The organism is Haloferax sp. Atlit-6N (genome assembly GCF_003383195.1).
Lineage (GTDB): Archaea > Halobacteriota > Halobacteria > Halobacteriales > Haloferacaceae > Haloferax > Haloferax gibbonsii.
Genome location: NZ_QEQJ01000001.1, coordinates 1 through 112,969, shown reverse-complemented (window position 1 = coordinate 112,969; position 112,969 = coordinate 1). Strand labels below are relative to the sequence as shown.

Below are 112,969 nucleotides of genomic sequence, written 5' to 3'. Positions count from 1 at the left end.
ACCGCTTCGAGGGGGCGACCCTTTCGCGGAACAGCGACGCGCACCGTCTCTGTCATCATCGGAACGTCGGGACGGCCCGCTAAACAGGTTGCGCTTCGGGAAAACGTCCCTCGGGAGCGCGCTCGGTCGGGCTACTCCGCCTCGCCGTCGTCGTCGCCGCCGGCGGCCGGGCCGCCGCCCATGCCGGTTCCGAACGCTCCCGCGAGGCGTTCGCGGAAGGTTTCGAGTTCGGCGACGGTGTCGTTTAGCTCTTGGATGTCGTCGCGCAGGGCCTCGATTTCCTCGTCGGCCGCGGCGTCTTCGACCCGCGATTGAACGTCCGCGAGGCGGTCGTCGAGGGCCTCGCGCGTCTCCACGATATCTCCGTCGAGTTCGGCGATGTCCTCGCGGATGTCGCCGACCTCGGCGTGGAGCGTCGAGGCCTGTTCGGTCGCTTCCGCGGCGCTGTTTTCGGTCCCTTCGAGCCGCTCGACGGTCTCGTCTAACCGACCGGCGATGTCGTCGAGGCGCTCGCGGACCGTCACGAGTTCCTCCTCGCGCTTGGCGAGCGTCTCCTCGACGCTGTCGAGGCGCGCGGAGCCGGCGTCGATGTTCCGCGAGGCGGTTTCGAGCCGCTCGTCGTGGTCCTCGAACCGACCGTCGTGGTCGTCGAGGCGGCCCTCGACGGCCTCGAACTGCTCGTTGTGGGATTCGAGCCAGCCGTGGTGGTCGTCGAGCGTGCCGTCCGCGGTTTCGAGGTCGGACGCGAGGCCTTCGAGCCGGCCGTCGTGGTCGTCGAGGCGACCTTCGGCGTCCGCGACTCGCGTCGCCACGCGGTCGGAGCGCTCGTCGACCGCGGCGATGGTCTCCTCGGCCGCGTCGAGCCGGGAGGTCGCGTCGTCGACCGACTCGACCGCGCCGTCGACCATCGAGTCGAGGGCGTCGAGGTCCTCGCGGAACGCGGTCATCTCGGCGCGGAACTCGGAGACGAGTTCGCTCCCGGTCCCCTCCTCGTCGATGAACTCGGCGAGCGCGTCGGAGTACGCCGCGAGGTCCTCCATCTGCGACTGGAGACGGCGGATGCGAACGTCGGTGCTCCGGCGCGTCTCGGCGTCGACCGCCTCGCGCAGGACTTCGATGTCCTCCTCGTCGGCCGACCCCGACCGAATCTCGGCCGCGAGCGCGCCGACGAGGGTGTCCGCGTCGGCCGCTGGTGCGCTTCCGGCCGCGTCCGCGTCGCCGACCTCACCCGACTCGCTGTCCGACGGTTCGGCGTCCGCGTCAGCGGTGGCGTCCGCACCGGCGTCGGCGTCGACATCGGGCTGTTCGAGATGCGCGGTGACGGCCGGCGCGGTGTCGGTGGCGACCGCGCGCGGGCCGGTCGGTTCGGCGGTGTCGTCGTCGGTTTCCGCGTCGTCGACTTCCGCGTCGTCGCCGAGAACGTCGGCGTCGACCTGGCTGACCTCGCCCGCCTCGCTGTCCCCGTCGTCTTCCCCCTCGAAGGCGGCCGCGAGGTCGTCGTCGGTCGGCTCGTCGTCGATGAGTTCGGAACCGTCGGACGCGGCGGAACCCGCCTCGGCTTCGCTCTCCAGTTCGGCCTCTAGTTCGGCCTCAACGGGCTCGCCGGCGGCGGGTTCTTCGAGGACGACTTCCCCTTCGTCCTCGCCATCCGCGTCGGCGTCTGACTCGTCGTGGAGCGGTTCGCGGTTCCCCGCGAGCACGTCTCGAACGAGCTGACTGCGGTCCTCGCCGAGGATGTCGTCGATGTCGTCGGGGTCGATACCGCCGTCGACCGGGATGCGTTCGAGCGTCGGCTCTTCGAGGAAATCCGTCTGGTCGTGGCCGTCGGTGATGCGGATGCCGTAGACCGTCACGAGTTCCTCGCCGGGCTCGAGCGTCCGCTCGTACTCGACGCGGTGGTCCTTGTAGGCCGTCCAGTTGTCGCTCTCGAACTCGGGGTGGAACCCGACGCTCTCCATGGGAAACGACTCCGGAATGCGGTCGATGACCCGGATTCGGGTCGCCTCGTCTCGCGTCGAACTGATGACGAACTTGATAGCGGGAACGGGAAACTCGTCGGCGGCGAAGGTCTTTTCGACCGTAACCTCGCCGTCGGAAACCGATGTAACCCCTTCGGACTCGCGGCTCATGGCCGCCACTTTCCCGACATCCATTATAAAACAACCGGGGGCCGTGGGGCTACCCCGCCGCGGTCTCTCGATTCGACCGTTTCGACGCGGTGACTGTCCGCCTGTGTCGACCGTCGCTAAAAGGGCCGTCGCGGGAAACGCGGTTCTGGACGCGACCTCAGAGGTCGACGCGGTCGCCGATTTCGACGAGGTCGAGCGAGCGCGGGGCCTCGAAGCTCTTTGCGTGGTGGTGCAGCACCTTCGGGTCGGCGGTCATGCCCTTCCACATGTCCCAGTGGGTCGGCACGAGGCGGTCGAGGTCGAGGTCGCTGGCGGCCTCGATAATCTGGTTCTCGTCGTTGTACCACTTCGTTCGAATCGGCTCGCCCGTCTCCTTGTCGGGGATGTTGCCGATGGTCCCGAACGCGAGGATGCCGAGGTCGAGGTCGTATCGCTCGCCGATGTCGGCGAACTCCTCGGCGGGCTTGGTGTCGCCGCCGTGGATGAACGTGCCGGACTCGTGTTCGAAGACGTAGGCGACCGGGTGGCTCGCGTCGGGGTCGTAGGCGGGCTCGACGTGGACCGTGAACTCGCCGATTTCGACGCTGTCGCCCTCGGTGACCTCCTCGAACTGGTCGTCGGAGAGGTCGTAGTCGTCGAACCACGCTTCGTCGTCGTAGGCGACGGCGAGCGAGTCGTCGGGGGCGACGAACGTCGCGCCCGTGTTCTCGAGGATAGGTGCCTGACTCGGGCCGTGGACGTGGTCAGTATGCTCGTGCGTGGCGAGGACCGCGTCGGCCTCGGTCACGTCCTCGGGGTCGAACGGGACGGGAATCATGCGGACCGTCCGCGGCGGGTCGCCGATGCCGACGTACGGGTCGACGAACAGCGTCGTGCCCTCGCTGCCCTTGATGACGAACCCGTTGCATCCCAGATACCAGATGGCCACCGTCTCGGGGTCGGCCGATTCGACCGCGCGCGGGAGCCAGTCGCTCCAGTCGCTGACTGTCATAGACACGTGTCCTCGCGCGGGGGGACTAAGCGTTGCGCTCTCTCGCGTTCGACCCGTCGCGACAGTCGCCGCCGCGGGCGACACTCGTCGGTGGCGCGTCCGAGAATTCGGACGATTTCCGTACGATACGAGAAAATACCGTAGAACGCAATAGAATCGGGTGGTGTATGTGGTGTATAAGGTAGTACCCCGACAAGATATTTAGTGTAGGCACACATGGCATCAATTACCATGTCAAGGACTCACAAACAAACGGCGGATTTCTCGTCGATGGCTCGGACGATGCGCGCGTGCGGTGCGTGGGAAGCGGTTTCCCCGCTGGACGACGACGCACGGCGAACAGACGAGTTCTGACGCGACCGAACACCGACGCGGCCCCGCACTTATCTTCTTCGACGCGGTCCGATACTCCATGCCCGCAGCAATCAGTCACCACGGCGAGCGCCGAGCGGACACCGCAGAGCGCGGAGCGGAGGGTTCGCCGTGCGCGTGAGCGTCGTCGGCGGCAGCGTCGTCCCCGACCCGGTCGAAACTATCGCCGAAGACGTGGGCCGCCTGCTCGCTCAGCGCGGCCACACGGTCGTCTGCGGCGGTCTCGGCGGCGTCATGGAGGCAGCTTGCCGCGGCGCAAAAGACGCCGGCGGCACGACCATCGGCGTCCTCCCGGGAGAGGACCGCGACGAGGCGAACCCCTACGTCGATATCGCCGTCGCGACCGGTCTCGGCCACGCGAGAAACGCGCTCGTCGCCATGAACGGCGACGCCGTCATCGCCATCGACGGCGGCGGCGGAACCCTCTCGGAAATCGGCTACGCCAACGTCTTCGACCGCCCCGCGGCCGGGCTCAGAACCCAGCAGGTCGGCTCGCTCGACGGGTTCGAACCGTGCGACTCGCCGGAGGATGCCGTGTCGTTCATCGAGGACGCGGTCTGAGAATCGGACCGTGCCGCGCTACGCGTCCGCGACGCCCTCGTCGCGTTCGACGCAGTCGCGGAGCAGGTCGTCGACGACGGTCTCTCGGAACGACTCCCAGTCGGTCGTCGACGTCCAGAGCCGACCCGCGTCCGTGGGTTCGAGCGCGTCGCGGCCGCGTTCCCGCTCGCGCGTCGTGACGAACCCGTTCGCGGTGAGTCCCTCGACGGCCACGTCGAGGCGCGGGGCGAGCGCGTTCGAGAGCCGCTTTTCGAATCGGTCGCCGGTCACGCTATCGCGAGCGACGCCCACGCAGAACGAATCGAAGGCCGACCACGTCTCCTCGTCGCGCGCGCCGGCGACGATGCCGTGGTGTTCGGCGCGCTCGCGGAGTTCGGCGGCGACCGCGCGACGCGTCCGCTGGCGGGAGCGCGGCGGGCCGCCGGCGAGGACGGACAGAATCGTGGCTTCGAGGTCGCCCAGCGGCGAGAGCGCGTGGCCGTCGAGTTCGAGAGGTGACTCGCCCGTCGCGTGGCCCGCCTCGTCGAGCTCCGAGAGGCTCGTCGCGGCCTCGGCGGCCCGTTCGGTGAGGTCCGTCGTCCGCTCGGCGACCGGGTCGGCGGCGGCCGAGAGCTGCGCCCGGGCGTCCAGATAGGCGTCGAGGTGCGCCTCGAAGCGGTCGAGCGACTCGAACAGCTCGATGGTCGCCCGGTCTTCGAACTTCCCGAAGCGCGCCTCACAGCTCGTTCGGAAGCGGGCGACCAGTTCGCCGGGGTTCTCCTCGACCGACGCGAGCAGGCGGCTCTCGTCGTCGAGCCACGCGTCGAGCGCATCGAGCACCGCGTTCGGGTCGCGCGTGTCCTCGGGGTCCGGGCGGGGTGCCTCGGACTCGACGAGGTCCGCGAGCTGCTCGCGGGCGCGCCCGACGTAGGAACTCATCGCGCCGAGCGGCGAGTCACCGTTGGAGCGCGCCCCGCGAGCGCCCGCGGTTCGGCCGGCGCGGGAGTTCGGACGTGACCGGGACTCGCCGCTGGCCTCGGCGAGCGCGTCCCGCAGGTCCGACAGGGCGATTCGGAGCTGTCGGGCGACGGCGGCGGCCGCGGGGCCGTCGGCGACGCGGCGGAACTCGGCGAACGCGTCGGACGCGGCCTCGACGTCGGAAACGAGGTCCCGGAGGTCGTCGATGGCGGCGAGGTCGGGACGGTCGGTCGCGGGGACGGTCAGAAGCGAGACGGTCCCGCGGTCGAGTTCGCCGCCGTCGACGAGGGCGGTTCGCGCGGCGTAGAAGGCGGCGGCGACCTGCGGGGGCGCGCCGGCGAGGTTCACCCGTACGTCGCCGTCCGCGGCCGCCTCGCGGAGCAGGTCGGTCGTCGCGGCGTACAGCTCCTCGAAAGAGCCGGTGAAGGGGAGCCGTGCCTCGTCGAGCGTTCCCCGACCGGCGAGCCGTTCGCTGACGGCTTTCGCGGCGTGTGCGCTCGCTCGCGGCGCGCCGGGTGCGCAGTCGTCCGGGTCGCGACCCTGCTCGGGGTCGGCCTCGTCGCGGACCAGACGAACCCGGTCGGCATCGACGTCGCCTGCTTCGAGCGGGGTGACGACCCGCTGCACGTCGAGTCCGAGGACGGAGAGGTGGGTCGTCGGCATCTGTCTGACCCATTCGCTACCGGTACCCTGAATGTTGTGGTGGCTCCTGAGAGTCGCCTGTCAGAAGCGTCGGCGCGGGGTCAGGACCACGAGCGGTAGAGGTTGCGTCCGATGACGCCGAGCCCGAGCGTGTCGACGACGAACAGGATGACGCCGCCGATGATGGGGACGAGCGACAGGACCGCCGCGACGAGCGCGCCGACGACGAGCGAGACGCCCAGCGAGGGCGGCCCGCCGGAGGCGACGCCGGTCACGAGCGACCCGAGGAGAACGGTTGCGAGCGCGCTCCCGACGATACTGAGGAGAATGAACGCGAGGAGCCCCGGAATCGCCACGAGGAGGCCGATGATGGTGATTGCGAGGAGGACGAGGACGATGAGGCCGCCGATGCCAACGCCGAGACCCCAGAGGAACGACCCGCCGGGGTCGTCCCGAATCTCGGCGATGGCGTCTCTGGTGTACGCCGGGGCCGCGGCGACGAGGATGCCGCCGACGACGAGGTCGATGAGGAAGCTTCCGCCGGCGCGGAACACCGGCGAAAGCTGCTGTGCGGATTCGAGGTTCTGCGCGGCGGCAGTTCCCGCGAGCGCGAGGACGCCGAGCAGGCTCAGGAGGGCGGTTCGTGTTCGTGGAGGGACCATACGTGTCCGTCGAATGGCGACCCGTATAGGTATTCTGGATGGACTGTCAGGAAATCGGATACGTCCGAAGCGAGGCGGAAGAGTCGAAACAGGACGCTCCCCTCGGCGGCGTCGCGAGAGCCACGCGCCGGGGCGGGGCGCTCACCGAGAGTCTCGGGCTACCAGGTGCCGTGGAACGTGTCGAACTCCAGGGAGTCGAGCGGCTCGTCGCCGACGGCGATGCGGTACTCCTGCGGCGTCAGCATCGGCTTGTGGAACCGCGGGCCGTCGTCGGTCGTGATGCGCGGACAGCCGGTGTTGACGAACGCGTCCATGTCGAAGTTCCGGAGCCTGTCGGGCGTCACCTCGTCCATCGTGATGAGGTAGGCGTTCTCGTTGTCCTCCAGAATCTTCTCGGCGATTTCCATGCGACCCTGGCCGATTTTCGTACAGAAGATGACGCCCCACTTCTCGGCGTCCATCGCCTTGTGGACCGAGGCGTAGCGCTGTTTCATGAACTTCCGCGTGTCGGCGATGGTGACGACGTTGTTGACGGGGTCGGCGATGACGACGTTCTTGTCGGGGTGTTCCATCGCGAGGCCGAGCGGGTGGAACTTGCCGCCGCCGACGTAGAGCACGTCGTCTGCCGGGATGTCCGCGGAGGCGTAGTTGCAGCCGAGGACCTGTCCCTCGTAGGTGAGGCGGTCGTCGCCCTTGCGGGTCTGAACGGTGTAACCGCGCTCTTCGAGCCAGTCGCACATGTCCTCGAAGCGGTTCATGTGCTGGGCGGTGGTGACGAGACCGACCTCGTCGCCCTCGATGTCGTCGAGCGCGTCCTCCATGATGGGGAAGGGGTCGACGTTGGAGAACAGCGGGACGTAGATGATTTTGTCCGACTCCTTCATCGGCGAGTGGCCGAAGTGGACGAACACGTCGGTCCGCCGCATGAGGTAGGTGTCGAGGTCGCACGCGCCGTAGCACGGCTGGCCGGAGAGCATGAACGTCACGTCGTCGTCGCAGAGCTGTCGGAGGTCGTCGGCGACCGCCGGGCCGCGGCGCTTCAGTCCCTCGGGGAACTGGAGGCCGACGCGCTTGGCGTCGCGCTCCTCGATGGCTTCGACGATCTGTTCGAGTTCGTAGTCCCACTCCCGGTCGTGCTTGAGCGACATCCCGGTGTTTCGAAGGTCTCCCTCCGAGGTGGCGTCCTGACTCATTGCCCCATCGTTGCGGACGGAGCCGTTTAACCACCGCGCTTCCCCACGAATGAGCGTCACACACCCGCACGCACGCCGAAGCGAACCGCGGCGTCGACGGCGGCGTCACCCGGTTACCCCGTTGTCACTCGGGGATTCAAGACTCGCCGCGGCCTACCGCCGTCCATGTCCGACATCCCTCTCGAACACGTCCACGTCGAACCGTCGGAACCGGGCGACGGGCCGGCTCCCGCCGTCGTCCTGCTCCACGGCCGCGGCTCGAACGAACAGGACCTCCTGTCTATCGCACAGGAGTTCCCCGACCACGTCCACGTCGTGAGCCTCCGCGCGCCCGACCGCCTGCAGGGCGGCTACACGTGGTACGAACTCGACCTCTCGGAGGGCGGCCTCCACCAGAGCCAGCCCCACGCCGAGCAGTTCGAACGCTCGCGGAACCTCGTCCGCGAGGCTATCGCCGGAGCGGTCGAGGCGTACGACATCGACCCCGACCGAATCGGCCTCCTCGGGTTCAGCCAGGGCGCGATTACCAGCCTCTCGCTCCTCCTCGACGACCCCGACGACTACGCGTGGGTCGTCGCGCTCCACGGGTATCTCGCGGACTCCCACGCCGACCTCGAACCCGAGGGCATCGCCGGCAAGCCGGTGTTCGTCGGCGGCGGGTCGATGGACCAAATCATCCCGTCCTCGCGGGTCGAACGCGCGGCCGACCGCCTCCGCGAACTCGGCGCGGACGTGACCGCGAACCTCTACGGCGCGCCCCACGGCGTCAGCCCGGACGAACTGCAGGACGTGGTCGCGTTCGTCGAGTCCCACGTCTGAGCCCTCCGCGGGGGCGACCGCTCGCCCCCTCTCCTTCCCCGTTCGGCAGGTTGAAACCGCTCGCACCCCAACGCGCGGCTATGAGCACGCAGACGACGCGGCTCGAAGAACTCGGGCGCGAACTCGGCGAGGCCATCGCCGACCATCCGAAGTACGAAGCCTACGAGGAGGCGAAGGCCGCCGTCGAAGCCGACGACGACGTGCAGGAACTCATCACGGAGTTCAACCAGCTCCGCGAGGAGTTCAACGTGGCCCGACAGATGGGCGAAGCGACCCAAGAGGGGCTCCGAAAGGTCCAAGCGGCCCAAGAAGAGCTCCACTCCGAGCCCGTGATGGAGGAGTACCTCCTCGCGCAGGCCGAACTCGTCGGCGAGTTGGAGAAGATTAACGAGGCCATCTCGGAGCCGCTCGCGGTCGACTTCGGCGGCGAGGCCGGCGGCTGCTGTAACGACTGAGGCCAGCTCGACGCGGCCCGTTTTCACCGCAGGTTCAAGTACCAAGCCGGGGCCAGCCCCGGCTATGTTGGCAATCGCGGGCGGTAAGGGCGGCAGCGGCAAGACCACCACGACCCTCGGACTGGCGAGCGCGCTCGACGGCCCGGTGCTCGCCGTCGACGCCGACAGGGACATGCCGAACCTCCACGCGATGGCCGGCGTGGAGCGCCGAGTGGACGCCGTCTCGGGCAAATCGGTGTGCGAACCTTCGGTTCGGTCGCACCCGACCGACTCGACCGTTTCCGTGCTCCCGGCACCCGCTGGAATCGACGACGACGCCTTCGAGCGGTGGCTTCGTACCGCCGCGGACGACGAACGTCGCGCGGTCGTCGACTGCCCCGCGGGCGCTGGGCCCGATGCCGCCGTCCCGCTCCGCGTCGCCGACGCCGTGGTCGTCGTGTCGCCGCTGTGCGCGCCGGCGCTCCGCGACGCCGCCAAGACGGCCGCGATGGCGCGGGCGCTCGGCACCCCCGTCGCCGGATGTGTCGTCTCGCGGTCACGAATGGCTCCCGAGGCGGTGTCCGACCTCGTGGGCGCGCCGGTGCTCGGGACCGTTCCGGAGGAGTCGTCGCCAGTTCTCACCCGTCCGACAGTTCGGGCCGCGTACCGTCGAATCGCCGACAGGATACCGGGGAAGAAGTAATATGAGCGACTTCCTTACAGTGGGGTATGTCTCGACTGGCGACGGGAATCGACGTGCTCGACCGCCAACTCGGCGGGGGCATTCCCGCGGGGAGCATCGTCCTCCTCGCCGCCGACCCGGCCAGCCAGTCCGAACTGTTCTTACACGAACTGACGACCACGCGGGGGACGCTGTGGCTGACGACGATTCGCTCGGCCGAGGCCGTCACCGACGCGCTCGAACGGAACCCCGGTCCGACCGGAAACCCCACCGTGCGCGACGTGGGCGGCGACGCGCCGCTCGACACGGCGAGCAGTCTGGTCCGCGACCTCCCGGAGGGCGCGAACCTCGTCATCGACGTGGTGGACGTGCTCGAACGAAGCGAGGGCGCTCGCTACCGGAAGTTCCTCAACGACCTGCAGACGCACATGGTCAACACCCGCGGGCTGACCGTCCTCCACGGGCTGAAAGGCGAGTCAGTCCCGGACAACCGCGACCTGACCGAACACATGGCCGACGTGGTGTTCGACCTCGACACGAAGATAGACGGCTCGGAAATCGTCAACCGCCTCGCAGTCCCCAAGTTCCGCGGGGGCCGCGCACTCGACGAGACCATCAAGCTTCGGCTGGCGGAGCGCGTCACCGTCGACACCAGCCGCGACATCGCCTGAGCGAGGCCGAGTCGCCGCTCAGAGCGCGAAGAACCCGAACGTGCCGAGCGTGACGGCCGCGATGAGCGCCATCCACGTCCGGGCGGACAGCGCCGCGCCGCGGGAGAAGACGTAGGCGAAGTACGGTGCGAGCGGGGAGAGACGGTAGATGAACGGCACCTCGATTCCGGCGCCGTACTTGAGCGAGAGCGTCAATGCGACGGTACAGAGCCCGGCGACGAGTGCGACTTTCACGTCTGTGAGGTCGCGGAACTCGGCCGTCGCGTCGTCGTCTGACGAAGCCATAGCTACGAGGCGGTCGGAAGGCGAGTATCAAGAAGCCGCCGATTCGCCGAGACGGCGAGGGCGGCGGACTCGCTTACTCTTCGTCGGCGTCGAGTTCCGCGGCGAGTTCGTCGGCGTCGATGTCGACGTCCTCGATGGCCTCTTCGATGTCGGCGCCGCCCGCGCCGCCCATCATACCGCCGAGGCCGCCCATGCCGCCCATGCCGCCCTCGATGGTCTCCTGGACGATGACGCGGTCGATGTCCAGCCGCTGCATGATGTCCTGCGCGATCTGCTGCTTGGAGAACATCCACTGCTGGTTCATCGTCATCTGGGGCGTCGCCTCGATGTAGAGCGTGTCCTTCTCGACGGTGACGGTCTCCGTCTCGGGCTCGGCGTCCTCATCCTCGTCGTCGTCGGACTCGACGACCTGCTCCTCTTCGACCTCGTCCGTCTGAATCCAGACTTCGGGGGCCTGCTGGAGGTACATGCCGAGGAGGCCGGAGGCCTGCTCCTCGCGGTCGTCGACGAGTTCGAGCACTTCGTACTCGTATTCGAGGTCCTCGCCGGCGAGGGGGTGGTTGAAGTTGACGCGGGCGCGACCGCCGATGATGGTCTCCAGACGGCCCTGCTCGCCGTCGATGGTGACCTGCGCACCGGGGTAGCGGTCGTCCTCGTCGATCTTGTTGGCGCTGACCGTGCGCACGTCGTCCTCGTCGTACTCGCCGAAGGCGTCGACCGCCGGAATCTCGACGGTCCCCTCGTCGCCGGCCTCGGCGCCGATGAGTGCCTCGTCGACCTCGGGGAAGACGTGGCCGGCACCGACGATGACGACGCGGGGCTCGAACTCGTAGCCCTCGACGTCGATCTCGGCCTCTTCGGCCACTTCTTTGTCCGTCGTGTCGACGACGTCGCCGTCCTCGATCGTTCGCACCGTGTACGCGAGGCGGACGAAGTCGCCGTCCTGAATACCGGACTCGACCTCTTCATCGACCTGCTCGGCCTCCGCCTGCTGTTCGTCGCTCATACACGCTACGTGACTCGTGCGACCCTTAAGAATCACGTTTCGCCGCCGCGACGCGTTCGAGGCGGCCGACGCCCGGGAACTCGACCCCGAGGGCCGCTGTGGGGTCGAATCGCTTATATCATTGTCAATAGTTATAGAAAACGAGGCGTGTTCACATGGCACAGACTGGCTTGTTCCTCGGGTTCGTCCTCGGCGTCGTACTGCTGGCGCTCACCGTGTTTCTGACCGGCCGCGGCTGGCGACACTACTCCGTCACGAGCGTTCCGACTCCGACCGGCGGGGGTTCGGCGGGGAGCGGGAGCGGAAGCGGAAGCGACTCGCGTCGCTGGGCCGACGACCCGACGGTGCTGTCGCTCGTCTTCGTCCTCGCGGCGCTCGGCTTCGGCGCGATGGCGGTGCTGTTCGTCGGCGGGAGCGCCATCCCCGAGAGCGTGACGAACGTCGCCGGACCGGCGCTCGTCGCCGGGACGCTCGGGGTCGTCGTCGCGTACCTCTTCTACGGGACGTACCACGCCGCGCGGGGGCGCGGGCTGGCGCGGTCGCAGGCGGCGCTCCTCGGGTCGTGGGTCCTCGGCCTGCTGTTCGTCGTCGGCGTCGCCCTCAGGTTGGTGGGCCTCCTCTGAGATGGCGACCTCGTACGCGGGGCGACTCGACCCGCGACACGCGCCGCGGTTGTGGTGGCTCGCGGCGCTCTGCTGGGTCGAGGCGCTCGCCGTCGGGGCGTACCTCTACGCCGCGCCGGAGCGCGTCGAGAGCCTCCGGTACCTGTTCTACCCGTTCGTCTGGATAACCGTCGGCGCGGCGGCCGTTCTCTGGACCGACCCGCCGCGAGCGAGCGGCCGAGCGCGACTCGCCGCCGGGGGAGTCGCCGTCGCGTACTTCGTGACCCTCGCGTCGCTGGCCGGGTTGGTGTCCGTTGACTTCGCCGCGCTCCTCGGCGGGAGCCACGGACACGTCGCGACCGCGCGGCACCCGACCGGCTGGCAGTTCTCGCTCGCCGCGCCGGGGTGGGGTCCGCGGGTCGGCTACGCCGGCGAAGTCGTCTCCGGGACGTTCGTCCCGTACCGCGTCGCCGGCTACCTCGCGCTCGCGTACCTCGTCTACGCCGCGGTCCTCGACGCGGCGAAGAGCGCGCTCTCGGGGGCGCTCGGGCTCGTTTCGTGTGTCGGCTGTACCTTCCCGCTCGTCGGCGGTCTGGTCGCGGGCGCGGCCGGCGGCACCGGCGTCGTGAGCGCACTCCGGGCGCTTTCGGTCGACATCTCGACGCTGGTGTTCGTCGTCGCCGCGGCCCTACTCGCGTTCGGACCGTCGCTTGCGGAGCGGGCGCGACGATGAGCGAGCGCGACGGCTCCGCGGTCGGCGTTGCGGTTCGACGCGGTGCCGTCTGGACAGTCGCGCTGGCGGTCGCGTCGCTCACCTTTTCGGCTCCGGCGCTCGCGCACGCCGGCTCGCTGGCCGGGTCGCTCCGCTCGGTTCCGGCCCCGTTCTGGCTCGTCGTCGTCTCCGGCGGCGGCGTCGTCTGCGTCTCCTTCCTGCTGTCGGCGTTCGTCACCGACGACGAGACGCTCGACGCCTTCGAGCGGGTCGGCGTCCGAATCGGAGGACTCGCCGGGGCCGTCGCAACCGCGGCGGTCGCACTCAAACTACTCGGCGTCGCCGCGCTCGTCCTCGTCGTCGCCTTCGGGCTGTTCGGACCGCCCGTCGGCATCGCCAACCTCGGCGTCCTGCTCGTCTGGGTCGGCTGGTGGGCCGGATTCACGATGGTCACCTACCTCGTCGGGAACGCGTGGCCGCTCGTGAACCCGTGGCGGACGCTCGGCGCGGCGCTTCGAGGTCGGTTCAGGGAGACGTTGGGGCTGTCACGGTCGTACCCCGACCGGCTCGGGTCGTGGCCGAGCGTCGTCGGCCTGCTCGGACTCGTCTGGCTGGAGGTCGTCAGCCCGCTCGCGGCGGACCCGCGGGCGCTCGCGGCCGTGGTCGTCGCGTACAGCCTGCTTACTGTCGGCGGCGCGGTCGTCTACGGCGACGCGTGGTTCCGCCGCGCCGACCCCGTCGCTCGGGTGTTCCGGCTGTACGGCCTGCTCGCTCCGGTCCAGCGGGGCGAAGACGGCGGCCTCTCGGTTTCGGTTCCCGGCGCGGGACTGGCGCGCGCCCGCGAGCGACTGGGAGCCGACGACGTGGCCTTTGTCGTCGCGCTCCTCTGGGTGACGACGTTCGACGGCCTCGTCGTCACCGTCGCGTGGGGTCGCGTCCTCGACGCCGCGGCTCCGGTTCCCGCGTGGCTCGCGAACCTCGTCGGAATCGTCGCCGGCTTTCTCGTCTTCCTCGGCGGCTACCGGCTGGCGGCGCGAGTCGCCCGCGGAACCGCCGACACGTACGTGACCGTCGGCTTCGTCGCCGGTTGGTTCGCGCCCGCGTTGGTCCCCATCGCCGCCGGCTACCACCTCGCGCACTTCCTCGGCTACGTCGTCGGCCTCGCGCCCGCGCTGGTCGCGGTCGCGGCCTCGCCGCTGTCGCCGCCCGCGAACCCCTCGGTGCTGGTCGTTCCGGCGTGGTTCGGCGGCCTCCAGTTGGCGTTCGTCGTCCTCGGTCACCTGCTTTCGGTGTGGGTCGCCCACGCCCGCGCGTTCGACCTCTTTCCGGGTCGCCTGCAACCGCTCCGGAGCGAGTACCCCTTCGTCGCCGTCACGGTCGGCTACACGATGGCGAGCCTCTGGGTCGTCGCCCAGCCGACGGTCGGGGGTGTCGCAGGGTGAACCGCGAGAAATCGGCCGTCGTCCCCGAGACCGTCGTCCCCGGCGGCGAGACCGCGGCGGCGACGTGTCCCTACTGCGACCGCCCGTTCCGCCGGGAGCGACTCCGAGACCTCCACGTCGGCGACGCGCACGAGGGACTGAGTGACGGCGAAGCCGCGGCGTACGAGGCCGCGGTCGAGGCAGAGGACGAAGAGCTGTTCGTCTATCACCTGAAGGTCGCTGGCGCGCTCGGGGTGGTCTTCACGGCGCTGTTCCTGCTCGCGGTCGTCGGCTTCAGCCTGTGACGGGGCCGGAGAGTTCAGGCGTGACCGCTGTCCCCGCCGTGTTCACCTTCGGCGGGGTCGGGCAGGCGCATCACGACGCCGGTGAGGACGCCGACGCCGGCCAGCGCGACGACGCCGCCGACCACGACGAACGATTCGCTCGCGCCGACGGCCTCCGAGCCGAGGAGGACCGCGAGTCCGAGGACGACTGCTCCGAAGGCGGCCGCGAGTGCGACGGTAGTCCGATTCATGCGTAGTGTTACCACGTCAAAGTCAAAGAAGGTACGTGCGAGTGCGGAGGAGGAAAAAGAGATTCTGTCGAAGCCCTCAGTTACGGATAGTTTTCTGCGGTCGTGCTGAATAGAGTGCGCTTAGTTATCGGCAGACAGTTCGTCTCTTTTCACGAGGAGCACTATCGCCATAACCACCGCAAATGTCGTGTGTGACATCCTCAGAGTGTTGGTGTCAACTACATCCGAAAACTGAGTTAACACGATAACGAACGCGGAACCATAGAGTAGACACGGAACAATGAGGTAAACGGTAAGCGCCCTGTTTCGTTCCATACCGACTGATTTCTCCGACAGAACGTATATTCGCCGGAGATACGTGTGTTCCCTGTCTGTATCACACAGTTCTATCAGCTTCTAACGAGTTCGACAGAGCCACAGAAAGAGACGAATAGCGCCCAGTCAGGCCGCGTTCTCGCCGGTCGTCGCGGCGGCGACGACGAGCGCGAAGACGGCCACCGCGAGCACGAGACCGGGGCCGACGACAAGCGGGTCGGTGAGTCTCCCAGGCGCGACGCGGGTCATCATGACGGTCACGCCGACGCCGACGGGGACCGAAAACAGGAGGGCGTAGCCGACCGCTGTGAGGGTCTCGCGGGAGCGCCAGCGGGAATGGGAGTCGGCTCGCACGGTCACAGGAGCGAGTACGACGCCGCGAGCGTGAGCGCCAGCGCGGCCACGAGGCCGATGCCGACCAGATACGTCAGCGAGCGCGGCTCGAACCGGAGGTGCTGGAAGTACGCCGCGACCAGCACCGCCTTCGCGGCCGACAGGACCATGATGACGCCGAACGCCAGCCAGTAACTCAGCCCGGCGAACTCGACCAGCACCTGGACGGTCGCCGAGACGAACAACACCGCGTAAATCGCCGTATAGAGTTTCGTTGATACCATTTCTGTCACCTCACAGGATGTAGAACAGCGGGAACAGGAACAGCCAGACGATGTCGACGAAGTGCCAGTAGAGGCCGAAGTACTCCACCGAGCGGCTGTCTTCGAGGTACGCGCCCCGCCAGGCGCGCGCGGTCAGGTACAGTGCGACGACGAGCCCCGCGATGACGTGAGCGGCGTGGAGGCCCGTCGTGAGGAAGAACGTCGAGGCGCGGACGTTCGTCGAGAGCCACAGCCCCTCGTGGAACAGGTGCTGCCACTCCAGCCCCTTGTTGACGAGGAAGCCGATGCCGAGGACGAACGTGGCCCCGAGGCTCGTCACGAGCCCCCACTTGTGTTTCTTCTCGGCCGCGACGAGCGCGAGCACGACCGTGAAACTGCTCGTGAGCAGGATGTAGGTGTTCACGAGCCCGGGAATCGGGTCCGACGGAATCGGCTCCCAGCCGGTCCAGCCGAAGGCGACCCGGGTGAACACGTAGGCCCCGAGGAAGCCGCCGAACAGCACCACGTCGGACGCGAGGAATATCCACATCCCGACCTTGCCGTTGTCGATGCCGGCGAAGGGCCACGCCTCGCCCTCCTCGAAGACCGGGCCGTGGAACGGTTCGAGCCCCATGGCGACGAGCGACCCGAGGGTGACGACGCCGCCCGCGACCGCCGTGGTCGCGTAGGCGGCCCCGACCATCCCCTCGGGGAACGCGGCGTCTTGGAGCGGCGAGAGGCCGAGGAGGACGAGGAACGCGCCGGCCGAGAGGACGAACGGCCAGATGCTCGCGTGACTCGGTCCCTCGACTTCGGTCGCTTCGGCGGTCGGCAGTTCCGCGTCCGCGGTGACCGCTCTCGTCGCCGACGCGGTGACGCCGCCGTCGGAGACGGCCGCACCGGTCGGCCCGCCGGAACGCTCCTCGCTCGGCGCGACCTCGCCGTCGTCGATGAATTCGAGGTGGCCGTCGCGGTAGGTCGGCGTCCCGTCGAAGTTCTCAAGCGGCGGCGGCGACGAGACGGCCCACTCGGCCGTGGTCGCGTACTCCCACGGGTTGTCGGGCGCGGGGTCGCCGACGAAGGCGCTCTTGAACAGGTTGTAGAACATGATGAGGAACGACAGCCCGAGGACGAACCCGCCGACGGTGGCGAGCTGGTGCCACGGCGCGAGTTCGGGCGCGTAGTCGAACACGCGGCGGGGCGTCTCCCACGCGACGAAAAGCGGGAAGTACAGCAGGTTGAAGCCGACGAAGTAGACGGCGAAGTGGAGTTTGCCGAGGAACTCGTCGTACATCCGGCCGGTCATCTTCGGGAACCAGTAGTAGAGGCCGCCGACGAGGGCCGTCACCCCGCCGACCATCACGTAGTGGAAGTGGGCGACGACCCAGTAGGTGCCGCGGAACTCGTAGTCGAGGACGACCGCGCCGAGGAAGACGCCGGTGATGCCGCCGATGATGAACAACAGGAGCGCCCCGAAGACGAACAGGAACGGCGTCGTGAAGCGTATCTTCCCCTTCAGCATCGTGTAGATGAGCGCGAACACCATCAGGTCGAACGGCAGGGAGATTCCGATGGTGGTAATCATGAACAGGGTCTTCACCTGCAGGTTGATGCTCGTCAGGAACATGTGGTGCATCCAGACGGCGAAGCTCTGGATGGCGACGAGCACCATCGCGAGGATGAACCACTTGCGGCCGACGATGCGGCGGCCGGTGAACGTCTGGAACACCTCCGCCATGACGCCGAGCGCCGGGAAGAAGACGATGTACACCTCGGGGTGGCCGAAGAACCAAAACAGGTGCGTCCACAGGAGCGCCCCCGCCGGCGACTCCATGGCGAAGTAGGTCGTCCCGAGCAGGCGGTCCGACGAGAGCACCAAGAGCGCCGCCAGAAGCGCCGCGAAGGCGAACAGCATCATCCACGCCGTCAGGAGAATCGTCCAGCTAAACAGCGGGACGTTCCGGAGCGTCAGCCCCTCGGCGCGCATTCGGTGCATCGTCGTCAGGAAGTTGACCGACGAGACGGTGACCGAGGCGACGAACAACACGAGCGCAAGGACGGCCGTCGACGCCCCCACGTCCGGCGTGAACGTCGGGACGTTCAGCGGGGCGTACATCGTCCACCCGCCGGAGAACGTCCCCCCTTGGAAGAACGAGACGCCGAACAGGATGCCAGAAAAGAGATAGAGCCAGTACGACAGCGCGTTGAGCCGCGGGAACGCGAGGTCCTTCGCGCCGAGTTGGAGCGGGACGACGTAGTTGGCGAAGCCGAACGCGAACGGCGAGAGGAACCAGAACACCATCAACAGCCCGTGGGCCGAGACGGCCTGGTTGTACGCGACGGGCGCGAGAATCCCCTCGCCGAGCGCCCGCGGGGCGAGCAGTTGGATGCGCATCAGCCACGCGAGGACGCCGCCGAGCACGAGGAAGAAAAGCGACGTGACGATGTAGAGGATGCCGACGTCCTTGTGGTTCGTCGTGACGAACCAGCGCTTGATGCTCCCCGTGCCGGGGAAGTCGTGGCCGTGGTCGTCGCCGCCGCGGGCGACCTCGTGGCCCCCGTCGGCCGCGGCGTCCCCTCCGGGAGACGCGTCGGTCATGGGACCACCGCCGGTCGGAGACTCGATTTCGCGGCGACCGATTCATCGGCGCTCGACTCGCTCGCGGTCGCGTTATCCGCGGTCGTGTTCGCGTACCACGCCTCGTACTCGTCGGGCGGCATCACGATGACCTCGGCGGACATGTAGGAGTGGCCCGCCCCGCAGAGTTCGTAACACTGGGCGGTGTAGGTCCCGGGCTCGTCGGCGGTGAACCACGTCTCGGTCTCCTGGCCGGGGATGGCGTCGGACTTGACGCGTAACTCCGTGATGCCGAAGTTGTGGAACACGTCCGCGGTGGTAATCGTCAGCTGGACGGGCCGGTCAGCGGGGACCCGGAGCACGCCGTCGGTGGTATGGCCGTTCGGATAGGTAAAGCGCCAGCCGAACTGGTAGCCCTCGACCTCGACGTCGAGCGACTCGGCGTCGGAGGGGCCCTCCTCGACGTACAGGAGCGTCAGGTACGTCCACGAGACCAGCGAGACGACGATTATCATGCTCATGAAAAACGAAGTGAACAGCTTTCGCCCGCCGCCGCTCCCCGACGGGAGTTCCCCGAGGACGAGGCGGTCCTCGTCGTCGATGTGACCGTTTCCGGAGCCGGAGCGATACTTGTACGCGTTGTAGAGCATGTACCCCACGACGACGACCCCGACGAGCGTCCCCAAGAGCAGGAACACCTCGAAGATGCTTTCGAAGACGAACGTGCGCGTCCCTCGCGGGACCAACCCCGACTGGAGCGGGAACGCGGCCGCCGGTACGAGTTCCGTGACCATTGATAACACCACCCAAATAGTATAATTAACGTTCGTGATGATTATTGTTTCGGAGAAGTCGGTGGTGACCGGCCTCGAACGGACGTTTCCGGTCGCTCGGCGAAAGAAGAGAACAGAACGGACGGCGGTCGGGGTCGCGGGCGACGGTGGACGACGGAGAGCCCGACCGCCGGCGACGCCCGGTCAGACCTCGTGTTGCGGGATGCCCGCGAACAGGTCGAGCAGGTAGCCGAGCGAGAGGCCGTACACCCAGTGGGCCAGAAGCGAGAACACGAGGAACGAGAGGATGACGAACGCGTCGGCCTGCGGCCAAAACGCCGGGACGAACCCGACCCAGTAGAGCGTCGCGAACGACACGCCCCGGAGGTACTCCGGCGACTCCGGCGGGAGGAACGCCCCGACGACGACGAACGTCACCGGGAGGACGATGACCCCGCCGATGCCGAAGAGGAACGCACCGAGGGCGAGCGTCGGTTCGTAGCCGAAGAACGCCGCCATCCCGGCGAATCGCGTAATCGGCCCGGTCGTGAAGAGGCCGAGGAGTTCGGGGATGCCGACGAGGACGGGGAGCATCAACACCGTCCCGACGAACCCGCTCGCCATCGCGGTGAGGATGACGCGACCCGTGATTTCGTAGTCGGCGGCCTCGCCGACGCGCTGTTCTACTGCGGTGGCCGGGTTCGGCGTCTCTTGGCTCATACTCCCGTCGTACTACGCGGTCTTGCATGATAAAAGGTAACAAATACCCCGATACTGAGGGGTCGCCGGCGCGAGTCACCGAGGTTTTTGCCCCCCGGACGCGCCGGTCGAAGCATGTACGAAGTCGAGGTCAAGGTGCGCGCGGACCACGACGCGGTTCGGGAGCGACTCGACGCGACCGAAGCCGAGCAGGTCAACCGCGTCGCCCAGACGGACACCTACTACGACGCCCCGCACAGGGACTTCGCCGAGACCGACGAGGCGCTTCGACTCCGGCGCGAGTCGCGCTACGAGGGCGGCGACCTCGCCGACGAGGAGACCGTCGTCACCTACAAGGGACCGCTCGTCGACGAGTCGTCGAAGACCCGCCGGGAGTACGAGACGGGCGTCGAGGACGGCGAGACGATGGACGCCATCTGCGAGGCCGTCGGCTTCGACCCCGCCGCGACCGTCGAGAAGGACCGCGAGCGGTTCGCCCTCGACGGCTACACCGTCTCGCTCGATTCGGTGGCGGGACTCGGCGAGTTCGTGGAGGTCGAAGTCGAGGTCGAGTCCGGCGTCGACGACGCCCGCGAGGGGGCGTTCGCCGTCCTCCGCGACCTCGGTCTCGACCCCGACGACCAGATTCGGACCTCCTACCTCGGGATGCTGCTGGGCGCGCCCGAGGAGTAGTCGGGTCGTCGGCTCCCGCAGGCGTCCGTTCTCTCGGCAGATACTGCCCGAGCATACTCTCAGGTAATACGAGTGTGGCCAAAGGTTTCCGCAAGTTATAGAACCGCCCGCCGGGTACGTCCCGCCAATGAGCGACCGAAATATCCGCCTCGAATCCGCCGACAAGCGCGCGGTCGAGGACCAGGAGGTCGAAATCGTCGAGCGAAAGGGCATCGGGCACCCTGACTCCATCTCCGACGGTATCGCCGAGAGCGTCTCCCGCGCCCTCTCGAACCTCTATCTCGACCGCGTCGGCAAGGTGCTTCACTACAACACCGACGAGACCCAGCTCGTCGCCGGCACGGCCGCGCCCGCCTTCGGCGGCGGCGAGGTCATCGAACCCATCTATCTCCTCATCGTCGGCCGCGCCACGAAGGAGTACGACGGCGAGAAGATTCCCGTGGATTCGACGGCGCTCCGGGCCGCCCGCGAGTACCTCAACGAGAACATCCCCGGGCTCGACGTGGGCACGGACATCATCGTCGACGTGAAGCTCGGCGAGGGCTCCGGCGACCTCCAGGACGTGTTCGGCGAGGAGACCCAGCAGGTCCCGATGGCGAACGACACGAGCTTCGGCGTCGGCCACGCCCCCCTGACCGAGACGGAACAGATCGTCCTCGAAGCCGAGCGCGCCCTCAACGGCGCGGCCTACGGCGACGACCACCCCGAACTCGGACAGGACATCAAGCTCATGGGCAAGCGCGAGGGCGACGTCATCGACGTGACCGTCGCCGCCGCCATGGTCGACAAACACATCGAGGACATCGACGACTACGTCGCCGCCGTCGACGACGTCCGCGAGTTCGTCTCCGAGCTCGCCACCGACTACACCGACCGCGAGGTCAACGTCGAGGTCAACACCGCCGACGACTACGAGGAGGGCTCCATCTACCTCACCACGACCGGCACGTCCGCCGAGCAGGGCGACGACGGCTCCGTCGGCCGCGGCAACCGCGCCAACGGCCTCATCACGCCGAACCGCCCGATGAGCATGGAGGCGACCTCCGGCAAGAACCCCGTCAACCACATCGGGAAGATTTACAACCTGCTTTCGACCCACATCGCCGAGACGGTCGTCGCCGAGGTCGACGGCATCCGCGACCTGCAGGTCCGCCTGCTCTCGCAGATCGGCCGCCCCATCGACGAGCCGCACGTCGCCGACGCGAAAGTCATCACGGACGAGGGCGTCACCGTCGCCGACATCGAAGACGAGGTCGTCGCAATCGTCGACCGCGAACTCGCGAACGTGACCGACATCACCCGTCGGACCATCGAAGGCGAACTCAGCACGTTCTAATCGGCGCGACTCGCAGGGCCGCGAAAACAGGACACCGCTTCGCCCGCGAGGGCGGTGCGATTATTCCTCGCCGTAGTACTTTTCGACCAGTCGCGCGGCCGCCTCGGCCGTCTTCCGGTAGTCGCGGTCGCCGTCCGGCGTCCGAACCGCGTACTCGTAGTGCCGACTGCTCGGCACGTACCACTTCTCGGGGAAGTCGTCGAGGACGTGCTGCGGGTCGCCGTTCTTCGGCGCGCCCGTGCCCGCCTCAACGGTGGGTTCGGTTGCGGATTCGGTGGCGGCGCCGGCGACGGCTTCGATGTCGCTCTCGTTCCCGGCTTCGGCCTTATCCTCGCCCTCGTCCGCATCCGCAGTCGCCGCGCCGTCTCGGGGAGCCATCACGGACGGGTCGGACTCCACGAGGAGCGTCTCGGGCACGTCGGGGTGCGACGCCGAGATACCCCGGTGGACGCCGGGAGTGTTCGACCCGCCGAGCGTCTGTTCCATCAGGATTCGCTGCATGCTAATCTCGTGGCCGTCGCCCGGGTCGCGCTGGTCGTAGGTGCCGTCGGCGTTCATCTCCCACGCCTTCCGGTTGTCCGCGAAACCGAGTTCGAGGATGAACCGCAACTGTTCGCGGATGTCGGTGTCCTCGACGGGCGCGACGGCCTCGACGCGCTTGTCGAGGTTGCGGGTCATCCAGTCCGCGGAGCCGATGTAGTAGTCGGGGTCGCCCGCGTTCTCGAAGTAGAAGATGCGGGAGTGTTCGAGAAAGCGGTCGACGACGCTCCGGACCGTGACGGTCTCCGAGACGCCCTCCAGACCGGGGCGGAGCCGACAGATGTCGCGGACGAGCAGGTCGATGTCGACGCCGGCCATCGAGGCCTCGTACAGTTCCTCGACGATACCGGGGTCTTCGAGCGCGTTCATCTTGGCGACGATGCGGGCGTCGCGGCCGGCGCGGGCGTGTTCGGCCTCCCGGCGGATGCACTTCGTGAACTCGTTTCGCATCGTCACGGGCGCGATGAGGAGCTTCCGGAACTCCTCGTCCAGCGAGGGGCCGGTGAAGAAGTTGAACACCTTCACGAGGTCCTGCCCGATGTCGCGGTCGGCGGTGAGGACGCCGAGGTCGACGTAGCCCTTCGCGGTCCCGGAGTGGTAGTTCCCCGTGGCGACGTGGGAGTAGAGGCGGACGCCGTCTTCCTCCTCGCGGACGACGAGCGCGGTCTTCGTGTGCGTCTTCAGCCCGATGGTGCCGTAGGCGACGTGGATACCTTCCTCTTCGAGGCGGCGGACCCATTCGAGGTTGTTCTGCTCGTCGAACCGCGCTTTGAGTTCGACCATCGCCGCGACCTGCTTGCCGTTGTCGGCGGCGTCGATGAGCGCCTCGATGATTTTCGAGTCCGACGCCGTCCGGTAGATGGCGGCCTTGATGGCCAGCACGTTGGGGTCGTTGGCGGCCTCGTCGAGGAACTCCTGGACGGTGTCGCCGAACGAGTGGTACGGGTGGTGCAACAGCACGTCCTTACGGCGAATCTCGTCGAAGATGGTGTCGCCGTCCTCGGCGGCTGTCTCGGGGGGAGACGCGCCCGATCCGATGCCCGCGTCGGTCGCGTCGAGGTCCGAAAACCGCGGGTGCGGCTGCGGCGTCCACGACTCCAGCGAGAGGTCCGGCCGGTCGAGGTCCGTGAGGTCCATCAGCTCGCGGTAGTCGAGCGGTCCGCGGAGTTCGAACACCTCGCGGTCGGCGAGGTCCAACTGCTCGACGAGGAGGTCCCGCGCCGCCTCGGGCGCGTCGGCCTCGATTTCGAGGCGGACGACGGTGGCGAAGCGGCGCTGTTCGAGCACCTCCTCAATCATGTCGATGAGGTCCTCCGCGACCTCCTCGTTCCGGCGAACCTCGGCGTTCCGGGTCAGCTTGAACACCGCGGTGTCGACGACCTCGACGTTCGGGAACAGGAGGTCGAGGTTGGCGCGGATGACCTCCTCTAAGAGGACGTACCGAAGCTCGTCGCCGTCGGTCTCGACTTCGACGAGTCGCGGGCGGTTCTGCGGAATCTTCACGCGCGTGAACGTCTGGTCGCCGTCGTCGTCGCGGGTGACGACCGCGAGCGAAAGCGAGAGGTTCGAGATGAACGGGAAGGGGTGCGCCGGGTCGAACGACAGCGGGGTGAGCGTCGGCAACACCGAGAGTTCGAAGTAGTCGCGCATCTCCGCCCGCTGGTCGGGCGTCAGCTCGTCGTAGTCGCAGACGCGGATTCCCGCGTCGGCGAGCGCCGGCCGAATCTCCTCGCGGTAGCACGCCGCCTGTCGCTCGAACATGGGGCGGGCCTTGTCGATGGCCTCCTCCCACTGCTCGCGGGGCGTCCGGCCGTCGGTCGTCCGCTCCGTCACGCCGGCGTCTATCTGCTGTTTCAGCCCGCCGACGCGCTTCATGAAGAACTCGTCTAAGTTCTTCGTGAAGATGGACAGAAAGCGGACCCGTTCGAGAAGCGGGTTCCGGTCGTCGAGCGCTTCGTTGAGCACGCGGGACTGGAACTCCAGTTCGCTCAGCTCGCGGTTGAGATAGTACTGCGGGGCTGCGAGGTCGATATCGGCTGGCGACTCGTCGGTCATTGGCATCGAGTGGGCATCGAGGTGGCGGCAGTTGTTCGTCGAGAGCGGCCGCGGGGCGGTCGGCGGTTGTACGAGAGGGAAACGGGGTGAAATCTATTAAGTGGTTTATATTGTTTCGCCGTCTGTCTACAGTTCAGTAAATTGTACTATTTACAGATATATAACACTAATAGCGACGGGGGAATCGCGTCGAGTCGGGCGCGGACGCCCCGCGAAACGAGACGCTGAAGGGTTCCCGCGGAGAACGTCGACCGTGAATCAGACGGCGCACGTCGTCCTCGTCGGCTACGGCGAGGTGGGCACGAAGAGTTCGAGCGTCCGGGCGAAGATGGAGGCCAGACTGCGGACGAACCTCCAGGCGGTCCTCGACGACCGCTCGCTTCCGGGCCGCGTCGAGCGGGAGTGGTCCCGCCTGCTCGTCCGCGACGCGGCCGACGCCGACGCCGTCGCGGCCGCCTGCGCCGAGGTGCCGGGCGTCGTCTGGGCGCGCCCCTGCGTCGCCTGCGACCCCGTCCTCGACGACATCGTCGCGACCTGCCGAACCCTCGCGTCCGACCACCCCGACGGGGCGAGTTTCGCCGTCGACGCCGACCGCGTCGGCGACGCCGACCAACACGGGTTCACCAGTTCCGACCTCGAACGCGAGGCCGGGAGCGCCGTCGTCGACGCGACCGGCGCGCCCGTCGACCTCGACGACCCCGACCGAACCTACCGAATCGAGTGCCGCGAGGAGACGGCCTATCTCTCCGTGCGGCGGTTCGACGGGCCCGGCGGACTCCCGCTCGGGACGCAGGGCCGAGCCGTCTCACTCGTCTCCGGCGGCATCGACTCGCCGGTGGCGACGTGGGAGCTGATGCGCCGGGGCTGCGAAATCGTCCCCGTCTACGTCGACCTGGGCGACTACGGCGGTGCGGACCACCGCGCGCGAGCCATCGAGACCGTGCGGACCATCGCCCGCCGCGCCCCGAACGCGGACATGCGGGTCCACGTCGTCCCCGCCGGCGACGTGGTCGAGCGACTGATGGAGAGCGTCGAGGACACCCGGATGCTCTCGCTTCGGCGCGCGATGCTCGCCATCGCCGCCGAGGTCGCCACCGACGAGCACGCCCACTCCGTCGTGACCGGGGAATCGCTCGGCCAGAAGTCGAGTCAGACCGGCGAGAACCTCGCCGTCACCGAGGCCGCGGTCGACTACCCCGTCCACCGCCCGCTTTTGACCCGCGACAAGACCGATATCGTCGCGGCCGCCCGCGACCTCGGCACCTACGACGACTCGACGCTCCCGGTCGGTTGCGAGCGCGTCGCACCGAGTTTCCCCGAGACGAACGCCTCGCTGTCGGCCGTCGAGGCCGCGGAACCCGACGACCTGTTCGACCTCGCGGTCGAGGCCGCCCGCGAACGCGTCGTCGTGTCCCCCGACGGCGACTGAGCGCGGGAGCGCGAGGTGGAAGCCGCCGGCGAGAGGCCCGAAGCGCGGCCCGTCGTCAGCCCCACCGAGGTGCGGTACCGACGCACATACGAACCGTGCAAACGACCAACATAGTCACGATTCTTCAAACGTTTAGATTCGTTTCGAATGAACAATTGCACAAAAATGGCTTTATTTACCGTGAGCGCTAGGGTTCTCTCATGTCGAAAACATCGCATCCCGGTCACGGCCGCCCCGGCCCCGAGTGGCGCGTCAGCCACCGGGCGTCGCGGACCGACTGGAGCGACACCGTCGAGCGGTGCGCGGCCTGCCGCGCCCGCGTCGACATGAGCGAAGCCCACTACCAGGTCCTCCTCGAGCGGGACATCGATAAGCCCGGTAAGATAACCCTCGAACGCGAGCGCGTCGTCTTCTGCGACGAGTCCTGCGCCGCTGAGTGGGAATCGACCGCCTGAGTACCGGAACCGCTTTACCGAGTCCGGACCCTCCCTCTCGACGTGACGCAGGTCTGTATCGTCGGCGCGGAGGACGTCCACCTCCAGTACGAACTGCTGTCGCGCGACACCGCCCGCGCGGCGCTTTCGACCTACGACATCGCAGAACCGTTCGACAACTCGCTTTCGGTCGACACGGTGAGCCTCGGCGCGGCCGTCTCGCTTCTCAACGACCTCAACTGGTATCTCGTCCGTTTCGCCGACTTCTCGCTGGTCCGCGAGCCCTCCGTCTCGCCCGACGAGTGGCTCTCTCGCGACCTCGCCCGACAGATTCGAGACGGGGCGGTCCAGCCGGAAGACACCGGCGACCACCTCGCCATCTACGGCGTCGAAGACGGCCGCCTCGTCGAGCCGATGTACGTGACGCGCGTCGACGGCTCGGTCCCCGACTACGACCTCAGAGACGTGGAGCGAACGCTCGTCGTCAGAGTCGCGGAAGACGAGTTCGGTCGGTGAGAGCCGGCCGTCGAGAGACCGCTATTCCTCGGCGTCGAACATCCCGGTGGACATGTAGCGCTCGCCGGAGTCCCAGAAGACCGTCACGACGAGCGGTCGGTCTTCCTCGTCCGCGTCGGGGTCGGCGAGTCGCTCGGCGACGCGCTTGGCCGCGAGGAGCGACGCGCCCGACGATTGCCCGACGAGGATGCCTTCCTCGCGGGCGAGGCGACGACACTCGGCCTCGGCGTCCGCGAGTTCGACGATTTCCACGTCGTCGATGAGGTCGGTGTCGAGGTTGGGGCTGACGAAGCCCGGCCCCATCCCCTGGAAGTCGTTGTTGCCGACCTCGTGGCCCGAGAGGACGGCGCTCTCGGCGGGTTCGACGCCGACGACGCGCATCGAGGGGAACTCCTCGACGAGGCGGCGGCCGTTGCCCGAAATCGTGCCGCCGGTGCCGATGCCGGCGACGAGGGCGTCGATGCGGCGGTCGCCCACCTGTTCGAGAATCTCCTCGGCGGTCGTCCGGTAGTGCGCCTCCGGGTTCGCGGGGTTCTCGAACTGCCGGAGTTGGTACATGCCCTCGGCTTCGAGTTCGTCGGCGCGCTCTTTCGCGGCGGAGATGTCGCCCTCGACGAGTTCGATGGTCGCCCCGTAGGCGCGCATGATTTCGCGGCGCTCGGGCGACATCGAGTCCGGCATGACGATAGTCAGGTCGTAGCCCTTCGCCGCCGCGACGACCGCGAGTCCGATACCGGTGTTCCCGGACGTGGGTTCGACGAGGTGGTCGCCCGGCGAGATGTCGCCCGCCTCCTCGGCCGCCTCGACCATCGCCAGCGCGGGGCGGTCCTTCGCCGACCCGCCCGGGTTCTTCGACTCTATCTTCGCCGCGATTGTCGACCCCTCGGGGGAGTCGACGCGGACCAGCGGCGACCCGATAGCGTCGAGGATACTGTCGTCCATCGACCCTCCGTTGACGGTGCGACACTAAACGACTGGCGGAGGCGGACGATACGGCCACCGTCTCGGGGCGGACGGCGAGCCCCGCCGCGAGCGCACCCGTTAAATCCGCGCGGCCGGTACGCCCTCCCATGGCCGAAGCCGAGACGCTCGAAACGATGCAACCGAACCCCGCGTGGGACGCGGCGTCCTACCCCGACGTGGTCGACGCCCTCGCGGCCGAAGACTACACGTTCAAAGTCTGGGGTGGCGACTGGTGCGGTGACTGCCGCGGACAGCTTCCCGACTTCGCGGCGGCCCTCGACGCCGCCGGCGTCCCCGCCGAGCGAATCGACCACTACCCCGTCGAGAAGGCCGACGACGGCTCGAAGGTCGGCCCGCTCGTCGAGGCGTACGACATCGAACTCATCCCGACGGTCGTCGTCGAACTCGACGGCGAAGAGGTCGCCCGCTTCGTGGAGGAAGAAGACGTTCCGATTGCGGCCTACCTCGCAGAGCGGCTCTCGAACTGAGCGTCGGTTCGAATTCTCTGTTCTCTTGACCCGCCGAAACCGTGATACGACACCCGCGGGTACGGCGATGCGATGCGACGAGCGCAGTTGTCGCGGGAGTCGGAAGATGCCTGAGAAACGCGGTGGGGACGCGGGTGAGCGCCCGGACGACGGTGACGAACCGCGGCACTATCTCCTCGACAGCGACGACTACCGCCGCGACCTCGTTCCGGTGTTCTCCGAAGCCGTCCCCGTCGCAAGCGCGGTTCGGGTGGAACTCGACGAGAGCTGTCTCGACGGAGCATACGGAGAAGACGACATCGAGCGATGTGTCGAGGCGCTCACAACCGTCGAAGCACTCGACCCCGAGCGCCCGGACGACGGGACCCGCGTCTTCTCTCTCGACCGCGACGGCGAGGACGCGCTGTTCGCGCTTCTCGACGTCGCGACGACGATGGTCGGGGAGAACTTCGTGTTTCGTCTCACGCTCCTCGACGACCGCGGGGACGACCTGCTCACGACGATTCCCCACGAGTCGATGCTCTGGGGCGAGTCGCCGCCGCTCCCCGAGAGAGTTGTGGCGTCGATTCAAGACCTGCTCGCGAACCGGGTTGGTCTGTTCGTGGCGTCGACGGTCCACGAGCGCTGGGAGACCGACGACCACGCCTACCGCTTCGACACCACGGCTATCGTGCAATCGACGCTGGACCGGAAGACGAGTCTGACGTACTGTTCCGCGCTCTCGGCGCGGGGTCTCGACGTCGTCGACGGAACGACGCTCGTCTTCGACACGCCGACGGGTGAGAAAGTCGTCCCGTGCGTGACCCGCGAGCGCGCCGAACGAGTCGCAAACACGGTGCGGTCGTTGCGGTGGCGGTACGACGGGACGCGGCTCTGAGTCGGCGGACCTGCTTAGTTGTCGTTGCCCGCGCCTGCGGGTTCGCCCGCCGTGAACCACGCCAGCGCCTCGTCGAGGTCGTGGGTCGGCGCGGAGCAGGTGAAGTTCTCGCAGGCGTAGACGGTCGGTTCGCCGTCGGCCGCCTCGCGGCCGGCCCAGATTGGCGGGGCCTCGTCCAGTCCGAGCTCGTCAAGCCACGCGTCGAGTTCCTCGTCGGTGCCGGGGCGGCGGGAGACGACGAGGCCGGGGAGGTACCGCGAGGCGAGCGTCTCGCGCCACTCGTCGGGCACCTCGTCGGCCGCGATGGTGAGTTCGGGGACGCCGCTGGCGGCCTTCTCGGCGGCGAGCGCGAGCGAGACGTGTTCGAGCGGGCTGCCGCGGACGCGGTTGGCGAACGACCCGAGGACCGCGTCCGCGACGCCGCCGAAGTCGGCGTCCGGCGCGAACTGTTCGAGGTCCAAGAACAGCGACGTGGCGACGCCGAGGCTCGACGGCGTGGACTGGTCGGTCGGCTCCTGCGGCCGGGTGACGAGCGATTCGCCGCTCTCGGGGGTGAAGTAGAGCGTGCCCGCGTCGGCGTCGTAGAACTCGCGGCGGGTCGCCCGCGCGAGGTCGAGCGCGAACGAGAGCGGGGCGAGGTCGCCGGTCGCCTGATAGAGGTCGAACGCGCCGCGCGCGAGGAAGGCGTAGTCTTCGAGGTAGCCGTCGCCTTTCACCTCGCCGTTCATCACGCGCCGCGAGAGCGTCTCGGTCTCGTCGTCCCAGAGGCGCTCGCGCACGAAGTCGAGGGCCCGGCGGGCGTCGGAAGCGAGCGAGTCGTCTTCGAGGACGACAGACCCCTGCGCGAACGCCGAAATCATCAGGCCGTTCCAGCCGGCGAGCACCTTCTCGTCGCGGGCGGGGCGCTCGCGCCCCTCGCGGGCGGCGAACAGGGCTTTCCGGGCCTTTTCGAGGCGGTCTTCCACCTCGGATTCGTCGAGCTCGTACTCCTCCGCGAGTTCGGCGGTCGTCGCCGAGACGTTCAGGACGGTCGTCTTGCGCTCGAAGTTGCCGCCGGGCGTGACGCCGTAGCGGTCGCAAAAGAGGTCGGCGTCGAGTTCGGGGAGGAGGTCGCGCACGTCGTCGGGCGTCCAGACGTAGAAGGTGCCTTCCTCGCCGCCGGACTGGGCGTCGAGGGTGGCGAAGAAGCCGCCGTCGTCGTGGGTGAGTTCCCGTCGGACGAACTCGAACGTCTCGGCGGCGACGGTCGCATAGGACTCGTTGCCGGTGAGTCGGGCGGCGTCGAGGTACCGCGAGGCGAGGCCGGCCTGGTCGTACAGCATCTTCTCGAAGTGCGGGACGGTCCACTCGCGGTCGACGCAGTAGCGGTGGAAGCCGCCGCCGAGGTGGTCGCGGAGGCCGCCGTTGGCCATCGCGTCGAGACTTTGCCGCGCCACGTCGAGCGCCTCGCGGCGACCGGAGACCGCGTAGCCGCGGAGCAGAGCGTCGATGCGGCCGGGTTGGGGGAACTTCGGCCCGTCGCCGCCGAAGCCGCCGTGGTCGCGGTCAGCCCCGCGGAGAGCCGCCTGCACAGTGCTGTCGAGGACGTCCGAACCGGGGGCTTCGCCGGGTACGTCGGGCGTCTCCTCCAGTCGGTCGGTGATGGCGCTCGTCCACTGCTCGGCGCGGTTTTCTATCTCGTCGCGGTCGGTCCGCCACGACTCGGCGAAGCTCTCGACGAGGTCGCGGAATCCGGGCGCGCCGCGGCGGGGTTCCGGCGGGAAGTAGGTGCCGACGAAGAAGGGCTTGCCCTCGGGCGTGAGCCAGACGGAAAGCGGCCAGCCGCCGCCGCCGGTGACGAGCTGACAGATGGTCTGGTAGATGCGGTCGAGGTCGGGGCGCTCCTCGCGGTCGACTTTCACGGGGACGAAGTGCTCGTTGAGCACCTCGGCGATGTCTGGGTCCGAGAAGCTCTCGTCGGCCATGACGTGACACCAGTGGCACGCCGAGTAGCCGACCGAGAGGAAGATGGGCTTGTCCGCCTCGCGGGCGGCGTCGAGCGCCGTCTCGTCCCACGGTTGCCAGTTGACCGGGTTGTCGGCGTGCTGGCGGAGGTACGGGCTCTGCTCCTCGTCGAGTCGGTTGCGTCCCACCGGGTCGGACATGCGTCGCAGTCGGCGCTCCGGGAACTAAAGCGGCGTGGAGACGGCCGACGCGGCCGACTCGGGGAGCGGGTCGGACGGCGAGTCCCGTTCGTTGGCGACCGTGCATAACCACAATCGTGCCCATTTCGTCGCCGATAAAGAGCAATCTTTACACTCCCGTGCGCAGGGTATGCGACCATGAGCGAGACCGTCCTTCTCGTCGGCGGCGGCGGCCGCGAGCACGCGATTGCCCGCGCGCTGGCCCCCGACTGCGACCTGTACGCCTGCGCCAGCAACCGAAACCCCGGCATCGCCGCCCTCGCCGAGGACTTCGAGACGATTTCGGAGACCGCCGCCGAGGACATCGTCGCCTACGCCGAGTCGGTCGGCGCGACGCTCGCGGTCGTCGGCCCCGAGTCCGGCCTCGCGGCGGGCGTCTCCGACGCCCTCGACGACGCCGGCGTCTACACCTTCGGCCCGCAGGCGGCCGAGGCGCGCATCGAGACGGACAAGGCGTTCCAGCGGCAGTTCATGCGCGACGAGGAGATTCCGGGCAACCCCGACTTCGCCACCTTCGACGACATGGAGGCCGCCTGCGACTACATCGACGACTACGACGGCGACCTCGCGGTCAAGCCCGCGGGCCTCACCGGCGGCAAGGGCGTGAAGGTCATCGGCGACCAGGTGACGCCCGAGGAGGCGAAGGCGTACCTCCGCGACTCGGACTACGAGCGCGTGGTCCTCGAAGAGCGCCTCGTCGGCGAGGAGTTCACGATTCAGGCGTTCGTCGCCAACGGCGAGTTCCGCGTCAGCCCCGCCGTGCAGGACCACAAGCGCGCCTACGAGGGCGACGAGGGACCGAACACCGGCGGCATGGGAAGCTACACCGACGTGACGCCCTCCCTGCCGTTCATGGCCGACGGCGACTACGAGGCCGCGGTCGAGGTCATCGAGGCCGTCGTGGAGGCGCTCCCCGACTACAAGGGCATCCTCTACGGCCAGTTCATGCTCACGACCGAGGGCCCGAAGGTCATCGAGTTCAACGCCCGCTTCGGCGACCCCGAGGCGATGAACACCCTGCCGGTCCTCGAAACGCCCTTCATCGACGTGCTCACGGCCGCCCGCGAGGGCGAGTCGCTGCCCGAACTCGACTTCGCCGAAGCCGCCACGGTCTGTAAGTACGCCGTCCCCGAGGGCTACCCGACGGACCCCGAAGCCGGCGCGGAAATCGCGGTCGAGGTGGACGAGGACGCCGGCGCGCTGCTGTTCTACGCGAGCGTCGACGACCGCGAGGACGGCCTCTACACGACGACCTCCCGGTCGTTCGCCGTGGTCGGCGTCGCCGACAGCATCGCCGAGGCGGAGGAACTCGCGGAGGACGCGCTCGCCGACGCCGGCGAGGGCTTCCACATCCGCCACGACATCGGCACGGCGGCGCTCGTCCAGCGTCGCATCGACCACATGGCCGAACTCCGCGGCGAGTAAGCGGCAACCGACCACCGAGACCGATTTTCTGATTCTCTCGTCGCCGCCGCGGCGAGGGCGCTTTTACCCTCGCGGCCCAATCGACGGACGTGACCGACGACGATGCCGCACCGGCGGACGGCGACGCCCGCCGACACGACCGAATCCAGCACCACCCGACGCCCGGCCCGCGGAACTCGCTGCAGTACTGGACCGACGCCAAGCCCGTCTGGCGCGTGATGCTCAACTACGTGTTCGTCCTCGTCGCCCGCATCGCGCCGTCGCTCCGGGTCAGAAACTGGGCGCTCCGGCGCATCGGCGTCACCGTCGGGGCGGGCGTCTCGTGGGGCCTCGAAGCGACCCCCGACGTGTTCTGGCCGGAACTCGTCACCATCGAAGACGACGCCATCATCGGCTACGACTCGGTCATCCTCTGTCACGAGTTCCTGCAGGACGAGTACCGGACCGGCGAGGTCGTCGTCGGCGAGCGGGCCATGATAGGCGCGAAAGCGACCGTCCTGCCGGGCGTCCGCATCGGCGAGGGCGCGCAGGTCGCGGCGAACTCGCTCGTCACGCGCGACGTGCCCGCGGGTGAGACGGTCGCAGGGGTTCCCGCGAGACCGATGTCCGGGGACGAGACTGGCGGAGAGTAATCGGTCGTCGTCGCGACCCGCGGGCTGCGGTCTGCGTCAGTCGTCGACCGTGGACTGTTCCTGGAGACGGACGCAGAAGACCGCGCCATCGCCGTCTTCCCGGTCTTCGACCCAGATGGTGCCGTTGTACGACGAGATGACGTTGTCGGCGAAAAAGAGGCTGATTCCCGTGCCGTGGTGCAGTTGGTCGTACTCCTCGCGGCCGAAGATGAGGTCGCGGTGCTCCTCGGGGACGCCCGGGCCGTTGTCGGCGACGCGGACGATGACGAAGCCGCCGTCGCGGTCGGCCGAGACCTCGACCCGCGGGGTCTCCTTGTCGTTGTGCATGACCGCGTTTTCCAGCAGACACTCGATTGCCTCGCCGAGGAGGTCGTCGCCGACGACCTCGACCTCGGGGAACGACCCGAACTCGAACTCGGCGTCCGGGAACTCTATCATGGCGTCGACGATTTTGTTGTTCAACACCACGTCGAGACGGACCGGGTGGTTGGACACGTCGTGGGAGCGTTCGAGGTGCTCGCGGAGGTCGCGGGCGCGCTCGGACTTGTGGACGATTTCGAGGACCTTCTCCTGGACGAGGTCGAGTTCCTCCAGCGCCTGCTCGTCGTCGATTCGGCTGGCCACCTGCTGGGTGTAACCGTAGACGACGTTGAGTTCGTTCCGCAGGTCGTGCCGGAGGAGGCGGTTGAGCACCTCCGAGGCGTTCTCGTAGCGGCGCTGTTTGGTCGTGTCGACGAAGAAGGCGAGAAACCCCTCAACGTCGCCGTCGACGACCATCGGGCTGGCGAACCCCTGCCCGTAGACGACCTGCTGGTCCTTCCGCCGCGCCATGAACTCCCCGGACCACGTCTCGCCGGCGATCATCTGCTCGACGATTTCGTAGTATATCTCCTCGTCGGCGGCGATGAGTCCGACCGACTCGCCGACGATGTCGTCGTAGTCGTAGCCGAGGAACTCCAATCCGGCGTCGTTAATGTCACGAAAAGCGAAATTCGTATCCGCAATCAACATGGGGATATCCGCACTTCGGAAAGCCTCGCGATACAGTTCCGGGTCGGTATCCTCCATGTTCGGTCTGCAGAGATAATTCTACCACCAATACTTATTTTCGGCGGTCGTTTCACCACCGAAAATATATCATCTATATATCACAAACGGCGTTCGTTTATGCCTGGTTTATGACCCCTTTATGACTCGTCTCTGAGGTCGAACAGCCGTTGGTAATAGTGTGCGACGATGTCGATTGCGGAAGAAACATCGCGCTCGGGGCTCTCTCGGACCCACTCGTCGTGACGGGTGACGCCGACGACGAAATACTGTGCGAGGTTATCGATGGTTTTTCCGTCTGCCGAGGGGGCCATCCGTGCGACTTTGATGCGGTGGGCCCGCCGAGCGACGGTCTCCCAGCCGTCGACTTCCTGTCCGTGGAGTCGCCAAAAGCGGGTGTGGAGCGTCGCGTATTCCGGATTTATGTCGAGTTCGTCACAGACGGTGCCGAGGAGTTCTCGAACGTCCCGCCACCGCGGGTCGTCGTTTATCGCGTCCGACTCGGAGTCGTCGGGAACGGACGAGACGAACGCTCCGGGCGGGACGTCGTGTTCGAAGCAGGCGTCGAAGGCGTCTCGGTTTTCGATTTCGTCCTGGAGGAAGAGCGCGCGCATGAACAGTTCGCCGGCGTGCTCGGCGCGCTCGGTGGGAACGTCGGGAAACTCGGCGACGAACGCCTCGGACATATGATGTACCGCACGCTCCGCGGCGGTCATCGCGGCGTCGAAGTCGCAGCTGAGAAGATGTGTCTCCCGCATATCCTGAAAGTGAAACCCTCGGAGTAGCGTCTCTGCAACCTCAAACGCTCGGGTTGAGGGGGCAGTAACGTCGAGGGTGGGGAGGTTCTCCGTCATCGTCTTCAGGGGGAGCCGATATGAGACAATCTTCGGACCACTTCTAAACTGTTATGGTAACGGTATGACAAAATTTCCGGAAACATCAGTCGTCAGTATTGTTTACCTATCGAACACGACCCACGCCCTTGTCGAGGACGCGGGCGTTCGGGATGACGAACTCGGTGTCCTCGGATTCGACGTGGGTGACGAACATGTCGAGTTCCTGAACGACGCCGCTGACCTCGCCGACGACGATCTCGTCGCCGATGCTGTACGGTTGGGTGAAAAGGAGGTACGTCCCCGCCGCGCCCGAGCGGAGCAGGTCGCGGAACGCGACGGCGCTGAGCACGATGAGCCCCAGCATGTACGACGCGAGGAGGACGATGAGTGCGAGCGTGGCGACGCCGACCTGCGAAAGCGCGACCAGCGTGGCGAGAAAGAAGACGGTGTATTTGGCGAGCGACGGGAGGACGTTCACCTGCGGGAGTTTGACCGCGCGGAACCGCTCGGCGACGAGGAGTTCGACCTTGTCGCCGACGACGACGCCGATGATGAGGACCAAGATGGCGATGAACAGTTGCGGCAGGATGGCGATGACGAGCCCCCAGAAGCGGTCGGCGTAGTTGACCCCGGCGAACGAGAGGGCGGCGAAGACGCTGATGCCGAGGACGAAATACCGCGTCAGCCACGACAGGATTTCGACCGTCGATGTCTCGAAGTCGCGGGCGGTCCGCTCGAAGGCGGTCCCCTCGATGGCCTCCGGGACGCCGACGCTGACGAGGAGTCGCCGGACGAGCGTCCCCGCGACGTACGCGAGCACCAACCCGAGAAGCAGGATGGCGAGCACGCCGAGAAACCGGAGCCCGACTATCCGGACGATGTCGTCGACGGCGCCGCCGACTGTCTGGAGCGGGACGACGGAGGCGGAGGCGGATGCGGCTGTGGACGCTGGCGCGGGACCGACCGACGAGTGGACGAGGGACGCCGAAACGGGCCCCGGCATCTCAGTACGCCTCCGGGTCGATTTCGAGAATCATCTTGCCGCCTTTGAACGCCCGGACGAGTCCGTCGGACTCCGAGAGGACGATGGCGGTGGCGTTGGTGTCGCGGGTGATGGCGCCGCCGGCCATGTGGCGCGCGCCCAGCCCCTTCGGGATGTCGACGCCCTCCGCGGAGGGTTCGAGGTAGCGGTACGCCGAGACGATTTTCCCCGAGTCGGAGATGACGAACGCGCCGTCGAGCCGCGAGAACTCCTTGAGCATCACGTTGACGATGGGGTCGCCGACGTAGACGTGGGACTTCTCGAAGGGATTGTACGAAAGCGGCCGCGACTTGTTCATCACCTTCCCCGCGTCGCCGACGATGAACAGCGCGCCGACGGGTTCGCCCTTCTGCCCCTTCTTGCCCAGTTCGATGGCCACCTCGAACACGTCGCGGATGACGCCGGGGTCCGCCCGGGAGTTCGCAAAGAGGTCGTAGATGCCCGACCGCATGTTCTCGTCGACGCGAACCCGGACGAGCGAGTCGAGGTCGCCGCCGAAGACCCCGACGTTGCAGGCGATGGTATCTCCCGCCTCGACGATACTCTGTTCCATCGCGCCCTCGACGCCGAACCGGATGCGGTCCTTGACGTTCTGGAACTGGAGGGGCAGTTCCACGAACGTCTCGGCTTCGACCGTGTTCTCCGGCGCGATGACCACCGTCGGAACGTCCGTCTCAGCGAACTGCTCGTAGTGGGAGTGACTCGGCGTGAACAGAAACAGCCCATCGACGTCCGCCACGAGGTCGCCCAATAACTCGGATAACGCCGCCATTGGTGGAGAGACACACCGGGTGAGAAAAAGGGTTGTGTCGCGTCTGACGCGTGGCGTGCGCGATTCGGCCGGTCGAAACCGGCGACTGATTCTCCCCGAGGGGGGCCGAACGGAGCTTACTGCCCCAGAATCGGGGCTCTGAGCGCGGCGACTTCGTCGAGAATCGCATCGGCGTCTTCCGGGGCGACGCCGTTTTCGTCGAGCGCCGCCGCGAGGTGTTCGGCGATGGCGTCGAAGTCCTCACCGGAGAGGTCGAGGTGGTCGTGGGCCGCCCGCATGTCGGCCCCGTCGTACTCGACGGGACCGCCCGCGACGGCGCTGATGAACTTGACCTGATGGGCGCGCTGTTCGACCATGTCGATGTCGTCGAAGTAGTGGGCGACCGAGTCGTCGGCGAGGACGCGGTCGTAGAAGTCCGAGACGACTGCTTCGACGGCCTCGCGGCCGCCGATGCGAGCGTAGAGTGACTGCGCAGACATCCGTCGGGGAGTTGGACGGCTCGATGGTAAGATTTCCTCCGAACGTATTCGGGGTGTTTAAGCGTGGAGTGCGGGGCACGACGGGGGTGAGAGGTCGTTCTGTTTGAACCCCCCGCGGTTGGGGGCCCACAAGAGGTTTGACAGCCTGTTGCGACGTTGGTGATTAGAGAGATGCGTAATTCGGTCCCTGTCGTGCTGACGGCTCTTCTGATTATTCTCGCGGGGTGCTCGGGAGTCGGAGCCCGCGACACGACGACAGCCGAAACAACCCCTCCGTCCGCGGCGACCACACAGTCTCCGACTGAGTCGACCTCGGCACGCGAGCGGACGGGAGCGCTCACCGACCGGACACCCGAGACCCGACTGTCACTCTATCCAGAGACCGGGTTCACAGGGCGCGTCGCTGTCGCAGTAGGCGGTGAAGAGGTCTTCAACGAGACGTTCTCAGACTACGGTGGTGACGACGGGGTCGACCTGACCGACCAGTTCGCGCCGACCCGCCAGACGGTCTCCGTCGCGGTGAACGGAACGGTACAGTGGGAACGGCCGGTCGGTACCACGGAGTCATTCGAACTCACCGTCCTCGAAAACGGGAGCATCGAGGTCCGCGAGCACACGATTCGATGACGAACGCTTGGGGCCTGTAGTGTCACTTTCTACCCACCGGGTTCGGCCGCGGCCGCGACACGTTGCTCGCCGTCGATAGAAGGCGCGCGGGACAGGGTTCGAACCGGGCCGAGACTCGCGGTGCTCGTCTCGTAGGGTTCGAACCTGTCTGCTCCCTCGCTTAGCTCGTTTGGTCAGTGCGCGGGACAGGGTTCGAACCGCGGTCGCAACGCGTCGCGTTGCTCCCTGATTCGAACCCTTCTGTCGCGCAGACACGTCTCTCACGGTGTTCGAGACGGTATGCGCGGGACAGGGTTCGAACCTGCGAAGGTCTACACCACAGCGTCCTAAGCGCTGCGCCTTTGGCCACTTGGCTACCCGCGCGCAATCGGGCGACGCTCGCCCTTCGACCGCACATTTCCCGCAACGATATATAAACGTCACGAGGGCTCGCCACGGGGATTATGCTCCCGCGGCCGCAACGACGACCATGTACAGCGCCCGAGACCAGCGAGACAATCAGGAGTGGCTGGCCCGCATCGACGCCGCCGCCGACGGCCTCGAACTCGGTAGCGAGGCCCGCTCGTACGCCTCGGACATGTTTCTCACGCAGTTGCCCGACGAGGACCGCTCGAAGAAGGCCGTCGCCGCCGCCAGCCTCTACGCCGGCGCGCTCATCGCCGGCGAGGAGCGCTCGCAGACCGCCGTCGCCGAGGCGATGGACGTATCGCGGCTCAGCATCCAACAGCGCTGGAAGGACCTCCTGCGGGAGGCCGGCTTCCGACCCCCGAGTTGGTAGCCGGTCACTCCGAGGAGCGCGTCGGTGCCATCCGCCGGGTCAAGACCGCGTAGGTCACCGCAACGGCGAGAACGCCGGCGACGAGGCCCGCCGGGATACCGACGAAAAGCGAGAAGAAGATCCACCGAGCGGCCAGCTCGGTGACGGCGATACCGACGAGGACCGCGGCGACGACGCCGACGGCGAAGCTGGCGAAAAGCGGGTGTCGCATGGGCGGCGATACGACCGTGAGCGTGAAAACTATTCGTCGCTCGGGGGCGTCCGGCCGCGACCCTCGCGGTCGGGCGTGAGGTTGCCGTGGCGGTCTATCTCCCCGGAGACGATTCGGGTCGAGGAGATTCGCTCGCCGTCTTCTGCGGGAACGTGCTCGACGACCTCGATACGGAGGGGTTTGAGGCCTTTCTCCTCTCGAATCTCGTTGACACGCTCGCCGCCGCCCCGCGTCTCGGGCGAGACGATGAGGACGTCGAAGCCCTCCTCGGTCGCGATGCCGGTCGGTTTGTCGAGTTCGCGGACCTCGAACTCGCGGTCGTACTCTCCGGCGAGCGGTCGGAGTTCGGCTTCGAGGTCGGCCTTGCGGTCGTCGAAGGGCCGGACGTAGCGGTCGACGTGTCGCGTCTTCGGCGCGAGTTCGTCGCTCGTGAGTCCGACCGTGACATCACCCAATTCGAACGCTCGCTCGAACAGCGCGAGGTGTCCATCGTGGACAGGGTCGAACGTCCCGCCCAGCGCGACGTGCATACTCTCGCGGTGGATGCGGCGCGACTTAAGCGGGTCGGGTTAGCCTAACGGACCAGCACCCGCGGCGAGCGAAGGGCTCCCAAAATCGGGCGAGGCACCGCAGCAGCCGGCAGACCGCGGAGCTACTCCTCGCGGACCGTAATCGTGACCGGTTCGGTCTCGTCGGTGCGGTCGGTTCCGAGGTGTCGGTCGAGGTTGAACACGGCGTTCAACTGCTCTTGCACCTGTCCGGAGACGCCCTTCACGAGGTCGCTCGGCGCGATTGCGACGTACTCGTAGGGGTTGTTGCCCGCGCCGGAACTCTTCCGCTTGCGGCGCTCGACCGTCTCGTCGTCGGTGAGTTCGGCCAGCGCCTCCCGAACCGTACTGGGGTAGAGGCCGGTCCCCTCGGCGACTTCCTCGCTCGTCGAGTGGGGGTGCTGTCGGAGGTAGACGTAGATTCGCGCGCGGGTCTCCGTGTCGAGAATCCACGCGAGCAGGTCCACCAACCCGTCGTCGAACTCGGAGACAGCGCAGTCGGCCGCGCCGCCCGAGTGTTCTTCGTCCGTCGACTCCGCGCTCCCCTCTGTGCTCTGGTCCGCAGACATTTGTGCTACGGCAAAGGTCAAAACTGGGGCGCTAAAAAATGTTTCCTGTCGGTCGTCGGCGTGCGACTCAGTCCAGCGTCAAGTGTTCGCACAGGGCGTCGAGCCCGGACTCCTCGTGAATCCGTCGCTGGACGGCGGTGCCGGATTCGGCGTCGAGAAGCGACCGGAGGCCGTCGACGCCGAGGCGGTCGGACTCGCTTTCGACGAACGATTCGAGGCTCACGACGCCCTCGGAATCCGGGGCGACGAAGTCGGTGTCTCGCCCGTAGCGGGTCGCGCGCCACTTGTTCTCGTCGAGGAGTTCCCGACGGACCGTCGTTCCCGATTCGCCGGACTCGTAGCGGTCGGCGAGGTCCAACACGAGCGCGTGGACGTACTCGACGAAGTCGGCGACGCGCTCGGGGTCGGTCTGGGCGTCGGGGGTTCGGATTTCGACCGTCCCGTGGCCCGTGTGTGGGCGCACGTCGTACCAGAGTTCCCCTCGGTCGTCTATCGAGCCGTACTCGACCATCCGGCGCTCGAAGCGCTGGAAGTCCTCGAAGTCGTCGAAGGCGGTCGGCATGCCGGTGTTCGGGAGGTTCTCGAACACCTTGGCGCGGGCGGAGGCGAGACCGGTGTCGAAGCCGTTCCAGAACGGGGAGTTCGCGGAGAGCGCGAGCAGGGGCGCGAGATACCAGCGGAGTTCGTTGGCGACCCAGACGGCCTTGTCGGCGTCGTCGACGCCGACGTGGACGTGCAGGCCGGCGGTCGTGTTCCGGTGTTGCGGGTACTGGATTCGGTCGAGTTGCGCCTGATACCGGGGCTTCGTCGCGTGGTCGAGTTCGCGCCACTTGGCGGCGGGGTGGAGCCCGGCCGCGGCGATGCGGTAGCCGTGGTTCGCGGCGTGGTCGACGAGCGCCTCGCGGACCGTCTCGACGGCCGCGCCGGCCTCGTCGGGGGCCTCGATGAGCGGCGTCTGCGTCTCGATAGTGAACTTGAACAGCTCGTGGTCGAGCCGTCCGGCGAGCGGTTCCGGAGGCTCCGGTCCGTAGACTAAGTCGTCGATGCCCGAGGTGGGGCGGCCGTCGGCATCGACGATGTAGAATTCCTCTTCGACGCCGAGCGTCCCCATTCGGTCGAAGGCGTCCGCCGACCCTAGTTCCATCGCAACGGCGTAAGTTGCGCCGAATTAAAAACACCGTGGGAGCCGGCGAACGCGTCGCACGACCGCGGGCAAGCGAATCGGACGATAGTGACGGTCGAAAATCAGGTCTCTCGGAACGGTCGTCAGACGGAGCGATGACGGTGACGCCGCCGCCCGTCTACTTCGGGCGGGCGACGATGCCGAGGTGGTCGGCGTGGAAGCGGTCGAGACGGGCTGTGTCGAGGATTTCGTACGCGGATTCCAGTTCGGTGACCACGTCGTCGAACACGTCGTCCGGCTCGGCGGTCACGTCCTCGCTCCGCGCCTTGACGGCCATCAGGAGCCGACCGTCGTCCGCGAGGAACTGTCGGTTGCGGACGGCGACGGTCGCCTGCCCGCGGGTCGCCACGTCCATGACGAGGCAATCGATGCCGGATTCGACCACGTGCGCGTATGATTCGGGGTCGCGCGCGTCCTTCAGGAGCGGGAAGAGATTGGTGCGGTCCTCGGCGACGCCGACGAGGTCGCGGACGGGTCGCGGCGCGAACTCCACGGCGTAGGTCGGCCCGGCGAAGTCGGCGACGTGCGAGACGGTCGTTCCCGAGGCGGCACCGAGGTAGAGGACCGACTCGTCGCCGACGAGACCCGTGTCCATCCCGAGTTCGAGCATCGCGCCGAGCTTCGAGCGCCCGGCGTCCCACGCGCGCCAGCCCTCGGCGTCCACGGGTTCGCCGTAGACCTGCGCGCCCCGGGTCGAGAGACGCTCGCGGCCGCCGAACGTCCGGCGCTCGACGCCCTCGGGGAGGTCGGCCTCGGCCCCGGTGTCGGCGGCGGAGTCGTCGCTCATTCGTCGGCCTCCTCGTCGGCGCGGGCGCGAATCGTCGCCATCCGGTCGGCGAGTTCGTCGTGTAGGTCCGGCCGGTAGTCGCCCGAGTAGTGGTCGATGCGCGCGGCGATAGAGAGCTTCCCGGCGAGCGCGCGGGCGGCCGACCCGCGGTCCTGCGGGCGCGTCCCGCGGACGTACTCGTGAGTGAAGATGACGCCGTGTTTGGGCGACGTGGCGCGACCCTTCAGGTGCGCGAAGAGGGCGTCTTCGGCCCCGAGCACCTGGACCGTTCCGCTCGGTTTCTTGGCGAGGCTTTCGAGGCCGCCCGCAAGCGCGATGAGCCGCGCCGCGAGGACGGGTCCGGCCATCTCGGCGAGGTTCGGCGCGGTCGTGGGCGCGCGCTCCTCGATGAACGTCCGGAGGTCGTCGCGCTCGTCGAGCAGGTCCACCGCGCGGGTGGCGTAGGAGACGACGCGCTCTTCGGCGGCGGTCTTCGGGTCGCGGGCGGCGATGTCGCGGACGCCGTCGAGGCCGCGCGGGACGTCCTCGTAGAGCGTGCCGGCCCACTCGACGACCCGCTCGGCGAGTTCGTTCGCGGTCCGTTCGGCGTCGTCCATCGCGCGCACGGCGTGGGCGAGTTGCACGTCGTCGGCGCGCTCGCGCTCCGCGACGGCCTCGCTGGCGGCGGTGAGCGTCGCCGAGCGAAGCTTGGCGTAGTAGTCGGTGTCGTCGGCGGCGAACCCGGCGTCGACGGCCTCGGCCGGCCAATCGGCGGGGGCGGAGGCGCGGCCCGTTCGGACTCGCGTCGCCCCGGATTCGGGGTCGTCGGGGTCCGCGCCGGCGAACCATGCGTCTGTCATACTGGCGGATTGCGCCCCGTTCGGGTAAAAGGACACGGACCCGCGGGCGCGGTTCGGCGCTCGCGGCATACTGTGGTAAGTTTTAACACACCATGTCTCGTACGAATGGTCGATGGAACGCGCTTCGTACGTCTGTCGTGAGTGTCAAACGACCGTGAGCGCCGCGTCGTACCGTTCGACCTGCCCCGAGTGCAGCGGTGAGCTTCGGCCCACGTCGGTGACGAGCCGCCGACGCGCCGGAGATTGAACGACGCGCGCGGGTCGTCCGACCCGAGCGCCGTCCGCTCGCTCGCAGTCACGACCGACGACCTCGTGACCGCCCTCGAGGCGAACCGCCGGGGCGACGACCCAGTCGTCCTCCGCGTCACCCCGCCGTTCTACGGGCGGATGCGGGCGCGAATTCACCGCACCGGCGGCGAGGCCTCGGACTACGCCGACCCCGAGCCGATACACCTCGACCCGCGGGTCTTCGTCGCCGACGACGCCCCCGCGTACCCCGAACCCGACGAGACGCGCCCCGAGCCGTACGAGGTCGAAACGCACCACGAGCGCCACACGGAGGCGGTCCGAGCGTGGCGCTCCGCCGTCCGCGACCACCTCCGCGAGGCCGTCGCGCTCCCGACGGACGACGGTCCCCACGAGGTCGACGTCAAGTACCTCGGCTGAGCGAACCACTTTTTCCCCGCGGGGCACACCGTAGCGACATGAGCACCGACGAGTACCGCCGCGGGACGGCGGTCGAGCGCGAGCGTCAGCAGAAACAGCGCCCGGCGCGCGGCCGCTACCGCGGGGTGTTGCCGGTCATTTACGCCATCGGGTTCGTCATGTTCACCGGCGTCTCGCTGTACATCGGGCCGGAGCCGGCGTTCGCAGTCTACCTCGTCACCCACGTCTTCTACGCGGGCCTCATCCGCGCGGACATCAAGTCGCTCCGCGGGCAGGGCATCGGCTGGGGCGCGTCGCGGCACCTCTGGTTCGGCGCGGCGTTCGCGCTCCCGTTCGTCGCGCCCGCCTACTACCTCTACAGCGGCCGCGTGATTCGCCGCGAAAACGAGTCGCGGAACCTCGACGACTGAGGCGAAAACCCGCGGACCGCTCGGAGAGGTCGCGTCGAGGGTGCGGCGGCCCGGCCACCGAACTTATGCCCGGCGAGGGGAAATGGCGGGGCAATGACTTCCAGACGCGTAGTCGCGGTGCTCGCGCTCGCCGCGCTCGTGCTCACGAGCGGCTGTATCGGCTTTCTGACGGGCGAGGAGACGCTGACGTTCGAATCCGAACCGGCCACGACGGACGCGACCGTCGCCGAGAACGCCGGCTACGAGACGAACGGGACCGAGACGTTCGCAGTGAACCGCACGCTCTCGTTCGGCGGACAGGAGCGTAAAATCGCCGCCAGCAACCACATCACGACGTACGAGAAGACGCTGGACCTCGGCTTCTTCGGCGAGGCCAAACTCGGCTCGTTCAGCGTCATCTCGACGCCCGCGGTCGAGGTCGCCGGCCAGCCCCGGAACCCCATCGGCGACTACTCGAACGACGACCTCATCCGCCTCGTGGACAACCGGTATCAGGGCCTCAGCGACGTCCAGCAGGTCAGTTCGCGGAACGTCCAGATGCTCGGGCAGACGACTAACGTCACGAAGTACAGCGCCACCGCGCGGTTCGGCGGCCAGGAAGTCGACGTGTACGTCCACGTGACGAAAGTCCAGCACAACGAGGACTTCGTCATCGCAATCGGGCTGTACCCCCAACAGCTCGACGGCGAGGAGGAGAACGTCCTCGAACTGATTCGGTCGGTCGAACACCCGTCTGAAGCGTAAGCCGCCTCGGGCGAGCCTTTTTCTCGTCGCCGCGGGTCGGTGGTTTCATGACTCGCGTACGGACCGCAGGTATCGCGGTGACGGCGCTCGGCGTCGTCGGCTACGGCGTCGGGTCGCTCGTTGCCTACCCGGGCCGGGCGTTCTCGGTGACGGCCGTCATGGTCGGCATCACGCTCTGGGCCATCGGGGGTGACGTGCGGTGATTTCGGCGCTCGTCTACGGCGACGACGGCGTGTCGGCCTACGAGGAGACCGCGTTGGACGCGGCGCGCGACGCCGACGGGACCACGTGGGTCCGCGCGACCGCCGCGGAGGAGTTCGAGCGCGTCGCCGAGGCGTTCGGCGTCCACCCGCTTTCGGTCGAGGACGTTCGGAACGACGCCCGCCCGAAGGCCGAGGAGTACGACGACTACACGTTCGTCGTCGTCCGGGTGGCGACGCTCCGCGCCGGCGAACAGGTGTTCGAAGAGGAGGTCCAGACCAGACCCGTGGGACTCTGCTTCGGCGACGACTGGCTCGTGACGCTGACGCGCCGGGAGTTAGAGCCGATAAACTACGTGTGGAACGCCATCGAGCGGGAGGAACCGCGGATGCTCCGGTTCGGACCGGACTTCGTGGCCTACCGCGTCATCGACCGCATCGTCGACGAGTACTTCGGACTGTTGGACGAGGTCGGCGAGGAGATAGAACTCATCGAGGACATCATCCTCGAGGGGCCCGACCCGGAGGTGCTCGAAGGGCTGAACGCGGTCCGGCGCGACCTGCTGTCGTTCCGAAAGACCGTGTGGCCGACGCGGGAGGCGGTCGGCGTGCTCTCCCGCGGCGACCCCGACTACGTCCGCGAGTCGACGGAGAAGTACTACCGCGACGTGTACGACCACCTCGTCGAGTTGGTCGACCTCACGGAGACGTACCGCGACCTCGCGCGCGGCGCGCGGGACATCTACCTCAACACGCTCTCGCAGTCGACGAACGAGGTGATGAAGACGCTCACCGTCGTCGCGACCATCATCCTCCCGCTCACGCTCGTCGTCGGCATCTACGGGATGAACTTCGACCCCGGCGCGTCGGCGTTCAACATGCCCGAACTCGGCTGGGCCTACGGCTATCCGGCGACGATGCTCGGCATGGCGCTCGTCTCCGTCGTCCTGCTCGTCTACTTCCGACGGGAGAGCTGGCTCTGAGCGACGAAAGAGATATACTACCCGATTGCTCACGTCTGGCGCTCGGTTCGCGTCGGCGAGGTGACGACAGAGCGGCTACATCGTGCGATTGACCCGCATGACTTCGGCGAAAGGTTTATATGCTTTTCGGACTTACTGATGGTAAGGCCAGTCCAAGCCGGATTATTCTTTCGTCTTCTGTGGTCTTCCCGGCCGAGACGTATCCGCGCCTTCCACCCCACCATGAGCGACACCATAACCACCCGAACCTACAGTACCGACGCAAAGGCCAGGGACGTCCGTCCCCGCGAGTCCGAGCGAGACGAAAAACAGCAGGACGAAGCGCAGGTCTGCCCCGAGTGTAGCGGCCACCTCGTCACCGACGAGGAACACGGCGAGACGATTTGCGAGGACTGCGGCCTCGTCGTCGAGGACACCGTGGTCGACCGCGGCCCGGAGTGGCGCGCGTTCGACTCCGCAGAGCGCGACAGCAAGTCCCGCGTCGGCGCGCCGACGACGAAGATGATGCACGACAAGGGGCTGTCGACCAACATCGGCTGGCAGAACAAGGACGCCTACGGCAAGTCCCTCTCGCCGCGCCAGCGCGAGCAGATGCAGCGGCTCCGCACGTGGAACGAGCGGTTCCGCACCCGCGACTCCAAGGAGCGCAACCTCAAGCAGGCGCTCGGCGAAATCGACCGCATGGCCTCGGCCCTCGGTCTCCCGGAGAACGTCCGCGAGACCGCCTCGGTCATCTACCGCCGCGCGCTCAACGACGACCTGCTCCCCGGCCGCTCCATCGAGGGCGTCGCCACCGCGGCGCTGTACGCGTCGGCCCGGATGGCGGGCACTCCCCGCTCGCTCGACGAACTGGAGAAGGTCTCGCGCGTCGATAAGATGGAACTTACCCGGACGTACCGCTACGTCGTCCGCGAGCTGAAGCTCGAAATCAAGCCCGCAGACCCCGAGCAGTACGTCCCGCGGTTCGCCAGCGAACTCGGCCTCTCCGACGAGGCCGAGCGGCAGGCCCGCAAGCTCCTCCGCGACGCGAAGGAGACGGGTATCCACTCCGGCAAGTCGCCGGTCGGCCTCGCCGCCGCCGCCGTCTACGCCGCCGCCCTCCTCACCAACGAGAAGGTGACCCAAAGCGAGGTCTCGACGGTCGCGGACATCTCCGAGGTCACCATCCGCAACCGCTACAAGGAGCTGCTCGAAGTCCAAGACGGTACCCTGTTCGCGTAAACGCTCGGTGGGCTCGGTGGCCCGCACTTTTTCTCGGTCGTGCCAAACCGTAACAACATTTATCCGCACCCCCGAAGCATATACGGGGTATGGTTGAAGCGTTCGTCCGACTCTTGTGCCCCGAATGTGGAAAGGACTGGGAGACGAATCCGACCGACCTCCCCGCTCACCGCGACAACTACTCGTGTCAGGGATGCGGCGCGACGCGGCGCACGGCCGAGTTCATGCGGACGGAGCGCGACCTCCAGACGCTCAAACAGTTCGAGTAGCGAGGAGCGAGAGAGGGGTCGCCGCACGACCGGGGCGGCCCCGGCTGGCGTTCGTTTTTTAGATGTCGGGAATCGTCGAGAGCGCGCCGCACGCGTCGCACTTCAACACCTCGGCACCCTGTTCGGCGACGAGTTTCGTGTCCGGAGACCCGCACTCGCTACACAGCACGAACGACTCGACGTACTCGTCGAGCGCGTCGGCGATGCGGCGCTGGCGGAACTCGCCGGTAAAGCGCGCGCGGCCCCTGTCGTCGATCTGGGCGCTCGTCCCCAACTCCGTCTGGAAGAACTTCAGCACGTGCGCCGCCTCGCGCGCGAGGCGGTCGTGGGTCGCCGCGAAGTTCTCGTAGACCGTGACGTTCCCCTCCTGGCGGACCGCCGGCTCCGGAACGCTGAAGCGGTCGCCGCCTTCCGCGACGTCCGGCGACTCCGAGAGCGCGCGGTCCAGTTGGTCGTCGTAGTCCATGCGCGACAGTACGCGCACGCCGGGGTAAAATTCTCACGACCCCCGGCGCGCGCGACCGGCGCTCGGCGCGCGCCCTACATAGCTATATAAACCACTCGTGAGATTCCGCCGACGCTCGCTATCGAGGGGGCGAAACAACAAACGAATTGAAAACGTTCGAACACGAAATTTCCGCTGAGACCCCCATAATCGGCGGTTTAAGGGAGTCGGATGCTAACGTGACTCAAGATAATACTATATCCCTCCGGTCTCAAGCCGTGGTTGCTCATGAAGAAGCAGGAACTCATCCACCTGCACGGTCTGCTCGCAGAAGTCCACACCCAGATTGAGGCCTGGGAGGACGAGGAAATCAGTCTCGTCGAGTACAACGAACTCGGCGTACGACCGACATCCATCCACAAGTCCAAGACGGACCACAAAGCAGCCGTGTTTAAACTGGCGAAAGGAATCACCGGAGCGATGCGCGAGGCAGAACCAGAGCCGCTCGCACCGCAAGCCGACTGAACCGAGAAAAGAAACGCGTTCTCCTCTACGACCCTACACATCCGAGAGCGACCGCGCCGTTCTCTGGCGCGACGACGCTCCCGAGCGACCGCCGTGCCGAGCTAATTGGATGAGTTCCACGCGCGGGTAGAAACAGCAGTCGGGCGGGGCCGGGACGACGACGCGACGACGCGGGACGCGACGGCCTCAGCGGTCGTCGACGAGGTCGTCGAAGTCGACGAGCGCGTCGTCGTCCGAAGCGCCGGTCTCGGCGCGGGTGTCGCCCTCGCCGTCCGTCTCGACCGAATCGTCGTCGACTCGTTCGACCGACAGCACCTTCAGCGGGATATTTTCGAGGCGTTGGCCGATCTCCTTGCGGGCGATGCGCGAGGCGTGTTCCTCCTGTTCGACGTTGAAGACGGTCATCTCCAGTTCGAGGGCGACGAGCGCCTCGTCCGCGGCGATGAACGCGGGGGGGAGTTCCTCGCCGCCGGGCGAGCTCCGAGAGCCCATGTTAATCTCGACGTACTTCAGGTCGGGATTGAGCATCTCGCCGGTCTTCGAGATGGCGATGCGAATCGCCTCGTCGACGGTTTCCACGTCGTACACCGGGACCGCGGCCTCGACGACGACTCTGCAGTCCATGGTTACGATGAGGTTGTGTGCCGAAGGGTATCAACCTTCTTGCCACTCCGTCTCGCGCCCGCTCACTCCCCGCCAGAGCGGAGGTGGTGGAAGACGTACGTCTGGGTGTAGCCGGCGTAGCGACCGCCGAGGCGCTCGCGGATGGCCCGCGAGGTGTCGGCGTAGTTCCCCCGGTCGCAGTCGGGGTAGTGCTCCTCGATAGCCGACCGAATCCACGTGTCCAGCGGGACGGCTTCGAGGTAGTCGAGCGAAAACAGCAGGACGCAGTCCGCGACCTTGTCGCCGACGCCGACGAACGTCGTCAGGAAGTCACGGGCGTCCTCGTAGTCGCGGCCGCGGGCCTCGGCGGGCGTCGCCTCGCCCGTGGCGACCATCTCGGCCGTCCGCCGGACGTAGGGCGCGCGGTAGCCGAGGCTGAGGTCGCGGAGTTCGTCTTCGGTGGCCTCGGCCAGTCGCTCGGGCGTCGGGTACGCGAAGTACGTCTCGCCGTCGAACTCCACGCGCTCGCCGTAGGTCTCTCTGAGCCGCGACTGCATCCCGAAGATGCGCGAGACGCGCATCTGCGCCGAGCAGATGAACGAGACGAGACAGCCGAACGGCGGGTCGCGGACGAGTCGCATGCCCGGGTACGCCTCGTAGGCCCGCCGGACCAGCGGTTCGTCTGGCATCTCCGAGACGATGGCGTCGAGGTCGTCGTCGAGGCGGAGCAGGTGGGTGAGAAGCGGGACGGCGTCGAGGTTCGACTCCCACTCCAGCGCGCCGTCGGTCTGGCGGACCCTGACGACGGCCGACTCGTCGGCGACGCCGTCGAGCGGCGGGACGACCGTCTGGTACCACGCGTCGCCGCCGTGGGCCGCGTCGCGCTCGTACATCCGGCCGTCGGGGCGGTCCCAGAGGTACGACTGGCCGCTCTCCAGCGTCGATTGGAGGTCGAACGCTCCGTCGAGGCTCGCGAGGTCGATGACACCCGTCTCCATCGCTTCGACGTTGGGCGCGGGGGATTTGCGGGTTTCGATGCCGGCGCGCCGCGTCGCGCCACGTCGAGCCGCGTCGCGCTCAGCGGTTGCGGCTCACCGGGAAACTGACGCGGTCGGGGTGGTCGCCCAGCCGGTCGAGGATGCGCTCGTAGAGCCGGTTTTTGACGCGCTGGGCGCGGGTCGGCGGGACGAGCACGCGGAGTCGGAAGACGACCCACGACTCCTCCTGTGCGACGTTGACCGTCGGGCCGCCGGCCACGTCGAGTTCCAGCGGCGACTCGGCGAGCCTGGCCCGGTAGCGTTTCATCGCGGCGTCCATGTCGTCGCCGAGTTCCTCGTCGGCCACGTCCAAGAGGAGTTGGCGGACGAACGGGAGGTCCGTCTCGTAGGACACCTGCACGGGTACCTCGGTCCAGACCCGGTCGAACAGCGCGCCGTAGTTGACGACCTCGGACGAGAGGACGAGCGAGTTCGGGACGGTGACGGTCCGGCCGGACGGCTGGTTCGACGCGAGGGTGCCGCCGGTCTCCCAGAGCGTCGTGACGAGGAAGTCGACCTCGGCCACGTCGCCGGAGACCGAGCCGATGTTGACGCGGTCGCCGACCGCGTACGGTCGCTTCGCGAGGATGTAGAACCAGCCGATGAAGGAGAGAATCGGCTGTTGGAGCGCGAAGGTGACGGCGAAGCCGATGACGCCGAACGAGACCAACACGCCGAGCCACTGCTCCGTGAACGCCCCGAGGACGCCGACGAGCGCGACGCCACCGAGGGTGAGTCGGAGGACGTTCCGAACGTCGTGGGCCCGGCGGCGGTCGGCGATGCGCCCGACGAAGAACGCGGCGAGAAACCGGTAGACGCCGTAGGCGACGAGCGCGACCGCGGCGGCAGACAGCCCCTTCGAGAGGAGCAGGTCGGCGTTGGGCACGTCGAAGTCCGAAAGGGGGGTCGTCGCGCGGACGAGCGCCGAGAGAACCGCGGCGATGAGCCCGGCGGCGAACGCGCCGAGGCCGAGGCGGCGAGACATACCGTTGCCGTCGGGTGGGCGACTGAAAAAGGTGTAGTCGAACCGAGCCGAGGGTCGGCGGCGGCCTCAGTTGCGGATGTGGAGGTCCGTGAGGTTCGCGAGGTGGTCGGCGACGCCGTCGTCGAGGCCCTCGCGGGTGACGCGCCACTCCCAGTTTCCGGTCTGCGTGCCGGGCGTGTTGAACCGGGCGTCGGAGCCGAGTCCGAGGAGGTCCTGCGTCGTCGTGAACGCGAGGACGGACGCGGAGTTCCAGACGGCGTCGATGATGGACCAGTGAATCTCCGAGCCGTCCGCGCCGATGTTGTAGTGGAGACAGTCGCGGGTGCGGTCGTCGAGGTCGCGGTAGTAGCCGACGAACGTGTCGGTGTCGTGGGTCGAGGTGTAGGCGACGGAGTTCTCCGGGTAGTGCATCGGCTGGTACATGTCGCCCTCGCTGCACCAGTCGGCGTACTGCGGGACGCGCATGCCGGGGAAGGCGAACCGGTCGCGGAGGTCCACGAGCGAGGCGTCGAGGAAGCCGAGGTCCTCGACGATGAAGGGGAGGTCGCCCAGTTCGCGCTCGACCGTCTCGAAGAAGTCGTGGCCGGGGGCGTCGCGCCACTCGCCGTTTCCGGGGTCGTCGGAGTCGGCGTCGATGGCCCAGAACTCGTCGAAGCCTTTGAAGTGGTCGATGCGGGTCACGTCCACGAGGTCGAACAGGCGGCGGAGGCGGTCGAGCCACCAGCCGTAGCCGTCCTCGCGGAGCGTCTCCCAGTCGTACAGCGGGTTCCCCCAGCGCTGGCCGGAGTCGTTCGGGTTCGGCGGGACGCCGGCGACGACGGCGGGTTCGTTCGACTCGGTGAGGTCGAACGCCTCGGGCGCGGCCCACACGTCTGCGCTGTCGAGCGCGACGTAGATGGGGAGGTCGCCGACGAGGGTGACGCCCTTCTCGTCGGCGTAGTCGGCGAGGGCGCGCCACTGCTCGTCGAAGCAGAACTGGACGAACTCGCGGTAGCGAATCTCGTCGGCGTACTCCTCGCGGGCGTCGGCGAGCGCGTCGGGGTCGCGGGTCTTCAACTCGGTCGGCCAGTCTATCCACGCCCGCCGAAACTCGTCTTTGAGGGCGGCGAACAGCGCGTAGTCTTCGAGCCACCCGGCCTCGCGCTCGCGGAAGGCGTCGAGGGCGGCGCGGTCGTCCTCGGCGGCCTCGGCCTCGAAGCGGTCGAAGGCGGTGCGGAGCCGCGAGCGCTTGTACTCGCCGACGCGCTCGTAGTCGACCGCGTGGGGGTCGAAGTCGGGAACGGGTTCGAGGTCGTCCTCGGTGAGCCACCCGCGCTCTACGAGGTCCGTGAGGTCGATGAGAAGCGGATTGCCGGCGAACGAGGAGGTCGATTGATACGGCGAGTTCGCCATGGCCGGCTCCGTCGGCCCGAGGGGGCAGAACTGCCACATCGACTGTTCGGCGTCGGAGAGGAAGTCAACGAAGGCGCGGGCGCCGTCGCCGAGGTCGCCGATGCCGTGGGGCCCCGGGACCGAGGTGACGTGCATGAACACCCCGCTCTGTCGAGAAAGTCGCATACCCACAGGGTCCGCGTGCGACCCAATTGGTACTTTGGGTCGAAACAGCGGGCCGACGAGGAGACCGCGAGCGCGGGGACGGGGCCACGTCGGACCGCCGACTCACTCTCTGTCGTGCTAGCAAACAGCACGAAATCGGTCGCGAGCGGGCGTCGCTCGCGCTCGTCTCAACAACACTTATTCTCCCCCGTCCGTTCCGTGCGCGTATGAGTGATATCGCTGTCATCCTCCCCGACGGGACGGAACTCTCCGTCGAGGAGGGTGCGACGGTGCGAGACGCCGCGTTCGCAATCGGCCCCGGCCTCGGCAAGGACACCGTCGCCGGCGTCGTCGATGGCGAACTCGTGGACAAGGAGACGCCGCTCCACGACGGCGCGGACCTCGTCATCGTCACCGACCAGTCCGACGAGTATCTCGACGTGCTTCGCCACTCGGCGGCCCACGTCTTCGCGCAGGCCCTCCAGCGGCTCCACCCCGAGGCCAAACTGACCATCGGCCCGTGGACGGACGACGGCTTCTACTACGACGTGACGAGCGTCGACCTCGAACAGGAGGACCTCGAAGCCATCGAAGACGAGATGCGCGACATCATCGAGGAGGACCTCGACATCGAGCGCGTCCTCGTCGACCGCGAGGAGGCCCTCGAAAAGTACGCCGACAACCCCTACAAGCGCGACATCCTCGAGGACGAGGCCGCCGGCGACGACGAGCTGTCGTTCTACCAGCAGGGCGAGTTCGAGGACCTCTGTAAGGGCCCGCACGTCGAATCGACGGACGAAATCGGCGCGGTCAAACTGCTGAACATCTCCGCGGCCTACTGGCGCGGCGACGAGGAAAACGACACGCTGACCCGGGTCTACGGCACGGCGTTCGAGTCCGAGTCCGACCTCGAAGCGTTCCTCGACATGCGCGAGGAGGCCAAGGAGCGCGACCACCGGAAGCTCGGACAGGAACTGAACCTGTTCGCCATCGACGAGACGACCGGACCGGGCCTGCCGCTGTACCAGCCGAACGGCAAGCGCATCCTCGACGAGCTCGCGGACTACGCGAAGCAACTCAACCTCGACGCGGGCTACGACCCCGTGGAAACGCCCCACCTGTTCCGGACGGAGCTGTGGAAGAAGTCGGGCCACTACGAGAACTACGTCGACGACATGTTCCTCCTCGACGTGAACGACGAGGAGTACGGCCTGAAGCCGATGAACTGCCCCGGCCACGCGACCATCTTCGACCAGCAGTCGTGGTCCTACCGCGACCTGCCGGTGCGCTACTTCGAGGACGGGAAGGTCTACCGGAAGGAACAGCGCGGCGAGCTGTCGGGCCTCTCGCGCGTCTGGTCCTTTACCATCGACGACGGCCACCTGTTCGTCCGCCCCGACCAGATAGAAGACGAGATCAACCTCATCATCGACAACATCCTGACGGTCTTCGACACGTTCGGGCTCGACGCCGAAGTCGCGCTCGCGACGCGGCCCGAGAAGTCCGTCGGGAGCGACGAAATCTGGGAGCAGGCGGAGACGCAGCTCCGCGCGGTCCTCGACGACAGCGGCATCGACTACGGCATCGAGGCCGGCGACGGCGCGTTCTACGGCCCGAAAATCGACTTCGCGTTCAAGGACGCCCTCGGTCGCAAGTGGGACGGCCCGACGGTCCAGCTCGACTTCAACATGCCCGACCGCTTCGACCTGACGTACACGGGCGAGGACAACGAGGACCACCAGCCGGTGATGATTCACCGCGCGCTCTACGGCAGCTACGAGCGCTTCTTCATGGTGCTCATCGAGCACTTCAACGGCAAGTTCCCGTTCTGGCTCGCGCCCGAGCAGGTCCGCATCCTGCCCATCTCGGACGACCAGATGGGCTACGCGAAGAAGCTCCAGTACGAACTCGGCGACTTCCGGGTCGACATCGAGGACCGCTCGTGGACGCTCGGCCGGAAGATTCGCGAGGCCCAGACCGACCGCGTCCCGTACATGGTCATCGTCGGCGGCGACGAGGAAGAAGACGGGACCATCTCCGTCCGCGACCGCAAGGAGCGCGAGGCCAAGGACGTGAGCGTCGAGGCGTTCCGCGACCACCTCCGGAGCGAGTACGACGAAAAGCGCCCCGAGCCCGACTTCCTCGCCGACGCGGAGTGAGGAACGCGGCCGACTCAGGCAGTAACTGATTTTCTGTTCCGGCGGTTCCGCGCCGCCGCGTCCAACTCTCGCCGGACCGTCGTCCGGAACGACTCGTCTCTGATGAGGTTCGCGAGCACGCCGAAGTGTCCGCAGTCCCACTCGCGGCGGTTCGGCCTCGGGACGCCCCACTCGTCGAGGAGCCCGCGGGCCGTGGACGCGGGAGCCATCTCGTCGCGGGTCCCGACGAACGGGAAGACGCGTTCGGGCGCGAGACACGGGTCTTTGGGCGGATTCAACAGCGGCGCGAACTCGTGGAGCGCCTCGCCGGTCCAGCCGGCCGCGTCGAGGGCGGCGTCGATGTCGAGCAGTTTCGTGAGGCCGCCAGCGAGGAGCGTCTGGTCGATTGCGCCGGGCATCCCCGCGGGAAACAGCAGGTCGGGGCGCATCGATTCGGGCCAGTCGCCGCACCGACCGCCGACGTGGAGCGCGACGGTTCCGCCGAGGCTGACGCCGCCGACGCCGACGGCCGGCGCGCCCTCGGTCCGCGCCCAGTCGGTGAGGACGGCGGTCTCCAGCGCGGCCGCCGAGTAGAGCGTGAACAGGCCGACGGGCGCGCGGGCGATGTAGGGCTCGCCGCTGTATCGACCGAGTAGCTCGCGCCGGCCGTGCCACGGCGCGTCGGGGAGGACGACCCGGTACCCCTCGGGGGCGAGCGCGCGGGCGACGTACTCCTCTTCGGGCCAGTAGGTGAGTTGGTCGTCGAACATCCCCCAGCCGGAGTGGAAGACGAGCGTCGGCAGGTCGTCGGCGGCGTCGACGGGTTCGTACACCCGCGCGGTCGCCCGGTCGCTGAGATGCGGCGACGGTGAGCGGAAGCGAAGCAGATACTCGACGGTTCCCGGCCCGCGAACCGTCGCAGAGCGCTCGACGCGGGGGAACTCCTCGGCCGCGCTGGATTCGGCGAAGCCGTACAGTCGCTCGGGTTCGGCGAGTTCGTGGTGCCAGCGGGTCCGCGCGTCCTCGGGCGAGGGCGTCTCGAACTTCACCGGCGGCACGAGGTGTTCCTTCGGGAGGAAGCCGAAGATGTCGGTCGGCTTGGCCCGCCGTTCCGACACCTCGCGGCGCTCGCGCTCGACGGCGACGCGCTCGTCGGGCGTCGACTCGGCGTCGCCCCAGAAGACGCTGTCCCAACGTTCCATCGTTTCGTCGTACGCGCCGCGGAGGCGGGCGTACTGCGCGAGGGCGCGTTCGATTCGGTCGTGGAGGTGCGGTGCCGGCGGCGAGCCGACTTCGCGGAGGTACGCTTCCGGGCCCTCCGAGAGCGCGACGTCGGCCGCGGCGCGAGCGCGGACGACGCCGAACTCGCGGGGGAGCGAGCGAGTCTTGAACGCCTCGAACGGGCGCGAGGTCAACAATCGGCCGGCGGGCGAGGTGAGCAACCGGTGTACCGCCGGGGTTTCGAGGTGGTCCATGCAGTGTGATACGAGTGACACGATAATGACCCTAGGCCCGCATGTCAGGGAGTGAGAACGGCCGGAGTGGTACCGGGACCGGCCTCTCGAACTACTAAATCAAATAGCGCGATATGAAATCCGATTCGCGGGGAAAACAGACGAATCGAAGCGGAACGAGACGACGGCGCTCAGGCCGAATCGAACCGCCACCGCGTCGCGTCGGCGGGAAAACCGGACCACGCCAGCACGCGCTCGGGTCGAATCCGAAACACCGGCGTCCCGTGGCGAATCCCGTACTTCGCCTCGTAGGCGTCGTCGACGCGGGTGAGCGTGGCGTCGTCGGCGGTCTCCTCGTCCAGTCGCTCGGCGACGCCTTCGAGGATGACTACGTCGGTCCCGCTTTCGGTGTGGACCGCGAGGCGCGGGTCGCGCGCGAGGTTCCTGACCCATCTGGTTCGCTCGCCGCCGCCGCAGTGGAACGCGCCGTCGACCCAGACGCCCCAGACCGGGCGGGCGTGCGGTCGGCCGTCGGGGCGGGTGGTCGTGACCCAGAACACCTCGTCGTCGGCGAACGCGGTCTCGACGACGCGCCACTCCAAGAGCCCCGCTTCCGATTCGGGGATGCCGTAACTCGGTTCGGTCACCGGGCGGTCGCGGGTCGTCGCGGGCGGCGCGTCGTCGGGCATGAGAGAAAGAGGGGCCGCGAGAGAGTAAGCGCTGAGCCCTACCACGTCGTGAGCGCGTCGGTCCCGTGGGACCACGTCAGAGCGGCGAGGAAGGCGAGGACGCCGGTGATGGCCGACGCGCCGCCGACGAAGAACACCCACTCCATGCCGACTTCGGCCATGAGGTAGCCGCCGAGGAGGGGCGCGACGACGCTGCCGGGCCGCCAGAGGAGTTCGCGGATACCGAAGCTACTGGCGACCCCCGCGCCGCCGGAACCCTCGTCGGCGAACAACGCCATGCTGGCCGGTTCGCGGAGGCTGTCGGCGACGCCGAGCAAGCCGGCGAGACCGACGAGCGGGAGGAACGCGGGCGAAAGCGGACCGAGGAAGGGGAAGGCGGCAGGGAGCGCGAGCGCCTCGCCGACCGCGGGCGAGAAGGGGACGGCGAGCGCGATGAGGCCGTAGAGGCCGCCGCCGACGAAGACGAACCGCGCCCGGCCGTACGAATCGGAGATGCGCCCGGTGTACGGCTGACAGAGCATGTTGGTGAACTTCTCGGCGACGACGGTTGCGGCGACGGCGATGCCGCCGTATTCGAGGCCACCGGAGGCCGCGGAAACGCCGGCGTAGATGGGGACCCACGTCCGGACGAGCGTGACCGCGACGGCGTACTGGACGCGGAACGTCGCCATCGTCAGGATGCGCTCGTTGAGCGCGAGGTCCGTGAACGGAAAGCCGTGGACGCGGGTCTCGTCCGGCGGGAGAAACACCCAGATGGCGACGACGGCGATGGTCAGGAGAATCGTGATGACGATGAAGATGGGCGTGAAGCCGAACAGGTCGTAGAGGATACCGGCGCTGATGCTCCCGAGGATGGAGGCCGCGAAGCGGGCGGCGTTCGCCTTCCCGATGTGGTTCGCGCGCGTTCCCTCGCGGGCGAGTTCGCCGACGAGCGCGAGCGACATCAGCCCCGCGCCGGTGACGGCGACGCCCTGTGCGGCTCGGACGAGAATAAACGAGAGACTGGAGTCGACGAGCGGGAACGCGGCGTAGACGACCGCACCGAGGCCGACCGTCCCCGCGAGCACGAGACGTTTGTCGTAGCGGTCGCCGGCCCACGACAAGGGCACGACGGCGACGGTCTGGGCGAGCGTGAAGCCGGTGGTGAACATCCCGATGACGAAGCCGCGAGAGAGGGAGAAGCCGCCGAGCGCGAGTCCGCCGAGCGCGAGTTCGGGGACGGCGACCGCACCCGGGTCGAGTTCGTTGATGTACTTCGGGAGGAGGGTGACGAGCGTAATAAAGCCGAAGCCGCCGGCGAACCGAGTGAGATACAGCGTCCAAAACCTGAGACGGGTGCGGTCCATGGGCTGTGTGCGGCTAACCGGCGAAAAGAAGTTCCGGAACCGGCCGTCGACGAAGCTGACCTAAAGCCCCCGGATAACGGTGGTGAGCTTTATCCTTCACGGCGAGAGACATATTACCATGGAACTGGTGGATGGTGAAACGGTGGCGAGAGGTGTGGAGACGCGCCTCATCCGAGTGGAACGGGAGATGAACGACCACGGGGCGATGACCGTCCGCGTGGCCGAAACCGGAGAGCTCCGCACCGTGGTGGCGTGTGCGACCTCCGACCTTCGGGCCCGACTGGCCTCGGCGACGGTAGGGTCGGAGTTCCCGTTACGGCTCGCGCCCTCGCCGGGCCGCGGGAACTCGTGGGTCGCACTCGGGCGCTGAGTCAGGAATCGAACAGGAGTTTTGCGCCGACCGCGAGGCCGCCGAAGAGCGTCACGAGCACCGCGCCGGCGACGACGTCGGCCCCGAACAACACACCGAAGTCCGGGGTGAGCGCGGCGACGAACCGGTCGGGGTCGAAGCGCTCCCCGACGCCCGTAGCCAGCCCGAAGACGACGGCGACGAGAAGCGTGATGAAGACGAGGACCAGTTCGGTCCTGTCGCTCTGGTTCATACTCGGTAGCGTTCGGAGCGGGACATAAAACACCCGAGGGTGGCGAGCGAGTCGGGGAGCCGACACGAACGGCCGAGCCGGAGCCCCGACTGCCGGAGTAAGTCTGGGATGAAGGAATGGGCCGGACGCGATTTGAACACGCGACCGTCTGATTAAGAGTCAGACGCTCTGCCTAACTGAGCTACCGGCCCTTGCAATCTCTCGTAACTGCCGGTAGGTAAAATGACTTTCCTTTCTGTACGACGACGGCAGGGACGCACACGCACGAAACAACGGACAAACGGTGGGTGTTAAGTGGCGGCCGACCGGAGTAGCGGGCAACGATGAGCGCAGGGGTCAGCATTTCCTCGATGTCTACGTACGCGATACTCGGCTGTGGGAGCGTCGGGCACGCGGTCGCCGAGGAACTGACAGACGAGGGAAAAGACGTCCTCATCCTCGACAAGGACGAAAGCCGCGTCGAAGCCTTGCGCGACCAGGACTTGAACGCGCAGACGACGGACATCACCGACCCGGAACTGGCCGGCGCCGTCACCGGACGCGACGTGATTCTCATCCTCTCGTCGGACGTCGAGGCCAACAAAGCCGCCGTCTCGACCATCCGCGACCGCGGCGAAGACCAGTTCATCGTCGTCCGCGCGTCGGACCCCGTCTCCGAGGACGAACTGACGAAACTCGGTGCCGACGTGGTCATCAACCCCTCCGAGGTCATCGCCGACTCGGCGCTCCGGAGCGTCGAGTCCGGCGAACTCGAATACAAGGCCCGCCAACTGGCCGACCTCCTGCGCGACACCGACCACGGGATGGCCATCCTCACCCACGACAACCCCGACCCCGACTCGCTCGCGTCGGCGGTCGCCTTACAGGCCATCGCCCGCGAATACGACGTCGAGGCCGACATCCTCTATTCGGGCGACATGGGCCACCAGGAGAACCGGGCGTTCGTGAACATCCTCGGCATCGAACTCACCCCGCGGGCCGACTCGAAGCCGCTCGAAGAGTACGGCGCGGTCGCGCTCGTCGACCACATGAAGTCGGGAATGCCCGACCTCGGTGACGCCGATATCACGGTCTTCATCGACCACTTCGAGCCCGACGACGGCATCGACGCCCGCTTTACCGACGTGCGGCCGAACGTCTCTTCGACCTCGACGATTCTCACGAAGTACATCCAGGAGTTCGACCTCAGCCCGTCGCAGGCGGTGGCAACGGCACTCCTCTACGGCATCCGCGCCGAGACGCTCGACTTCAAGCGCGATACGACGCCCGCGGACCTGACCGCCGCGGCGTACCTCTACCCCTTCGCCGACCACGACACGCTGGAGAAGGTCGAGTCGCCGTCGATGTCGCCCGAGACGCTGGACGTGCTCGCCGAGGCCATCCAGAACCGCGACGTGCAGGGCTCGCACCTCGTCTCGAACGCGGGGTTCATCCGCGACCGCGACGCGCTGACGCAGGCGGCCCAACACCTCCTCAACCTGGAGGGCATCACCACGACCGCCGTCTTCGGCATCGCCGACGACACCATCTACCTCGCGGCGCGGTCGAAGGACATCCGGATGAACATCGGGAAGATTCTGAGCGACGCCTTCACCGGCATCGGCGAGGCCGGCGGCCACTCCACGCAGGGGTCCGTCGAGATTCCGCTCGGCATCTTCACGGGCATCGAATCCAACGACGACAACCGCGACACGCTCCTCCAACTCACCGAGGAAGCGGTAAAGCGCAAGCTCTTCCGTGCGATGGGCGTGGAGGGCGGCGAGAGCGGAAACGGAAGCTAGAACGTCAGACGACGAGCGACTCTTCGTCTTCTTCGGGATTCTTCAGGCGCTCGATGACGTCGTTGATGAGGATGACGTCGCCGACGGCGCGGACCCACCGATACGGGATGAGAACGCCCTTCCCGGGTTCGATTTGATTGCGGAACAGTTCGTCGTTCAGCGCCGTCAACGCGAGACCGGTGACCGTCTCGTGGTCCAGGTCGAGGCGGACGTCTTCGACTTCGCCGACGAACACACCGTTGTTCGAGTAGACCTCCCGGCCTACGAGCGTCGTAATCTCTTCGGGCGTCCCGTCCATATCCGCCAACATGGGATGCCGGGTCTTAATTGTTCGTAGCCCGCGGCTCGGGGCGCAGACACGCGGCAGACGGGCGTCCGACGCCGGCGGGAAATCGCCGGATGGAGTCGTGATATTCAGTTGAAAGAAGACGTTCGAGCCGTCGCGGGTGACGGCTCGCTCGCGGGGTCGTTACCGCCGCGGCGCGACCAGTTGAATCGGGTGTTGCGTCGGCCGGCTGAGGAGCGAATCGAGCTGTTCCAGACAGGAGGTGCCGCTGGCGACGACCGTGCGGTCTCTGTTCTCGTCGGACTGGAACTGCCCCTGTAGCTCGGAGCCGACGTCGACGCTGAGTTCGTAGTACTCGGACTTGTAGCCGAAGGAGCCGGCCATGCCGCAGCACTCCACGTCGGAGGTGGCGACGTCGTAGCCGAGGTCCGAGAGGACGGCCTCGGTGTGGCCTTCGAGGCCGAGGGTGCGCTGTTGGCAGTGGCTGTGGTAGGCGACGCCCTCTCCCTCGCTCGTCGAGAGCGCGTCGGCGTCCGCGCCGTGTTCCAGCAGGCCGAAGACGTACTCCATGACCTCGTAGCTGACCTCCGAGATGCGCTCGAAGGACTTCTCGGGCAGGAACTTCTCGTACTCGCTTCGGAACATCGCGAGGTCAGACGGCTCGATGACGACGATGTCGCGGCCGTCGTCGATGTGCTCCGCGAGGCCGGCGTACACGTCGTGGGCGTGGTCTTCCGCGGTCGCAATCATGCCCTGCGAGAGCGGGGCGCGGCCCGACGAGCGAACGTCGGGGACGATTACGTCGACGCCGAGGGCTTCGAGCGTGCGGACCGCGGCCTTCCCGCGTTCGACCTGCACGTGGTTCGTGTACACGTCGGGGTAGAGCACGGCGGTCCGGACCGGGTCGTCGACCCGCGAGGTTCGGTTCTCGAACCAGTCTTTCAGCGTCTCGCGCTGGAAGGCGGGGAGTTCGCGGCGGGCGTCGATACCGAGGAACCGCTCCATGAGGTCGCGGGAGACGCCGAGTCCGGCCGCCCAGTTGGAGACGGGCGCGAAGAAGCTCCCGACCTTCGCGGCCGTCTCGAAGTTGCCGAAGAAGCGCTTCTGGAGGCTGACGCCGCCGGGTTCCTCGTCGGGGGTGAGCCCCTCGACGAGCCAGTCGAGTTCGGAGACCTCGCCGCGGTTGACCCGGTCGCGGACGACCGTGTTTATCCACGGGATGTCGATTTCGACCGGGCAGGCGGTGGTACACCGGCTACAGCCGGTACAGAGGTCGTTGAACTCCGCGGCGCTGTCGAGGCCCTCGACGCCGGCCTCCCAGCCGGTGCCGATTCCGCCGGAGTAGGTCTCGCCGCCGAAGGCGTGGCCGCCGACGTGCTGGAAGTTGGCGCAGACGTTGGAACACGCCGAACACCGGATGCAGTAGAGCGTCTCGCGCAGTTGGTCGTCCTCGCGCATGTCGAACCGCCCGTTGTCGATGAGGACGAGGTGGAAATCGCGGTCCGTCTCGGTCTCCGAAAGCGGCGCGTCGGGGGCATCGAAGTCGACGGTCGGCGACTCGACCGGCGGGGTCAGAAGCGAGATGTAGGAGGTGATGTCCTGTCCCGTTCCCGACTTGCCGATGAGTTCGACGAAGGGGCGGAGGTCCTCGACGGTCGGGATAACTTTCTCGACGCCGGCGACCGCGACGTGCGTGTCGGGCACGACGGCCGTCTTCCGGGCGTTACCCTCGGAGGTGACGAGCGCCATCGTCCCGGTGTCGGCGGTGATGAAGTTCGCGCCGGTCATCCCAACGTCCGCGCCCTCGATGAGTTCGCCGAGCTGTTCGCGGGCGAACATCGTGAGTTCCTCCGCGGTCTCGAGGGGCTCGTCGGGTTCGAACGTCTCGTTGAACAGGTCGGCGATGGCCTCCCGCGACTTGTGGATGGCGGGCGCGACGATGTGGGACGGCGACTCGTCTGCGACCTGCAGCACCCACTCGCCGAGGTCGGTCTCGACCACGTCGATGTCGGCGGCTTCGAGGTCCTCGTTGACCTCTATCTCCTCGGAGGTCATCGACTTCGACTTGACGACGCGTTCGGCCTCCTTGTCCTCGCAGACCTCGCGGATGTACTGGTTCGCGTCGGCCGCGTCGTCGGCGATGTAGAGCGTGCCGCCGTTGGACTCGACCGTCTCGCGCAGTTGGTCGATGAGTTCGGGGAGGCGCTCGATGGCGTCTTCCTTGATGGCCCGCGCTTCGGATTTCAGCCCCTCGTAGTCGTCGAGCGTCTGGACCGACTGGTAGCGGCCCTCGTTGAACCCGCGGGTGCTCGTGCCGACGGCGTCGCCCTCGGTCTCCATCAACTGTCGAATCTTCGCCGCCTTGGCCTCGCGCGCCTTACTCATCGAGAATCACCACGTGGACTTCCTTCGGACCGTGCGCTCCTTTCACCAGCGCGCCCATGTCGGCGGTGGCGCTGGGGCCGGTGGCGATGATGGCCGAGGAGTGTCCCGTGCGGAACTCCTCGCCCAGCCAGTCGAACGCCTCGGGCATGCCGGGGACGATGTCCGACCGCCGGAGGACGGCGACGTGGAGGTCGCCGAACAGACTCACCGGCTCGATGCCGTCGGGCGTGCCCTGCACGACGACGCTCCCGTAGTCCGCGATACCCAATCCCGCGGCCGTGATACCGGCGTTCGCCTCGCGGAGGTCCGCGGGGGTCGGGTCCGTGTTCACCCAGTCGGGGAGGTCGACGCCGTCGTACGGGAGTTCCACGCCGATGGTCGGGTCCGAACAGACGCCTTCGAGCACGTCCGCCAACTCGTCGGGTGACGCGTGCGTCCAGCCTACTTCGAGTCGTTCGAGCGAGTCCTCGAACGTCGCAACCGTGCCGGTTGACATACGTTGAGCTAGCGCGTTCTACATAATCGTTCTTCGGGTTCGAGCACCACGCTGTCGGTTAATTATGAAAGATTAGAGTCAGGAGAACCGGCCGACCGCCTCGTCCGCGTCGGCGACCGTTCCGGCCGCCTCGCGCTTGCCGGCGGCGGACTTCGTCACCGCGTACGTTTGCACGACGAAGTAGCCCGCCCAGAGGAGGTAGCCGCCGGTGCCGCTCCCGAGGACCGTCGGGACCGTCCGGAACGTCTCGAGACCGACGGTGGTCAGCCACGTCCCGATGAGGAGGACGCTGAAGTAGCCGTAGAAGCCCGTCGCCCACCACATACCGACGACGCGCGCCCAGCCGGGTTGGACGTGTTCGGGGAGCCGAGTCGTGTTCATCACGAGGACGAGCGCGGTGTAGGGCCACATCATCACGCCGGACATCGCGGCCCCGACGACGAGGAAGAAAAACGGCTCTTGGCCCTCGAACGGCGAGGAGAAAAGCAGGATGATGACGACGCCCCAGACGCAGAAGGCGGTGAGGAGCCGCCAGAACAGCTTCGGGAGGTCCCAGCCGGCCTCCCGGCCGTAGGACTCGTAGAGGGCGTCGGCGCTGTTGCGGACGAACGACTCGACGATGGCGTACTCGGTGGTAAAGAGCGCGACGAAGAGGACGGCGAAGACGAGAAAGGAGCCGACCGGGCCGAGCAACGGGACGACGTCGCCGAGCCACATCTGGATGGCGTTGGCGGTCGACCCCGACGCGTAGCGGATGGCGACGCTCATCAGCGCGGGAGCGACGAGGAGCAGGCCGAGGACGAACGTGAGCAGGTGTTCGAGTTGGACGACGCGCCACCAGCCGCGCCAGCGGCGGAGGTTCGTCAGCGTCGGACGGAACGCGAACCCGTCGCGCTCGATGGGTTCGGGGTCGTCGCCGCGCAGCGGGTTCTTCACGCGCCCCTGATAGTTGCCCATGCCGTAGCCCTTCTCGCGCATCCAGAGGCTCTGCGAGAGGTTCAGGTAGCCGCCCGCGCCGGCGAAGGCGAGGCCGCCGAGGAAGACCGCGATGTCGAGCCCCTCGGGGAGCGTCCCGACCGAGCCCGCGGCCGCGGGGAGGTCGGCGAACTCGACCCACGAGCCGGTGACGGCGACGAGCAGCAGGGCCGCGCCGATGGCGACGAACAGGAGGCCGATCTGGAACACCTCGACGGCGTTGTACATGACCGACGACACCTGATACGACAGCCAGATGACGCCCATCAGGACGGCGGCGACGAGTTTCCACGTCGCGAGCGACGCGCCGAAGAGCGCGACCGACCCGTCCAGTCCGAGCGCCGTCGTGGCGACCTGCGCCGCGCCGGCGGCCCACCCCGGCCAGCCGAGGCTGATGAGGCCGCCGACGAGGAACGCCCACGGCCAGTACGAGCCCACGCGTGCGAACGCGCGGAAGATGCTCTCGCCGGTGGCGAGCGTCCAGCGCTGAAGCTCCGTGTTGATGAGGAACTGCGTGAAGACGCCGACGACGAACGCCCAGAAGACCGCCCAGCCGTACTGCGCGGTCAACACGGGCCAAAAGAGCGTCTCGCCGCTCCCGAGCGACGCCCCGAGCATGATGGCCGAGGGGCCGACGACGTGCCCGACGCGAGGGACCCGCGGGAGGTCGGCGAGGCGGAACGACCCGCCGTCGCCCGAATCGGGGTAGTCGTCCGAGTCGTCCGACTCCTCCAGTTCCTCGTAGCGAAGCGGGAGATACCAGGTGCCGCGGTACTGCTTTCCCTCGACCTCGGAGGCGTAGACGTCGTCGCCGCCGGCGACGCTCGGTTCCGTCGAGGGGGCGGACTCCGGGGGTCCCGCGTTGGAGTCGTCCGAATCGTCGGGGACGTCCGACCGCGCGGACGCGTCCGCGTCTGAACCGGGGCGACCGTCGCTCACGAGCGGCCACACTCCGAGACGGAACTCTCAGACGACGAATCGCTTGACATCGATGCGTTTGCCGGAATTGTGGCCCGATACTGTATAAATTCGTAGGGTGAGAGTCACGTTCGAAAATCGGACTACCCGCCGAGGAAGTGCCAGATGTGGCCGCGCTCTTCCGGCGGGTCGACGCCGGGCAGTTGCTTGAGCGCCGGTTGAATGGCGTTCCACCAGCCCTCGGCGGACTCGAAGCCGGCGGGGTAGTCTCGGTACACGTCCCGCAGGAAGTCGGCCTTCTTCGCCTCCGGGTGGTCGGTGAGGTACTGGTACGCCGCCGACAGCGCCTCGCGGCGGGCGTCGAGCATCGGGCCGCTCCCCGGCAGGTCGGCGCGCTCGATGGCGGACGAGACGGCCGGCGGGTGGTCGAGGCCGTCGGGGTCGTCGGCCTCGCCCGCAACCGCGGTTTCGGGGGAAGAGCCCGGGTCGGTCGAACCCGCGGCCTGTCCCGCAGTCGAGTCCGCGTCGGCGGCCATCGGAATCCAGAACACGCGGCTCCGAGCGCCGACCTTCCGAGTGGCGAGGTCGCCGCGTTCTTCGAGTTCGTTCAGTTTGTTGTGCGCGGTGCGCCGCGAGCAGTCGAGCGCCTCCATCACGTCGGTGGCGGTCAGCGGACGGGCCGCGTCGTCGCGCGCCTCGAACACCTCCAAGACGGCGTCCAGCGAGATGCGTCCCACGTACTGTCCGTGCTCGTTTCGGGAGCGCGCGCGAGACTCATCTTCCATGATATGTCCTTTCCACACGACTGCATAAGCCTTTGCACACGAGTGAACTCCCGATTCAGTCGTGTATTATGGCCGAGAAACACGTGTGAAGTGGTCGTTTCGGGGATCGATTTTTCCGATTCGGCTCCGGCCGCGAACCGACAGGATAGACCGTGTAGAATGCGAATTGGGCGTTTAACGCCGTATTTGGCTCGGTATCTTCGAGTGTACTGGGTTGTGTACTCCGGGTAAGACGACCGCCACGGATATGTCAGGAATAGCGACGAACGATAGATATATATCACAAAAGTTGTGTAGCGGATTCCACGATGCACCGCATCAGGCACGAATCTGGAACGGCACAGGCTGGAACGAACTGTGGGGGTGTGCGGCATGGTTAACGCGACCGACGCGCTCATCGCCCTGCTCCCGCTCATCACCATCGCCTATCTGATGGTCGGGCGGTACTGGCCCGCGACGCGGGCGATGCCCGTCGCGTGGGTCGTCGCAATCGGGGCCGGCGTCCTCGGCTGGGGCATGACGCCGCAGTGGGTTATCGCGTCGACCATCAACGGCTTCATCACCGCCTCGAACATCCTGTACATCGTCTTCGGGGCCATCTTGCTCCTGTACACGCTCAAGCAGACGGGCGCGTTCGACGCCATCAACAACGGCTTCGCCTCCATCAGCGAGGACCGCCGCGTGCAGGTCGTCCTGCTCGTGTTCCTCATGGGCTCGTTCATCGAGGCGGCCGCCGGCTTCGGCACGCCCGCGGCAATCGTCGGCCCGCTCCTCGTGGGCCTCGGCTTCCCGCCGCTCGCGGCCGTCGTGGTCGCACTGACGGGGAACCTCATGGCTATCACCTTCGGCGCGGTCGGCACGCCGCTCATCATCGGGATGATAGACATCTTCGACGACGTGCCGGTCATCACGAACGCGCTCGACGCGCAGGGCATGGGCGTCGAACAGTGGGTGTCCGAAATCGCCGTCTTCGCGGCGATGAACCACGTCGTCGTCGGCGTCGTGCTCCCCTTCATCGGCGTCGCCATGATGACGCGCTTCTTCGGCGAGGAGCGCTCCATCAAGCCGGCGCTCGAAGTCCTCCCCCTCACGCTGTTCGCGTGGGCGTCCTTTTCGGTGCCGTACTTCCTGACGGCCTACTTCCTCGGGCCGGTGTTCCCCGGCCTCGTCGGCGCGATGGTCGGACTGCTGCTCACCGTCTCCGCGCTCAAGGCCGGCTTCTTCCACCCCGACGAGGAGTGGGACTTCGCGCCGCGGGCCGAGTGGCCCGACCACTGGGTCGGCGACATCCAGCCCGGCGAGACGAGCGAGCGCGGCGGTGCGGTCGCCGCCGACGGGGGCGTCGCCCAGCAGATGTCGCTCTGGAAGGCGTGGACGCCGTACGTCCTCGTCGCGGCCCTGCTCGTCGTCACCCGCGTGTTCGACCCGCTGACGAGTTTCCTCACGTCGAACCTCGTCTTCGAGTACGCGGACATCTGGGGCACGGGGCTGACCGGCGACTTCCAGTTGCTCTACCTGCCCGGCGCGGTGTTCCTCGCGGTCCATCTCGTCACCATCGGCCTCCACGACATGGACACGGCGGCGGTCAAAGCGACGTGGGCCGAGACCATCGAGAAAGTCACCCCGGCGGTCATCGCGCTGCTGTTCGCCGTCGCGACCGTCCAGATAATGCTCCAGTCGGGTAACGCGACGGGCACCGACAGCATGCTCATCGTCCTCTCGGAGGGGATGGCCGGCATCGCGGGCGGTGCCTACCCGTTCTTCGCCGCCTTCGTGGGCGCGTTCGGCGCGTTCCTCGCGGGGTCGAACACCGTCTCCGACATCCTGTTCGGCACCTTCCAGTACGGCGTCGCCGACCAGATCGGCACGTCGAAGACCGTCATGCTGGGCGCGCAGGCGGTCGGCGGGGCCATCGGCAACCTCATCGCCGTCCACAACGTCGTCGCCGCGCTCGCGGTCGTCGGCCTCGTCGGCGAGGAGGGTCGCGTCATCCGCCTCGAACTCATCCCGCTTCTGTACTACGGGACCGCGACCGGCGTCCTCACGCTCCTGTTCAGCTACGTGCTGTTCCCGGGCGTGTTCTGACCGGTCGGGACTCCCGACGGAACCGACCTGAATCGTCCCGGCCCGACTCGAACCGGACCGAACCGACTCGGTTCGGGTCGCGAATCGACGCGCAAACCAACCGCGCGCGACCCGGACCGACACCCGTCACCGGGTGTCTTTATCCGTTCACGCAAACCGACATACGACAGAGCTAATCAATGGCATCCAACACGCACGAACCGGCCACCGACCCCGCGCTCGCTGGCGATTACGACTACGTCAGCGACGACGTCGAGCGGCCGGGGCTGGTCGAAGACCTCGAGTCCCTCGTCGAGGGCGACGTGCGCTTCGACTCCTACACGAGAACGCTGTACGCGACCGACGCGTCGGCGTACGAGCAAGTCCCCATCGGCGTCGTCATGCCGACCTCGACGGCCGACGTGGCGGCGGTGATGGAGTACTGCGCCGACCGCGAGATTCCCGTCCTCCCCCGCGGCGGCGGCACGAGCCTCGCCGGCCAGACCGTCAACGAGGCCGTCGTCCTCGACCTCGTCCGCCACATGGGCGGCGTCGAGGAAATCGACCCGGAGGCGCGGACGGCCACGGCCGAAGCGGGCGTCCGCCTCGGCGAACTCAACGAGGAACTCGCCCCCCACGGCCTGAAGTTCGCGCCCGACCCGGCGTGGGGGGACCGCTCCGCGCTCGGCGGCGCGATCGGCAACAACTCCACCGGCTCGCACTCGCTGAAGTACGGCAAGACCGACTACTACATCGAAGAGCTGGAACTCGTCCTCGCGGACGGCACGGTGACGACGTTCGGCGAGGTGAGCGTCGACGAACTCCGCGAGGCCGGCGACCCCGACGGCGACCTCGAAGCGCGCGTCCACGCGGAGGTCGCGCGGATACTCGACGAGGAGGCCGACGAGATTTCCGAGCGCTTCCCCGACCTGAAGCGCAACGTCTCGGGCTACAACCTCGACATGCTCGTCGACGAGATGCGCGGCGAGCGCCGCACGCCGGACGATACCGGCATCGACGAGGACTGGGAGGCCGGCCGCGTCAATCTCGGCAGACTCGTCGCCGGGAGCGAGGGCACCCTCGGCATCGTGACGAAGGCGACCGTCTCGCTGGAGGAGATTCCGAACACCGCGTCGGTGGCGCTTCTCACCTACGACGACGTCATCGACGCGATGCACGACGTCGCCCCCATCCTCGAACACGAGCCCGCGGCCGTCGAGGTCATGGACGACGTGCTGCTCGACCTCGCGCGCGACACCGCCGAGTTCGCGGACGTGGTCGGCATGCTCCCCGAGGGCACTGACTCGACGCTCCTCGTGGAGTTCTACGCCGACTCCGACGAGGACGGCAAACAGAAGGTGGCGAACCTCATCGAAGACCGCGTCATCGACCCCGACGGCACCGAGTTCGACCCCGACGAGGGCTCGGCCTCGGTGACCGAAACGGAGCGCCGCGCGACCGACTTCATGGAGGCCCACGACGCCGACACCCGCGCGAAGTTCTGGAAGATGCGCAAGTCGGGGCTCCCGATTCTCCTCGGTCGGACGACCGACGAAAAGCACATCGCGTACATCGAGGACACCGCCATCCCGGCCGAGAACCTCCCGGCGTACGTCTCGGACTTCCAGGACATCCTCGACGAACACGACACCTTCGCCTCGTACTACGCCCACGCGGGGCCGGGCGTCCTGCACATCCGCCCGCTCGTCAACACGAAGACGGCCGAGGGCGTCGAGACGTTCGAGGCCATCGCCGACGAGGTGACGGACCTGGTCGTCAAGTACGGCGGCTCCGTCTCGGGCGAACACGGCGACGGCCGCGCGCGGACCCAGTGGAACCGCAAGCTGTACGGCGACCACCTCTGGAACGTCTTCCGCGACCTCAAGACCGCGTTCGACCCCGACTGGCTCCTCAACCCGGGGAACATCTGCGGCGACTACGACATGACCGAGAACCTCCGGTTTTCGCCCGACTACGAGTTCGACGCCGGCTTCGAACCGGCGCTGAACTGGGACAACGACAACGGGTTCGAGGGCATGGTCGAACTCTGCCACGGCTGTGCGGGCTGTCGCGGCCAGCAGTCCACGGTCGGCGGCGTCATGTGCCCGACGTTCCGCGCCGCCGAAGAGGAGATTCAGGCGACCCGCGGCCGCGCCAACATGCTCCGGCAGGCGATGAGCGGCGGCCTCCCCGAAGACGAGCTGTTCACCGACGAGTTCGTCGACGAGGTGCTCGACCTCTGTGTCGGCTGTAAGGGCTGTTCGAAGGACTGCCCGAGCGAGGTCGACATGGCGAAGATGAAAGCCGAGGTCGTCCACGAGTACCACCAGCGCAACGGCTCCAGCCTCCGCGACAAGCTCTTTGCCAACATCGACTCGCTGTCGAAGCTCGGGTCGGCGTTCGCCCCGCTCGCCAACGCGACGACGAAGGTACCGGGCGCGCGGACGGTCATGGAGAAGACCGTCGGTATCGCCAAGGAGCGCTCGCTCCCGAGATTCCACTCGACGAGTTTCGTGGACTGGTTCGAGAGCCGCGGGTCGGCCGACATCCCCGAGGCGCAGGCCGACCGCAGGGTGCTGTTGTTCCCCGACACCTACACGAACTACAACCACCCCGAGGTCGGGAAGGCCGCCGTGAAGGCGCTGGAGGCCGCGAACGTCCACGTCCGGATTCCGGAGGGCGTCGCCGGCTCCGGCCGGCCGCCGCACTCGAAAGGCTTTCTCGACAAGGCCCGCGCCGACGCCGAGCAGAACGTCGAGGTGCTCGCGCCCTACGTCGAGGAGGGCTGGGACATCGTCCTCTGTGAGCCCTCCGACGCGGTGATGTTCCAGTCGGACTACCTCGACTTGCTCTCCGGCGACGACGTGGAAACCGTCGCGGCCAACGCCTACGGCGTCATGGAGTACGTCGACGCGTTCCGGCTGGACGAGTCGCTGTCGTTCCTCCCGCAGGACGAGTCCCTGACGTACCACGGCCACTGCCACCAGAAGTCCACGAAGAAGGACCACCACGCGGTGGGCGTCCTCCGCCGCGCCGGCTTCGAGGTGGACCCGCTGGACTCGACGTGCTGCGGGATGTCCGGGTCGTTCGGCTACGAGGCCGAACACTACTCCATGTCGAAAGCCATCGGGAACATCCTCGAAGGCCAAGTGGCCGAGAGCCCGGGCGACGTGGTCGTCGCCCCCGGCGCGTCCTGTCGGACCCAACTCGAAGACATGGATGGCGCGGACGACGACCCGCCGCACCCGGTCGAGGTGCTCGCGCGCGCCATCGACGCGTAAGCGACGCCGCGGCGCTTCGACGGTGCTTCGACGGTACTCCGACGGCGCTCCGATGGCGCGGCATCGCGGGCCCGACTCGGACGCGACGCCGGTCGTTCCCACCTCGTTTTTCGTCGCAGATACGTTTAGGGCGCTCCGCGGTCAACCGCGGGACGACCGAGATGCGAGTGAACCACCAATGACACCGATGGAACTCGACGACGTTCGCGTCGACGCGTACATGACGACCGACGTGGAGACCGTCGGGCCCGACGCGTGGGTCACCGACGTGGTCGACCGACTCAAGGCCGGCCCGCAGTACGGCGGCCTCCCGGTCGTCGACGCCGACAACCACCTCCTCGGGTTCGTCGGCGCGATAGACCTCTTGGAGGTCAACGGCGACGTGCGGGTCGAGTCGGTGATGAGCCGCGACCTCGTGGTCGTCCGCCCGGAGATGACGGTGAAGAACGCCGCGCGCGTCATCTTCCGCACCGGCCACCAGTTCCTCCCCGTCGTCGACGACGACCGGGTGCTGCTCGGCCTCTTTTCGAACGGCGACGCGGTCCGGAGCCAAATCGAGCGGACGACCCCCTCGAAGGTCCAGAGCACCCGCGAGATGCTCGAACGGACCCACGACGCGTCGATCAGCGTCGCCGAGCGCGAAGTCGAGGTGGACTCGCTGATTCCGACTCAACGAGAGGTGTACGGCGACGAACTCGAAGGCCGGAAGTACGAACTCCAGAACGGCCTCGCGGAGCCGCTCATCGTCGTCTCCCACGGACCCGAGACGCTCCTCGTCGACGGCCACCACCGCGCGATGGCCGCGGAGCGGCTCGACATCGACCGGATGCTCGCGCACGTCCTCACGGTGTCGCCGGAGGAGGTCGGCGAGTTGGGCCTGCGCCGAATGGCCCGCCTCGGCGGCCTCCAATCGCTCGCGGACGTGGAGGTCAACGATTACCTCCAGCACCCGCTCATCGAGAAGACCGAGCAGTAGACCGGAAGCGCCGCCGGGAGGTGCGAGTCGGAGCGGCGGGCCGGGTTACTCGGCGAGGTCGTCGAGGGCGTCGCCGAAGGCGGCGAGTCCGGCTTCCATCGCCTCGGGGTCGCCGCCGAGGGAGATTCGGAACGACTCCGGCGCGTCGAAGAAGCGACCCGGGACGACGAGCACGCCGCGGTCCCACGCGGCGTCGGCGACGGCGTCGCCGTCGACGGAGGCGTGGTCGAGGAAGGCGAACGTCCCGCCGGCGTGGATGCGGCCGTCGAGTTCGTCGCGCTCGGCGACGAACGTCGCCAGAAGGTCGTGGTTCGCCGAGAGGTGTTCGCGAGCGGCGGCCTCTATCTCGTCGCCGTGGTGGAGCGCGCGCCGGGCGAGTTTGGTGCTCGGCTCGGCGACGGCGGGCAGGTACATCGACGCCGAGCGGGCGCGGGAGACGACTTCTTCGGGGCCGATAATCCAGCCGACGCGGAGCCCGCCGAGGCCGTAGAACTTCGTCAGCGACCCGGTTACGACGGTGTTTTCGAGGCCCGACGCCGTGATGCCGCCGAAGGGGCCGTCGGCGGCGGGGTCGACGAAGGGCGCGTACACCTCGTCGACGAGGAGGTAGCCGCCGGCGTCGGCCGCGGCCGACGCGACCTCGGCGAGTTCGGCGCGCGGCGTGAGTTTGCCGGACGGGTTGTGGCGGTTGGTGACGATGGCGTAGGCGAAGGCGTCGGTGGAGGCCCCGTCGAGGCGGTGGGGTTCGAGTTCGTAGTCGTACTCCGGCGGGCGGACGAAGCGGTCGACGCGCGCGCCGAGCGCCTCGGAAGTGGCCACGAGCGGCTGGTAGCCGGGTTTTTCGACGAGCACCTGCGGGCGCGAGGCGTCTTCGTCGCGGTCTTCGTCGTCGTCGGTGGCGAGGTCGAGGAGCGCGCAGGCGGCGAGGAAGTTCGCGTTCGTCGCGCCCGCGGTGACGAGGACCGAGGACTCGGAGACGCCATAGCGCGCCGCGAGCTGGCCGGCGAGCGTCGCGTCCTCGGGGTCCGAGCGACCGGAGAGAACCGGCGGGACGAGGTCGTCGCCGCGCCGGGACGACCCGAGGTCGCTCGTCGCGAGGTCGTGGGCGGCCTCGTCCGCCCGGTCGACAATCCACTCCAGATAGGGGATTTCGGGGAACGTCGTCGTCATTGGGACTCCTTCGCGGTGGCTCCCGTAAGTCGTTGGGGTCTCGCGGACATCGGCCGCGGGCGCGGGGCCGTCAGCTCCCGTCGACCGGCGGTCGGGGGAGCGACGAGGCGTCCGCCCGACAGTCCTCGATGCGCTCTCTGGCCCACGCGACCGCCGCGGGCGAATCGTTGTAGACGACGCCCGCGAGGCCGCGTTCGGAGTACGCGACCAGGAACGCGACGGGGCCGTCCGGGAGGTCGGAGACGACGAGACTGTAGGGAAGCGATTCGACCGACCGGAGCGAAAAGGAGCTGACCGACCACGCCTCGGCGAGCTGCGGCCGGTAGGCGGTGACGAGCCGTTGGACCACGTCGTCGGTGGCGACGAGGTCGACCGGGGTGCCGTCTTCGACGACCGCGCGGTAGTAGGCGTCGACCTGCGAGGGAAGCGCCCCGCGGACGAGGCCGCGTATCGACGTCGAGCCCTCGACGAAGGACGTGAGCTTCGAGAGCACGGGTCCGAGGCCGTCATCGGCGGCGATAGCCTCACAGCCGTCGAGGAAGACCGGCGCCAGCGGCGCGCCAGCGTCGAGTGAATCGAGCACCGTACTGGCCGCGTCGATGTCGTCCAGACACTCGACGAAGTTCGAGTACGTGTCGAGCGCCATTCGCCCGGCGAGCGTCGGGCGGTGGACGCGGTCGCTCGTCTCGACGAAGCCCGCGCGCTCTAACTCCCGGAGGCCGCGGTCGACGGTCGAGCGCGACACCGGGAGCCCGTTCACGAGTTCCGCGGTGGTTCGAGGCTGGCGAACGACGGCCTCGAGCACGTCGGCCCGCGACGCGAGCACGTCGAACACCTCGTCAGCCTCGGACCGAACCATGTCGAGCTACATGAACGTCGTACTACTTAAAGAACAGGAGAATCGGACACAAGTATATAAAGAAACAGCGTATTTATATACGTCGAGTCACGGTATGACTGAGTGATGCGATGGGTGAAGTAAAGCGTGTAGCAGCAGTATGAGGGTATGCCGGGGTGCCTCTGACAACCGGCTTTTCGTCCGAACCGGGGTGCCCGGTCCGGTTCGGGCGTCAGAGGGGGGAGACATCCCCCTTCACATTTTGCTTCGAAATGCTGCTTCGACGAGCGGTGTCGCCGTCTCGACCGAGTCACCGCGCGCGAGGTGCGCGTCGCACGAACAGTCCGACGAGCCGAAGCCATCGACGGCGGTCGCGCCGAGCGACGACGCCAGTTCGGTCGCGACCGCGCACTCCACGTCGCGGTCGGTAACGCAGACGACGCGCGCGAGTCCGACGGCCGGGTGGCCGCCGAGGTAGTCGACGTGCCAATGGCGAGCGTCGTGGTCGCCGGCCGCGACGCGCCGATGGCGGAGGACGCGTCGCAGTCCGCCCGTTCCGAACGCGCTCCCGACGTAGACGTAGGCACCGGCGGAAACGCGGTGCTCGCCCAACGCGCCGACGTCGATGGTCGCCGCGGGCGCGTCGAAGACCAGCGCGTACGTTCCGACCGGCGACCGAGAGCCGAGGGCGAGCGGGTCGTCGTCGGTGCCGAGGACCGCGGGGTCGAGCGAGTGGACTGTCGGATTCTCGTCGGGCGAGTTCCTCGGGTCGTCGTCGGTCGGGTTCCTCGAGTTGGTCATAGCCGGAGTGCGTCAGTCGGGTTACGAAAGCTCGGCGGGTCGCGGCTCGGCGTTGTCGAGGAGGGCCGAAAACAGCTCGGCCGCGTCGGCGTCGAGGTCGTAGACGCTGTGGACGTCGTCGGGGTCGCGGCCGCGACCGCTGGCGGCGCCGACGACCTTCGCGATTCTGTCGTAGTTGTCGCGGACGAGACTGCCGAGGAGGCCGGGCATCCCGGCCCGGTCGGTGAGTTCCTTCGCGGCGGCTCGGCCGGCGTAGACGCGGCTCTCCCGACGGTCGACGAGGACCATGGCGAACGGCACGTCCGCGAACTGGGCGTCGAGGAACGCCTGCGCCGCGTCGTCGTACCACGAAATCGCTTCCACGTCGTCGAGGCGCTTCAGCGCCGACGCGGCGACCGAGCAGTAGGCGCACTCGCCGTCGTAGATGAGGACGGCGTCCGCGGATTCGTTCATGCGCTTCCGTCGGGACGCGAAGAACAAAAACGGCGCGGCTACTGTGCCTCGTGCTACCACGCCAGAACTGCGACAGCGTTAGGGCGGCCACGTCCGCAGTAGGCGTGTGGACGACCTCATCGAGTGGCTCCGGACCAGACCGTACTACGAGGGGCAGATTCGGTCCCACCGCCGGTTCGAAGCGCGCGAGCCCGCCTTCGCCGACGTGGACCTCGAACCGCGACTGGCGTCGGCCCTCGAAGACCGCGGCATCGACCGACTCTACCGGCATCAGGCCGAGGCGGTCGAGGCGGTCCGCGACGGGAACAACGTCGTCTTGGCGACGCGGACCGCCAGCGGCAAGAGCCTCGCGTACACCGTGCCGGCGTTCGAGCGGGCGATGGACCACGGCGGCCGGACGCTCTATCTCGGCCCGCAGAACGCGCTCGTCGCCGACCAACTCGACACGCTGTCGGACCTCGCTCGCGGCCTCGGCTTCGGCAGCCGCGTCTCGGTCGACCAGTACACCGGCCGGCTGTCGAAGTCCGAAAAGCGCGAGGTCAGAAAGCGGATGCCGACGGTGCTGCTTTCGAACCCCGACATGGTTCACTACGCGCTGCTCCCGCACGCCCATCGGCTGTGGGAGTGGTTCTTCTCCTCGCTGGAGACGGTTGTCATCGACGAGGTCCACGGCTATCGCGGGGTGTTCGGAAGCCACGTCGCGCTGCTCCTCCGTCGGCTCAAGCGCGTCTGCGAGCGGTTCGGCTCCGACCCGCAGTTCGTCTGCTGTTCGGCCACTATCGGCAACCCCGTCGAACACGCCGCGCGCATCACGGGCGAGCGGGAGGACTCCTTCGCGCTCGTCGACGAGGACACGAGCGGGACCGGAGAGACCAACTGGCTCCTGTGGAACCCGCCGGAGTACGAGAACCCCGAGGCCGGCGGGTCGGGACGGCGGCGTTCGGGCCACGTCGAGACCAAGAACCTCTTCGTCGACCTCGTCGCCCGCGGCCACCAGACGCTGGCGTTCACCCGCGCCCGACAGGCGGCCGAACGGTACGCCTCCGAGAGCGCGAGCGACCTCAGGAGCCGCGGCGAACACGCGCTCGCCGGCGAGATTGCGGCGTATCAGGCCTCCCTGACTCACGACCGGCGACGGGAGATAGAAGCCGGCCTGCACGACGGCGACATCACGGGCGTCTGGAGCACCAACGCGCTCGAACTCGGCGTCGACGTGGGCGGACTCGACGTGGTGCTCATCGACGGCTACCCCGGCACGCGGATGTCCGCGTGGCAACAGGCCGGGCGGGCGGGTCGCGGCGACAGGCCCGCCTTGGTCGTCCTCGTCGGCGGCGAAGACCAACTCGACCAGTACCTGCTGAACCACCCCGCGGAGTTCTTCGACGGCGACCCCGAGCGGGCCGTCTCGGACCCGGAAAACGACCACCTGCTCCCCTCGCACGTCGCCTGCGCGGCCGCCGAGAACTGGCTCTCGACCGGGGACGAGTCGTACTTCGGCGGGTCGTTCCCCGGCGTCGTCTCGGACCTCGAAGCCGACGGAACGCTGGCGCGCCGGGAGACGGACGACGGGCTCCGGTGGACCCACGACGGAAGCGAGAGCCCGCAGCACGCGATGAGCCTCCGGACCATCACCGACCGCGAGGTCCGGCTGATGGACTCGCGGAACAACGAGACCATCGCCACGCTGGCGTTCGACGACGCGCTTCGAGACGCCCATCCCGGCGCGGTCTACCACCATCAGGGACAGACGTACGAGGTCGCGGAGCTCGATTTGGACCGCGACGTGGCCCGACTCCAGCCGACGTGGGCGGACTACTACACCCGCGTCCTCCACGACAAGCACATCACGGTCGAGCGGGACATCCTGTCGAAGCCGCTGTCGGCACGGTCCGACGTGGAGGTCCGGTTCGCCGAGGTGACGATGCGCAAGCAGATTACGGGGTTCGAACGCCGCGACCCGAAGCGCGGGACGACCATCGGCCAGCAACTGCTCGACCTGCCGGAGACGAGCCTGCGGACGAAGGCGCTGTACTTCACCGTCCCCGGCGACGTGGAAGCGGAGATGCGCGAGCTATCGAGCGACCGCGCGGAGGGGCGCGACTACGGCTTCAACGGCGGCATCCACGCCGCGGAACACGGGATGATTTCGCTGTTTCCGCTCCGACTGCTCTGTGACCGCGGCGACATCGGCGGGCTCTCGACCCCGTACCACAGCCACACCGACCAATCGACAATTTTCATCTACGACGGCCACCCCGGCGGGGTCGGCATCACGCGCGCCGGCTACGACATCGCCGAGGGACTGATGCGACAGACCGCCGAACTGATTTCCGACTGCGGCTGCGAGGACGGCTGTCCCTCCTGCGTGCAGTCGCCGCAGTGCGGGAACGCGAACGACCCGCTGGCGAAGGACACGGCGGTCCTGCTGTTGGAGTCGTTGACGGGGACGCGAGCCTGAGGCAGCGAGACGGCCGTGAATCGCCCGCCCTCGCCGACCCGCCGGGTTAATTATCACTACATCGGCATTTCAGGCCCGCTATTCGGAACCAACAGCTATTTTTGGGAAGCCTAAATTCATAGGAGCAATGAACGCGGACATCTGCGTGGTCGTCCCGACTATTCGGGAGTACGAGTGCATGCGGTCGTACTTCGACAACGCGCGCGAACACGGGTTCGACCTCGACCGGCTCTTCGTCCTCCTCGTCACGGAGGACTTCTGCGACGCCGAGGGAATGGAGTCGATGCTGGACGACGAGGGCGTCGCGGGCGCGGTCTTCGACGGGACCGCCCGCGAGGAGTGGTACGACGAACACGACGTCTCGGAGTACTCGCATCTCGTCCCGGCGGCGAGTCACGCCCAGACGAGCTTCGGCCTGCTGTACATGTGGGCGCACCCCGAGTTCGACTACGGCGTCTTCATCGACGACGACACGCTCCCGCACGACGAGTGGGACTTCTTCGGCCGCCACATGGCGAACCTCGACCGCACCGACGAGGTGGAGTCGGTGTCGAGCGACGAGCGTTGGGTGAACGTCCTCTACCAGAACGCCGACGAGCACGGGCTGTACCCCCGCGGGTATCCCTACTCGGCGATGGACGAGACGGTCGAGACCGGGACGCGGGAACTCCGCGACGTGGTCGCCTCGCAGGGGCTGTGGACGAACGTCCCCGACCTCGACGCGGTCCGCATCCTGATGGACGGCGACCTCGAGGGACAGGCCCAGACCCGGACCGACTTCGACGACTTCGACGGCGACTTCGTGGCCGAGGAGGGCCAGTACCTCACCGTCTGCTCGATGAACCTCGCGTTCGAACGCGAAGTCATCCCGGCGTTCTACCAGCTACCGATGGACGACAACGAGTGGGAGGTCGGCCGCTTCGACGACATCTGGTCGGGCGTCTTCCTCAAGCGCGCCGCCGACGTGCTCGGAAAGGACGTGCTCACCGGCTACCCGCTGTGCGAGCACAACAAGGCCGCCCGCCCGACGTTCGACGACCTCAACAACGAGGTGCCGGGCCTCGAACTCAACGAGCACCTCTGGGAGGTCGTCGACGCGGTCGACGACGACGCCGACAGCTACGCCGGCGTCTTCGAGGCGATGGCCGACGCCCTCGCGGACGGCGACTGGTCCGACTACCGCAACGGCGACTTCTTCAACTACGTCGGCGAGCACATGCGCGACTGGCTGGACTGCCTCGACGCCCTCGCCGCGCCGCGGGCCGCCGCGCCGGCTGACGACTGACTGATTGCCCGACGGGTGACCAATCGGTCGGCCGACCGACGCGCGCCGGCGGACCGGCAATCGTCTCTTTGTCCCGCGATTCGCCCGCTTCGCCCGACGAATCGGTAGGTATAAATGATTTAGGGAGACCTAAATCAATGTATGCAAGAACGCGACCGAGAGCTTCGCGGCCACAGTCGTCGCCGGTTCATCGCGACGACGGCGGCCCTCGGGGTCGGCACGCTCGCCGGCTGTACCGGCGGCGACGAGGAGACGGAGACGACGACCGAACCCGAGAGCGGCGAGGGAGTCGAACAGATCGGTTCCGGCCGTTCACCGTTCGGTGACCGCGACATAACCGGCGGCGTGTCCGTCTCGGAGATGCCCGACCTCTCGGGCGAACTCACGCTCTACTCGGGCCGCGGCAAGGCGCTCGTCGGCGAACTCATCTCCTTTTTCGAGGAGTACTACGACGACTTCACCATCCGCCCGCGGTACAACTCGGCGACCGAGTTAGTCAACCAGATTCAGACCGAGGGACAGAACAGTCCCGCAGACGTGTTCTTCTCGGTCAACGCCGGGGCGCTCGGCGCGCTGAAGGACGCCGGTCGAACCCAGGAGCTCCCGAGCGAGGTGCTCGACCTCGTCCGCGACGAGTTCCACGACCCCGACGGGCAGTGGACCGGAACCTCCGGCCGCGCCCGGACCGTCCCGTTCAACACCGACCAGTTCGACGAATCGGGGATTCCCGACGACATCATGGCCTTCCCGGACACGGAGGCGTTCCGCGACAACGTCGGTTGGGCCCCGACGTACTCCTCGTTCCAGGCGTTCATCACGGCGATGCGCGTCCTCGAGGGCGAAGAGGCGACCAGAGAGTGGCTCCAGGGGATGCAGGACCTCGGCGTCACGGAGTACAACGACGAGTTCCTCGTCTCGCAGGCCGTCGCCGACGGCGAAATCGGCGCGGGCTTCGCGAACCACTACTACATCCAGCGCATCCTCGCCGGGCGGCCGAACGCGCCGCTTTCGACCGCCTTCACCGCGGGCGACGCCGGCTCGATTTTCAACGTCGCGGGCGCGCTCACCCTCGACACCGCCGACGACTCCGAACTGGCGAGCAACTTCGTCCGACACCTGCTGTCGGCCGAGGCGCAGGACTACTTCGCGCGGACGACCTTCGAGTACCCGCTCGTCTCGGGCGTCGACCCCATCGGCGAGCTTCCGAGCATCGACGAACTCAGCCCGCCGGAGGGCCTCGACCTGACGCAGCTTTCGGACCTCGAAGGAACCGTGGAACTCTTGCGTGAGGTGGGCGTTCTCTGAGGTAGCTCACTCATGGCGACCGAACAGCAGACGGGGACCGGTGGGGGAGACGACGAGCAACCGCTCGGCCTGACAGTCGCCAGCGGGGCCGTCGCCGCCGCCGTCGTCGTTCCGCTGTTGTGGCTCGTCAAGACCGCGCTCGAGGTGGGGTTCGCCGAGGCGCTGGCGCTCGTCACTCGGCCGACGACCGTCGAGGTGTTCCTGAACAGCGCCGTCCTCGTCACGCTCGTCACCACCGCGTGCATCGGTCTGGGCGTCCCGCTGGCGTACCTGACCGTCCGGACAGACCTGCCGTTCAGACGCTTTTGGACCGTCGTCGTCTCGCTGCCGCTCGTTATCCCGAGCTACATCGGCGCGTTCGCGTTCGTCTCGGCGTTCGGCCCGCGGGGCGCGTTCCAGCGGCTCTTGGCCCCGTTCGGCGTCGAGTCGCTCCCGGAAATCTACGGACTACCCGGTGCCGTTTTGGTGCTGACGCTCTACACGTATCCGTACGTGTTCATCACCACCCGGGCCGCGCTCAAGTCGATGGACACCACGCTCATCGACGCCGCGCGGACCCTGAACCACACCCGCTGGGAGTCGTTCAAGCGGGTGACGGTCCCGCAGATTCGCCCGGCGGTGGCCGCCGGCTCGCTCCTGACGGCGCTGTACGTCCTCTCGGACTTCGGCACGCCGGCCATCATGAAGTTCGACGCGTTCACCCGCGTCATCTACGTGGAGTTCGGGACGTTCGGCCGCGACACCGCGACGCTCCTGTCGCTTCAGCTCATCGCCGTGACGCTCCTCATCTTGACCCTCGAATCGCAGATTCGCGGCGACGAGCGCACGACGACCGGCGGCCGCTCGGGAAGCCCGATGCCGCTCGGGAAGTGGAAGTACCCGGCGCTCGGCTTCGCGGCGCTCGTCGCCACCGTCGCGCTCCTCGTCCCGCTCGGCATCCTCTTTACGTGGCTCGCGCAGGGAGTCGCCGCGACGAGTGGCTCGCTCGCGTTCCAGCCCGAGTACGCGCTCAACTCGGTCCTCGTCGCGGCCGCGACCGCGGGCGCGGCGACGCTCGCCGGCCTGCCGGTCGCCTACCTCGCCGCCCGGCACCCCTCGCGGCTCAGTTCCGTCTTCGAGCGCGCGACCTACGTCGGCTACGCGGTGCCGGGCGTCGTCCTCGGGTTGGCGCTCGTCTACTTCGGTAGCTCGTACGCGACGCCCATCTACCAGACGCTCTATCTCCTCGTGTTCGCGTACGTCATCCGTTTTCTCCCGCAGGCCATCGGGTCGCTCCGGGCGTCGTTCCTCCGGGTCGACCCCGCGCTCCCCGAGGCGGCGCGGACGCTCGGGGAGACCCCGTCGGGAGCGTTCCGTCACGTGACGCTTCCCCTCGTCGCGCCCGGCCTGTTCGGCGGCGCGGCGCTCGTCTTCCTGACCACGATGAAGGAACTGCCCGCGACGCTCCTGCTGCGCCCCTCGGGGTTCAGCACGCTCGTGACGCACATCTGGACGGCCTACGAGCAGGGCTACTTCGGCCAGGCCGTCGTGCCCGCGTTCATCCTGCTTTTCGTCTCCGGGCTCTCGATGCTCGTCATCATCACGCAAGAGGGATACGATGTCAAATAGCACACTTTCGACCACCGACCGCTCGAACCGCACAGAATCCACCGACTCCGAGGCCGACGACGCGGACGCCGGCGGCGTCCTCGAACTCGACGGCGTCTCGAAGTCCTACGGAACCGAGTCGGTCATCACCGACCTCTCGCTCAGCGTCGAGGAGGGCGAAATCCTCACGCTCCTCGGCCCCTCGGGGTGCGGCAAGACGACGACGCTCCGGCTCATCGCCGGGCTCGACCGCCCCGACGGCGGCGAGGTCCGACTGAACGGAAACGTCGTCTCCGGCGGCGGAACCTTCCGCGCGCCCGAAGAGCGCGGCGTCGGCGTCGTCTTCCAGGAGTTCGCGCTGTTCCCGCACCTCACCGCGGCCGAGAACATCGCCTTCGGCCTGAAGGACCTCGACGAGGCCGAGCGCGACGAGCGCGTTCGCGACCTCCTCGACCTCGTGGGACTGGAGACCCAAGGCGACAGCTACCCCGACGAGCTCTCCGGCGGCCAGCAACAGCGGGTCGCCCTCGCCCGGTCGCTCGCGCCGGAGCCCGCCATCCTGCTCCTCGACGAGCCCTTCTCGAACCTCGACGTGGACCTCCGCGTCCAGATGCGCGAGGAGGTCCGTCGCATCCTCAAGGAGGCCGGCGTGACGGCCGTCTCCGTCACCCACGACCAGGAGGAGGCGATGTCCATCTCCGACCGCGTGGCCGTGATGAACGACGGCGACCTCGAACAGGTGGGCGAGCCCGAACAGGTGTTCCAGCACCCCGAATCGCGTTTCGTCGCCGGCTTCCTCGGCTACGCGGGCTTCCTGCCGGGACGCATCGCCGGCGGCGTCGTCGAAACCGAACTCGGGTCGGTCGCGCGCGACCAGATACACGGCCTCGCGCCCGAGTACGACGACACCGACATCGACATCCTCGTCCGCCCGGACGACGTGTCGGCCCACCCCTGCGGCGACGGCGGCGAGGGCCACGGCAAAGTCGTCGGGAAGCGCTACCTCGGGCCGACCATCCTCTACGAGGTCGAACTCCACGGCGGCGACACCCTCCTGTGTATGCACAACCACGACGAGACCGTCCCGACCGACGGCTGCGTCGAGGTGACGCTCGACGCCGGCCACGAGCTCGCGTGGTTCCCGCGCGAACAGCGCCCCGAGACCGGCCCTTATTCGGACTGAGGATGGGTCGGCGAGACTCGAACACGGGCGATTCCCTCCCGCTCGGTGGCCGCGTGCGAGCCGCGGTCCGCGGGCTCGCGTTCGGTTTTTCCATCGACGTCGACCGGACGCGAACGCGTCGACGACTCGCAGCGCTCTGCGTCTCGCTTCTCGTCGGACTCGTCGTGACGTGGTTCGCGGTCGACCTCTTTCCGTACCACACCGTCAACGACGACGAGGGCGTCTATCTCACGCAGGCCGCGATGCTCCTCGAAGGCAAGCTGTTTCTCTACCCCGGCCCGCTGACGGAGGCCGTCAGACCGTGGTTCTTCGTGGTGCAGGAGACGCCGAGCGCCCCCGGCGGCGTCCAGCTCTACTCGAAGTACTCGCCGGCCGTGCCGGCGCTGTTCGCGGTCGGTCTCGCGTTCGGGCTTCCGAACCTCGTGTTGGGAGCCATCGCCGCGATCTCCGCCGCCTTGGTCTACGCGCTCACGGCCGACGCGTTCGACCGGACGACCGGAGTCGTCGCGGCGGGCCTGCTCGGGCTCTCGCCGCTGTTTCTGCTCACTTCGTCGACGTTCCTCGCGTACGCGCCGACGACGATGCTCAACCTCGGCTTCGCCGTCTGCTACGTCCGGGCCGCCCGCCGCGACTCCTCAGGCTACGCCGTCGTCGCCGGCGCGCTCGTCGGCGCGGCGTTCTTCGCCCGGCCCTACACCGCCGTCCTGTTCGCTCTGCCGTTCATCGCCCACTCGCTGTGGGCGCTCGCGACAGCCCGCCGCGCGGGGACCGGCTGGGTCGTCTTCCGCCGGTACGCCGCCGTCGCGCTCCCCGGACTCGCGTTCGTCGGCCTGACGCTCGCCTACAACGCCGTCGTGACGGGGGACCCGCTCACGTTCCCCTACATCGCCTTCGCCCCGCGGGACGGCATCGGCTTCGGCGAGCGGGCCATCCTCGGCTACGAGGTCTTCTACACGCCCGCAATGGGCGTCGAGACGGCAGTCGAAGCGCTCGACATGCTCGCGACGCGCTGGGGGCCGATGGGATGGTTCGGCACAGTCGCCGCGGTCTTCGGCTTCGGCGTCACCGCCCGCCGCTGGTGGGGACACAAGACCGGACGGAACCTCCGCGGGAGCGCGAGACGCCGCCACCACGGCCTCGGCGGCCGCGACCGCGCCTTCGCCGAACTCTCCGACGACACCCTCGCCTGCGTCGTCGCGGGCGTGTTCGCCTCGGTGTTCGTCGGCAACGCCGCCTTCTGGGGGACGCACAACGGCCTTCGAAACGGCCTCATCGACCTCCTCGGGCCGTTCTACCACTTCGACGCGCTCGTCCCGCTCGCGGTGTTCGGCGCGGCCGGAATCGTCGCCGGCGCTCGCCTCCTCAGCCGGCTGGCCCACCGCCGCTTTTCGGCGTCGGAGGCCCGGGGCGTCGTCTTCTCGGCGCTCCTCGTCTCGGCGCTCGTCGCCGGCGGGGTGACGGTCGGGGCCGTCGAGGAGCCCTACGGCGAGAACCGACTCCGAACCGAGAATCTCGCGGCGACCTACGAACCGCTCCTCGACGCCGGCTTCGAACACCCGCCGCTGACCCCGTCGGTTCCGAGCGTCGGTACCGGCGGTCTCGGGGGCGGTGGCGGCGGCATCGGGCTCGGTGGCGACTCGACCGCGACGGGCAACGAGACGAAGGCGCTCGTCTTCCACCCCGACCCCTACGGCGACTGGTCGGCCCACCCCTTCCAGACGCTCCGCAACGACCCCGGCTTCGACGGCCCGGTGGTGTACGCCATCGACGACGGGGCCGAACAGGACTTCGCGGTCCTCGACGCGACGAACCGGACCCCGTACCGGTTCACTTATCGAGGGACGTGGACCGGAGCGGTGGACGCGGTCGAGCCGGAACTGACCCGACTCGACGTGCTGTCGGGCGAGCGGGTCGACGCGACGACGACGCTCGGCGCGCCCGAGGGGACGAACACGGTGTCGGTTCGCGTCGAGACCGACGAGGGCTACGCCCGCTACGACGCGGCGATGGCCGAGAGCCTGCCCGTCGAGCTATCGCTGACGCCGGCGGGCGTGGCCGTGACGAACCACCCACTCGCGTTCGGTCCCGAGCGGCTGTCGATTCCGCCGGGCGCGAGCGAGGTCGACCTCGCGGTGACCTACGTCGGCGACTTCGGCGAGACGGTCACGTACCGACAGACCGTGACGGTCGAGCGCTCCGGCGACGAGGTTCGCGTCGTCTGGCCGCCGGAGACCCGCGTCTGCCGGCTGACCACCGACTGCGGGACCGAAGGCGAGTGGGTCGGTCCCGACGGCGACTACCTCGACGGCGTCTCGGTCGAGACCGACGCGCGCGTCGCCTGAGCGAGAGCCGGGGGCTCTCGGGCGCTTGGCATCGGGTGAAAAATGAAACCGTGATTCGGTTCGAGTTCGTTCGCTTCGTCCGCGGTCGGTGCCGCGGACAGACGTGTCGCGGTCGTCGCGGTCGGCGGCTCAGTCGTCCGCCGGGCCGGTCGCGCCCGACGAGCCGAGGAAGCCGTCGATAGTCGCGCGCTTCGCGATGTGCGGGCGGTAGACCCACGCGTTCAGGAGGACGATGGGAACCATCGTCGCCGCGACGAGCGCGTAGCCGACGTGCAGGTTCGGCAGGAGCACCGACGAGTAGACGAGCGGGTAGGCGATGCCGCCGATGGTACCGACGCCGCCGACGACGCCCGCGACGGCCCCGGAGCTGTTGGGGAACATCGCCGGAACCTGTGCGAAGATGGCGCCTTCCGCGAAGGCGCAGGCCATGCCGACCATGAAGCCGGCGGCCACCGCGATGAGGACGGCTCCGGAGAGACCGGCGAGCGTCATGGCGAGCATGGAGACGATGATGAACGAGAGCGACACGAACGTCCACTGCTCGCGGTAGCGACCCTTGAACACGGGCAGGATATCCATCTCCCTGCGCGCCAGCACGTCGCTGACGTAGCCGCCGATGGGCCGGAGCAGACCGGCCGCGATGGAGAACGTGGCCGCGAACGTGCTCGCGAGCACGAGGTTGTTCGTGTTGAACGCCTCGCGGTAGTAGGTGGCGAGCCAGCCGTTCATCGAGAGTTCGAGGCCGAAGCTCATGACGTAGGCGAGCGCGAGCGCGACGGTCCCGTACCGGGTGGCCGTGTGGACCCACTGCTTGAGCGTCGCGTTGTCGGCGGTCGCCTGCCGGCGCTCGTCGGTCGCCGCGGCCTCGCCGAGGACGTAGTAGGCGACTGCGAGCAGAATCGAGACGATACCGGTGTAGAAGAACGCCGCCCGCCAGTTGCTCTGGAAGAGCGGCCCGCTCCAGTCCGCGCCGAACACGCGGGGCAGGATGAGCGCGCCGCCGGCGGCACCGGCGTTCCCGACGCCGGCGTAGATGCCCTCGGCCATGCCGAGGTTCTCCTCTTCGAACCACTCGGAGACGTGCTGGATGCCGATGACGAACGTGATGCCCGCCGTGGCGACGATGAGGCGTTCGATGAAGAACACGGTGTAGCTCTCGGCGAAGGCGCTCGCCATCGAGAACACCCCGACGTAGCCGAGGACGATGGCGAACACCACCGGCGCGCCGAACTTATCGGAGAGCCAGCCGGTGAGGATGCGGCCGAAGGGCGCGAGCCAGATTGCCGCGCTCGCCAAGATACCGATTTCTGCGAGCGAGAGCCCGAACTCCTCCGCCATCGGCCCCGTGAAGGGCGCGAACGAGAACCAGATGAGGAAGGAGAAGTTGAACCCGATAGTGGCGAGAAGCAGCGTCCGCCACTTGGTCATCTTTACAAGACCCATACGCAGACCTCCGACACAGTAGCACAATCGTGTACAATTCTGCCGTTTTCTTGCATTAGTTTGGACATCATGTAGCGGATAGCACAGAGTTCTAATTGAAAAGCTCTGCCCACAATGCCCCATAAACACTTATCGAATGTTTAGAGAACTGGACCAAATAGAAACAATATTACCAATATTATTCGATAATATACCGAGTTGTACTGTGGACATACGTCCAAAAACACGCTGAGAATATGAATCTGGTGGTGAGTTCTCGGCGACCGTTACAGGTTGCGTCGCCAGATGACGGCCGCCCCGTTGGTGAGTGCGACCGCGAGCGGGTCGGTCGAGGCGGTTGAGTCGTCGAGTTCCTCGACGCCGGGAGCGACTAACGCCGGTTCCCAGCCGTCGGTCGGAATCGCGGGCGCGTTCTCGTCTTCAGCGGCGTCGGCTGCGAGGGTCGCGGGCGACACCTCGACGGGGACGCCCTCCATGTTGGCGGCGAAGAGCAACTGCCCTCCGTCACCCTCGTCCGGTGCAGTCCGGAAGCCGTAGTAGAGGACCGACCCGTCGGTCGGGTGGCGGTAAGTGAAGTAGTCGTCGTCGGCGTCGAGGTCAGAGATGAGCCACGGGCGGTCGTGGCGGAACTTGCGGGTTTCGAGGCGGAAGGCGGTCCGCTCGTCGTCCTGTTCGTCGCGCCAGTGGCCGAGATTCGCGAACTCGTGCACGTCGCGCATCCACGCGTAGCCGTAGGCTTCGAGGTCCGCGGCCGAGAGGTCGTCGCCGAGCGGTTGGTCCATCGCCGAGAGCATGGCCGCCATCACGTTGAGGTCGTAGTCAGTCGCGCCGACCGCCGAGGAGAGGGCGTTCATGAAGGTCAACAGTTCCTCGCGAGAATCGAAGCCGAGACCCTTCACGCGCCGGAAGAAGCGGTCGTCCTCGAAGTCCTCGTCGCGCACCTGCCAGTAGCAGAACTTCGACTCGTCGGAGACGACCTTGACGTTCCACGTCGGGTCGGTGTCGCGGACGAACCCCCACGGCGCGCGCATGTTCGCGTGGACGAAGTCCATCGGGACGCCCGGCAGGAAGCAGTGAAACAGCATCGACGACGCGGCGTTGTCGTACGCCTCGTCCAGCGTCTCCGGGTAGTCGTCGCCGAGGTAGGGGTTGACCGGCGACTGGTTGAACTCGACCGTCGGGTCGATTTGGGTCCCACGGCGGACGGTGTCGTGGTTGGCGACGCCCGTCAGCCAGTTGCCGCCGAACTCGCCGACCTCGCGGACGCGCCACCACTTCGTCGCCCAGAAGGTGAGGAGCGCGGGGGTGTTGTGGGCGAAGGTGATGGGCGACCACTGGAACGAGTGGGGGTGTTGCTCGATGAGCGCGCGATACGAGGAGGCGAGTTCCCAGTCCTCCCGCGGCCACGGCCGCCCGTCCTCGTAAATTATCCACGGCCGGTACTCGGTGCCGGCGACCTCCTGCGTCACGCGGTCCATCTCCGCGAGGAAGTCGTCGTCGTGGTACATCTCGCCCGTCTCGGGGTCGTAGGAGGTGAAGTCCTGCGCGCCGTCGACGCGGATGCCGTCGGCACCGAAGTCCATCTTGCGCCGCTGCATCTCCAAGAAGACGGCGCGCGCGGTCGGCTCCGTGTAGTCGAGGTGCTTGCCGTACATTCCCGGGCCGAGGACGTACCGGTCCGAGAGGAGTTCCGCGCCGCGGTTGTCGGCGTGGCCGAGCGCGATGTCGAAGACGACTTTTATCGGTCGCGGGAGGTCGTGGCACGCGGCGATGAAGTCCACCAGTTCGTCCGGGCGGCCGGTTTCGAGGATGGCGGGATTCGGCGCTGAGAAGGCGCTGACGACGAGGTCGTAGCCCCAGTTTATCATCTCCGGGCGGGCGACCTCGACCGTCACCTCGGCGGCCGAATCGTCGGCGACGCTCCAGAAGTCGTGTTCCTCCTCGTTCTCGGTCAGCGGCTCGACGGGCATCAGCTGAATCCCGTCGTACCCGGCGAAGGCGTGCTCCCACGGGGCGAGGTCGTCGCCGCCGCGCTGTTTCGCGGCGATTCCCTGGTACACCTCCGCGAGCCCGGCGAGCGATCCGCGCGCCGTGGCGGTTCCGGGGTGGATTTCGAGCATGCTCGTCGCGGGGTCGATGCGCGGGAGACCGCCGTCCTCGGTCGTGGCGACCCGCTCGTCGTCGGTGCCGAGCGCCGCGAAGTAGTCGCGGTCGGCGCGGGTCTCGTCCAGCCTGTCGAGGTCGTACACCTCGGCGGGCGCGAACGCCCCGAACGGGACCGAGTACGCGACGGGATCCTGAACCGTTCGCTCCTCGCCGTCGTCGCCCTCGTAGACGAGTCGGTAGAGCGCGCCGAGGGTGTCGCGCGTGCCGGCGCGGACGCCCTCGACGGCCGTCCAGTGGTACTCGCCGACCCGACGCATCGGGATGCGGTGGCGGTCGAACGTCGCGCGCCGGTGGTCCGTCTCGCCGGGGTCGAGGTCGGCCGGCGGCGTCAGCAGTTCCAGTTCGACGGCGGCCTCGGGGACGCCGGCCTCGACGAGGTCCGGCGTCCAGAAGCCGAACTCGACGACTCCGTCGCGGCGGTGCGCGCCGAGTTTCGTCGTCAGCGTCTTGGCGGCCGAGAAGTCGTCGTCGTTGCTCTCGACGACCGACTCGTGCCACGAGGTGAGGTCGTCCGTTCGGTCGGCGTGCAGGGTCGGGATAGGGGAGTTCGTGCTCATGGTGTATCGGGCTGGTCGGGTCGAACGGCGGCGAAATCGGAGGTGGAGGCGAAATCGGAGACGACGCGAACGTGGAAACGGGACGTGCGGGACGTTACGCGAGCGGGCAGACGACCACGTCGTCGACGCGGATACCGCCCTCGGCGGCGACGGAGTCACCGGAGACGATGTCGGTCGCGTCGACCGCGAGGTCGCCGACGTCGACCGTGGTCGCGCCGGGGGCGAAGTTGAGCGCACAGAGGTACGAGCCGTCGTCGTGGTCGCGGACGAACGCGACCGCGCTGTCGGAGTCCGTCTCGTAGTCGATGCGGCGGAACGTCCCGTCGTACCGGAGCGCGGGCGTCTCGTCGCGGAGTTCGATGAGTCGCTCGTAGTGCTCGCGGATGTCGTCGCGGGCGTGGCCCCACGCGAGGGCGTCCCGGCGGCCGCGCTGGCCGATTTCCTGCCCGCCGTAGACCATCGGCACGCCGGGGAGCGTAAAGAGCGCGCCCGCGGCGGCCAGCGCCTCGTCCTCGCCGCACTCGACGATGTAGCGCGTCTCGTCGTGGTTTTCGAGGTAGAGCATGAACGCCGCGTGGTCGGGGAAGCCGACCTGCGTGCGCTGTTCGACGGCGTCGAGAATCCGTTCGGCGGGCTCGTCGCCGCGGCCGACCTGCCGGAGCGTGAAGTACAGCGTCGTGTCGAAGTGCATGTCGAACATGCCCTCGTGGAAGTCGGCGATGTACGGGATGGTCTCGTCCAGAAGCAGGAACTCGGGGTCTTTCGCCTTCACGCGGTCGCGAATCTCCTGCCAGAACGTGTCGGGGACGGCCCACGCCATGTCGCAGCGAAAGCCGTCGACCACCTCGGCCCACATGTCCACCGCGTCGAGCAGGTAGCGCCGAACTTCGAGGTTCCGGTGGTCGAAGTTGGCGATGTACTCCCAGTCGAAGTAGGTGCCCGGCTCGCCGCTCTCCTGCCACTCGTACCAGTCGTAGTACTCCGAGTCGGGGTTCTTGTAGGCGTCCTCGAAGAACGGGTGGGCGCGGGCGGAGTGGTTGAGCACGAGGTCGAAAAGCACCTTCATGCCGCGGTCGTGGGCGGCCTCGACGAACCGCTCGTAGTCCTCGCGGGTGCCGAGGTCCTCCGCGATGTCGTAGAAGTCCACGATGTTGTAGCCGTGGGGCGCGTGGTCGTTCTGGAGGACTGGCGTGAGCCACAGACAGTCGACGCCGAGCGATTCGAGGTAGTCGAGTCTGGTTTCGAGCGCCTCGAAGGTGTTGTCCACGCCCTCGACGTCCGAGGCGTAGCCGCGGACGTAAATCTCGTAGAGCGTCACCTCGCGGGCCCACTGCGGCGGGTCGTTGGGACGGGAGACGGACGCGCTTCCCGCGCCGGAGCCGTCTGCGTGGCCGGTCACGTCGGTCTGGACCGCTTCAGTCTCCGCCTCGGCGAATCCGCCGTCGGCGACGGCCTCGCGCTCGACGGTGACGGTGTCGGGCACGCTGTACGTCTCGTCGAGGGCGACCGCGTGGACGCGGAGTCGGTCGCCGACCGCCGAAAGCGGGACGCGGAGTTCCCAGCCCTCGGTCTCGACGGCCGCGTCGTCCACGTCGTCGCGGTCGTCGACGACGAACTCGACCACGAGGTCGTCGCGGTCGGTGTCGCTGTCGGGGTTCGGTTGCGGGTCGGCGCGGACGACGACGACGCCGTCTTCGACGGTCGCGTCGAGCCTGATGCGCGGCCGACCGCCCCGTCCCCGCTGGGCGTCGCCGGCACCGCTTCCGGAGCCGGACGCGCCGCCGCTGAACCCAGTCGGGCGCGCGGAGCCGCTCTGTCCGCTGTAGCCGCTCATCCCGCTCATCCCGCTCGCGCCGCTCCTGACGGAGCCGGCGGGCAGGTAGGAGCCGGGGAAGACCCGGACGGTGAGCGTGTGCGTCGCGTCGGGCGCGTCGAGTTCGACGACGTAGCGGCCGGCCGCGTCGGGCGTGAACTGGACGACTGCGGTGTCTTCTTCGAGGTCGAGACTGCTGGCGACCGGCGCGCTCCGAACCCGCCACGAGTAGTCTGCGTCGGGGTCGGGGTCGCGAGGTGCGAGTTGTACTGACTCGCCGACAGCCATGAACTGCGGCGGTCCTGGGTGTTGCATACTCACAATCAACGTGCCGGGTGACTTTGAGTTTACCCCTGATGGACCCGAGGTTCCGGTGGGAGACGGGTTCTACCGAGTCGCCTCGGCGTCCCCCGAATTCGTCGGTTTTCGGGCATAAATGATGCAAGATGGGCGGCCAATACTTATGGTTCGAGACCCTCGTCTACCTCTATGCGACTTCGGACCGCCTTAAACGAATACAAACGCGACCGGGGCGGACGCTTCCCAGAGGAGTGTCGGACCTCGGACGGGGCGTTCTCCGGTCACGGGGACCGGCTCGTCTACGTCGGCCTCGATGGGTCTCTCCGGGATTACTCTGCTTCGCTTTCGGGCCTCTACGGTATCGACCGCTCTCGGTTCGGCATCGAGGCGGACGGTGAGACGCACTGGTTCGACGAGTTGGAGTCCGTGCGACAGCACTACTACCGGGAGACGAGCCTCGTCGAGACCGAGTACGACGCCGGGGAGTACACCGTCCACCAGTACGACCTGACGCTCGGTCGCGCCCACGTGACTCACGTCGAGCTTCGCGGCGCGATCCCCACCGACGCCCACCTGACCGCCTTTCTCACCTTCGCCCCCGAGGGCCGAGAGACGCGGGTCGGCCGCCTCATCCACGAGGCCGGCGGCCCGAACGACACCCAAGCGGTCGAGGTGTTCCACCGGAACGAACACGACTACGTCACCGCGTCGACCGGGCTCACCGACGTTCGCGGCCAGATTCCCGAGCGGTTCGACGAGATTCTCTCCGACGACACTTTCGACTTCCCGCGGGAGGCCGTCCTCGAACGCTACGAGGACACCCACCTCTCTGGCGACGTGGTCGTCAGCGCCCCGCTCGAACAGGAGGGCCGCGCCGCGCGGACGACTCTCGTCACCCAGCTTTCGGACCACAACGAGATGGCTCGGACCGACGCCCTCGCCGACCTCCGACACTGTTCGGTCCAGCACGCGACCGCCGACGCGCTCCGGGAGGCCGCCCGCGAGCAGGCCGAGGTGTTCGTTCCCGACGGGACGCCGCGCGAGCGAATCGTCCGCGCCGACCTCCGGGCGCTGTCGCTTCTGACCGCGCCCAGCGGCGCGCGAATCGCCGGCCCCGAGTTCGACCCGTTTTACGCCCACTCCGGTGGCTACGGCTACACCTGGTTCCGCGACGACGCCGAGGTCACGCAGGCGCTCGCGCACGCCGACGACGCCTTCCGCCTCGGGCTCGGCGACCGCCTCGCGACGAGCGCTGAGTTCTACTGCGAGACGCAACTCGACGACGGCACGTGGCCACACCGCGTCTGGGCCGTCGACGGAACCGTCGCCCCCGGCTGGGCTCACGGCCGCGTCGAAGGCTCCGGCGACGAGGAGTATCAGGCCGACCAGACGGCGAGCGTCGTCGCCTCGCTCGCGTCGCTCCTCGCCGAGCGCCGCGACGACCTCGACGACGAACTCGTCGGTCGCATCCGCTCGACCGTCGCCGCCGGCGTGTCGGGGCTCGACAGCAGCCTCGAAGCCGACGGCCTTCCGAAGCCCTGTCAGAACGCGTGGGAGAACATGAGCGGCCGGTTCACGCACACGGCCGCGACGTTCCTCCAAGCGTACGCCACGGTCGCCACCGCGCCCGTGAACGACGACCTTCGGGAGCGCGCCGCCGAGCAGGCGACCGCGGTGTACGAGGGGCTCGACGAACTGTGGTCCGAAGAGCGCGAAGTCTACGCCCTCCGCATCGACCGGAACGGCGAACTCGACGACCGCCTCGATTCGGCCACGTTCGCCCTCGTCGACGCCATCGACGCCTACGCGGACATCGAGGAGGTCGAATCGAAGACCGCGAACCGGCTCGTCAAGCACATGGCCGCGACGCTCAAGGGGCTCTACCGCAACCCCCGCGGCGACGTCGCCGGACTGGTCCGGTTCGAGGACGACTACTGGCGCGCCGACGGACAGGACGGCGAGAAGGTCTGGTCCGTCTCGACCGCGTGGGGCGCGAACGCCGCCGCGAAGTTCGGCGTCCTCTGCGACCGCATCGGCAAGGACGGCCGCCGGTTCGTCGAGCGCGCGACGAACCTCTACGAACTGCTCCAACCCGACGGTCCCCTCACGACCGAGGCGGGCTACCTCGCCGAGCAGGTGTTCGACGACGGGACCTTCGACAGCGCGACGCCGCTCGGATGGCCCCACGCCATTCGGATGGAGACGACGGCCATCCTCGCCGACATCGACGCGCTCCCCGCGCCGAAGCCCGCGCCGACCGGCCCGGAGAACCGACCGCGGTGGACGACCGGCGAGAAGTACGGCATCGGCACCGTCGCCGACCACTACGCCGAAGACCCCTCGCGCGTCTGGTTCACCCTGACCGAGGGCGCGCTGACCGAGGTCCGCTTCCCGCGGGTCGACCTGATGAACCTCCGGACGCTCGACTTCCTCGTCGTCGACGCCGACCCCGACGACGAGTACACGGCGCGCACTCACAACGAGACCCGGCGGGACGACCACGCGGACACGGTCAAACGCCGGGCCGAAATCGTCGACGACGACGCGCTCGTCTTCCGCCACGTCGTCACCGAGACGGGCGACGGTCGCGGCCACGAGTGGGAACTCACCGTCGAGTACGTCATCGACCCCGAACACGACGCGATGCTCGCGGACGTGCAGTTCGAGTCCATCGACGGCGACGACTACGAGCTGTACACCATCGCCGACACGGCGCTGGCGAACACCGGGACGAAAGACCGCGGCATCCGCCTCGGCCAACTCGGGAGCTATCACCTCGTCGCCCGCGACGCGGGCGCGTTCGACGCCGGCGACGGCCACGAACCACTTCTCATCGACCAGGACGGCAGGGAGTACAGCGTCGCCATCGCGCTCACCGCCGCCGGCCGGTTCGAGTGGGCCACCGTCGGCGTCGCCGGCTCGCGGTACCTCGCGGACTTCTTCTCGAAGGGCGAACTCCCGAGCGCCCAAGAGCGCGTCGACGACGAGAACGTCGTGCTCGTCGGGCGCATCGGCACGGGCGACGAACTCGGCGAGACGCTGGCGCTCGGCTTCGCCGAACACGCCGACACCGCCGCCGCGCTGGGCGAGGCGGCCGGTGCGCTCACCCGCGGCTACGAGACGGCTCGGGCGGCCTACACCGACTCGTGGGCCGACTTCCTCGCCGACAAGGAGCTCCCCGGCTCGGTCGACGACGACGGCGAACTCGCGGCGCAGTACAAGACCTCGCTCATGAGCCTGCGGGCGGTCGAGGACAAGACCTACCTCGGCGCGGGGCTCGCCTCGCCGTCGGTGCCGTGGGGCGAGGCCGTCCCGGCCGAGGAGGCCAAGGGGTACGGCTACAACTTCGTCTGGTCGCGCGACCTCTATCAGGTCTTCACCGTCTTCGAGGCCGTCGGCGACGTCGAGACGGCCATCGACGCGCTGGAGTACATCTACACCTACCAGCAGGACGACCGCGGCTTCATCCCGCAGAACACCTACCTCAACGGGCGCACCCGCTGGGGCGGCGAGCAGATGGACAACATCTCGTTCCCGCAGGTGATGGCGTACATGCTCAAAGAACGCGGCGTCGCCTTCGACGACGTGGCCTACGACTACGAGAACGTCAAGTACTCCGCCGACTACGTCGCGCGGAACGGGCCGCCGACCGCACAGGAGCGCTGGGAGGAGGAAGCCGGTTACTCGCCGTCGTCCATCGCGGCCGAAATCGCCGGCCTCGGCTGCGCGGCGTCGATCGCGCTGGACGAGGGCCACACCGAGGACGCGCTCGTCTGGCTGGCGCTGGCCGACGACTGGACAGAGCGCGTCGACGACTGGACCGCGACGCGGACCGGCACCGACCGCAACACGCACACGCCGTACTACGTTCGCGTCACCCGCGACGGCGAGCCCGACGCCGGGCACCTGCGGACGCTCGCGAACAACGGGCCGACGCTCGACGAACGCGAGATAATCGACGCCGGCTTCCTCGAACTCACCCGCCTCGGCATCAAGCCCGCCGACGACGAGATAATCCGGAACTCCGTGAAGGAAGTCGACGAGACCATCCGCGTCGATACGCCCCACGGGCCGGCGTTCTACCGGTACAACGGCGACGGCTACGGCGAGCGCGAGCGCGACGAAGAGGGCGCGCCGTGGTCCGTCGACGCCAAAGGGAAAGGTCGGCTCTGGCCGATCTTCACCGGCGAGCGCGGCGAGTACGAACTGCTCGCCGGGACCGACGAGGGCGACCTCGCGCCGGACAACCTGCTGCGGACGATGGCCGCCTTCGCCAACTCCGGCCGCATGCTCGCAGAGCAGGTCTGGGACCGCGAACACGCGACCGACTACAACTGGGAGTTCGGCGAGGGAACCGGCAGCGCGACGCCGCTGGCGTGGTCGATGGCCCAGTTCATCCGCCTCGCCCACGGCGTCGAAGCCGGCGAACCCGTCGAGACGCCCGCGTTCCTCCGCGAGCGATACGTCGAGTCGGACCGCCCCAGCGGGCCGTCGCTCCGCGTGAGCACGCGCTTCAAAGGCGACAAACTCGTCGTCACCGGACAGACCGACGCCGCCGTCGTCGCGGTCAAGACGCCCGGCGAGACCCGGCTCGTCGAACCCGACGACGGGACGTTCGAAGTCGAAGTCGCCATCGAGTACGGCGAGAATCAGGTGACCGTCGCCGCGGCGACCCACGAGGACCTGACGAAAGCCGGCACGACCGTCTCGCGCTTCACGCTCTGAGGCGGCGCGAACGACTTTCGTTCGGGTCGATTTTTTCGATTCCGCCAGCATCGCTTTTCCGTCTCCGGCCTAACGGTCGGGTATGCCGGTCTACCAGCGTCGAACCCGAATCGCCGCCCCGCTCGAGCGCGTCTGGGAGTTCCACTCCGCGGTGTCCGGACTGGAGGCGCTCACCCCGGCGTGGATGAACCTCGAAATCGAGTCGGTCCGCGGCCCCGACGGCGAAGAGGACCCCGACGAACTCGTTTCCGGGACGGAAATCGAGATGTCGATGCGACCGTTCGGCGTCGGCCCGCGCCAGCGGTGGACCTCGCGCATCCTCGACCGCGAGTCGGGCGAGGGAACGGCGTGGTTCCGCGACGACATGGTCGGCGGCCCCTTCTCGCGGTGGGTCCACACCCACCGGTTCGTCGCCGACGGCGACGAGACGATTCTCGAAGACCGCGTGGAGTACGAGTTACCGTTCGGCCCGCTCGGCGACCTCGCGGGCGTCTTCGGTGGCGTCGGCTTCGAGGGGATGTTCCGCGCGCGACACGCCGAGACGAAGCGGCTGTTGGAAGAAGAATAGGGACGGGGAGGTCGGACGCGCCGACGGTTCAGTCGTCGCTGAGCGAGAAGCGCGGTTCGACCTCGGAGCGGACGCCGCCGATGTCGAACTCGAACCGCGCGCCGCCGAGGTCGGGTTCGGGCGCGGTGACCTCGATGTCCCAGCCGTGGGCCTCGACGATGCTCTCGACGATAGAGAGCCCGAAGCCCGTCCCGGACTCGGAGGTCGTGTGACCGTGTTCGAAGACGGTGTCGCGCTCGTCGACCGGGATTCCGGGGCCGTCGTCGGCGACGTAGAAGCCGGTCTCGGTGGGGCCGACGCGGACGGTCAGTTCGTCGGCCGCGTCCTTCGACGCCCCGTCTGCGGAGGCGTCGCCGGGAGCATCCCGGCGGCCTGTCGAGCCGTGCTCGACGGCGTCACCGGACGCAGTCCGGTTGCCTGTGGAACCGTGTTCCACAGCGTCACCAGACGTAGTCTGGTTGCCCGTCGAGCCATGCTCGACGGCGTTCCGAAACAGGTTCTCGAACGCCTGTTGGAACCGGCCTTGGTCGGCCTGCGTGGACCCGAGGCCGTCTTCGACGACGAGCACCGCGTCGTCGCCGGTGTCGACCGCCTTCCACGCCCGCTCGGCGACGTTCTCGATGGCGACCGAGCGCGTCTCCCCGACCTTTCGGCCCTGTCTGGCCAGTTTGAGCACGTCGTTGAGGAGCGTGTCCATCCGGGTGACGCCGTCGAGCGCGCGGTCGAGGTAGGCCACGTCGTCCTCCTCGCGGGCGAGTTCGACGAACCCCTTGGCGACGTTGAGGGGGTTTCGGAGGTCGTGGGAGACGACCGACGCGAACTCCTCGAGGCGGTCGTTCTGCCGCTGGAGTTCGCGCTCGCGTCGCTGGCGGGCCAGCGTGTGGGTGACGTTGTTCGCGACCGACCGCAGGAGGTCGACCTCGGTGTCGGTCCACGACCGACTCGTCTCGACCACGTCGAAGACGACGAAGCCGACGAGCGCCCACTTCGAGACCATCGGGACGGCGACGAAGCCGCCGGTCTCGGCGTCGGTGAGCACGCGCTTCGTGTCCGACGCCTCGGGCGGGAGGTCCGAGACTCGGTGGAGCCGAACGTTTTCGAAGCGATGGAGCCGTTCGACCAGCCAGCGAGCGTCTTCGAGGGCGACGCGCGCGGGATGCTCGCGCGGGTCGCCGCCGCGCCAGTCGTGCATCAGCGCGGCGACGTTCGTCTCGTCGTCGTAGAGGTAGACCGAACAGCGGTCGAGGTCGGCCACCTCGCCGACGGACTGGAGCGTCCACTCGATTTTCGTGCCGATCTCGTCGGTCTCGGCGCTCATCAGCGACGTGGACGTGTCCAAGACGGCGTCTTTCAGGCGCGTCTCGTAGCGCAGGCGGTTCCGGCGGCGGCGGCGCTCGGTCACGTCCTGTAGCGTGCCGATGACGGCGGGCTCGTCGTCCTCGGTGGGACGGAGCGCGAGGTGACCCTCGCACAGGAGGTCGTCGTCGTGCGGATACGCGGGACCGGGCGAGAGCACCGTCTCGAAGCGTTCCGTGTCGGGAGCGTCAGGGGCGACGACCCGCTCGAAGGCCGCGCGAATCTCGTCGTCGGACTCGGCGGCGAGGTCGGCGAACTCGCGGCCGATAATTGCTTCCCGGTCGTAGCCGGTGAGCTCGCAGAAGACGCCGTCGGCGGAGGTGAAGCGACCCGACGAATCGAGCGAGTAGACGCCGCTGTCGAGCACCTCGATGGCGGTGCCGTAGCGCTCGGAGGCCGCCTTCGCGCGGTACTGCGAGACGGCGTTGACGACCCGGTTGGCGAGGACCGTGTACTGGTCCGTGCCGGTGTCTTTCTGCATGTAGTCGGTCGCGCCGACGCGGAAGGCGTCGCGGGCGACCTCCTCGGAGCCTTTGCCGGTAAAGAGAATGAAAGGGAGGTCGGGGTGTTCGGAACGGACCGCGCGGAGGAACTCCAGTCCGTCGATATCGGGCATGTCGTAGTCCGATACGACGCAATCGACCTGTTCCTGTCGGAGTCGTTCGAGGGCGTCCGCCCCCGAGTTCGACGTCGAGACCGACAGGTCGACGTCGCCGGCCTCGCGTTCGAGGTAAATCGACACGAGGTCCGTCAGACTGGGTTCGTCGTCGACGTGGAGGACACGTACGTCTGCCCCCGACCCGTCGTCCATACGGAGTAGCGACCGCTCACCGTAATGAGCGTTGTGACGCGGTTATCAGCGTCGATAACTAACTCGGGGACGGGAGACGAACAGGCGCTTCGCCGGACGGCCATTCGGAGGCTGGACAGCCCCCTCGTGGCGGGACAGGTCAGGACGCGCTGACGTAGATACCGCCGAGGACGACCGCTCCGCCGAGGACGGTCGGGAGCGTGGGAATCTCACCGAGGAGAAAGAGCGCGAGAATCGTACTGCCGACGGGCTCGCCGAGAAGAGAGACGGAGACGACGCTCGATTCGAGGTGGGCGAGCGCCCAGTTGATGACGGTGTGTCCGAAGATACCCGGGCCGACCGCCATCCCGAGAAACAGGAGCCACTCGCGGGCCGGATAGCCGGTGAGCGGGTCGCCGCGGCCGACCGCGACGACGAGGAGCGCGGCGGCACAGACCGTGTAGACGACGACCACGTAGGGGACGAGCGAGACCCTGCTTCGGACGCTCCGGCCCGTGAGGACGTAGGCGGCGGCCGTCACGGCACCCACGACCGCGAGCCCGTTTCCGAGAAGCGGGCGCGGCGCGCCGCTGGCGGTGAGGAAGTCGGAGACGGACATGAGCACCATGCCCGCGAGCGCGACGCCGATGCCGACGGCGGTGCGGCGGCTCACGCGCTCGTCGAGGACGGCCCACGCGCCGACGGCGACGAACAGCGGTTGGGACTGTACGAGCGTGACGCTCGCGGCGACCGTCGTGTGGTTGAGGCTCTCGAACCACGACGCGAAGTGGGCCGCGAGCGCGACGCCCGCGCCCCCGGCCGCGAGGAGGTCGCGCCCCGAGATGGTCGCCAGCGCGTCGCGGTGGCGGACGAGCGCGACGGGCGCGAGAAGAGCCACAGTGAACAGAACTCGGTAAAAGGCCTTCACGAGGCTCGGCGCGGCGCTCCAGCGCACGAGGATGGCGCTCGTGCTGACCGCGAGGACGGCGATGCCGAGGCCCGCGAGCGGCGAGATGGGAGCGTCGGAGTCGGGCGTTGACACACCCCCACGTCGCGGGGGGTCCGCTTACCGTTTGTGGGTCTCGGTGAGTCGCAGCCGGCCGGCGGGAAACAGGGACGGGAACGGGTCGGGAAGCGGGGACGGGTTTTCCCCGACAGCGCTACTCCTTCCGGGCTCGAATCAGCGCCTTCGGGTTGGCGAACGAGACGACCTCGTCGCCGTCGAACACCACGTCGAACAGCGCTTTCGCCTCGTCGGGCGCCTCGCGGAAGCGGCGTTCGAGTTCGGCCCGGTCGTCGGGCGAGACGTTCGTCCGCTCGGTCCACGGGTCGAACTCGAGGCGTATCGCTGCGGTCTCGACCGCTTCGACCGACAGGCCCGCGGCCTCGAACCACTCGCGCCACCGCGAAACCGGGTGGAGTTCGACGTGGGTCGGGTCGCGGAGCACCTCGACGCCGTTGAGGAACTCGGCGAGAGTCGTGTCCTCGGGCGCGACGTTGTCCTCGAAGGCGAGGACGCCGCCGGGTTCGAGGACGCGCGCGACCTCCGCGACGAACGACTCGGGGTCGGGGAAGTGGTGCGCGGCGATTCGGCAGGCGGCCGCGTCGAAGGAATCGTCCGCGAAGGGAAGGCGCTCCGCGTCGGCGACGACGCCCGTGACGGGGTATTCGCGGACCGCGGTGGCGACCATCTCCGGAGCGGCGTCGGCCGCGACGACCGAGGGAACGCCGGCCTCGGCTATCGCGCCCGCGGTGTGACCTGCCCCGGTCGCCACGTCGAGCGCGCGGGTCGCGCCGCGGCACCACGACGCGAGCGTCTCGCGGTCCTCGCCGAGGCGGTGGACCTCGCTGTCGAAGTACGACTCGGCGGCGCTCCCGAACTGGGCGGCGGTTCGGCGTTTCTCGTCGCTCATGAGGCGAGGTTCGCGGAGGGCGGTGAAAAAGGGGAACGGGGAGACAGGTCGAACGGCGGGCGGAGTCTATTCCCGTCGGCGGCGCACGGGGCGACGCTACGCCGCGTCCGCGTCCACGTACTCCGGGCGCTCGGCGTACGGGATGGGGTCGCGCTCGCCGAGGTTCTGGAACGCCTGCAGGCGGAACGCACAGGAGTCGCAGGTGCCGCAGGCCGGCTCCTCGGCGCGGTAGCAGGACCACGTGTGCTCGAAGGGGACGCCGAGTTCGAGGCCGCGGCGGGCGATGTCGGTCTTCGAGTCGTGGACGAAGGGAACTTCCAGCGAGATGGTCGTGTCGGGCTTCGTGCCGACGTCGACCATGGCCTCGAAAGCGTCGAAGAACTCGGGGCGGCAGTCGGGGTAGCCCGAGTAGTCCTCGGAGTGCGCGCCGACGAAGACGGCGTCGCAGTCGTTCGCCTCGGCGTACGAGACGGCCATCGACAGGAGGTTGGCGTTGCGGAAGGGGACGTACGAGGTCGGAATCTCGTCGGCGTCCATGTCGGCGTCGGCGACGGCCATCGAGTCGTCCGTGAGCGACGACGCGCCGATCTGCTTCAGGTGGCTCGTCTCGATGTGAAGGAAGTCGCGGGCGTCGAGTTCGTCGGCGAGCGCGCGGGCGCAGTCGAACTCCTTCGACTCGGTCTTCTGGCCGTAAGAGGTGTGGAGCGCGTATATTTCGTAGCCGCGTTCCTTCGCCTCGTAGGCGGTCGTCGCACTGTCCATACCGCCGGAGAGGAGGACGACGGCGCGCTTTTCGTCGGACGTGGTGTCGGTATCGGTAGTCATCGTTGTCGTGGAATGATTCGGGGTTCGTTCGGAGTGTGTTCGAGGTGCGTTCGGAGTGTTTTCGGAGGTTCTCAGGTCTCGGGCGCGTCGTTCCAGAGGTCGACGTGGAGTCTCGGCGTGTAGCGGTAGCCGAACGCCGCGGCGAGGTCGGCGACCTCGGTCCGGGTCCGGGCGAGTTGCTCGCGGGTCTGTCCTTCGGGCATGAGCAACACGTCGCTGTCGCGGACTTCGCGGGCCGCGACGCCGCGCACGTCGGCGACGAGCGACTCGATTTCGTCGATGTCGTCGCGGCCGGTGACGACGAACTTCAGTTGGAAGTCCGCCGCGTGTTCGACCAGCGAGGCGAGCGCGTCGAGGTCGACGCGGGCGTTCTCGTGTCGCTCGGTCCAGACGCCGGGGTCCACGTCGGCCGGGGCGTTGTCGGGCGTCGGCGTCGACGACGCGAGTTTCGGGCTGATGCTCGCCAGGTCGACCGGCGCGTCGGTTTCGAGCGTCCCGTTCGTCTCGACGGTCAGGTGGTAGTCGTCGGCGAGCGCCGACAGGAGCGCGTCGGTCTCGTCGTGGACGAGGGGTTCGCCGCCGGTGACGACCACGTGCTCGGGAGAGCGCGACTCGACCTCGGCGACGATTTCGTCGAGGCTCATCCACGCGTGAGTCGGCTCCCACGAGGTGTGAAACGAGTCGCAGAACCAACAGCGGAGGTTACAGCCGCTGGTGCGGACGAACGTGCTCGGAACGCCGGCGAGTTTGCCTTCGCCCTGTAACGACGCGAACAGCTCGTTTATCGGGAGGCGGTCGCCCTCGGCGTCGGTGTCGTCGCGGGCGACGGTGTCGGAGACGGGCATCAGAAGCCGGCGCAGAGTTCCGAGGTTTCGCTGACCGAGACCGAGACCTCGGAGACGTTGTCGGGAAGCACAGACAGAAGCTTCTCTTCGAGGATGACGGCCATCATCTCCGCCGTCGGCGGCGCGTCGAGGACGACCGTCCCGTCGGCGTCGCCGGAGCGCTCGAACGCCTCGACCAGCGGGTCGCCGGACTCGACGAGGAAGCGGTGGTCCCACTCGTCGATGACGTCGGTCACGACGCCCTTGTCGACGACCCAGCCCTCGTCCGTGAGGTCGCCGACGACGCGAACCGAAATCTCGTAGTTGTGCCCGTGCGGGCGGCTACACTTGCCGTCGTGGTGGAGGAGGCGGTGGCCGGCGCTGATGCGGATGGGCCGGTCGCGACCGATGTGGAGGACGCGCTCGCCTGCTCGGGACAGCGGGGTCTCGTCGTCGGCTTCCGCCGACCGTGCGTGCTCTAGTGTTCCCCGAGGCATATCCGAGGATTATCACGAGAGTATTTAATTCTCCTGTCTCGGCTCTGTGGGTCGAATTCAGCGACTCACGAGCCGCGGACCACCCGGAAAAGGAACCATACCGACGGTAGATGACCGCCCGAAGACGAGCTGAGTGGACGCGGTCAAGCTACGGTTGGTTCGCGATTGCCTCGCGCCACTGATCGGGGACGCGGGTCGGGCGGCCCTCGCCGTCCATGGCGACCTGGACCGTCTCCCCGGTGGCGACGACCTCGCCCTCGTAGGAGAGCGTGTAGTAGATGGGGAAGCTCTTGCCGCCGGGGTCGCCGGCCTCGACTTCCACCTCGACGGTACCGACGCCCTCGATGGGTGCGCGGTAGTCGAGTTCGAGGTGCGCGACGACGATGTGCGGGTCCGAAAGCGGCGTGTCCATGACCTCCTCGAAGAAGCGGACGCGGGCCTGCTCGCAGTAGGTCGCGTAGACGGCGTTGTTCACGTGTCCGAACGAGTCGTGGTCGCGGAACCGGACTTCCACCTCGGCGACGAAGCTCATTGCGGTGCGCGACACAGGCGAGAAGTATAGCACCGACGGTTTGTCTCCGGCGGACCCGGTGAACGAAAGCGGACGAGGGGACGGGTGAGAGGAGAGAGACGAGTGAAGAAGACAGCGGGGCGAGTGCGGGGAGGAAGACGGACCGCAGACGCCTCAGTTCGCCGTCCGAGCGGACTGGTCCGCCGGAGCGAGCCGTCGACCGTGGAGTGCGACGGCCTTCCAGACGTTCGAGCGCGAGCCGGCGCGGACCATCTCGACCGGAACGCGAGCGCCCTCGGAGAGGGACGCAAGGGTGTCGCGGATGCGCTCTGACTCGTAGGCCACGAGGTGGCGCGTTTCGTTCGTCTCGTGCAGTTCGACCGTCATCGTCTCGTGGTCGTTCATCTCGACGCGGACGTTCACCAACACCGGCGCGGACGCGAGGGTCACCATCACGCTCACCTACGAATCCGCCCGGCATAAGCCGTTATAATACTGATATCTTCGGGTACGGAGTCTACATAGACGACGAGAGAGCCACGACTCGGAGGGTGACCAGCAGGGGTACAGCCATATCGAGTCGGGCCTAACGACCGGCTGATGGACGACCCCGAGTCTCGACCCGAGCGCGACCCGGCCGGTCCGACCGTCACGGTCCGCGTCCGCGACACCGACGGCAAGCGCGTCACCGACCTCAGCGTCGAACGCGGGACCGTCCTCCGCGACGCGCTGCTTGAGGCCGGCATCTCGCCGTACGCGCGGCTCACGAAGCGTGCGAACTGCGGCGGACGCGGCCTCTGTGCCACGTGCGGCGTCCGGATTCGTTCGGGCGAACCGACGGCCGACCACTGGCACGACGACCTCGCGGCGCGGTTCGGCTACCCGCGCCTCTCCTGTCAGATTCGCGTCGACGAGTCGATGACCGTCGAGTTGGTCGAGAAGACGGTGTGGGGTGGGCGGGAGTGACAGACGGTATATCCCCGATTTGAAGCTGGTAAGTCGAACCCCGATTTGAACTCACTCGCAACGCTTCGCGTTGCTCGCTGCTCAAATCGTGTCGAGGAGTCCGTCACATGCAACACCGCTCGCTGCGCTCGCGGGTGTTGAAGTTCAGTCCGCTCTCCCCGATTTGAACCCAGTCAGACGACGCGTTCACTTCGTTCACGCGCTGCGACTGACCTGCTCAAACCGGCTCGACCGGATTTTGCAAGCAAAATCCGCTCTCCCCGATTTGAACGGGGGACAAGCCGATCTACAGTCGGCTGCTCTGCCAGGCTGAGCTAAGAGCGGTCAAGAGAATCTCAATCTACGGTTAGACTTAAGAATTCTCATTCCGGGCGGCCAAGCGCCCAACGACGGCGCGGTTACTCGTCGGACATCGCCGACTCCGAATCGTCCGCAGACGCTGACTCCTCGCCATCTGAGTCGGGGTCACCGTCACTCGCCTCGGTGTCGAGGTCGTCAGAACTCGTCTCGCGGACGCGAATCCCCTTTCCGGCGAGGTGTTGCATCTGACGCTGGGCGAAGTCCTCCTCGCTGGTCCCGCGGGTGGCGAGCACGTAGACGAGCGCGCTCCCCGTCGGACGCATGGTTCGACCGGCGCGCTGGGAGCCCTGCCGACGAGAGCCGCCGAGGCCGGAGGCGACGATTGCGAGCCCGGCGTTCGGGAGGTCGATACCCTCGTCGCCGATGCGGGAGATGACGAGCGTGTCGAGGTCTCCGTCTCGGAACGCCTCGAAGTACGCCTCGCGGCGGTGGTGACGGGTCTCGCCGCTGACGAAGGGGACGTCGAGCGCCTCTGAAATCGCCTCGCCCTGGTCGAGATAGTCGACGAAGACGAGCGTCTTCGAGTCGGCGTGGCGGGCGCGGAGCCGACGAATCTCGAATATCTTCCCGGGGTTCATCGCCGCGAGCATGTGCCGCTCGCGGCCGTCGCTGGAGGCCCACTCGTTTCTGGCCATGTCGTCGCCCCAGCCCACGTAGCGAATCTCGACTTCCGGCTCCTGAACGTAGCCGGCGTCGAAGAGCTTCCCCCAGTCGGTCCCGATAGGCGGACCGATGAGCGTGAAAATCTCGGCCTCCTTGTCGTCCTCGCGGATGGGCGTCGCCGACAGTCCGAGACGGTGCTTAGACTGGAGGTCGGCGCTCCGCTGGAAGACGCGACTGGGGATGTGGTGGGCCTCGTCGTAGATGATGAGCCCCCAGCGACGCGAGTCGAAAAGCGAGCGGTGGCGGTCCATCCCGGCGGTCTGGTAGGTCGCGATGGTGACGGGTCGAATCTCCTTCGCGCCGCCGTGGTACTCGCCGATTTGGTCGGCGTCGAGGTCGGTCGTCGAGAGGAGTTCCTCGCGCCACTGGCGGGCGAGTTCGCGGCTCGGGACGAGAACGAGCGTCTCGCCGCCGACCGCGGCGAGCGCGCCGATACCAGCGATGGTCTTCCCCGCACCGGGCGGACCCACGAGGACGCCAGCGCGCTGGTCGACGAATCGGTCGACCCAGTCTCGCTGGTAGTCGCGGAGGTCGACGTGAAGCGAGACGTCGAGTTCCTCGCCCTCTTCGAGGTCGCGGTCGTCCTCGACGGGGTACCCCGAATCGTAGAGGATGCGCTTTATCGCCGCGATTTCCTCGTCTCTGACCCACGCCTCCGTGTCCGAGATGGGCGCGTAGACGTGGTCGTCGTCGAGTTTTTGGAGGGCGACGTTGCCCATGAGGCTCTCCGTGGCCGCTTCGAGGACGGTGTACCCCTCCTCGTGGGAGTAGAGGCGGAACTGGTGGGCGCGCTTCCACTGGTCTTCGACCCACGCTTCGAGGTGCGGCGACCGCTCGGGGAGGACCGACCGGAGCATCGAGAGGAGCGAGTCGACGTCGTCGAAGGGCGCTTGCCACACGTCTTCCTGCCGGATTCGATAGAGGTAGCCTCGGCCTCTTCCCTCGCGGTCGCCGGTGGTATCGACGAGGTGCGCGAACTGTGAGAGTCGCGCTCGCGTGTACTGGGTCGGGTTGTCGACGACGATTTCGCGACGCTTCGGGAAGAGGACGACCCGCTCCCGCGAGGCGAGTTCGCCCCACTCGGTCGGATACCAGACGGTCGGGTCGGTCTCGACGTTCACCCGCTGGACCCGACCGGCGTCGGCGAGCGCGTCGAGTCCGTCCATCGCGTCCGCCTGCGAGACACCGAGACGCCGCGCGACCTGCTGGGCGGTCACGACGGGTCGGCCCTCTGATTCGAGCGCCTCGTAGAACGACGCGAGCGAGACGCCGTCGTCGCCCTCGCTCGCCCCCTCGGCGGCGGGTGGCGACGCGTCGGTCGCGTCTGCCAGTCGGTCGAGCACGTCTGCGGAGGCGTCGGCCTCGTCGGTCTCGGCGTCTCCGTCGGGAGGACTCGGGTCCCCGTCCTCGGCAGTCATCGAAGGCGGGTACGGCCGCGACGGGGAAACGGCTTGCGACACCGAGAGCGACTCGCACTATCGAGAACGAGGCGGTTTCGACTATCGGGACGTACTCGACTGCGCCGGTGCCATCCGGTCGAACACGGACCTGAAGTCGTCGCTGACGGTGAGGAACTCCGGGAACTCCTCGAGCGTCCGGACGCCGTCGAGGTAGACGTATTCGACCGGTTCGGGCGGAATCTCTTCGAACACCTGAACCGGACCGCGTTCGGTGAGGCCGACGAACGGACGTCCCTCGGGGTCGGTCTGCGGAGTCAGTTCGTGTTCGAGGTACAGTTTCGCCATCGCGAGCGCGCTCGCGAGCGGGACCTGTCCGGGGGTCAACTGCCACGTGACCCCGCGGTCTTCGTAGTGGACGGTGGTCACGTAACCGTCGTCGAACCGGAAGCAGTCGACTCGCTCTCCCGAACGAGACCACCGCGTCTCCGTCGAGCGGGAGCGTTCGAGGGACCACTCTCGGTCGTTCCCTCGGCCCGACACGGCTTCGCTGAGGCGCACCCACACGCGACTGAGCGCACGCATACGGTATCGGTTCGTTCCCCTGGGTAATTGCATTGACGCCACGCTATCGACACAGTCCGTCGCGGGAGAACGTTCCGAGCGCGGACGAGCGGGGGTGCGCGTGAGTCGCATGCACACCTCGTTTCCGGTGAACGAGAGGACGAAACGCGAGTCGTAGACCTCGACAAAAGTCGGCGACTGCAGTCGGTCGGCACCGGTCAGTTACCGACCCGTTCCCGCGGGAAGTACCACACCTCGCTTCCGGTGAATCGCAACTCCGCGTGAGACGGTCAGAGACACCACGTTTCCGGTGAATTGGTCGAAATATACGAGGCTGAAATCCGACCTCGACGGCGAGGATACCTCGAACCGCGAGTGTTGGGACCGCCGGTCGAGACCGATGGCTGACCGTCGCGTCGTCCGAACGCCGCATCGGCTGAACGTCGCATCAGCAGCCGTTGCAGCGGTGGTCCCGCTTCGAAGTCAGCCGATTCCCGAGTCAGCCGCTGCCAACCGACCGAGCGGAGAACGTAGCAGCGCTGACAGACACCACGTTTCCGGTGAAATACGACGCGGTGGAGGGAGGCAGTAATCACGTCGGAATAGGTGTCGACTCGCTGGTGAGCTACGGGAACGGAGTCACGCGCACACCACGTTTCCGATGAACTGGCCCGAGCGTCTCTCGGTAGGGAGCGCGCCGAACAGCGGCAGGTGACGCCCGTTCCTTCTCCGTGGTTTTCGGCCTGAACTGAATCGGTCCACTTATTACCAGCACACCACGTTTCCGGTGAAATACGGCGCGAGAGACGCTATACCATCTATATCGGCTCGACCCTCCGGAACGGTGTGAGACACCGCGTTTCCGGTGAGCGACTGGACTGTGTCAACTTCCGCCGGTCAACTGACCACTTTCTCCGTGTCGGTGGTAGAGGAGCCCACGTATAACAATAGTTAAATAGTTTATTTGTGTTACCGACCATTGATACACTCGCAAACACGACTATACTCGAAACTCGAGTATTAGTCGACCGGAACGAAACGTCCTGAGACGCGTGTTCTCGGTGTTCTAACCGCTCCTATCGGAGCTCGCGGGTCTCTGAGAACCTGTTCTACTGGTCGTATCGACGGTTACCGCGGGCGACGTTCATTGAGTTCTGTCACGGCGACAACGAACACGTCCAGGGTAGCTACCACCGATATTGCCGGACTCTCGGGGCTCGCCTTCGTTTTCGTCCTCGTCACTGGACGAGAGACGAGCCGAGATTCCTCGACCCTCGCCGGGTCAGGTAGACTCCCTCACACCGTGTTTCCGGTGAATCAATACCTGCGTTTCGTGTGGACGGGAAACCGGGGTTCGTGGTCGTTCACCGGAAACGTGGTGTGTGTGTGCTGGGTCGAATGGTAAGTCCTTTCACCGGAAACGTGGTGTGTTGCGAACATGCCTAACGCCAGCGACGACCTCTTCACCCGGGAGGACCCCATCTTCGCCAACAAGGAGTTGTTGGAGATAAACCACCTCCCGGGGGAGGGTCGCATCGTCGGTCGCGACGACGAGATCTCGGATCTCGCGACCGCGGTGAACCCCGCCATCTTCGGACAGAGCCCGAGCAACGTCCTTATCTACGGGAAGACGGGGACGGGGAAATCGCTCTGTGCGAAGTACGTCTCCCAGCGACTCGTCGAGACGGCCGAAGAAGAGGGAGTGAAAGCGACGTTCGCCTATGTTGATTGCGCGCAGGACACGACCGAGACGCAGGCCGTCCAGACTATCGCCGACAGCGTCAACGACACCGCGATTACCGGAATCAAAGTCCCCGACAAGGGACTCTCGACGTCGACGTACTACAAACGACTGTGGCGCATCCTCGATTCGCTGTACGACGTCGTCCTCATCATCCTCGACGAAATCGACAAACTGAGCGACGACGACATCCTCATGCAGCTCTCGCGGGCGGGAGAGGCCGGCAAAATCGCCGGCTGTAAGCTCGGCGTCATCGGAATCAGCAACAAGATCCAGTACAAAGACCGGATGGACGAGCGGGTGAAATCCAGCCTCTGCGAGCGCGAATTCGTCTTCCCGCCGTACGATGCGAACCAACTTCGCGACATCATGGACGCGCGCAGCGACGCGTTCCGCGACGGCGTGTTGGACCCGTCGACGATTCCACGGGCCGCGGCGCTCGCCGCCCGCGAGCATGGGGACGCGCGGAAGGCTATCGATATCCTGCGATACGCGGGTGAGATTGCCCAGTCGATGGGGGCGAGCACGGTCAGAGAGAACTTCGTCACGCAGGCGCGACAGCGCGCGGAGACCGACCGCTTCCGCGAGTTGATTCGCGGGTCGACGCCGCACTCTCGCTACGTGTTACAAGCGCTGGCTATCCTCTCGCTTTCGAACCAACAGCAGGATGGCTTCCGGACGAGTCGCGTCTACGAGGTTTACGAGAACATCTGTCGGCAGCAAGGTTCCGATAGCCTGTCGCTTCGGCGGGTCCGCGACCTGCTGAAAGAACACGCCTTTCTCGATATCATCGAACAGTCGAAACACAGCGGCGGAAGTGCGGAAGGAAGCTACACCAAGCACCAACTGCTCGAAGACCCGGACGTAGTGAAAGACGTTCTCACCGAGAACGCGGACACCTGACGGGGAATCAGGGGACCGACCGAAAGCACGTAAGGGCCGAATCGCCTAGTGGGGGACGCTGCACCGCTGCAAGTACACCTCTGTCGAGCGACCTCTTATATTTTATTGCAGTAGTATGTGATTGGAATTATCACGTGTGACCGGACCGGTCACACCATCGGTTGTCGAGGGCGAGTCACGATTCCAGTTGTTCGAGCGGGATTGATGTCGAACAGACGGATTCGTACAGGCTCTCGACCCACGAGACGACCTCCGGGGCGTCACCGTCGACGAGGGACGTCAGGTTACCGTGTTCGTCGTAGGCAGAGACGACTCCGTGGCCGTCGACTAGTAGGAGGCCGAAGTCGAGGTCTTCGTCGGTGACTCGGAGTTCGAACTGGTCGAGGTCCTGTGCGCGCTCGAACGACTCGGGGTAGGCGTCCATCGACCGTTCGAGGACGTCGCGGTCGACGACGAGTTCCATCCGCGTGTCCGGGCCCAATACCTCTTTGGCCGACTCGTTGAACACCCGACTCACGATGGGCGTGACACCGCGGAAGCGGTCGACCGGCTCGTTCCCGACGATGGTCAGGTATCTGTTGAGCGGTGCGTGAGGGTCGTTGTCGGCAGCGGTGGTGATATTCATCTGGCTGAGGACGCCGGGCGGTGCGCCCTCACAGATTTCCGCGGCGTTCGCCAGGAACTCGCTCATTCTATCGGCGCACTCGACCGTACCGATGAACTCCGCGTACTGGTCGTGGACCATCACGCCGCCCGCGGTGAGATGGTAGACACCCTCGGTCTTTTTGACCCATCCGCGGTCACAGAACCCTGCCAGTGTCCGCTGTGCCGTCTCCCTCGCACAGTCACAGATGTCCGCGAGGTCAGTTGGCCGACGCGGCTCGACTGCCAGCGCTTGGAGAATAGCCTCCCTGCTTTGCGACCCGACGAGGAACGCAACGTCCTCCCGCGCACTCATGTGCCATCCGTTAGACTGTTCCGTATTTTACACTTGCGGGTGTTCAGGTCCGTAACGCGGCGAAAAATCGATAGTTCGGGAGCGTCTATCCGAGCAGTCCGAGCGCGTCGATGCGCTCGACGATCTCTTCGACCGCGGTCTCCGCGTCGTCGGTCCGCTTTCCGCCGGTAATGACGATTTTCCCGGAACCGAAAAGCAGGATGACGACCTTCGGCTCGTCCATCCGATAGACGAGGCCGGGGAACTGCTCGGGCTCGTACTCGACGTCTTCGAGACCGAGTCCGATAGCCAGCGCGTTCAGGTTCAAGTTGTGTCCGAGGTCCGCGCTGGAGACGATGTTCTGGACGGTTATCTCTGGCTCGTCATCGACGGGAATCTTCAGCTCGCGGAGCTTGTCGAAGATGATTCCGAGTGCGTCGTGCACGTCGTCGATACTCTTTGCGCCCGTGCACACGATCTTCCCCGAGCGGAAGATGAGCGCAGCGGCTTTCGGGTCCTGGGTGCGATAGACGAGGCCCGGGAAGTTGTCCGGGTTGAAATCTGCACCGGGGAGGTCGTCGGCGAGGGCTTCGAGGTCGAGCTCCTGACCGATCCCGGTCGATGCGACTACGTTCTGAATCTCGATGGAGTCTGCCGGCCCACTCATTGCTCGCACGTGAATCGTACCTCCGGCCTTATAAAGCGACCCGTTATAAACCGACTTCAACGGGTCGATTCTATCGACACCTCGCACGCACGCGAAACTAATACATTGATTTCTCGCTCAGTCTAATTGATGTCACAACTGACCGCGCGTGAAGTTATGGCACGCCTCGTGTCTATTTTTCTCACAGAGCCACTAAATCAACGGGGTTAAATGTATCCCCGGCATTCGGATTAATGCGAAGAAGCGCACGGGGGCACTCCCCCCGAAGGCTTCCACCGAACGCCCCGACCCCAAGGTCGTCAGGCGCCCACCGGGATGACACACCTTCCCGGGGGTC

Annotated in this window: 106 protein-coding genes and 3 tRNA genes (1 of these 109 cut by a window edge); 45 read left to right on the top strand and 64 right to left on the bottom strand. The window is 67.5% G+C overall.

Going from position 1 to position 112,969, the window contains the following annotated elements:
• The 3 genes from DEQ92_RS00550 to DEQ92_RS00540 form a co-directional block, all read right to left on the bottom strand.
• Positions 1–56, bottom strand: the 5' portion of a protein-coding gene (locus tag DEQ92_RS00550; RefSeq protein WP_115804883.1) for a hypothetical protein. Its footprint begins 841 nt before the window's first position; the window shows 56 of its 897 coding nt (coding positions 1–56); its start codon is at positions 54–56; its stop codon lies off the left edge, out of view.
• 75 nt (positions 57–131) lie between these two features.
• Positions 132–2,129: a hypothetical protein gene (locus DEQ92_RS00545; RefSeq protein WP_115820299.1), complete on the bottom strand. Its 1,998-nt coding sequence runs from the start codon at positions 2,127–2,129 to the stop codon at positions 132–134.
• Between the two features lie 157 nt (positions 2,130–2,286).
• Positions 2,287–3,120 carry an MBL fold metallo-hydrolase gene (locus DEQ92_RS00540; protein WP_004976740.1) on the bottom strand — a complete coding sequence of 278 codons (834 nt, stop codon included), beginning with the start codon at positions 3,118–3,120 and terminating at the stop codon, positions 2,287–2,289.
• Positions 3,121–3,603: 483 nt separating this feature from the next.
• Here DEQ92_RS00540 and DEQ92_RS00530 point away from each other — a divergent pair, with 483 nt between their 5' ends.
• Complete coding sequence (locus DEQ92_RS00530) at positions 3,604–4,053, top strand: TIGR00725 family protein (protein ID WP_050459124.1); 450 nt, start codon at positions 3,604–3,606, stop codon at positions 4,051–4,053.
• Between the two features lie 18 nt (positions 4,054–4,071).
• Here DEQ92_RS00530 and DEQ92_RS00525 read toward each other — a convergent pair whose 3' ends face one another.
• The 3 genes from DEQ92_RS00525 to dph2 all read right to left on the bottom strand — a co-directional run bounded on the left by DEQ92_RS00525 (position 4,072) and on the right by dph2 (position 7,507).
• Positions 4,072–5,673, bottom strand: coding sequence for a hypothetical protein (locus DEQ92_RS00525; protein ID WP_115820298.1), 1,602 nt, complete (start codon positions 5,671–5,673; stop codon positions 4,072–4,074).
• Between the two features lie 80 nt (positions 5,674–5,753).
• Positions 5,754–6,314, bottom strand: a complete 561-nt coding sequence (locus DEQ92_RS00520; protein ID WP_050459126.1) for a hypothetical protein — start codon at positions 6,312–6,314, stop codon at positions 5,754–5,756.
• Between the two features lie 158 nt (positions 6,315–6,472).
• Positions 6,473–7,507, bottom strand: coding sequence for a diphthamide biosynthesis enzyme Dph2 (gene dph2 / locus DEQ92_RS00515; RefSeq protein WP_004976731.1), 1,035 nt, complete (start codon positions 7,505–7,507; stop codon positions 6,473–6,475).
• A 165-nt stretch (positions 7,508–7,672) separates the two neighbouring features.
• On the opposite strand from dph2, the gene DEQ92_RS00510 reads away from it, so the two are divergent.
• The 4 genes from DEQ92_RS00510 to DEQ92_RS00495 all read left to right on the top strand — a co-directional run bounded on the left by DEQ92_RS00510 (position 7,673) and on the right by DEQ92_RS00495 (position 10,113).
• Positions 7,673–8,326 carry an alpha/beta hydrolase gene (locus tag DEQ92_RS00510; RefSeq protein WP_004976730.1) on the top strand — a complete coding sequence of 218 codons (654 nt, stop codon included), beginning with the start codon at positions 7,673–7,675 and terminating at the stop codon, positions 8,324–8,326.
• A gap of 80 nt (positions 8,327–8,406) precedes the next feature.
• Entirely contained in the window at positions 8,407–8,781 is a 375-nt protein-coding gene (locus DEQ92_RS00505; protein ID WP_004976728.1) for a YlbF family regulator, read from the top strand.
• A gap of 64 nt (positions 8,782–8,845) precedes the next feature.
• On the top strand, positions 8,846–9,463 hold the full coding sequence (locus tag DEQ92_RS00500; protein ID WP_115820297.1) for a division plane positioning ATPase MipZ: 618 nt from the start codon (positions 8,846–8,848) through the stop codon (positions 9,461–9,463).
• A 26-nt stretch (positions 9,464–9,489) separates the two neighbouring features.
• Positions 9,490–10,113, top strand: coding sequence for a hypothetical protein (locus tag DEQ92_RS00495; RefSeq protein WP_004976723.1), 624 nt, complete (start codon positions 9,490–9,492; stop codon positions 10,111–10,113).
• 18 nt (positions 10,114–10,131) lie between these two features.
• Here DEQ92_RS00495 and DEQ92_RS00490 read toward each other — a convergent pair whose 3' ends face one another.
• Together DEQ92_RS00490 and DEQ92_RS00485 are read right to left on the bottom strand one after the other, a co-directional pair.
• The gene (locus tag DEQ92_RS00490) at positions 10,132–10,398 is read right to left on the bottom strand and encodes a hypothetical protein (RefSeq protein WP_004976721.1); all 267 of its coding nucleotides are present in this window, start codon (positions 10,396–10,398) and stop codon (positions 10,132–10,134) included.
• A gap of 73 nt (positions 10,399–10,471) precedes the next feature.
• A complete protein-coding gene (locus DEQ92_RS00485; protein WP_004976719.1) occupies positions 10,472–11,404 on the bottom strand; it encodes a peptidylprolyl isomerase in 933 nt (310 codons plus the stop codon).
• A 155-nt stretch (positions 11,405–11,559) separates the two neighbouring features.
• Here DEQ92_RS00485 and DEQ92_RS00480 point away from each other — a divergent pair, with 155 nt between their 5' ends.
• Genes DEQ92_RS00480 through DEQ92_RS00465 form a run of 4 tightly spaced genes read left to right on the top strand, consistent with a single transcriptional unit; the run spans position 11,560 to position 14,444 of the window.
• Positions 11,560–12,027 (top strand): hypothetical protein, encoded by a 468-nt coding sequence (locus DEQ92_RS00480; RefSeq protein ID WP_050459129.1) that lies wholly within the window; start codon positions 11,560–11,562, stop codon positions 12,025–12,027.
• 1 nt (position 12,028) lies between these two features.
• Complete coding sequence (locus DEQ92_RS00475) at positions 12,029–12,739, top strand: hypothetical protein (RefSeq protein ID WP_004976714.1); 711 nt, start codon at positions 12,029–12,031, stop codon at positions 12,737–12,739.
• Positions 12,736–14,160, top strand: coding sequence for a hypothetical protein (locus tag DEQ92_RS00470; RefSeq protein ID WP_115820296.1), 1,425 nt, complete (start codon positions 12,736–12,738; stop codon positions 14,158–14,160). Before DEQ92_RS00475 ends, DEQ92_RS00470 begins: the two co-directional genes overlap by 4 nt.
• Positions 14,157–14,444, top strand: coding sequence for a hypothetical protein (locus DEQ92_RS00465; RefSeq protein ID WP_004976710.1), 288 nt, complete (start codon positions 14,157–14,159; stop codon positions 14,442–14,444). The genes DEQ92_RS00470 and DEQ92_RS00465 overlap by 4 nt, the downstream gene beginning before the upstream one ends.
• A gap of 14 nt (positions 14,445–14,458) precedes the next feature.
• On the opposite strand, the gene DEQ92_RS00460 is transcribed toward DEQ92_RS00465, so the two are convergent.
• From DEQ92_RS00460 to DEQ92_RS00430, 6 genes are all read right to left on the bottom strand, one after another.
• A complete protein-coding gene (locus DEQ92_RS00460; RefSeq protein WP_004976708.1) occupies positions 14,459–14,674 on the bottom strand; it encodes a hypothetical protein in 216 nt (71 codons plus the stop codon).
• A 441-nt stretch (positions 14,675–15,115) separates the two neighbouring features.
• Complete coding sequence (locus DEQ92_RS00450) at positions 15,116–15,349, bottom strand: hypothetical protein (RefSeq protein ID WP_115820295.1); 234 nt, start codon at positions 15,347–15,349, stop codon at positions 15,116–15,118.
• Entirely contained in the window at positions 15,346–15,606 is a 261-nt protein-coding gene (locus tag DEQ92_RS00445; RefSeq protein WP_004976702.1) for a cytochrome C oxidase subunit IV family protein, read from the bottom strand. The genes DEQ92_RS00450 and DEQ92_RS00445 overlap by 4 nt, the downstream gene beginning before the upstream one ends.
• A 10-nt stretch (positions 15,607–15,616) precedes the next feature.
• Positions 15,617–18,184: a cbb3-type cytochrome c oxidase subunit I gene (locus tag DEQ92_RS00440; protein WP_050459135.1), complete on the bottom strand. Its 2,568-nt coding sequence runs from the start codon at positions 18,182–18,184 to the stop codon at positions 15,617–15,619.
• Complete coding sequence (coxB, locus tag DEQ92_RS00435; RefSeq protein WP_004976692.1) at positions 18,181–18,957, bottom strand: cytochrome c oxidase subunit II; 777 nt, start codon at positions 18,955–18,957, stop codon at positions 18,181–18,183. Before coxB ends, DEQ92_RS00440 begins: the two co-directional genes overlap by 4 nt.
• A 183-nt stretch (positions 18,958–19,140) precedes the next feature.
• Entirely contained in the window at positions 19,141–19,656 is a 516-nt protein-coding gene (locus tag DEQ92_RS00430) for a DUF6789 family protein (RefSeq protein ID WP_004976689.1), read from the bottom strand.
• Positions 19,657–19,770: 114 nt separating this feature from the next.
• Here DEQ92_RS00430 and cyaB point away from each other — a divergent pair, with 114 nt between their 5' ends.
• A complete protein-coding gene (gene cyaB, locus DEQ92_RS00425) occupies positions 19,771–20,328 on the top strand; it encodes a class IV adenylate cyclase (RefSeq protein WP_050459137.1) in 558 nt (185 codons plus the stop codon).
• Between the two features lie 127 nt (positions 20,329–20,455).
• Positions 20,456–21,664: a methionine adenosyltransferase gene (locus DEQ92_RS00420; RefSeq protein ID WP_004976683.1), complete on the top strand. Its 1,209-nt coding sequence runs from the start codon at positions 20,456–20,458 to the stop codon at positions 21,662–21,664.
• A gap of 60 nt (positions 21,665–21,724) precedes the next feature.
• Here DEQ92_RS00420 and ppk1 read toward each other — a convergent pair whose 3' ends face one another.
• Positions 21,725–24,259: a polyphosphate kinase 1 gene (ppk1, locus tag DEQ92_RS00415; protein ID WP_115820294.1), complete on the bottom strand. Its 2,535-nt coding sequence runs from the start codon at positions 24,257–24,259 to the stop codon at positions 21,725–21,727.
• A gap of 253 nt (positions 24,260–24,512) precedes the next feature.
• Between ppk1 and thiI the strand changes: the two genes are divergently transcribed.
• The 3 genes from thiI (at position 24,513) to DEQ92_RS00400 (ending at position 26,638) form a co-directional block, all read left to right on the top strand.
• A complete protein-coding gene (gene thiI, locus DEQ92_RS00410; protein WP_115804892.1) occupies positions 24,513–25,688 on the top strand; it encodes a tRNA uracil 4-sulfurtransferase ThiI in 1,176 nt (391 codons plus the stop codon).
• Positions 25,689–25,888: 200 nt separating this feature from the next.
• Positions 25,889–26,143, top strand: coding sequence for a hypothetical protein (locus DEQ92_RS00405; protein ID WP_004976672.1), 255 nt, complete (start codon positions 25,889–25,891; stop codon positions 26,141–26,143).
• Between the two features lie 42 nt (positions 26,144–26,185).
• Positions 26,186–26,638, top strand: a complete 453-nt coding sequence (locus tag DEQ92_RS00400) for a DUF5804 family protein (RefSeq protein ID WP_004976670.1) — start codon at positions 26,186–26,188, stop codon at positions 26,636–26,638.
• A gap of 21 nt (positions 26,639–26,659) precedes the next feature.
• Here DEQ92_RS00400 and DEQ92_RS00395 read toward each other — a convergent pair whose 3' ends face one another.
• The gene (locus tag DEQ92_RS00395) at positions 26,660–27,580 is read right to left on the bottom strand and encodes a PLP-dependent cysteine synthase family protein (protein ID WP_004976666.1); all 921 of its coding nucleotides are present in this window, start codon (positions 27,578–27,580) and stop codon (positions 26,660–26,662) included.
• A gap of 128 nt (positions 27,581–27,708) precedes the next feature.
• On the opposite strand from DEQ92_RS00395, the gene DEQ92_RS00390 reads away from it, so the two are divergent.
• Positions 27,709–28,089, top strand: a complete 381-nt coding sequence (locus DEQ92_RS00390) for a thioredoxin family protein (protein ID WP_004976664.1) — start codon at positions 27,709–27,711, stop codon at positions 28,087–28,089.
• A gap of 106 nt (positions 28,090–28,195) precedes the next feature.
• Positions 28,196–28,966: a hypothetical protein gene (locus DEQ92_RS00385; RefSeq protein WP_115820293.1), complete on the top strand. Its 771-nt coding sequence runs from the start codon at positions 28,196–28,198 to the stop codon at positions 28,964–28,966.
• Positions 28,967–28,980: 14 nt separating this feature from the next.
• Here DEQ92_RS00385 and DEQ92_RS00380 read toward each other — a convergent pair whose 3' ends face one another.
• Positions 28,981–31,110 carry a thioredoxin domain-containing protein gene (locus DEQ92_RS00380; RefSeq protein WP_115804895.1) on the bottom strand — a complete coding sequence of 710 codons (2,130 nt, stop codon included), beginning with the start codon at positions 31,108–31,110 and terminating at the stop codon, positions 28,981–28,983.
• Positions 31,111–31,287: 177 nt separating this feature from the next.
• Between DEQ92_RS00380 and purD the strand changes: the two genes are divergently transcribed.
• Positions 31,288–32,574 (top strand): phosphoribosylamine--glycine ligase, encoded by a 1,287-nt coding sequence (gene purD / locus DEQ92_RS00375; protein WP_115820292.1) that lies wholly within the window; start codon positions 31,288–31,290, stop codon positions 32,572–32,574.
• A gap of 89 nt (positions 32,575–32,663) precedes the next feature.
• A complete protein-coding gene (locus DEQ92_RS00370) occupies positions 32,664–33,206 on the top strand; it encodes a DapH/DapD/GlmU-related protein (protein WP_004976655.1) in 543 nt (180 codons plus the stop codon).
• A gap of 36 nt (positions 33,207–33,242) precedes the next feature.
• Here DEQ92_RS00370 and DEQ92_RS00365 read toward each other — a convergent pair whose 3' ends face one another.
• The 5 genes from DEQ92_RS00365 to DEQ92_RS00345 all read right to left on the bottom strand — a co-directional run bounded on the left by DEQ92_RS00365 (position 33,243) and on the right by DEQ92_RS00345 (position 37,382).
• Positions 33,243–34,274 (bottom strand): sensor histidine kinase, encoded by a 1,032-nt coding sequence (locus DEQ92_RS00365; RefSeq protein ID WP_115804896.1) that lies wholly within the window; start codon positions 34,272–34,274, stop codon positions 33,243–33,245.
• Between the two features lie 119 nt (positions 34,275–34,393).
• Positions 34,394–35,011 carry a hypothetical protein gene (locus DEQ92_RS00360; RefSeq protein ID WP_115820291.1) on the bottom strand — a complete coding sequence of 206 codons (618 nt, stop codon included), beginning with the start codon at positions 35,009–35,011 and terminating at the stop codon, positions 34,394–34,396.
• A gap of 202 nt (positions 35,012–35,213) precedes the next feature.
• Positions 35,214–36,092 (bottom strand): mechanosensitive ion channel family protein, encoded by an 879-nt coding sequence (locus DEQ92_RS00355; protein WP_050459147.1) that lies wholly within the window; start codon positions 36,090–36,092, stop codon positions 35,214–35,216.
• Position 36,093: 1 nt separating this feature from the next.
• The gene (gene dacZ / locus DEQ92_RS00350; protein WP_004976646.1) at positions 36,094–36,903 is read right to left on the bottom strand and encodes a diadenylate cyclase; all 810 of its coding nucleotides are present in this window, start codon (positions 36,901–36,903) and stop codon (positions 36,094–36,096) included.
• A gap of 116 nt (positions 36,904–37,019) precedes the next feature.
• A complete protein-coding gene (locus tag DEQ92_RS00345; protein WP_004976644.1) occupies positions 37,020–37,382 on the bottom strand; it encodes a group 1 truncated hemoglobin in 363 nt (120 codons plus the stop codon).
• A gap of 171 nt (positions 37,383–37,553) precedes the next feature.
• On the opposite strand from DEQ92_RS00345, the gene DEQ92_RS00340 reads away from it, so the two are divergent.
• Positions 37,554–38,009: a hypothetical protein gene (locus tag DEQ92_RS00340; protein ID WP_147299465.1), complete on the top strand. Its 456-nt coding sequence runs from the start codon at positions 37,554–37,556 to the stop codon at positions 38,007–38,009.
• Positions 38,010–38,289: 280 nt separating this feature from the next.
• On the opposite strand, the gene DEQ92_RS00335 is transcribed toward DEQ92_RS00340, so the two are convergent.
• Positions 38,290–38,372, bottom strand: a tRNA-Leu gene (locus DEQ92_RS00335).
• A 106-nt stretch (positions 38,373–38,478) separates the two neighbouring features.
• On the opposite strand from DEQ92_RS00335, the gene DEQ92_RS00330 reads away from it, so the two are divergent.
• Positions 38,479–38,787 carry a transcription factor tfiib repeat-containing protein gene (locus tag DEQ92_RS00330; RefSeq protein ID WP_004976640.1) on the top strand — a complete coding sequence of 103 codons (309 nt, stop codon included), beginning with the start codon at positions 38,479–38,481 and terminating at the stop codon, positions 38,785–38,787.
• Between the two features lie 4 nt (positions 38,788–38,791).
• Here DEQ92_RS00330 and DEQ92_RS00325 read toward each other — a convergent pair whose 3' ends face one another.
• From DEQ92_RS00325 to DEQ92_RS00300, 6 genes are all read right to left on the bottom strand, one after another.
• On the bottom strand, positions 38,792–38,998 hold the full coding sequence (locus DEQ92_RS00325) for a hypothetical protein (protein ID WP_004976638.1): 207 nt from the start codon (positions 38,996–38,998) through the stop codon (positions 38,792–38,794).
• A 29-nt stretch (positions 38,999–39,027) separates the two neighbouring features.
• Entirely contained in the window at positions 39,028–39,528 is a 501-nt protein-coding gene (locus tag DEQ92_RS00320; RefSeq protein ID WP_050459148.1) for a phosphopantetheine adenylyltransferase, read from the bottom strand.
• 122 nt (positions 39,529–39,650) lie between these two features.
• Positions 39,651–40,115, bottom strand: a complete 465-nt coding sequence (locus DEQ92_RS00315; protein WP_004976627.1) for a winged helix-turn-helix domain-containing protein — start codon at positions 40,113–40,115, stop codon at positions 39,651–39,653.
• 67 nt (positions 40,116–40,182) lie between these two features.
• Positions 40,183–41,259 (bottom strand): glutamate--cysteine ligase, encoded by a 1,077-nt coding sequence (locus tag DEQ92_RS00310; RefSeq protein ID WP_050459149.1) that lies wholly within the window; start codon positions 41,257–41,259, stop codon positions 40,183–40,185.
• A 157-nt stretch (positions 41,260–41,416) separates the two neighbouring features.
• Positions 41,417–42,085 (bottom strand): fibrillarin-like rRNA/tRNA 2'-O-methyltransferase, encoded by a 669-nt coding sequence (locus DEQ92_RS00305; protein ID WP_115820290.1) that lies wholly within the window; start codon positions 42,083–42,085, stop codon positions 41,417–41,419.
• A complete protein-coding gene (locus tag DEQ92_RS00300; protein WP_115820289.1) occupies positions 42,082–42,924 on the bottom strand; it encodes an NOP5/NOP56 family protein in 843 nt (280 codons plus the stop codon). Before DEQ92_RS00300 ends, DEQ92_RS00305 begins: the two co-directional genes overlap by 4 nt.
• A 112-nt stretch (positions 42,925–43,036) precedes the next feature.
• Between DEQ92_RS00300 and DEQ92_RS24510 the strand changes: the two genes are divergently transcribed.
• The 8 genes from DEQ92_RS24510 (at position 43,037) to DEQ92_RS00265 (ending at position 47,417) form a co-directional block, all read left to right on the top strand.
• On the top strand, positions 43,037–43,171 hold the full coding sequence (locus DEQ92_RS24510; protein WP_115804898.1) for a rubrerythrin-like domain-containing protein: 135 nt from the start codon (positions 43,037–43,039) through the stop codon (positions 43,169–43,171).
• Complete coding sequence (locus tag DEQ92_RS00290; RefSeq protein ID WP_050459151.1) at positions 43,168–43,590, top strand: hypothetical protein; 423 nt, start codon at positions 43,168–43,170, stop codon at positions 43,588–43,590. The genes DEQ92_RS24510 and DEQ92_RS00290 overlap by 4 nt, the downstream gene beginning before the upstream one ends.
• 38 nt (positions 43,591–43,628) lie before the next feature.
• Positions 43,629–44,000: a hypothetical protein gene (locus DEQ92_RS00285; RefSeq protein WP_004976619.1), complete on the top strand. Its 372-nt coding sequence runs from the start codon at positions 43,629–43,631 to the stop codon at positions 43,998–44,000.
• Positions 44,001–44,117: 117 nt separating this feature from the next.
• On the top strand, positions 44,118–44,744 hold the full coding sequence (locus DEQ92_RS00280; protein ID WP_004976617.1) for a DUF6517 family protein: 627 nt from the start codon (positions 44,118–44,120) through the stop codon (positions 44,742–44,744).
• Positions 44,745–44,791: 47 nt separating this feature from the next.
• The gene (locus tag DEQ92_RS23685; protein WP_004976613.1) at positions 44,792–44,947 is read left to right on the top strand and encodes a hypothetical protein; all 156 of its coding nucleotides are present in this window, start codon (positions 44,792–44,794) and stop codon (positions 44,945–44,947) included.
• Entirely contained in the window at positions 44,944–45,927 is a 984-nt protein-coding gene (gene corA / locus DEQ92_RS00275; protein ID WP_004976611.1) for a magnesium/cobalt transporter CorA, read from the top strand. Before DEQ92_RS23685 ends, corA begins: the two co-directional genes overlap by 4 nt.
• 222 nt (positions 45,928–46,149) lie before the next feature.
• The gene (locus DEQ92_RS00270; RefSeq protein WP_004976608.1) at positions 46,150–47,148 is read left to right on the top strand and encodes a transcription initiation factor IIB family protein; all 999 of its coding nucleotides are present in this window, start codon (positions 46,150–46,152) and stop codon (positions 47,146–47,148) included.
• Positions 47,149–47,237: 89 nt separating this feature from the next.
• A complete protein-coding gene (locus tag DEQ92_RS00265) occupies positions 47,238–47,417 on the top strand; it encodes a hypothetical protein (RefSeq protein WP_004976607.1) in 180 nt (59 codons plus the stop codon).
• A 58-nt stretch (positions 47,418–47,475) separates the two neighbouring features.
• Here DEQ92_RS00265 and DEQ92_RS00260 read toward each other — a convergent pair whose 3' ends face one another.
• The gene (locus tag DEQ92_RS00260; RefSeq protein ID WP_115820288.1) at positions 47,476–47,883 is read right to left on the bottom strand and encodes a translation initiation factor IF-2 subunit beta; all 408 of its coding nucleotides are present in this window, start codon (positions 47,881–47,883) and stop codon (positions 47,476–47,478) included.
• A gap of 267 nt (positions 47,884–48,150) precedes the next feature.
• On the opposite strand from DEQ92_RS00260, the gene DEQ92_RS00255 reads away from it, so the two are divergent.
• Positions 48,151–48,387 carry a UPF0058 family protein gene (locus DEQ92_RS00255; RefSeq protein WP_004041569.1) on the top strand — a complete coding sequence of 79 codons (237 nt, stop codon included), beginning with the start codon at positions 48,151–48,153 and terminating at the stop codon, positions 48,385–48,387.
• 186 nt (positions 48,388–48,573) lie between these two features.
• Here DEQ92_RS00255 and DEQ92_RS00250 read toward each other — a convergent pair whose 3' ends face one another.
• The 4 genes from DEQ92_RS00250 to malQ form a co-directional block, all read right to left on the bottom strand.
• Entirely contained in the window at positions 48,574–49,011 is a 438-nt protein-coding gene (locus DEQ92_RS00250) for a DUF555 domain-containing protein (protein ID WP_115820287.1), read from the bottom strand.
• Positions 49,012–49,073: 62 nt separating this feature from the next.
• Positions 49,074–49,988, bottom strand: coding sequence for a DNA-3-methyladenine glycosylase (locus tag DEQ92_RS00245; protein ID WP_004976600.1), 915 nt, complete (start codon positions 49,986–49,988; stop codon positions 49,074–49,076).
• A 79-nt stretch (positions 49,989–50,067) separates the two neighbouring features.
• On the bottom strand, positions 50,068–51,012 hold the full coding sequence (locus DEQ92_RS00240; protein WP_115820286.1) for a mechanosensitive ion channel family protein: 945 nt from the start codon (positions 51,010–51,012) through the stop codon (positions 50,068–50,070).
• 66 nt (positions 51,013–51,078) lie between these two features.
• Complete coding sequence (malQ, locus tag DEQ92_RS00235) at positions 51,079–52,569, bottom strand: 4-alpha-glucanotransferase (RefSeq protein ID WP_049905189.1); 1,491 nt, start codon at positions 52,567–52,569, stop codon at positions 51,079–51,081.
• 206 nt (positions 52,570–52,775) lie between these two features.
• On the opposite strand from malQ, the gene thrS reads away from it, so the two are divergent.
• Positions 52,776–54,707 carry a threonine--tRNA ligase gene (gene thrS, locus DEQ92_RS00230; protein ID WP_115804901.1) on the top strand — a complete coding sequence of 644 codons (1,932 nt, stop codon included), beginning with the start codon at positions 52,776–52,778 and terminating at the stop codon, positions 54,705–54,707.
• A gap of 14 nt (positions 54,708–54,721) precedes the next feature.
• Here thrS and DEQ92_RS00225 read toward each other — a convergent pair whose 3' ends face one another.
• From DEQ92_RS00225 to DEQ92_RS00215, 3 genes are all read right to left on the bottom strand, one after another.
• Positions 54,722–56,161 carry an alpha/beta hydrolase family protein gene (locus DEQ92_RS00225; protein WP_050459158.1) on the bottom strand — a complete coding sequence of 480 codons (1,440 nt, stop codon included), beginning with the start codon at positions 56,159–56,161 and terminating at the stop codon, positions 54,722–54,724.
• Between the two features lie 170 nt (positions 56,162–56,331).
• Positions 56,332–56,829: a pyridoxamine 5'-phosphate oxidase family protein gene (locus tag DEQ92_RS00220; protein ID WP_004976587.1), complete on the bottom strand. Its 498-nt coding sequence runs from the start codon at positions 56,827–56,829 to the stop codon at positions 56,332–56,334.
• 38 nt (positions 56,830–56,867) lie between these two features.
• A complete protein-coding gene (locus DEQ92_RS00215) occupies positions 56,868–58,175 on the bottom strand; it encodes an MFS transporter (RefSeq protein WP_004976586.1) in 1,308 nt (435 codons plus the stop codon).
• 118 nt (positions 58,176–58,293) lie between these two features.
• Between DEQ92_RS00215 and DEQ92_RS00210 the strand changes: the two genes are divergently transcribed.
• Positions 58,294–58,545, top strand: coding sequence for a hypothetical protein (locus tag DEQ92_RS00210; RefSeq protein ID WP_049905188.1), 252 nt, complete (start codon positions 58,294–58,296; stop codon positions 58,543–58,545).
• A 1-nt stretch (position 58,546) separates the two neighbouring features.
• On the opposite strand, the gene DEQ92_RS00205 is transcribed toward DEQ92_RS00210, so the two are convergent.
• Positions 58,547–58,777 (bottom strand): hypothetical protein, encoded by a 231-nt coding sequence (locus tag DEQ92_RS00205; RefSeq protein WP_004976582.1) that lies wholly within the window; start codon positions 58,775–58,777, stop codon positions 58,547–58,549.
• A 117-nt stretch (positions 58,778–58,894) separates the two neighbouring features.
• Positions 58,895–58,968: transfer RNA gene (locus DEQ92_RS00200), tRNA-Lys, on the bottom strand.
• A 132-nt stretch (positions 58,969–59,100) separates the two neighbouring features.
• Between DEQ92_RS00200 and DEQ92_RS00195 the strand changes: the two genes are divergently transcribed.
• Entirely contained in the window at positions 59,101–60,558 is a 1,458-nt protein-coding gene (locus DEQ92_RS00195; protein WP_004976579.1) for a DHH family phosphoesterase, read from the top strand.
• Positions 60,559–60,562: 4 nt separating this feature from the next.
• Here the strand turns inward: DEQ92_RS00195 and DEQ92_RS00190 are convergent, their stop codons facing one another.
• From DEQ92_RS00190 to DEQ92_RS00170, 5 genes are all read right to left on the bottom strand, one after another.
• On the bottom strand, positions 60,563–60,856 hold the full coding sequence (locus DEQ92_RS00190; RefSeq protein WP_007274456.1) for a PRC-barrel domain-containing protein: 294 nt from the start codon (positions 60,854–60,856) through the stop codon (positions 60,563–60,565).
• Between the two features lie 171 nt (positions 60,857–61,027).
• Complete coding sequence (locus DEQ92_RS00185) at positions 61,028–63,229, bottom strand: LUD domain-containing protein (protein ID WP_049905187.1); 2,202 nt, start codon at positions 63,227–63,229, stop codon at positions 61,028–61,030.
• The gene (locus DEQ92_RS00180) at positions 63,222–63,725 is read right to left on the bottom strand and encodes an LUD domain-containing protein (RefSeq protein WP_004976576.1); all 504 of its coding nucleotides are present in this window, start codon (positions 63,723–63,725) and stop codon (positions 63,222–63,224) included. Before DEQ92_RS00180 ends, DEQ92_RS00185 begins: the two co-directional genes overlap by 8 nt.
• A 78-nt stretch (positions 63,726–63,803) precedes the next feature.
• Positions 63,804–65,639, bottom strand: a complete 1,836-nt coding sequence (locus tag DEQ92_RS00175) for an Nramp family divalent metal transporter (protein ID WP_050459911.1) — start codon at positions 65,637–65,639, stop codon at positions 63,804–63,806.
• A gap of 122 nt (positions 65,640–65,761) precedes the next feature.
• The gene (locus DEQ92_RS00170; RefSeq protein WP_115804903.1) at positions 65,762–66,403 is read right to left on the bottom strand and encodes an HTH domain-containing protein; all 642 of its coding nucleotides are present in this window, start codon (positions 66,401–66,403) and stop codon (positions 65,762–65,764) included.
• A 372-nt stretch (positions 66,404–66,775) separates the two neighbouring features.
• On the opposite strand from DEQ92_RS00170, the gene DEQ92_RS00165 reads away from it, so the two are divergent.
• From DEQ92_RS00165 to DEQ92_RS00155, 3 genes are all read left to right on the top strand, one after another.
• On the top strand, positions 66,776–68,488 hold the full coding sequence (locus tag DEQ92_RS00165; RefSeq protein WP_004976573.1) for an L-lactate permease: 1,713 nt from the start codon (positions 66,776–66,778) through the stop codon (positions 68,486–68,488).
• A gap of 179 nt (positions 68,489–68,667) precedes the next feature.
• Positions 68,668–71,748: an FAD-binding and (Fe-S)-binding domain-containing protein gene (locus tag DEQ92_RS00160; protein WP_115820285.1), complete on the top strand. Its 3,081-nt coding sequence runs from the start codon at positions 68,668–68,670 to the stop codon at positions 71,746–71,748.
• A gap of 187 nt (positions 71,749–71,935) precedes the next feature.
• Entirely contained in the window at positions 71,936–72,724 is a 789-nt protein-coding gene (locus DEQ92_RS00155; RefSeq protein WP_050459166.1) for a CBS domain-containing protein, read from the top strand.
• A gap of 45 nt (positions 72,725–72,769) precedes the next feature.
• Here the strand turns inward: DEQ92_RS00155 and DEQ92_RS00150 are convergent, their stop codons facing one another.
• The 4 genes from DEQ92_RS00150 to DEQ92_RS00135 all read right to left on the bottom strand — a co-directional run bounded on the left by DEQ92_RS00150 (position 72,770) and on the right by DEQ92_RS00135 (position 75,986).
• Positions 72,770–73,894, bottom strand: a complete 1,125-nt coding sequence (locus DEQ92_RS00150) for a pyridoxal phosphate-dependent aminotransferase (RefSeq protein ID WP_004976570.1) — start codon at positions 73,892–73,894, stop codon at positions 72,770–72,772.
• Between the two features lie 70 nt (positions 73,895–73,964).
• A complete protein-coding gene (locus tag DEQ92_RS00145) occupies positions 73,965–74,753 on the bottom strand; it encodes a winged helix-turn-helix domain-containing protein (protein ID WP_115820284.1) in 789 nt (262 codons plus the stop codon).
• Between the two features lie 234 nt (positions 74,754–74,987).
• The gene (locus DEQ92_RS00140) at positions 74,988–75,533 is read right to left on the bottom strand and encodes a DUF123 domain-containing protein (protein WP_004976568.1); all 546 of its coding nucleotides are present in this window, start codon (positions 75,531–75,533) and stop codon (positions 74,988–74,990) included.
• 21 nt (positions 75,534–75,554) lie between these two features.
• On the bottom strand, positions 75,555–75,986 hold the full coding sequence (locus tag DEQ92_RS00135) for a DCC1-like thiol-disulfide oxidoreductase family protein (protein ID WP_004976567.1): 432 nt from the start codon (positions 75,984–75,986) through the stop codon (positions 75,555–75,557).
• A 106-nt stretch (positions 75,987–76,092) separates the two neighbouring features.
• Here DEQ92_RS00135 and DEQ92_RS00130 point away from each other — a divergent pair, with 106 nt between their 5' ends.
• The 6 genes from DEQ92_RS00130 to DEQ92_RS00105 all read left to right on the top strand — a co-directional run bounded on the left by DEQ92_RS00130 (position 76,093) and on the right by DEQ92_RS00105 (position 86,146).
• Positions 76,093–78,444, top strand: coding sequence for a DEAD/DEAH box helicase (locus DEQ92_RS00130; RefSeq protein ID WP_115820283.1), 2,352 nt, complete (start codon positions 76,093–76,095; stop codon positions 78,442–78,444).
• Between the two features lie 127 nt (positions 78,445–78,571).
• Entirely contained in the window at positions 78,572–79,729 is a 1,158-nt protein-coding gene (locus DEQ92_RS00125) for an alpha-1 4-glucan-protein synthase (protein ID WP_115820282.1), read from the top strand.
• A 141-nt stretch (positions 79,730–79,870) separates the two neighbouring features.
• Positions 79,871–81,034, top strand: coding sequence for an iron ABC transporter substrate-binding protein (locus tag DEQ92_RS00120; protein ID WP_050459171.1), 1,164 nt, complete (start codon positions 79,871–79,873; stop codon positions 81,032–81,034).
• Positions 81,035–81,046: 12 nt separating this feature from the next.
• Entirely contained in the window at positions 81,047–82,642 is a 1,596-nt protein-coding gene (locus DEQ92_RS00115; protein ID WP_004976561.1) for an iron ABC transporter permease, read from the top strand.
• Positions 82,632–83,804 carry an ABC transporter ATP-binding protein gene (locus DEQ92_RS00110; protein ID WP_004976559.1) on the top strand — a complete coding sequence of 391 codons (1,173 nt, stop codon included), beginning with the start codon at positions 82,632–82,634 and terminating at the stop codon, positions 83,802–83,804. The genes DEQ92_RS00115 and DEQ92_RS00110 overlap by 11 nt, the downstream gene beginning before the upstream one ends.
• Positions 83,805–83,806: 2 nt before the next feature.
• Entirely contained in the window at positions 83,807–86,146 is a 2,340-nt protein-coding gene (locus DEQ92_RS00105; protein WP_115820281.1) for a glycosyltransferase family 39 protein, read from the top strand.
• 129 nt (positions 86,147–86,275) lie between these two features.
• On the opposite strand, the gene DEQ92_RS00100 is transcribed toward DEQ92_RS00105, so the two are convergent.
• From DEQ92_RS00100 to malA, 3 genes are all read right to left on the bottom strand, one after another.
• A complete protein-coding gene (locus tag DEQ92_RS00100) occupies positions 86,276–87,574 on the bottom strand; it encodes an MFS transporter (RefSeq protein WP_008093705.1) in 1,299 nt (432 codons plus the stop codon).
• A 281-nt stretch (positions 87,575–87,855) separates the two neighbouring features.
• Positions 87,856–90,312, bottom strand: a complete 2,457-nt coding sequence (gene gghA, locus DEQ92_RS00095) for a glucosylglycerol hydrolase (protein WP_115820280.1) — start codon at positions 90,310–90,312, stop codon at positions 87,856–87,858.
• 94 nt (positions 90,313–90,406) lie between these two features.
• Complete coding sequence (gene malA, locus DEQ92_RS00090; protein ID WP_304999701.1) at positions 90,407–92,440, bottom strand: alpha-amylase MalA; 2,034 nt, start codon at positions 92,438–92,440, stop codon at positions 90,407–90,409.
• A gap of 174 nt (positions 92,441–92,614) precedes the next feature.
• Between malA and DEQ92_RS00085 the strand changes: the two genes are divergently transcribed.
• A complete protein-coding gene (locus DEQ92_RS00085; RefSeq protein ID WP_115820278.1) occupies positions 92,615–97,150 on the top strand; it encodes a glycoside hydrolase family 15 protein in 4,536 nt (1,511 codons plus the stop codon).
• Positions 97,151–97,232: 82 nt separating this feature from the next.
• A complete protein-coding gene (locus DEQ92_RS00080) occupies positions 97,233–97,718 on the top strand; it encodes an SRPBCC family protein (RefSeq protein ID WP_049968550.1) in 486 nt (161 codons plus the stop codon).
• A gap of 28 nt (positions 97,719–97,746) precedes the next feature.
• On the opposite strand, the gene DEQ92_RS00075 is transcribed toward DEQ92_RS00080, so the two are convergent.
• The 8 genes from DEQ92_RS00075 to DEQ92_RS00040 form a co-directional block, all read right to left on the bottom strand.
• Positions 97,747–99,885: a response regulator gene (locus DEQ92_RS00075; protein ID WP_115820277.1), complete on the bottom strand. Its 2,139-nt coding sequence runs from the start codon at positions 99,883–99,885 to the stop codon at positions 97,747–97,749.
• 139 nt (positions 99,886–100,024) lie between these two features.
• Complete coding sequence (locus tag DEQ92_RS00070) at positions 100,025–100,906, bottom strand: DMT family transporter (RefSeq protein ID WP_115820276.1); 882 nt, start codon at positions 100,904–100,906, stop codon at positions 100,025–100,027.
• A gap of 118 nt (positions 100,907–101,024) precedes the next feature.
• A complete protein-coding gene (locus tag DEQ92_RS00065; RefSeq protein ID WP_115804914.1) occupies positions 101,025–101,777 on the bottom strand; it encodes a class I SAM-dependent methyltransferase in 753 nt (250 codons plus the stop codon).
• Positions 101,778–101,873: 96 nt separating this feature from the next.
• Positions 101,874–102,602 (bottom strand): 7-cyano-7-deazaguanine synthase QueC, encoded by a 729-nt coding sequence (gene queC, locus DEQ92_RS00060; protein WP_115820275.1) that lies wholly within the window; start codon positions 102,600–102,602, stop codon positions 101,874–101,876.
• A 71-nt stretch (positions 102,603–102,673) separates the two neighbouring features.
• The gene (locus DEQ92_RS00055; RefSeq protein WP_004976543.1) at positions 102,674–103,447 is read right to left on the bottom strand and encodes a 7-carboxy-7-deazaguanine synthase QueE; all 774 of its coding nucleotides are present in this window, start codon (positions 103,445–103,447) and stop codon (positions 102,674–102,676) included.
• Positions 103,447–103,923 carry a 6-pyruvoyl tetrahydropterin synthase family protein gene (locus DEQ92_RS00050; RefSeq protein WP_115804915.1) on the bottom strand — a complete coding sequence of 159 codons (477 nt, stop codon included), beginning with the start codon at positions 103,921–103,923 and terminating at the stop codon, positions 103,447–103,449. The genes DEQ92_RS00055 and DEQ92_RS00050 overlap by 1 nt, the downstream gene beginning before the upstream one ends.
• A 148-nt stretch (positions 103,924–104,071) precedes the next feature.
• Positions 104,072–104,455, bottom strand: coding sequence for a thioesterase family protein (locus tag DEQ92_RS00045; RefSeq protein WP_115804916.1), 384 nt, complete (start codon positions 104,453–104,455; stop codon positions 104,072–104,074).
• 153 nt (positions 104,456–104,608) lie between these two features.
• Positions 104,609–104,887: a hypothetical protein gene (locus DEQ92_RS00040; protein ID WP_115820274.1), complete on the bottom strand. Its 279-nt coding sequence runs from the start codon at positions 104,885–104,887 to the stop codon at positions 104,609–104,611.
• Positions 104,888–105,034: 147 nt separating this feature from the next.
• Between DEQ92_RS00040 and DEQ92_RS00035 the strand changes: the two genes are divergently transcribed.
• On the top strand, positions 105,035–105,400 hold the full coding sequence (locus tag DEQ92_RS00035) for a 2Fe-2S iron-sulfur cluster-binding protein (RefSeq protein ID WP_115820273.1): 366 nt from the start codon (positions 105,035–105,037) through the stop codon (positions 105,398–105,400).
• Positions 105,401–105,650: 250 nt separating this feature from the next.
• On the opposite strand, the gene DEQ92_RS00030 is transcribed toward DEQ92_RS00035, so the two are convergent.
• The 3 genes from DEQ92_RS00030 to DEQ92_RS00020 form a co-directional block, all read right to left on the bottom strand.
• Positions 105,651–105,724, bottom strand: a tRNA-Tyr gene (locus tag DEQ92_RS00030).
• Positions 105,725–105,798: 74 nt separating this feature from the next.
• Positions 105,799–107,841, bottom strand: coding sequence for a DEAD/DEAH box helicase (locus DEQ92_RS00025; protein WP_115820272.1), 2,043 nt, complete (start codon positions 107,839–107,841; stop codon positions 105,799–105,801).
• 81 nt (positions 107,842–107,922) lie between these two features.
• Positions 107,923–108,405 carry a hypothetical protein gene (locus tag DEQ92_RS00020; protein ID WP_004976537.1) on the bottom strand — a complete coding sequence of 161 codons (483 nt, stop codon included), beginning with the start codon at positions 108,403–108,405 and terminating at the stop codon, positions 107,923–107,925.
• Positions 108,406–109,822: 1,417 nt separating this feature from the next.
• Here DEQ92_RS00020 and DEQ92_RS00015 point away from each other — a divergent pair.
• Complete coding sequence (locus DEQ92_RS00015; protein WP_004976536.1) at positions 109,823–111,028, top strand: Cdc6/Cdc18 family protein; 1,206 nt, start codon at positions 109,823–109,825, stop codon at positions 111,026–111,028.
• A gap of 175 nt (positions 111,029–111,203) precedes the next feature.
• Here DEQ92_RS00015 and DEQ92_RS00010 read toward each other — a convergent pair whose 3' ends face one another.
• Together DEQ92_RS00010 and DEQ92_RS00005 are read right to left on the bottom strand one after the other, a co-directional pair.
• On the bottom strand, positions 111,204–111,773 hold the full coding sequence (locus DEQ92_RS00010) for a hypothetical protein (RefSeq protein WP_115804919.1): 570 nt from the start codon (positions 111,771–111,773) through the stop codon (positions 111,204–111,206).
• 298 nt (positions 111,774–112,071) lie between these two features.
• Positions 112,072–112,632, bottom strand: coding sequence for a TATA-box-binding protein (locus DEQ92_RS00005; protein WP_004041616.1), 561 nt, complete (start codon positions 112,630–112,632; stop codon positions 112,072–112,074).
• Between the last annotated feature and the right edge of the window lie 337 nt (positions 112,633–112,969).

Coding starts and splice junctions, on each gene's coding strand:
- DEQ92_RS00545 (WP_115820299.1), bottom strand. CDS start 2,129: ATGAGCCGCGAGTCCGAAGGGGTTACATCGGTTTCCGACGGCGAGGTT.
- DEQ92_RS00540 (WP_004976740.1), bottom strand. CDS start 3,120: ATGACAGTCAGCGACTGGAGCGACTGGCTCCCGCGCGCGGTCGAATCG.
- DEQ92_RS00525 (WP_115820298.1), bottom strand. CDS start 5,673: ATGCCGACGACCCACCTCTCCGTCCTCGGACTCGACGTGCAGCGGGTC.
- DEQ92_RS00520 (WP_050459126.1), bottom strand. CDS start 6,314: ATGGTCCCTCCACGAACACGAACCGCCCTCCTGAGCCTGCTCGGCGTC.
- dph2 (WP_004976731.1), bottom strand. CDS start 7,507: ATGAGTCAGGACGCCACCTCGGAGGGAGACCTTCGAAACACCGGGATG.
- DEQ92_RS00510 (WP_004976730.1), top strand. CDS start 7,673: ATGTCCGACATCCCTCTCGAACACGTCCACGTCGAACCGTCGGAACCG.
- DEQ92_RS00505 (WP_004976728.1), top strand. CDS start 8,407: ATGAGCACGCAGACGACGCGGCTCGAAGAACTCGGGCGCGAACTCGGC.
- DEQ92_RS00500 (WP_115820297.1), top strand. CDS start 8,846: ATGTTGGCAATCGCGGGCGGTAAGGGCGGCAGCGGCAAGACCACCACG.
- DEQ92_RS00495 (WP_004976723.1), top strand. CDS start 9,490: ATGTCTCGACTGGCGACGGGAATCGACGTGCTCGACCGCCAACTCGGC.
- DEQ92_RS00490 (WP_004976721.1), bottom strand. CDS start 10,398: ATGGCTTCGTCAGACGACGACGCGACGGCCGAGTTCCGCGACCTCACA.
- DEQ92_RS00485 (WP_004976719.1), bottom strand. CDS start 11,404: ATGAGCGACGAACAGCAGGCGGAGGCCGAGCAGGTCGATGAAGAGGTC.
- DEQ92_RS00480 (WP_050459129.1), top strand. CDS start 11,560: ATGGCACAGACTGGCTTGTTCCTCGGGTTCGTCCTCGGCGTCGTACTG.
- DEQ92_RS00475 (WP_004976714.1), top strand. CDS start 12,029: ATGGCGACCTCGTACGCGGGGCGACTCGACCCGCGACACGCGCCGCGG.
- DEQ92_RS00470 (WP_115820296.1), top strand. CDS start 12,736: ATGAGCGAGCGCGACGGCTCCGCGGTCGGCGTTGCGGTTCGACGCGGT.
- DEQ92_RS00460 (WP_004976708.1), bottom strand. CDS start 14,674: ATGAATCGGACTACCGTCGCACTCGCGGCCGCCTTCGGAGCAGTCGTC.
- DEQ92_RS00445 (WP_004976702.1), bottom strand. CDS start 15,606: ATGGTATCAACGAAACTCTATACGGCGATTTACGCGGTGTTGTTCGTC.
- DEQ92_RS00440 (WP_050459135.1), bottom strand. CDS start 18,184: ATGACCGACGCGTCTCCCGGAGGGGACGCCGCGGCCGACGGGGGCCAC.
- coxB (WP_004976692.1), bottom strand. CDS start 18,957: ATGGTCACGGAACTCGTACCGGCGGCCGCGTTCCCGCTCCAGTCGGGG.
- DEQ92_RS00430 (WP_004976689.1), bottom strand. CDS start 19,656: ATGAGCCAAGAGACGCCGAACCCGGCCACCGCAGTAGAACAGCGCGTC.
- cyaB (WP_050459137.1), top strand. CDS start 19,771: ATGTACGAAGTCGAGGTCAAGGTGCGCGCGGACCACGACGCGGTTCGG.
- DEQ92_RS00420 (WP_004976683.1), top strand. CDS start 20,456: ATGAGCGACCGAAATATCCGCCTCGAATCCGCCGACAAGCGCGCGGTC.
- ppk1 (WP_115820294.1), bottom strand. CDS start 24,259: ATGACCGACGAGTCGCCAGCCGATATCGACCTCGCAGCCCCGCAGTAC.
- DEQ92_RS00405 (WP_004976672.1), top strand. CDS start 25,889: ATGTCGAAAACATCGCATCCCGGTCACGGCCGCCCCGGCCCCGAGTGG.
- DEQ92_RS00395 (WP_004976666.1), bottom strand. CDS start 27,580: ATGGACGACAGTATCCTCGACGCTATCGGGTCGCCGCTGGTCCGCGTC.
- DEQ92_RS00390 (WP_004976664.1), top strand. CDS start 27,709: ATGGCCGAAGCCGAGACGCTCGAAACGATGCAACCGAACCCCGCGTGG.
- DEQ92_RS00385 (WP_115820293.1), top strand. CDS start 28,196: ATGCCTGAGAAACGCGGTGGGGACGCGGGTGAGCGCCCGGACGACGGT.
- DEQ92_RS00380 (WP_115804895.1), bottom strand. CDS start 31,110: ATGTCCGACCCGGTGGGACGCAACCGACTCGACGAGGAGCAGAGCCCG.
- purD (WP_115820292.1), top strand. CDS start 31,288: ATGAGCGAGACCGTCCTTCTCGTCGGCGGCGGCGGCCGCGAGCACGCG.
- DEQ92_RS00365 (WP_115804896.1), bottom strand. CDS start 34,274: ATGGAGGATACCGACCCGGAACTGTATCGCGAGGCTTTCCGAAGTGCG.
- DEQ92_RS00360 (WP_115820291.1), bottom strand. CDS start 35,011: ATGCGGGAGACACATCTTCTCAGCTGCGACTTCGACGCCGCGATGACC.
- DEQ92_RS00355 (WP_050459147.1), bottom strand. CDS start 36,092: ATGCCGGGGCCCGTTTCGGCGTCCCTCGTCCACTCGTCGGTCGGTCCC.
- dacZ (WP_004976646.1), bottom strand. CDS start 36,903: ATGGCGGCGTTATCCGAGTTATTGGGCGACCTCGTGGCGGACGTCGAT.
- DEQ92_RS00345 (WP_004976644.1), bottom strand. CDS start 37,382: ATGTCTGCGCAGTCACTCTACGCTCGCATCGGCGGCCGCGAGGCCGTC.
- DEQ92_RS00340 (WP_147299465.1), top strand. CDS start 37,554: ATGCGTAATTCGGTCCCTGTCGTGCTGACGGCTCTTCTGATTATTCTC.
- DEQ92_RS00330 (WP_004976640.1), top strand. CDS start 38,479: ATGTACAGCGCCCGAGACCAGCGAGACAATCAGGAGTGGCTGGCCCGC.
- DEQ92_RS00325 (WP_004976638.1), bottom strand. CDS start 38,998: ATGCGACACCCGCTTTTCGCCAGCTTCGCCGTCGGCGTCGTCGCCGCG.
- DEQ92_RS00320 (WP_050459148.1), bottom strand. CDS start 39,528: ATGCACGTCGCGCTGGGCGGGACGTTCGACCCTGTCCACGATGGACAC.
- DEQ92_RS00315 (WP_004976627.1), bottom strand. CDS start 40,115: ATGTCTGCGGACCAGAGCACAGAGGGGAGCGCGGAGTCGACGGACGAA.
- DEQ92_RS00310 (WP_050459149.1), bottom strand. CDS start 41,259: ATGGAACTAGGGTCGGCGGACGCCTTCGACCGAATGGGGACGCTCGGC.
- DEQ92_RS00305 (WP_115820290.1), bottom strand. CDS start 42,085: ATGAGCGACGACTCCGCCGCCGACACCGGGGCCGAGGCCGACCTCCCC.
- DEQ92_RS00300 (WP_115820289.1), bottom strand. CDS start 42,924: ATGACAGACGCATGGTTCGCCGGCGCGGACCCCGACGACCCCGAATCC.
- DEQ92_RS24510 (WP_115804898.1), top strand. CDS start 43,037: ATGGAACGCGCTTCGTACGTCTGTCGTGAGTGTCAAACGACCGTGAGC.
- DEQ92_RS00285 (WP_004976619.1), top strand. CDS start 43,629: ATGAGCACCGACGAGTACCGCCGCGGGACGGCGGTCGAGCGCGAGCGT.
- DEQ92_RS23685 (WP_004976613.1), top strand. CDS start 44,792: ATGACTCGCGTACGGACCGCAGGTATCGCGGTGACGGCGCTCGGCGTC.
- DEQ92_RS00270 (WP_004976608.1), top strand. CDS start 46,150: ATGAGCGACACCATAACCACCCGAACCTACAGTACCGACGCAAAGGCC.
- DEQ92_RS00265 (WP_004976607.1), top strand. CDS start 47,238: ATGGTTGAAGCGTTCGTCCGACTCTTGTGCCCCGAATGTGGAAAGGAC.
- DEQ92_RS00260 (WP_115820288.1), bottom strand. CDS start 47,883: ATGGACTACGACGACCAACTGGACCGCGCGCTCTCGGAGTCGCCGGAC.
- DEQ92_RS00255 (WP_004041569.1), top strand. CDS start 48,151: ATGAAGAAGCAGGAACTCATCCACCTGCACGGTCTGCTCGCAGAAGTC.
- DEQ92_RS00250 (WP_115820287.1), bottom strand. CDS start 49,011: ATGGACTGCAGAGTCGTCGTCGAGGCCGCGGTCCCGGTGTACGACGTG.
- DEQ92_RS00245 (WP_004976600.1), bottom strand. CDS start 49,988: ATGGAGACGGGTGTCATCGACCTCGCGAGCCTCGACGGAGCGTTCGAC.
- DEQ92_RS00240 (WP_115820286.1), bottom strand. CDS start 51,012: ATGTCTCGCCGCCTCGGCCTCGGCGCGTTCGCCGCCGGGCTCATCGCC.
- malQ (WP_049905189.1), bottom strand. CDS start 52,569: ATGCGACTTTCTCGACAGAGCGGGGTGTTCATGCACGTCACCTCGGTC.
- thrS (WP_115804901.1), top strand. CDS start 52,776: ATGAGTGATATCGCTGTCATCCTCCCCGACGGGACGGAACTCTCCGTC.
- DEQ92_RS00225 (WP_050459158.1), bottom strand. CDS start 56,161: ATGGACCACCTCGAAACCCCGGCGGTACACCGGTTGCTCACCTCGCCC.
- DEQ92_RS00220 (WP_004976587.1), bottom strand. CDS start 56,829: ATGCCCGACGACGCGCCGCCCGCGACGACCCGCGACCGCCCGGTGACC.
- DEQ92_RS00215 (WP_004976586.1), bottom strand. CDS start 58,175: ATGGACCGCACCCGTCTCAGGTTTTGGACGCTGTATCTCACTCGGTTC.
- DEQ92_RS00210 (WP_049905188.1), top strand. CDS start 58,294: ATGGAACTGGTGGATGGTGAAACGGTGGCGAGAGGTGTGGAGACGCGC.
- DEQ92_RS00205 (WP_004976582.1), bottom strand. CDS start 58,777: ATGAACCAGAGCGACAGGACCGAACTGGTCCTCGTCTTCATCACGCTT.
- DEQ92_RS00195 (WP_004976579.1), top strand. CDS start 59,101: ATGAGCGCAGGGGTCAGCATTTCCTCGATGTCTACGTACGCGATACTC.
- DEQ92_RS00190 (WP_007274456.1), bottom strand. CDS start 60,856: ATGGACGGGACGCCCGAAGAGATTACGACGCTCGTAGGCCGGGAGGTC.
- DEQ92_RS00185 (WP_049905187.1), bottom strand. CDS start 63,229: ATGAGTAAGGCGCGCGAGGCCAAGGCGGCGAAGATTCGACAGTTGATG.
- DEQ92_RS00180 (WP_004976576.1), bottom strand. CDS start 63,725: ATGTCAACCGGCACGGTTGCGACGTTCGAGGACTCGCTCGAACGACTC.
- DEQ92_RS00170 (WP_115804903.1), bottom strand. CDS start 66,403: ATGGAAGATGAGTCTCGCGCGCGCTCCCGAAACGAGCACGGACAGTAC.
- DEQ92_RS00165 (WP_004976573.1), top strand. CDS start 66,776: ATGGTTAACGCGACCGACGCGCTCATCGCCCTGCTCCCGCTCATCACC.
- DEQ92_RS00160 (WP_115820285.1), top strand. CDS start 68,668: ATGGCATCCAACACGCACGAACCGGCCACCGACCCCGCGCTCGCTGGC.
- DEQ92_RS00155 (WP_050459166.1), top strand. CDS start 71,936: ATGGAACTCGACGACGTTCGCGTCGACGCGTACATGACGACCGACGTG.
- DEQ92_RS00150 (WP_004976570.1), bottom strand. CDS start 73,894: ATGACGACGACGTTCCCCGAAATCCCCTATCTGGAGTGGATTGTCGAC.
- DEQ92_RS00145 (WP_115820284.1), bottom strand. CDS start 74,753: ATGGTTCGGTCCGAGGCTGACGAGGTGTTCGACGTGCTCGCGTCGCGG.
- DEQ92_RS00140 (WP_004976568.1), bottom strand. CDS start 75,533: ATGACCAACTCGAGGAACCCGACCGACGACGACCCGAGGAACTCGCCC.
- DEQ92_RS00135 (WP_004976567.1), bottom strand. CDS start 75,986: ATGAACGAATCCGCGGACGCCGTCCTCATCTACGACGGCGAGTGCGCC.
- DEQ92_RS00125 (WP_115820282.1), top strand. CDS start 78,572: ATGAACGCGGACATCTGCGTGGTCGTCCCGACTATTCGGGAGTACGAG.
- DEQ92_RS00120 (WP_050459171.1), top strand. CDS start 79,871: ATGCAAGAACGCGACCGAGAGCTTCGCGGCCACAGTCGTCGCCGGTTC.
- DEQ92_RS00115 (WP_004976561.1), top strand. CDS start 81,047: ATGGCGACCGAACAGCAGACGGGGACCGGTGGGGGAGACGACGAGCAA.
- DEQ92_RS00110 (WP_004976559.1), top strand. CDS start 82,632: ATGTCAAATAGCACACTTTCGACCACCGACCGCTCGAACCGCACAGAA.
- DEQ92_RS00105 (WP_115820281.1), top strand. CDS start 83,807: ATGGGTCGGCGAGACTCGAACACGGGCGATTCCCTCCCGCTCGGTGGC.
- DEQ92_RS00100 (WP_008093705.1), bottom strand. CDS start 87,574: ATGACCAAGTGGCGGACGCTGCTTCTCGCCACTATCGGGTTCAACTTC.
- gghA (WP_115820280.1), bottom strand. CDS start 90,312: ATGAGCACGAACTCCCCTATCCCGACCCTGCACGCCGACCGAACGGAC.
- malA (WP_304999701.1), bottom strand. CDS start 92,440: ATGCAACACCCAGGACCGCCGCAGTTCATGGCTGTCGGCGAGTCAGTA.
- DEQ92_RS00085 (WP_115820278.1), top strand. CDS start 92,615: ATGCGACTTCGGACCGCCTTAAACGAATACAAACGCGACCGGGGCGGA.
- DEQ92_RS00080 (WP_049968550.1), top strand. CDS start 97,233: ATGCCGGTCTACCAGCGTCGAACCCGAATCGCCGCCCCGCTCGAGCGC.
- DEQ92_RS00075 (WP_115820277.1), bottom strand. CDS start 99,885: ATGGACGACGGGTCGGGGGCAGACGTACGTGTCCTCCACGTCGACGAC.
- DEQ92_RS00065 (WP_115804914.1), bottom strand. CDS start 101,777: ATGAGCGACGAGAAACGCCGAACCGCCGCCCAGTTCGGGAGCGCCGCC.
- queC (WP_115820275.1), bottom strand. CDS start 102,602: ATGACTACCGATACCGACACCACGTCCGACGAAAAGCGCGCCGTCGTC.
- DEQ92_RS00055 (WP_004976543.1), bottom strand. CDS start 103,447: ATGCCCGTCTCCGACACCGTCGCCCGCGACGACACCGACGCCGAGGGC.
- DEQ92_RS00050 (WP_115804915.1), bottom strand. CDS start 103,923: ATGCCTCGGGGAACACTAGAGCACGCACGGTCGGCGGAAGCCGACGAC.
- DEQ92_RS00045 (WP_115804916.1), bottom strand. CDS start 104,455: ATGAGCTTCGTCGCCGAGGTGGAAGTCCGGTTCCGCGACCACGACTCG.
- DEQ92_RS00040 (WP_115820274.1), bottom strand. CDS start 104,887: ATGGTGACCCTCGCGTCCGCGCCGGTGTTGGTGAACGTCCGCGTCGAG.
- DEQ92_RS00035 (WP_115820273.1), top strand. CDS start 105,035: ATGGACGACCCCGAGTCTCGACCCGAGCGCGACCCGGCCGGTCCGACC.
- DEQ92_RS00025 (WP_115820272.1), bottom strand. CDS start 107,841: ATGACTGCCGAGGACGGGGACCCGAGTCCTCCCGACGGAGACGCCGAG.
- DEQ92_RS00020 (WP_004976537.1), bottom strand. CDS start 108,405: ATGCGTGCGCTCAGTCGCGTGTGGGTGCGCCTCAGCGAAGCCGTGTCG.
- DEQ92_RS00015 (WP_004976536.1), top strand. CDS start 109,823: ATGCCTAACGCCAGCGACGACCTCTTCACCCGGGAGGACCCCATCTTC.
- DEQ92_RS00010 (WP_115804919.1), bottom strand. CDS start 111,773: ATGGTCCACGACCAGTACGCGGAGTTCATCGGTACGGTCGAGTGCGCC.
- DEQ92_RS00005 (WP_004041616.1), bottom strand. CDS start 112,632: ATGAGTGGGCCGGCAGACTCCATCGAGATTCAGAACGTAGTCGCATCG.